This window comes from Leifsonia sp. GW821-FHT13C09 (genome assembly GCF_058806435.1).
Window position 1 is genome coordinate 1309157 of sequence record NZ_JBXAPS010000001.1, and the last position, 112944, is coordinate 1422100.

The 112944-nt window shown below is 71.0% G+C and carries 102 protein-coding genes (1 of these 102 running past the window's edge); 39 read left to right on the plus strand and 63 right to left on the minus strand.

Features of this window, described 5'->3' with window-relative positions:
- Window positions 1–83 precede the first annotated feature (83 nt).
- On the minus strand, window positions 84–488 hold the full coding sequence (locus tag AC1ROW_RS06405; protein WP_493018000.1) for an arsenate reductase ArsC: 405 nt from the start codon (window positions 486–488) through the stop codon (window positions 84–86).
- A 262-nt stretch (window positions 489–750) separates the two neighbouring features.
- Here AC1ROW_RS06405 and AC1ROW_RS06410 point away from each other — a divergent pair, with 262 nt between their 5' ends.
- Complete coding sequence (locus AC1ROW_RS06410; RefSeq protein WP_493018001.1) at window positions 751–1101, plus strand: metalloregulator ArsR/SmtB family transcription factor; 351 nt, start codon at window positions 751–753, stop codon at window positions 1099–1101.
- A 167-nt stretch (window positions 1102–1268) separates the two neighbouring features.
- Here the strand turns inward: AC1ROW_RS06410 and AC1ROW_RS06415 are convergent, their stop codons facing one another.
- The 3 genes from AC1ROW_RS06415 to AC1ROW_RS06425 are packed head-to-tail and all read right to left on the minus strand — an operon-like array spanning window position 1269 to window position 4791.
- Complete coding sequence (locus tag AC1ROW_RS06415) at window positions 1269–2381, minus strand: epoxide hydrolase family protein (RefSeq protein WP_493018002.1); 1113 nt, start codon at window positions 2379–2381, stop codon at window positions 1269–1271.
- Between the two features lie 53 nt (window positions 2382–2434).
- A complete protein-coding gene (locus AC1ROW_RS06420) occupies window positions 2435–2740 on the minus strand; it encodes a hypothetical protein (protein WP_493018003.1) in 306 nt (101 codons plus the stop codon).
- Entirely contained in the window at window positions 2680–4791 is a 2112-nt protein-coding gene (locus AC1ROW_RS06425; RefSeq protein WP_493018004.1) for an arylsulfatase, read from the minus strand. Before AC1ROW_RS06425 ends, AC1ROW_RS06420 begins: the two co-directional genes overlap by 61 nt.
- A gap of 174 nt (window positions 4792–4965) precedes the next feature.
- Here AC1ROW_RS06425 and AC1ROW_RS06430 point away from each other — a divergent pair, with 174 nt between their 5' ends.
- Window positions 4966–6390, plus strand: coding sequence for an MFS transporter (locus AC1ROW_RS06430; protein ID WP_493018005.1), 1425 nt, complete (start codon window positions 4966–4968; stop codon window positions 6388–6390).
- A gap of 44 nt (window positions 6391–6434) precedes the next feature.
- Window positions 6435–7214, plus strand: coding sequence for a VOC family protein (locus tag AC1ROW_RS06435; RefSeq protein ID WP_493018006.1), 780 nt, complete (start codon window positions 6435–6437; stop codon window positions 7212–7214).
- Window positions 7215–7309: 95 nt separating this feature from the next.
- Here the strand turns inward: AC1ROW_RS06435 and AC1ROW_RS06440 are convergent, their stop codons facing one another.
- The gene (locus tag AC1ROW_RS06440; protein ID WP_369960741.1) at window positions 7310–7555 is read right to left on the minus strand and encodes a zf-HC2 domain-containing protein; all 246 of its coding nucleotides are present in this window, start codon (window positions 7553–7555) and stop codon (window positions 7310–7312) included.
- Entirely contained in the window at window positions 7552–8160 is a 609-nt protein-coding gene (locus AC1ROW_RS06445; RefSeq protein WP_493018007.1) for a sigma-70 family RNA polymerase sigma factor, read from the minus strand. The genes AC1ROW_RS06440 and AC1ROW_RS06445 overlap by 4 nt, the downstream gene beginning before the upstream one ends.
- A 175-nt stretch (window positions 8161–8335) precedes the next feature.
- Between AC1ROW_RS06445 and aroA the strand changes: the two genes are divergently transcribed.
- The 4 genes from aroA (at window position 8336) to AC1ROW_RS06465 (ending at window position 12013) form a co-directional block, all read left to right on the plus strand.
- The gene (aroA, locus tag AC1ROW_RS06450; protein WP_493018008.1) at window positions 8336–9700 is read left to right on the plus strand and encodes a 3-phosphoshikimate 1-carboxyvinyltransferase; all 1365 of its coding nucleotides are present in this window, start codon (window positions 8336–8338) and stop codon (window positions 9698–9700) included.
- A complete protein-coding gene (rsgA, locus tag AC1ROW_RS06455; RefSeq protein WP_493018009.1) occupies window positions 9701–10747 on the plus strand; it encodes a ribosome small subunit-dependent GTPase A in 1047 nt (348 codons plus the stop codon). It begins immediately after the preceding gene.
- A 59-nt stretch (window positions 10748–10806) separates the two neighbouring features.
- The gene (gene bcp / locus AC1ROW_RS06460; protein ID WP_493018010.1) at window positions 10807–11280 is read left to right on the plus strand and encodes a thioredoxin-dependent thiol peroxidase; all 474 of its coding nucleotides are present in this window, start codon (window positions 10807–10809) and stop codon (window positions 11278–11280) included.
- A 91-nt stretch (window positions 11281–11371) separates the two neighbouring features.
- Window positions 11372–12013 carry an acetate uptake transporter gene (locus AC1ROW_RS06465; protein ID WP_493018011.1) on the plus strand — a complete coding sequence of 214 codons (642 nt, stop codon included), beginning with the start codon at window positions 11372–11374 and terminating at the stop codon, window positions 12011–12013.
- Between the two features lie 82 nt (window positions 12014–12095).
- Here the strand turns inward: AC1ROW_RS06465 and AC1ROW_RS06470 are convergent, their stop codons facing one another.
- The 7 genes from AC1ROW_RS06470 to AC1ROW_RS06500 all read right to left on the minus strand — a co-directional run bounded on the left by AC1ROW_RS06470 (window position 12096) and on the right by AC1ROW_RS06500 (window position 18374).
- A complete protein-coding gene (locus AC1ROW_RS06470; protein ID WP_493018012.1) occupies window positions 12096–12860 on the minus strand; it encodes an ABC transporter ATP-binding protein in 765 nt (254 codons plus the stop codon).
- Complete coding sequence (locus tag AC1ROW_RS06475) at window positions 12857–13645, minus strand: ATP-binding cassette domain-containing protein (RefSeq protein WP_493018013.1); 789 nt, start codon at window positions 13643–13645, stop codon at window positions 12857–12859. The genes AC1ROW_RS06470 and AC1ROW_RS06475 overlap by 4 nt, the downstream gene beginning before the upstream one ends.
- Window positions 13642–14520: an ABC transporter permease gene (locus AC1ROW_RS06480; RefSeq protein ID WP_493018014.1), complete on the minus strand. Its 879-nt coding sequence runs from the start codon at window positions 14518–14520 to the stop codon at window positions 13642–13644. The genes AC1ROW_RS06475 and AC1ROW_RS06480 overlap by 4 nt, the downstream gene beginning before the upstream one ends.
- Window positions 14517–15479, minus strand: coding sequence for an ABC transporter permease (locus tag AC1ROW_RS06485; protein ID WP_493018015.1), 963 nt, complete (start codon window positions 15477–15479; stop codon window positions 14517–14519). Before AC1ROW_RS06485 ends, AC1ROW_RS06480 begins: the two co-directional genes overlap by 4 nt.
- Window positions 15480–15573: 94 nt before the next feature.
- Window positions 15574–17076: an ABC transporter substrate-binding protein gene (locus AC1ROW_RS06490; RefSeq protein WP_493018016.1), complete on the minus strand. Its 1503-nt coding sequence runs from the start codon at window positions 17074–17076 to the stop codon at window positions 15574–15576.
- Window positions 17077–17142: 66 nt separating this feature from the next.
- Window positions 17143–17898 carry a DUF1684 domain-containing protein gene (locus AC1ROW_RS06495; protein ID WP_493018017.1) on the minus strand — a complete coding sequence of 252 codons (756 nt, stop codon included), beginning with the start codon at window positions 17896–17898 and terminating at the stop codon, window positions 17143–17145.
- Window positions 17899–17933: 35 nt separating this feature from the next.
- Window positions 17934–18374 carry a hypothetical protein gene (locus tag AC1ROW_RS06500; RefSeq protein ID WP_493018018.1) on the minus strand — a complete coding sequence of 147 codons (441 nt, stop codon included), beginning with the start codon at window positions 18372–18374 and terminating at the stop codon, window positions 17934–17936.
- 226 nt (window positions 18375–18600) lie between these two features.
- Between AC1ROW_RS06500 and AC1ROW_RS06505 the strand changes: the two genes are divergently transcribed.
- Window positions 18601–18849, plus strand: coding sequence for a WhiB family transcriptional regulator (locus AC1ROW_RS06505; protein WP_018190103.1), 249 nt, complete (start codon window positions 18601–18603; stop codon window positions 18847–18849).
- Window positions 18850–18978: 129 nt separating this feature from the next.
- Here the strand turns inward: AC1ROW_RS06505 and AC1ROW_RS06510 are convergent, their stop codons facing one another.
- Window positions 18979–20472 carry a sensor histidine kinase gene (locus tag AC1ROW_RS06510; RefSeq protein WP_493018019.1) on the minus strand — a complete coding sequence of 498 codons (1494 nt, stop codon included), beginning with the start codon at window positions 20470–20472 and terminating at the stop codon, window positions 18979–18981.
- A 140-nt stretch (window positions 20473–20612) separates the two neighbouring features.
- Here AC1ROW_RS06510 and AC1ROW_RS06515 point away from each other — a divergent pair, with 140 nt between their 5' ends.
- Window positions 20613–21170: an Rv3235 family protein gene (locus AC1ROW_RS06515; RefSeq protein ID WP_493018020.1), complete on the plus strand. Its 558-nt coding sequence runs from the start codon at window positions 20613–20615 to the stop codon at window positions 21168–21170.
- 114 nt (window positions 21171–21284) lie between these two features.
- On the opposite strand, the gene secA is transcribed toward AC1ROW_RS06515, so the two are convergent.
- The 6 genes from secA to mtrA all read right to left on the minus strand — a co-directional run bounded on the left by secA (window position 21285) and on the right by mtrA (window position 30069).
- On the minus strand, window positions 21285–24089 hold the full coding sequence (secA, locus tag AC1ROW_RS06520; protein ID WP_493018021.1) for a preprotein translocase subunit SecA: 2805 nt from the start codon (window positions 24087–24089) through the stop codon (window positions 21285–21287).
- Window positions 24090–24322: 233 nt separating this feature from the next.
- Window positions 24323–25024, minus strand: a complete 702-nt coding sequence (gene hpf, locus AC1ROW_RS06525; protein ID WP_493018022.1) for a ribosome hibernation-promoting factor, HPF/YfiA family — start codon at window positions 25022–25024, stop codon at window positions 24323–24325.
- A 165-nt stretch (window positions 25025–25189) separates the two neighbouring features.
- On the minus strand, window positions 25190–25873 hold the full coding sequence (locus AC1ROW_RS06530) for a ComF family protein (protein ID WP_493018023.1): 684 nt from the start codon (window positions 25871–25873) through the stop codon (window positions 25190–25192).
- A 158-nt stretch (window positions 25874–26031) separates the two neighbouring features.
- Window positions 26032–27726: an LpqB family beta-propeller domain-containing protein gene (locus AC1ROW_RS06535; RefSeq protein WP_493018024.1), complete on the minus strand. Its 1695-nt coding sequence runs from the start codon at window positions 27724–27726 to the stop codon at window positions 26032–26034.
- Window positions 27723–29372 carry an MtrAB system histidine kinase MtrB gene (mtrB, locus tag AC1ROW_RS06540; RefSeq protein WP_493018025.1) on the minus strand — a complete coding sequence of 550 codons (1650 nt, stop codon included), beginning with the start codon at window positions 29370–29372 and terminating at the stop codon, window positions 27723–27725. The genes AC1ROW_RS06535 and mtrB overlap by 4 nt, the downstream gene beginning before the upstream one ends.
- Before the next feature lie 13 nt (window positions 29373–29385).
- Window positions 29386–30069 carry an MtrAB system response regulator MtrA gene (gene mtrA, locus AC1ROW_RS06545; RefSeq protein WP_179607562.1) on the minus strand — a complete coding sequence of 228 codons (684 nt, stop codon included), beginning with the start codon at window positions 30067–30069 and terminating at the stop codon, window positions 29386–29388.
- A 230-nt stretch (window positions 30070–30299) separates the two neighbouring features.
- On the opposite strand from mtrA, the gene AC1ROW_RS06550 reads away from it, so the two are divergent.
- The 5 genes from AC1ROW_RS06550 to AC1ROW_RS06570 are packed head-to-tail and all read left to right on the plus strand — an operon-like array spanning window position 30300 to window position 36015.
- Complete coding sequence (locus tag AC1ROW_RS06550; RefSeq protein ID WP_493018026.1) at window positions 30300–31718, plus strand: DUF7847 domain-containing protein; 1419 nt, start codon at window positions 30300–30302, stop codon at window positions 31716–31718.
- A gap of 2 nt (window positions 31719–31720) precedes the next feature.
- The gene (locus tag AC1ROW_RS06555; protein WP_493018027.1) at window positions 31721–32377 is read left to right on the plus strand and encodes a DUF4129 domain-containing protein; all 657 of its coding nucleotides are present in this window, start codon (window positions 31721–31723) and stop codon (window positions 32375–32377) included.
- Window positions 32374–33651: a DUF4350 domain-containing protein gene (locus AC1ROW_RS06560; protein ID WP_493018028.1), complete on the plus strand. Its 1278-nt coding sequence runs from the start codon at window positions 32374–32376 to the stop codon at window positions 33649–33651. The genes AC1ROW_RS06555 and AC1ROW_RS06560 overlap by 4 nt, the downstream gene beginning before the upstream one ends.
- Window positions 33648–34673 carry an AAA family ATPase gene (locus tag AC1ROW_RS06565; protein ID WP_493018029.1) on the plus strand — a complete coding sequence of 342 codons (1026 nt, stop codon included), beginning with the start codon at window positions 33648–33650 and terminating at the stop codon, window positions 34671–34673. Before AC1ROW_RS06560 ends, AC1ROW_RS06565 begins: the two co-directional genes overlap by 4 nt.
- Window positions 34674–34683: 10 nt before the next feature.
- Window positions 34684–36015 carry a DUF58 domain-containing protein gene (locus AC1ROW_RS06570; protein WP_493018030.1) on the plus strand — a complete coding sequence of 444 codons (1332 nt, stop codon included), beginning with the start codon at window positions 34684–34686 and terminating at the stop codon, window positions 36013–36015.
- Window positions 36016–36051: 36 nt separating this feature from the next.
- Here AC1ROW_RS06570 and AC1ROW_RS06575 read toward each other — a convergent pair whose 3' ends face one another.
- A complete protein-coding gene (locus AC1ROW_RS06575) occupies window positions 36052–37047 on the minus strand; it encodes a stage II sporulation protein M (RefSeq protein ID WP_493018031.1) in 996 nt (331 codons plus the stop codon).
- Between the two features lie 17 nt (window positions 37048–37064).
- On the opposite strand from AC1ROW_RS06575, the gene AC1ROW_RS06580 reads away from it, so the two are divergent.
- Both AC1ROW_RS06580 and AC1ROW_RS06585 read left to right on the plus strand, forming a co-directional pair.
- The gene (locus tag AC1ROW_RS06580; RefSeq protein WP_493018032.1) at window positions 37065–37940 is read left to right on the plus strand and encodes an RDD family protein; all 876 of its coding nucleotides are present in this window, start codon (window positions 37065–37067) and stop codon (window positions 37938–37940) included.
- Window positions 37941–37972: 32 nt separating this feature from the next.
- Window positions 37973–38878 (plus strand): cyclase family protein, encoded by a 906-nt coding sequence (locus AC1ROW_RS06585; protein ID WP_493018033.1) that lies wholly within the window; start codon window positions 37973–37975, stop codon window positions 38876–38878.
- 17 nt (window positions 38879–38895) lie between these two features.
- On the opposite strand, the gene AC1ROW_RS06590 is transcribed toward AC1ROW_RS06585, so the two are convergent.
- From AC1ROW_RS06590 to AC1ROW_RS06605, 4 genes are read right to left on the minus strand one after another with little or no spacing between them, the layout of a single operon-like run.
- Complete coding sequence (locus AC1ROW_RS06590) at window positions 38896–39447, minus strand: GNAT family N-acetyltransferase (RefSeq protein WP_493018034.1); 552 nt, start codon at window positions 39445–39447, stop codon at window positions 38896–38898.
- A complete protein-coding gene (ahcY, locus tag AC1ROW_RS06595) occupies window positions 39447–40928 on the minus strand; it encodes an adenosylhomocysteinase (protein ID WP_493018035.1) in 1482 nt (493 codons plus the stop codon). The genes AC1ROW_RS06590 and ahcY overlap by 1 nt, the downstream gene beginning before the upstream one ends.
- Before the next feature lie 37 nt (window positions 40929–40965).
- Window positions 40966–42408, minus strand: coding sequence for a phosphomannomutase/phosphoglucomutase (locus tag AC1ROW_RS06600; protein WP_493018036.1), 1443 nt, complete (start codon window positions 42406–42408; stop codon window positions 40966–40968).
- Between the two features lie 9 nt (window positions 42409–42417).
- Window positions 42418–42771: a DUF3499 family protein gene (locus AC1ROW_RS06605; RefSeq protein ID WP_493018037.1), complete on the minus strand. Its 354-nt coding sequence runs from the start codon at window positions 42769–42771 to the stop codon at window positions 42418–42420.
- Between AC1ROW_RS06605 and AC1ROW_RS06610 the strand changes: the two genes are divergently transcribed.
- Entirely contained in the window at window positions 42673–43116 is a 444-nt protein-coding gene (locus AC1ROW_RS06610; RefSeq protein WP_493018038.1) for a metallopeptidase family protein, read from the plus strand. The two genes, AC1ROW_RS06605 and AC1ROW_RS06610, sit on opposite strands and share 99 nt — an antisense overlap.
- Window positions 43117–43141: 25 nt before the next feature.
- Here AC1ROW_RS06610 and AC1ROW_RS06615 read toward each other — a convergent pair whose 3' ends face one another.
- From AC1ROW_RS06615 to AC1ROW_RS06635, 5 genes are all read right to left on the minus strand, one after another.
- On the minus strand, window positions 43142–44572 hold the full coding sequence (locus AC1ROW_RS06615) for a DUF5719 family protein (protein ID WP_493018039.1): 1431 nt from the start codon (window positions 44570–44572) through the stop codon (window positions 43142–43144).
- Window positions 44565–47876, minus strand: coding sequence for a glycosyltransferase family 2 protein (locus AC1ROW_RS06620; RefSeq protein ID WP_493018040.1), 3312 nt, complete (start codon window positions 47874–47876; stop codon window positions 44565–44567). Before AC1ROW_RS06620 ends, AC1ROW_RS06615 begins: the two co-directional genes overlap by 8 nt.
- A 71-nt stretch (window positions 47877–47947) precedes the next feature.
- A complete protein-coding gene (locus AC1ROW_RS06625; RefSeq protein ID WP_345836731.1) occupies window positions 47948–48268 on the minus strand; it encodes a WhiB family transcriptional regulator in 321 nt (106 codons plus the stop codon).
- Window positions 48269–48452: 184 nt separating this feature from the next.
- Window positions 48453–49415, minus strand: coding sequence for a UDP-glucose 4-epimerase GalE (gene galE, locus AC1ROW_RS06630; RefSeq protein ID WP_493018041.1), 963 nt, complete (start codon window positions 49413–49415; stop codon window positions 48453–48455).
- A gap of 80 nt (window positions 49416–49495) precedes the next feature.
- Window positions 49496–50674, minus strand: coding sequence for an acyl-CoA dehydrogenase family protein (locus tag AC1ROW_RS06635; RefSeq protein WP_493018042.1), 1179 nt, complete (start codon window positions 50672–50674; stop codon window positions 49496–49498).
- Window positions 50675–50783: 109 nt separating this feature from the next.
- Here AC1ROW_RS06635 and manA point away from each other — a divergent pair, with 109 nt between their 5' ends.
- Genes manA through AC1ROW_RS06650 form a run of 3 tightly spaced genes read left to right on the plus strand, consistent with a single transcriptional unit; the run spans window position 50784 to window position 54629 of the window.
- Complete coding sequence (gene manA, locus AC1ROW_RS06640) at window positions 50784–51956, plus strand: mannose-6-phosphate isomerase, class I (RefSeq protein ID WP_493018043.1); 1173 nt, start codon at window positions 50784–50786, stop codon at window positions 51954–51956.
- 14 nt (window positions 51957–51970) lie between these two features.
- Window positions 51971–53320: an O-antigen ligase family protein gene (locus AC1ROW_RS06645; protein WP_493018044.1), complete on the plus strand. Its 1350-nt coding sequence runs from the start codon at window positions 51971–51973 to the stop codon at window positions 53318–53320.
- A gap of 10 nt (window positions 53321–53330) precedes the next feature.
- Window positions 53331–54629: an O-antigen ligase family protein gene (locus AC1ROW_RS06650; RefSeq protein WP_493018045.1), complete on the plus strand. Its 1299-nt coding sequence runs from the start codon at window positions 53331–53333 to the stop codon at window positions 54627–54629.
- Here AC1ROW_RS06650 and AC1ROW_RS06655 read toward each other — a convergent pair.
- On the minus strand, window positions 54562–55815 hold the full coding sequence (locus AC1ROW_RS06655; RefSeq protein WP_493018046.1) for a hypothetical protein: 1254 nt from the start codon (window positions 55813–55815) through the stop codon (window positions 54562–54564). The genes AC1ROW_RS06650 and AC1ROW_RS06655 overlap by 68 nt on opposite strands.
- Window positions 55816–55980: 165 nt before the next feature.
- On the opposite strand from AC1ROW_RS06655, the gene AC1ROW_RS06660 reads away from it, so the two are divergent.
- From AC1ROW_RS06660 to AC1ROW_RS06670, 3 genes are read left to right on the plus strand one after another with little or no spacing between them, the layout of a single operon-like run.
- Window positions 55981–56892: a glycosyltransferase family 2 protein gene (locus AC1ROW_RS06660; protein WP_493018371.1), complete on the plus strand. Its 912-nt coding sequence runs from the start codon at window positions 55981–55983 to the stop codon at window positions 56890–56892.
- 11 nt (window positions 56893–56903) lie between these two features.
- The gene (locus AC1ROW_RS06665) at window positions 56904–57638 is read left to right on the plus strand and encodes a glycosyltransferase family 2 protein (RefSeq protein WP_493018047.1); all 735 of its coding nucleotides are present in this window, start codon (window positions 56904–56906) and stop codon (window positions 57636–57638) included.
- Window positions 57635–58051 carry a DUF2304 family protein gene (locus AC1ROW_RS06670; protein ID WP_493018048.1) on the plus strand — a complete coding sequence of 139 codons (417 nt, stop codon included), beginning with the start codon at window positions 57635–57637 and terminating at the stop codon, window positions 58049–58051. Before AC1ROW_RS06665 ends, AC1ROW_RS06670 begins: the two co-directional genes overlap by 4 nt.
- A gap of 27 nt (window positions 58052–58078) precedes the next feature.
- Here AC1ROW_RS06670 and AC1ROW_RS06675 read toward each other — a convergent pair whose 3' ends face one another.
- On the minus strand, window positions 58079–60001 hold the full coding sequence (locus AC1ROW_RS06675) for a hypothetical protein (RefSeq protein ID WP_493018049.1): 1923 nt from the start codon (window positions 59999–60001) through the stop codon (window positions 58079–58081).
- A gap of 16 nt (window positions 60002–60017) precedes the next feature.
- Window positions 60018–61001 (minus strand): glycosyltransferase family 2 protein, encoded by a 984-nt coding sequence (locus AC1ROW_RS06680; protein WP_493018050.1) that lies wholly within the window; start codon window positions 60999–61001, stop codon window positions 60018–60020.
- Between the two features lie 187 nt (window positions 61002–61188).
- Here AC1ROW_RS06680 and AC1ROW_RS06685 point away from each other — a divergent pair, with 187 nt between their 5' ends.
- Complete coding sequence (locus tag AC1ROW_RS06685; protein WP_493018051.1) at window positions 61189–62658, plus strand: DUF2142 domain-containing protein; 1470 nt, start codon at window positions 61189–61191, stop codon at window positions 62656–62658.
- 61 nt (window positions 62659–62719) lie between these two features.
- Here the strand turns inward: AC1ROW_RS06685 and AC1ROW_RS06690 are convergent, their stop codons facing one another.
- Both AC1ROW_RS06690 and AC1ROW_RS06695 read right to left on the minus strand, forming a co-directional pair.
- Window positions 62720–65017: a hypothetical protein gene (locus tag AC1ROW_RS06690; protein WP_493018052.1), complete on the minus strand. Its 2298-nt coding sequence runs from the start codon at window positions 65015–65017 to the stop codon at window positions 62720–62722.
- Window positions 65017–65472: a hypothetical protein gene (locus AC1ROW_RS06695; RefSeq protein ID WP_493018053.1), complete on the minus strand. Its 456-nt coding sequence runs from the start codon at window positions 65470–65472 to the stop codon at window positions 65017–65019. Before AC1ROW_RS06695 ends, AC1ROW_RS06690 begins: the two co-directional genes overlap by 1 nt.
- Before the next feature lie 190 nt (window positions 65473–65662).
- On the opposite strand from AC1ROW_RS06695, the gene AC1ROW_RS06700 reads away from it, so the two are divergent.
- From AC1ROW_RS06700 to AC1ROW_RS06710, 3 genes are all read left to right on the plus strand, one after another.
- Window positions 65663–68212, plus strand: coding sequence for a lysozyme (locus AC1ROW_RS06700; RefSeq protein WP_493018054.1), 2550 nt, complete (start codon window positions 65663–65665; stop codon window positions 68210–68212).
- A gap of 113 nt (window positions 68213–68325) precedes the next feature.
- Window positions 68326–69261, plus strand: coding sequence for an ABC transporter permease (locus tag AC1ROW_RS06705; protein ID WP_493018055.1), 936 nt, complete (start codon window positions 68326–68328; stop codon window positions 69259–69261).
- Between the two features lie 5 nt (window positions 69262–69266).
- A complete protein-coding gene (locus AC1ROW_RS06710; protein WP_493018056.1) occupies window positions 69267–70526 on the plus strand; it encodes an ABC transporter ATP-binding protein in 1260 nt (419 codons plus the stop codon).
- A gap of 37 nt (window positions 70527–70563) precedes the next feature.
- Here the strand turns inward: AC1ROW_RS06710 and AC1ROW_RS06715 are convergent, their stop codons facing one another.
- Both AC1ROW_RS06715 and AC1ROW_RS06720 read right to left on the minus strand, forming a co-directional pair.
- Window positions 70564–71505, minus strand: a complete 942-nt coding sequence (locus tag AC1ROW_RS06715; RefSeq protein WP_493018372.1) for an NAD-dependent epimerase/dehydratase family protein — start codon at window positions 71503–71505, stop codon at window positions 70564–70566.
- Complete coding sequence (locus AC1ROW_RS06720; RefSeq protein ID WP_493018057.1) at window positions 71501–72487, minus strand: glycosyltransferase domain-containing protein; 987 nt, start codon at window positions 72485–72487, stop codon at window positions 71501–71503. Before AC1ROW_RS06720 ends, AC1ROW_RS06715 begins: the two co-directional genes overlap by 5 nt.
- 90 nt (window positions 72488–72577) lie before the next feature.
- Between AC1ROW_RS06720 and AC1ROW_RS06725 the strand changes: the two genes are divergently transcribed.
- Complete coding sequence (locus AC1ROW_RS06725; protein ID WP_493018058.1) at window positions 72578–73465, plus strand: hypothetical protein; 888 nt, start codon at window positions 72578–72580, stop codon at window positions 73463–73465.
- A gap of 16 nt (window positions 73466–73481) precedes the next feature.
- Here the strand turns inward: AC1ROW_RS06725 and AC1ROW_RS06730 are convergent, their stop codons facing one another.
- The 3 genes from AC1ROW_RS06730 to AC1ROW_RS06740 are packed head-to-tail and all read right to left on the minus strand — an operon-like array spanning window position 73482 to window position 76609.
- Window positions 73482–74465, minus strand: a complete 984-nt coding sequence (locus tag AC1ROW_RS06730) for a glycosyltransferase family 2 protein (protein WP_493018059.1) — start codon at window positions 74463–74465, stop codon at window positions 73482–73484.
- Complete coding sequence (locus tag AC1ROW_RS06735) at window positions 74458–75384, minus strand: NAD-dependent epimerase/dehydratase family protein (protein WP_493018061.1); 927 nt, start codon at window positions 75382–75384, stop codon at window positions 74458–74460. Before AC1ROW_RS06735 ends, AC1ROW_RS06730 begins: the two co-directional genes overlap by 8 nt.
- On the minus strand, window positions 75377–76609 hold the full coding sequence (locus tag AC1ROW_RS06740; protein WP_493018062.1) for a rhamnosyltransferase WsaF family glycosyltransferase: 1233 nt from the start codon (window positions 76607–76609) through the stop codon (window positions 75377–75379). Before AC1ROW_RS06740 ends, AC1ROW_RS06735 begins: the two co-directional genes overlap by 8 nt.
- Window positions 76610–76800: 191 nt before the next feature.
- Here AC1ROW_RS06740 and AC1ROW_RS06745 point away from each other — a divergent pair, with 191 nt between their 5' ends.
- Window positions 76801–77655 carry a glycosyltransferase family 2 protein gene (locus tag AC1ROW_RS06745; protein ID WP_493018063.1) on the plus strand — a complete coding sequence of 285 codons (855 nt, stop codon included), beginning with the start codon at window positions 76801–76803 and terminating at the stop codon, window positions 77653–77655.
- A gap of 25 nt (window positions 77656–77680) precedes the next feature.
- On the opposite strand, the gene rfbA is transcribed toward AC1ROW_RS06745, so the two are convergent.
- Window positions 77681–78544 carry a glucose-1-phosphate thymidylyltransferase RfbA gene (rfbA, locus tag AC1ROW_RS06750; RefSeq protein WP_493018064.1) on the minus strand — a complete coding sequence of 288 codons (864 nt, stop codon included), beginning with the start codon at window positions 78542–78544 and terminating at the stop codon, window positions 77681–77683.
- A gap of 15 nt (window positions 78545–78559) precedes the next feature.
- Window positions 78560–79165, minus strand: a complete 606-nt coding sequence (locus AC1ROW_RS06755) for a dTDP-4-dehydrorhamnose 3,5-epimerase family protein (RefSeq protein WP_493018065.1) — start codon at window positions 79163–79165, stop codon at window positions 78560–78562.
- 71 nt (window positions 79166–79236) lie between these two features.
- Here AC1ROW_RS06755 and rfbB point away from each other — a divergent pair, with 71 nt between their 5' ends.
- From rfbB to AC1ROW_RS06770, 3 genes are read left to right on the plus strand one after another with little or no spacing between them, the layout of a single operon-like run.
- Window positions 79237–80226: a dTDP-glucose 4,6-dehydratase gene (gene rfbB, locus AC1ROW_RS06760; RefSeq protein ID WP_493018066.1), complete on the plus strand. Its 990-nt coding sequence runs from the start codon at window positions 79237–79239 to the stop codon at window positions 80224–80226.
- Entirely contained in the window at window positions 80226–81113 is an 888-nt protein-coding gene (gene rfbD, locus AC1ROW_RS06765; RefSeq protein WP_493018067.1) for a dTDP-4-dehydrorhamnose reductase, read from the plus strand. Before rfbB ends, rfbD begins: the two co-directional genes overlap by 1 nt.
- Window positions 81085–82233, plus strand: coding sequence for a glycosyltransferase family 4 protein (locus tag AC1ROW_RS06770; RefSeq protein WP_493018068.1), 1149 nt, complete (start codon window positions 81085–81087; stop codon window positions 82231–82233). The genes rfbD and AC1ROW_RS06770 overlap by 29 nt, the downstream gene beginning before the upstream one ends.
- Window positions 82234–82382: 149 nt before the next feature.
- On the opposite strand, the gene AC1ROW_RS06775 is transcribed toward AC1ROW_RS06770, so the two are convergent.
- The 4 genes from AC1ROW_RS06775 to AC1ROW_RS06790 form a co-directional block, all read right to left on the minus strand.
- Entirely contained in the window at window positions 82383–83606 is a 1224-nt protein-coding gene (locus AC1ROW_RS06775; protein ID WP_493018069.1) for an acyltransferase family protein, read from the minus strand.
- A gap of 88 nt (window positions 83607–83694) precedes the next feature.
- Window positions 83695–85071 (minus strand): LCP family protein, encoded by a 1377-nt coding sequence (locus AC1ROW_RS06780; RefSeq protein ID WP_493018070.1) that lies wholly within the window; start codon window positions 85069–85071, stop codon window positions 83695–83697.
- Window positions 85068–85571, minus strand: coding sequence for a 5-(carboxyamino)imidazole ribonucleotide mutase (gene purE, locus AC1ROW_RS06785; protein ID WP_493018071.1), 504 nt, complete (start codon window positions 85569–85571; stop codon window positions 85068–85070). The genes AC1ROW_RS06780 and purE overlap by 4 nt, the downstream gene beginning before the upstream one ends.
- Window positions 85572–85702: 131 nt before the next feature.
- Complete coding sequence (locus AC1ROW_RS06790) at window positions 85703–86842, minus strand: 5-(carboxyamino)imidazole ribonucleotide synthase (RefSeq protein ID WP_493018072.1); 1140 nt, start codon at window positions 86840–86842, stop codon at window positions 85703–85705.
- 119 nt (window positions 86843–86961) lie between these two features.
- Between AC1ROW_RS06790 and AC1ROW_RS06795 the strand changes: the two genes are divergently transcribed.
- Window positions 86962–87534: a GtrA family protein gene (locus tag AC1ROW_RS06795; RefSeq protein ID WP_493018073.1), complete on the plus strand. Its 573-nt coding sequence runs from the start codon at window positions 86962–86964 to the stop codon at window positions 87532–87534.
- Here AC1ROW_RS06795 and AC1ROW_RS06800 read toward each other — a convergent pair.
- Window positions 87496–88044 carry a PH domain-containing protein gene (locus AC1ROW_RS06800; RefSeq protein ID WP_493018074.1) on the minus strand — a complete coding sequence of 183 codons (549 nt, stop codon included), beginning with the start codon at window positions 88042–88044 and terminating at the stop codon, window positions 87496–87498. The genes AC1ROW_RS06795 and AC1ROW_RS06800 overlap by 39 nt on opposite strands.
- An 8-nt stretch (window positions 88045–88052) precedes the next feature.
- Window positions 88053–88814 (minus strand): biotin--[acetyl-CoA-carboxylase] ligase, encoded by a 762-nt coding sequence (locus tag AC1ROW_RS06805; protein ID WP_493018075.1) that lies wholly within the window; start codon window positions 88812–88814, stop codon window positions 88053–88055.
- A gap of 76 nt (window positions 88815–88890) precedes the next feature.
- On the opposite strand from AC1ROW_RS06805, the gene AC1ROW_RS06810 reads away from it, so the two are divergent.
- Window positions 88891–90504 (plus strand): acyl-CoA carboxylase subunit beta, encoded by a 1614-nt coding sequence (locus AC1ROW_RS06810; RefSeq protein WP_493018076.1) that lies wholly within the window; start codon window positions 88891–88893, stop codon window positions 90502–90504.
- A complete protein-coding gene (locus AC1ROW_RS06815) occupies window positions 90501–90755 on the plus strand; it encodes an acyl-CoA carboxylase epsilon subunit (RefSeq protein WP_493018077.1) in 255 nt (84 codons plus the stop codon). The genes AC1ROW_RS06810 and AC1ROW_RS06815 overlap by 4 nt, the downstream gene beginning before the upstream one ends.
- A gap of 369 nt (window positions 90756–91124) precedes the next feature.
- On the opposite strand, the gene AC1ROW_RS06820 is transcribed toward AC1ROW_RS06815, so the two are convergent.
- From AC1ROW_RS06820 to AC1ROW_RS06835, 4 genes are read right to left on the minus strand one after another with little or no spacing between them, the layout of a single operon-like run.
- Entirely contained in the window at window positions 91125–92159 is a 1035-nt protein-coding gene (locus AC1ROW_RS06820; protein ID WP_493018078.1) for a DUF8320 family protein, read from the minus strand.
- On the minus strand, window positions 92156–93436 hold the full coding sequence (locus AC1ROW_RS06825) for a sensor histidine kinase (protein ID WP_493018079.1): 1281 nt from the start codon (window positions 93434–93436) through the stop codon (window positions 92156–92158). The genes AC1ROW_RS06820 and AC1ROW_RS06825 overlap by 4 nt, the downstream gene beginning before the upstream one ends.
- Window positions 93423–94082 (minus strand): response regulator transcription factor, encoded by a 660-nt coding sequence (locus AC1ROW_RS06830; RefSeq protein ID WP_493018080.1) that lies wholly within the window; start codon window positions 94080–94082, stop codon window positions 93423–93425. Before AC1ROW_RS06830 ends, AC1ROW_RS06825 begins: the two co-directional genes overlap by 14 nt.
- 40 nt (window positions 94083–94122) lie before the next feature.
- Entirely contained in the window at window positions 94123–95412 is a 1290-nt protein-coding gene (locus AC1ROW_RS06835; RefSeq protein WP_493018081.1) for a class I SAM-dependent RNA methyltransferase, read from the minus strand.
- A 24-nt stretch (window positions 95413–95436) separates the two neighbouring features.
- Between AC1ROW_RS06835 and AC1ROW_RS06840 the strand changes: the two genes are divergently transcribed.
- Together AC1ROW_RS06840 and AC1ROW_RS06845 are read left to right on the plus strand one after the other, a co-directional pair.
- Window positions 95437–96072, plus strand: a complete 636-nt coding sequence (locus tag AC1ROW_RS06840) for a Maf family protein (RefSeq protein ID WP_493018373.1) — start codon at window positions 95437–95439, stop codon at window positions 96070–96072.
- A 123-nt stretch (window positions 96073–96195) separates the two neighbouring features.
- Entirely contained in the window at window positions 96196–97959 is a 1764-nt protein-coding gene (locus tag AC1ROW_RS06845; RefSeq protein WP_493018082.1) for an acetyl/propionyl/methylcrotonyl-CoA carboxylase subunit alpha, read from the plus strand.
- A 57-nt stretch (window positions 97960–98016) separates the two neighbouring features.
- Here AC1ROW_RS06845 and AC1ROW_RS06850 read toward each other — a convergent pair whose 3' ends face one another.
- The 3 genes from AC1ROW_RS06850 to AC1ROW_RS06860 all read right to left on the minus strand — a co-directional run bounded on the left by AC1ROW_RS06850 (window position 98017) and on the right by AC1ROW_RS06860 (window position 102388).
- Window positions 98017–98862, minus strand: a complete 846-nt coding sequence (locus AC1ROW_RS06850; protein ID WP_493018083.1) for a type IV toxin-antitoxin system AbiEi family antitoxin domain-containing protein — start codon at window positions 98860–98862, stop codon at window positions 98017–98019.
- Between the two features lie 196 nt (window positions 98863–99058).
- Window positions 99059–100936: a cation:proton antiporter domain-containing protein gene (locus tag AC1ROW_RS06855; RefSeq protein WP_493018084.1), complete on the minus strand. Its 1878-nt coding sequence runs from the start codon at window positions 100934–100936 to the stop codon at window positions 99059–99061.
- A 15-nt stretch (window positions 100937–100951) separates the two neighbouring features.
- Window positions 100952–102388 carry an NAD(P)H-quinone dehydrogenase gene (locus AC1ROW_RS06860; RefSeq protein ID WP_493018085.1) on the minus strand — a complete coding sequence of 479 codons (1437 nt, stop codon included), beginning with the start codon at window positions 102386–102388 and terminating at the stop codon, window positions 100952–100954.
- 84 nt (window positions 102389–102472) lie between these two features.
- Here AC1ROW_RS06860 and AC1ROW_RS06865 point away from each other — a divergent pair, with 84 nt between their 5' ends.
- On the plus strand, window positions 102473–103306 hold the full coding sequence (locus AC1ROW_RS06865) for a purine-nucleoside phosphorylase (RefSeq protein ID WP_493018086.1): 834 nt from the start codon (window positions 102473–102475) through the stop codon (window positions 103304–103306).
- The gene (locus AC1ROW_RS06870; RefSeq protein ID WP_493018087.1) at window positions 103303–105018 is read left to right on the plus strand and encodes a phospho-sugar mutase; all 1716 of its coding nucleotides are present in this window, start codon (window positions 103303–103305) and stop codon (window positions 105016–105018) included. Before AC1ROW_RS06865 ends, AC1ROW_RS06870 begins: the two co-directional genes overlap by 4 nt.
- 105 nt (window positions 105019–105123) lie before the next feature.
- Here the strand turns inward: AC1ROW_RS06870 and AC1ROW_RS06875 are convergent, their stop codons facing one another.
- From AC1ROW_RS06875 to AC1ROW_RS06910, 8 genes are all read right to left on the minus strand, one after another.
- Window positions 105124–105396 (minus strand): PTS sugar transporter subunit IIB, encoded by a 273-nt coding sequence (locus AC1ROW_RS06875; RefSeq protein WP_493018088.1) that lies wholly within the window; start codon window positions 105394–105396, stop codon window positions 105124–105126.
- A 13-nt stretch (window positions 105397–105409) separates the two neighbouring features.
- Window positions 105410–105871 (minus strand): PTS sugar transporter subunit IIA, encoded by a 462-nt coding sequence (locus AC1ROW_RS06880; RefSeq protein ID WP_493018089.1) that lies wholly within the window; start codon window positions 105869–105871, stop codon window positions 105410–105412.
- Between the two features lie 24 nt (window positions 105872–105895).
- Complete coding sequence (locus AC1ROW_RS06885) at window positions 105896–107017, minus strand: adenosine deaminase (RefSeq protein ID WP_493018090.1); 1122 nt, start codon at window positions 107015–107017, stop codon at window positions 105896–105898.
- A gap of 106 nt (window positions 107018–107123) precedes the next feature.
- Window positions 107124–108428 (minus strand): thymidine phosphorylase, encoded by a 1305-nt coding sequence (locus AC1ROW_RS06890; protein ID WP_493018091.1) that lies wholly within the window; start codon window positions 108426–108428, stop codon window positions 107124–107126.
- Window positions 108429–108465: 37 nt separating this feature from the next.
- Window positions 108466–108906 carry a cytidine deaminase gene (locus AC1ROW_RS06895; RefSeq protein WP_493018092.1) on the minus strand — a complete coding sequence of 147 codons (441 nt, stop codon included), beginning with the start codon at window positions 108904–108906 and terminating at the stop codon, window positions 108466–108468.
- Entirely contained in the window at window positions 108903–110192 is a 1290-nt protein-coding gene (locus AC1ROW_RS06900; protein WP_493018093.1) for an ABC transporter permease, read from the minus strand. The genes AC1ROW_RS06895 and AC1ROW_RS06900 overlap by 4 nt, the downstream gene beginning before the upstream one ends.
- Window positions 110189–111517 carry an ABC transporter permease gene (locus tag AC1ROW_RS06905; RefSeq protein ID WP_493018094.1) on the minus strand — a complete coding sequence of 443 codons (1329 nt, stop codon included), beginning with the start codon at window positions 111515–111517 and terminating at the stop codon, window positions 110189–110191. Before AC1ROW_RS06905 ends, AC1ROW_RS06900 begins: the two co-directional genes overlap by 4 nt.
- Window positions 111514–112944 carry the 3' portion of an ABC transporter ATP-binding protein gene (locus AC1ROW_RS06910; RefSeq protein WP_493018095.1) on the minus strand. Its footprint extends 108 nt past the window's final position, so the window shows 1431 of its 1539 coding nt (coding positions 109–1539); the start codon falls outside the window, past its right edge; its stop codon occupies window positions 111514–111516. Before AC1ROW_RS06910 ends, AC1ROW_RS06905 begins: the two co-directional genes overlap by 4 nt.

Here is a 112944-nt window from a genome sequence, read left to right on the forward strand (position 1 = left end):
AAACGAAGGATCCCCCCCCCCTTCCCCCCCCCCCCTCCTCCGTTCGCTGCATTTCGGGGGTCTGGCGAGGTGGATTTCCTCCGTTAGCCCCGCACCTCCGCGAGCAGGTTCTCCACCCGCCGCTTGATCTCGTCCCGGATCGGCCGCACGTCCTCGATCGGCCGACCGGCCGGGTCGGTGAGGTCCCAGTCCTCGTAGCGCTTGCCCGGGAAGATCGGGCAGGTGTCGCCGCACCCCATCGTGATGACGACGTCGGACTCCTTGACCGCCTCCGTCGTGAGGATGGCAGGGGTGTTCGCGGCGATGTCGATGCCCTCCTCCGCCATCGCCTGGACCGCGATCGGATTGAGGCGGTCGGCGGGCTCGGAACCGGCGGACAGCACCCGCACCCGGTCCCCGCCGAGCGCGCTCAGGTAGCCCGCGGCCATCTGCGAGCGGCCGGCATTGTGGACGCAGACGAAGAGGACGGTGGGGGTGGTGTCGGTCATCCGGGGTCTCCAGGTCGAGGGAAGGTGGTGGGCCGCCGCCCGCGGGGTGCGGCGGCCCGGCGAGCTGTCAGCAGCGCCTGTGCTGTCAGCAGCGCTGTGCGGTCAGCAGCAATCGGGCGGGCAGGACCCGTCCGGCAGCGGCTGGCATTCGGTCGTGTCGCAGCATCCCATGGTCATTCTCCCTTCTCCATCGACGTTTGTCGATGAACCCAGGATGAACGCATACATTGACGTCTGTCAATATATGCGGGATGATCGACCCATGGCGATCACCGAGCTGCTCCCCCTGCGCGACCTTCAGGCCTGCTGCGCGCCCATCACCAAAGAGGTGATCAGCGAGGAGAACGCCGTCTCGGTCGCCCGGGCGATGAAGGCGCTGGCCGACCCCGCCCGGCTCCGACTGCTCTCGATGGTCGCCGCCCATGAGGACGGCGAGGCGTGCGTCTGCGACCTTACCGAGCCGCTCGACCTCTCCCAGCCGACTGTCTCCCACCACCTCAAGGTCCTCGCGGACGCCGGGTTCCTCAGCCGGAGCAAGCGCGGCACCTGGGCCTACTACCGGATCGTGCCCGGCTCGCTCGACATCGTGTCGTCGTTCCTGACGTCGGTCTGACGCGCTCGGGATCGACGGTCCGGCTCCGATCAGTCCGGCTCGGTCGCAAGCCTGCTGTTCGCCCGGCCGACCGCACGGCCGATCTCCGCCTCGGGCCGGCGGTGGCGATCCCGAAGCAGAGCGTCACGAACCCGGTCTCAGCCGCGCGCCGACGCGAGGCGATCGACTCAGCCATCCTCCCCCAGCCGCGAAAGGAACCCGCGGATCGCCTCCGCTGCGACCTCCGGATATTCGAACCCCGCGAAGTGCCCGCCCGCCGGAGCCTCCACGAACTCCACCAGCCGCGGCGCCGCCCGCTCGGCCAGCGAGCGCGGGAAGCCCGACATGGCCGGTTCCCGTGCCAGGTAGACACCGACCGGCGCCGCCAACGGCGGGCGGGGCGGGTTCTGCTCGTAGTCGTAGTACTGCTGGAACGACGTCCCGATGCTCTCGGTCGTCCAGTACAGCGTTGCGATCGTGTACAGGATGCCGGAGTCGACCACGCGCTGCCAGGCGCCGTCGGCGTCGTCGCCGGTGTCGATCCAGTCGTGCCATTTGTCGGCGATCCACGCCAGCAGCCCGGCCGGGGAGTCGTTCAACGCCGCCGCGATCGTATCGGGGCGGCTGAGCATGATCTCGCTGTAGCCGCCGTCCAGCCGGTCGTACTCGTCCAGTGCGGCCAGGTAGCGGCGCTCGTCGTCGTCCACCGCGTCGCCCTCGGGGAAGGGCCCGCTCAGCAACTGGATGCCGACCACGCTGTCCGGATGGTCGACCCCGAGCCAGGTGGAGGCTCCCCCGCCGATGTCGCCGCCGAAGGTCGCGTAGCGCTCGAACCCGAGCGTCTCGGTCATCAGTCCGTGCAGCGCGTCCGCGATCGCGCGCCGGGTCAGCGGCGGCTCCAGCGCCTCGGAGAACACGAACCCGGGCAGCGACGGGACGATGACGTCGAACGAGTCGGAGAGCAGCCGCGCGAGCGGGAGGTACTCCACGAAGGCGCTCGGCCAGCCATGCAGGAGCAGCAGCGGCGTGTGCGGGCCTGCGCCCGTTCCGCGCACACGGGCGAAGTGCACGCGGTGACCCGCCACGTCGGCGACGTGCTGCTCGACGGCGTTCAGCCGCTCCTCCTCCGCACGCCAGTCGAACGCCAGCCAGCCGTCCACGAGGGCACGCAGCCGGTCGCAGCCGAGGCCGCCCTCCCAGCCGGCACGCGGCGAGCGCGGGTAGCGGGTGCGTTCGAGGCGGTGCCGGAGGTCCGCGAGGGCGTCGTCGGGGACGTGGATGCGGAAGTCGTCGATGGCCATGCCGCCACGCTAGCGGGAAGGCCCGACAGCCGTAACCGCCGGGCCCGATCCCGCTACTCCCGCGCCAGCATCGCCGCGGCCTGCCGTTCGAGGTCCAGGTACGGCTCGCCGCTGACGTCCACGACCACCCGGTGCAGCGTCCCGCCCGTGAACCGGAACGGCCGCTCGCCCGGGTAGTCGTCGGTCACCGGCTCGCCGCCGTCGTAGCCGACGCACAGGCCCTCGCCGGTGAGCGAGAAGTAGCCCGGCTGCGTCTTGATGCGGCCTTCGCCGACCTTGTGGTCGCCGTGATACAGGCTCAGGATGCCGGTCGCGAGGCCCGGTGCCTCCTCGCCGTCCTTCTCGAACGCCGCCGACAAGATGATGCTCTCGCCCGCCGGGAGGTCCTCCGTCGCGTCGACGCGCTGCTCCAGGCTGCCCACGAAGTTGTAGACGTAGTGCAGCCGTCCGTCCTTGACGTACAGGGTGTGGCCGCCGAACCGGGCGCCGTGCGCGAAGAGCACGCCCTCCGCTCCCGTCTCCGGCACGTCCACGAGCGCGCCGATCGCGTACGAGCGGTTGCGGATGTTGACCGCCTGCGACTCGGGGATCTCCGCGCCGCCGACGCGATAGACGTAGCGGTCGCGCGGGCTCGTGAGCTGTGGACGCGGGGTGAGCAGGATCTCGATCGCCGAGCGGTCGTCCAGCGGGAAGGCCTGGTTGGCGCCGGCCTCCGCGAACCACAGGTTGACCAGTTCGCGAACCATGTCCGGATGCTCGGCGGCCAGGTCGTGGACCTCCGACCGGTCGACATCGGTGTGGTAGAGCTCCCAGGTGTCGTCGTTGAACCGGCACAGCCGCTGAGCACCGGGTGGTTCGACACCACCTTCCAGCCGTTGTGCCAGAGGGAGCGCGAACCGAGCATCGCGTAGAACTGGGTCCTCCGCGTCGTCGGCGCGGACGCGTCCGCGACCGCCGAACGCATGCTCACCCCGTCCATCCGGGACTGCACGTGCCCGCCGATCTGCTCCGGGACCTGCACCTCCAGCAGGTCGAGTATGGTCGGGACGATGTCGATCGCGTGGTGGTACTGGTGCCGCAGCTCGCCGCCGTGCCCGAGCTTCTTCGGCCAGGAGACGATGCACGGGTCGGCCGTCCCGCCGTTGTAGTCGTAGCGCTTCCACATCTTGAACGGGGTGTTGAAGGCCATCGCCCAGCCGTTCGGGTAGTGGTTGTAGGTCTTGGGGCCGCCCAGCTCGTCCAGCAGGGCGAGGTTCTCCTCCAGGCTGTCCGGGATGCCGTTGAAGAACTTGTTCTCGTTGACCGAGCCGTCCGGGCCGCCCTCGCCGCTGGCGCCGTTGTCGGAGACCAGCACGATCAGCGTGTTCTCGAGGTTGTCCGACTCCTCCAGGTAGTCGAGCAGGCGGCCGATCTGGTCGTCGGTGTGCGCGAGGAACCCGGCGTAGACCTCCGCCATCCGCGCGTAGAGCCGCTTCTCGTCGTCGCCGAGCGAGTCCCACGGCTTGGTCACGTCCAGCGGCGGGAACGGCTGTCCCTCCGGGCCGCTGCGCGTCTCCGGCGTCCCGATCGGGTTGATCTGCGGCAGCACCGTTCCCTCCGGCACCAGCCCGAGCGCGATCTGCCGCTGCAGGATCTCCTCGCGCATCGCCTCGTAGCCGCCGTCGAAACGCCCGGCGTACTTCTCGATCCACTCCTTCGGCGCGTGATGCGGGGCGTGCGCGGCGCCGGGCGCGTAGTAGAGGAAGAACGGCTTGTCCGGTGCGAGCGCCTTCGCGTCGCCGATGAACTCGATCGCCTTGTCGGTGAGGTCCACGGTGAGGTGGTAGCCGTCCTCCGGCGACGCCGGCTGGTCGACGGGGTGGTTGTCGTACACGAGGTCCGGGTACCACTGGTTGGTCTCGGCGCCGAGGAAGCCGTAGAAGCGCTCGAACCCGCGGCCGGTCGGCCAGTTGCGGCGCGTGGAGGCCAGATTCATCTCGTCGGACGGGCACAGGTGCCACTTGCCCACGATGTAGGTGTTCCAGCCCTGCTCCCCGAGGATCTGCGAGAGCATCCCGTTCTCCTGCGGGATCGTGCCGCTGGCGTTCGGGAAACCGGTCGCGGCCTCGGTGATGCACGCCATCGAGTTGCGGGTGTGGTTGCGGCCGGTGAGGAGCGCCGAGCGGGTCGGCGAACACAGCGCAGTCGTGTGCCACTGTGTGAACCGCACACCCGAGTCCGCCAGCCGGTCGATGTTCGGCGTCTCGATCGGACCGCCGTAGCAGCTCATCGCCGAGAACCCGACGTCGTCCAGCACGATGAGGACGACGTTGGGCGCGCCGTCCGGGGCCGTGGGCGGCTCGAACGGAGTCCAGTCGGGCTCCGAGTCGCGGATGTCCAGGTCGATTCGACCACGGAACGGTGCGGGCATGTCGTCCCCCTCTGTCTCCGGCCGGCCGACGCCGGACGACGCCGGGGACGCCGGACGGCCGCACCCTAACCCGGCCCGTCCGGCGGCGGCAAGACCGATTGCACCGCACGGACCGGCCGCAGTAGCATCCCGCCGAGCGCACCGATCGGGAGCGAGGGGACCCCGGGAACCGACATGACAGGGACGACCGCAGCGGCCTCGCAGGCCACCATCCGCCGCATCATCGCGCCGCTCGCGCTGGCGCAGTTCATCTGCAGCTTCGCCGGCTCGAATATGAACGTGATGATCAACGACATGTCGCGCGACCTCGGCACGACGGTCCAGGGCATCCAGGTCAGCATCACCCTGTTCCTGCTCACCATGGCGGCGCTGATGATCCCGATGGGCAAGCTGACCGACAACATCGGCCGCAAGCGCAGCTTCGTGATCGGCCTGATCGTCTACGGGGTGGGCGCACTCGTCACCGCGGCCGCGCCGGGGCTCTGGGCCGTCATCCTGGGCAACTCGCTGCTGGAGGGCGTCGGGACGGCGATGCTCATCCCGCCTGTCTACATCCTCACCACGATCTGCCTGCCGGACATCCCGACCCGCGCAGTCGCATTCGGGATCATCAGCGGGATGGGGGGCGTCGGCGCGGCGGCCGGGCCGTTGATCGGCGGACTGATCACGACCGGGATCAGCTGGCGGGCGGCGTTCCTGTTCCAGGCGCTCGTGATCGTCGTCATCCTGCTGCTCAGCCGCTCGCTGACCGACCCGCTGCCCGCCGACCCGAAGCGGCCGTTCGACACCGTGGGCGCGATCCTGTCGGCGCTCGGACTGTTCGTGCTGGTGATGGGGATCCTCGCCGCCGACACGAGCGTGCCGCTGATGATCGTGCTCGTGCTGGCCGGGGTCGCGATCCTGGTGGGGTTCTTCCTCTGGGTGCGGCGGCGCGAGCGGGCCGGGAAGGCGCCGTTGCTGTCCACGAGCCTGTTCCGGGTGCGGGTGTCGAACCTCGCGCTGATCACCCAGAACCTGCAGTGGGTCATCCTGATGGGGACGTCGTTCACGGTGTCGGCGTACCTCCAGGTGGTGCGCGGCTACAACGCGATCCAGACCGGCGTGATCTTCACCGCCGCGACGGTCGGGCTCCTGCTGACCTCCCTGCTGGCCGGGAGGCTGGCGCGCCGGTTCTCGCAGCGCAGCCTGATCGTCACCGGGTTCGTGCTGTGCGTGCCCGGGGTGGTGCTGCTGATCCTGCTGGTCGAGGGGACGACGGGCGGCTGGCCGTTCGTGCCCGGCCTGTTCCTCATCGGCGCCGGCCTCGGCCTCATGCTGACCCCGTCGGTGAACGTGGTGCAGTCGGCGTTCCCGGAGCGGGTGCAGGGCGAGATCTCCGGCCTCTCGCGCAGCGTCTCCAACCTCGGTTCGACGTTCGGCACCGCCATCGCCGGGACGATCCTGGTGGCGAACCTCCCGCGCGGAGGCGAGGCGTACGGCATCGCGATGGCCGTGGTCGCGCTGCTGGGGGCAACCGGGCTGATCGCGGCCGTGCTGCTCCCGCGGACGGCGGCGGCCTCGACGTCGGATGGGCCGGCCGCGGCGGGGAGCACGGCGTAGCGGATCCCTAGCCGGGCGGCGTCCGCCGGGCGTACGTTGACGCCATGACCGTCGTGACCACGCACCGTCTCGGTGAGCCCTGCTGGGTGGACTACGCCGCCACCGACCTCCCCCGCGCCCAGGAGTTCTACACGTCGCTGTTCGGCTGGACGGCCGAGGCCGGCGGCGGCGAGTACGGCGGCTACGTGACCTTCCGCCGCGACGGACGCCTGGTCGCCGGGATGGGCGAGGCGATGGAAGGCCAGCAGCCGAACGCGTGGCTGACCTATCTGCTGGTGGAGGACGCGGAGGCCGGAGAGCGGGCGTCCGCCGCCGCCGGCGCGCAGGTGCTCTCCCCCACGATGACGATCGGCGACCAGGGGCGGCTGGCGGTCGTGGCCGACCCGGGCGGAGCGGTCGTCGGGCTGTGGGAGCCCGAGCAGCACCGCGGCTTCGAGCTCGTCGCCGAGGTGGGCGGCCTCTCCTGGCACGAGCTGTACGCGCGCAGCTACGCCGAGCAGGTGGAGTTCTACACGCGCGTCTTCGGCTGGACCACGCAGGTGCTCGGCGACACCGCGGACTTCCGCTACCTGACCTTCGGGGACCCGGAGGCGCCGAGCGGCGGGGTCTTCGACGCCGACGGGATGCTGCCCCCGGGAGTGCCGTCGCACTGGGTGGTGTACTTCGGCGTCCAGGACGCGGCGGCGGCTGTCGCCCGGGTGATCGAGCTCGGCGGCACGGCGATCCGTGACCCGTGGGACAGCGAGTTCGGCCGGTTCGCGCAGGTCACCGACCCGCTGGGCGGCCTGTTCTTCCTCCACGAGGTCCCAGGCTCCATCGCCTGACCCGCACAGAACATTCGTCACCAATCGCGCGTTTGAGCGCGTCAAACGCGACATTCGTGACGAATCGGGGCGCGAACCTCAGTGCGGTGCGAACCTCAGTGCACGGAGGCCTGGAAGGAGCGGATGCGCAGCAGCACCTCGGTGCGCAGCGTCTCGGGTGCCGTCTCCTTGCAGGCGCGCTGCACCACTTCGGTGAGCACGACGTTCAGGTGCGCCTCGCTCGAGCAGCCGTCGCAGTGCGCGAGGTGCTCGCGGACGTCTGCAGCATCCTCGTTGCAGAGCTCGTTGCGCAGGTACTCCTCGAGTTCGGCCTTCGCCTTCTCACAGCCGCAGTCGGTCATTTCGTTCTCCTGGTGGTCTGCACGGCCGGGCCCTGGACCGCTGAGAGCCCGCGCTCGTGCGCGTAGTCGGTCAGAAGCTCCCGGAGCATCCGGCGGCCGCGGTGGAGGCGGCTCATGACGGTGCCGATCGGGGTCTTCATGATGTCGGCGATCTCCTGGTAGGAGAATCCCTCGACATCGGCGAGGTAGACGGCCAGCCGGAAGTCCTCCGGGATGGCCTGCAGCGCGTCCTTGACGGCACTGTCGGGCAGGTGGTCGATCGCCTCCGCCTCGGCCGAGCGGCTGGAGGATGCGGTGGTCGACTCCGCGCCTCCGAGCTGCCAGTCCTCGAGTTCGTCGATCGTCCCCTGGTACGGCTCGCGCTGCTTCTTGCGATAGGTGTTGATGAACGTGTTGGTGAGGATGCGGTACAGCCACGCCTTCAGGTTCGTGCCCTGCTGGAACTGCGAGAAGGCGGCATACGCCTTGACGTAGGTCTCCTGGACGAGGTCTTGCGCGTCCGCCGGGTTGCGCGTCATGCGCAGGGCGGCCGCGTAGAGCTGGTCCATGAAGGGAAGCGCCTGCTCTTCGAACAGCGCGCCCTTGTCCTCGGTTTCGGTGCTCATCAGGGGCCAGTCTAGTTCCGGCGACGGCTGAGCGACCTGACGCCCCAGGACATGGCGGGGAGGTCGGACCATCGACGGCGCCAGTGCGCGGGTACGCGGGGCGTCGAGGACAGCGGTGGCTGCAGGCACGGGCCGATCCTTCCTTCGGGCTCGATCGCGGATAATCTTGACAACAATGCTCATCTCGAAATATTCCGCCCCCGACTTCGATCCGTACGGCGACAACCGCGCCGAGGAGCCGAACACGCTGTGGCCGGCGCCGGTCGCCGGCGGCCCCGTGACGGCCTCCGTCTCGCTGCCCGGCTCCAAGTCGCTGACCGCGCGCGAGCTGGTGCTCTCGGCCCTCGCCGACGGCCCGTCCCTGCTGCGCGCGCCGCTGCACTCCCGCGACACCGCCAACATGGTCGAAGCGTTGCGGGCTCTCGGCGTCTCGATCGTCGAGCAGCCGGGTGAAAGCGAGTTCGGCGCCGACTTCCTGATCACGCCGGCGGAGGAGCTGATCGGCAGCACCACCATCGAGTGCGGACAGGCGGGCACCGTCATGCGCTTCGTTCCGCCGCTGGCCGGCCTCGCGCTCGGCCCGACGATGTTCGACGCCGACGACTCGGCCCGCGGCCGCCCGATGGGCGCGATCATCGCGGCGCTGCGCGCGCTCGGCGTCGACGTGAACGACGACGGCCGCGGCGCCCTCCCGTTCACCGTGCACGGCACCGGCACGGTCCAGGGCGGCGCGATCGGGATCGACGCGTCCAGCTCCAGTCAGTTCGTCAGCGCCCTGCTGCTGTCGGCGAGCCGGTTCGAGGAGGGCATCGACCTGACGCACTCCGGGGAGCGCCTCCCGAGCCTCCCGCACATCGAGATGACGATCGCCGCCCTCGCCGCGCGCGACGTGACGGTGGAGTCGCCCGAGGTCGGCCGCTGGATCGTGCGGCCCGGCGCGATCGGGGCGCGCGACGTGGACATCGAGCCCGACCTCTCCAACGCGGCGCCGTTCCTGGCGGCCGCGGTCGTCACCGGAGGCTCCGTCACGATCACCGGCTGGCCGGAGACGACCACGCAGGTGGGCGCCGACCTCGCCGACCTGCTGCCGCTGTTCGGCGCGACCGTGACGAAGGACGGCGACCGGCTCACCGTGACGGGGCCCGAGCGCATCCGGCCGATCACGATCGACCTGTCCACCGGTGGCGAGCTGGTCCCCGCGATCGCGGCGATCGCGGCCTTCGCCGACGGCACGAGCGAGATCACCGGAATCGGCCACATCCGCCATCACGAGACCGACCGGCTCGCCGCCCTCGCTGCCGAGCTCAACGGGCTCGGCGGTGCGGTGACCGAGCTGGAGGACGGCCTCCGCATCGAGCCGCGCCCGCTGACCGGCGGCGCGTGGCGCAGCTACGAGGACCACCGGATGGCGACCGCGGGCGCGATCGTCGGCCTGGTCGTCCCCGGCGTGGAGATCGAGAACATCGCGACCACCGCCAAGACCCTGCCGCAGTTCCCGCAGCTCTGGACCCGGATGCTGGCCGAAGGCGCGGCGGCGTAGATGTCGTGGTGGTCGGATGACGACGACGAGGACGACGAGTACGACCTCTACGACGAGTCGGCCATCCGCTCCCGGCCGAACCCCAAGGGGAACCGGCCGCGCACCAAGACCCGGCCGGAGCACGCCGACGCGGAGATCGCGCGCGTCCTCGGCGTGGATCGCGGCCGGTACACGGTGCTCCTGGACGAGGACACCGCCGACGAGCGTCAGGTCACCGCGGCGCGCGCGAGCGAACTGAGGCGCAAGCCGATCGTGACCGGCGACCGCGTCGCCGTCGTCGGCGACACCACCGGGGAGGAGGGCACGCTCGCCCGCATCGTGCGCATCGAGCCGCGCTCGACCCTGCTGCGCCGCAGCGCGGACGACACCGACGAGGTGGAGCGTGTGATCGTCGCCAACGCCGACCAGATGCTCATCGTCGTGGCCGCGGCCAACCCGGAACCGCGCACCCGGCTGGTCGACCGCTACCTGGTCGCCGCGTACGACGCGGGCATCGAGCCGATGCTGTGCGTGACCAAGATCGACCTCGCCGACCCCGCGCCGTTCCTGGAGAACTTCGCCGGCCTGGACCTCCCGGTGTTCACCAGCCGGGAGGATCACATCCCGGTCGACGAGATCACGGCCGCGCTGGTCGGCCATGACACCGTGGTGGTCGGCCACTCGGGCGTGGGCAAGTCCACTCTGGTGAACGCGATCGTTCCCGGCGCCAAGCGCGCGACCGGGCACGTCAACGTAGTGACCGGGCGCGGCCGGCACACGTCGTCCTCCACGGTGTCGCTGCGGGTGGAGAACGCCGACGGCCACGGCTGGGTCATCGACACCCCTGGCGTGCGCTCGTTCGGGCTGGGGCATGTGGACACGGCGAGCATCCTGAAGGCGTTCACCGACCTGGCCGCGATCGCCGAGGACTGCCCGCGCGGCTGCACGCACCTGCCCGACGCGCCGGACTGCGCGATCATCGAGGCCGTCGAGGAGGGCCGGCTCGGCGAGACCGGCCGCGCCCGGCTGGACTCGCTGCAGCGCCTCCTCGCCACCTTCGCGCGCTGAGCGCGGTACCCTCCGCCGCCCCCGGCGCCGTCCCTCCGCGAGCAGGGCAGAATGGTGTCATGACTGAGGTTCGACTCGAAGCGGGACAGCCCGCGCCCACCTTCACGCTCCAGGATCAGGACGGCAAGCCCGTCTCGCTCTCCGACTACTCGGGCGACAACGTGATCGTCTACTTCTACCCGGCCGCGATGACGCCGGGCTGCACGACCGAGGCCTGCGACTTCCGCGACAACCTCAACTCGCTCGCCTCCAGCGGCTACCGGGTCATCGGGATCTCGAAGGACGTCCCGGCCAAGAACAAGGAGTTCCAGGAGCAGGAGCGCCTGAACTTCCCGCTGCTGTCGGACGAGGACCTCGCGGTCCACGAGGCGTACGGCGCGTACGGCGAGAAGAAGCTCTACGGCAAGACCGTCACGGGCGTCATCCGCTCGACGTTCGTGCTGAACCCGGACGGCACCGTCCGGCTGCCGCTCTACAACGTGAAGGCGACCGGCCACGTCGCGTCGCTGCGGAAGAAGCTCGGCCTGGACTGACATCCGCCGGAGGCGTTTGCAATCTTCCATCTGGCATTCTAATGTCGAGGGACGGCCGTTCCGGCCGATCTCGTACGAAGGAGTGCACCGCATGAGCGCAACCGCCGAGCGGACCATCGACCATCCCACGACCCCGGCTCCGGCCACGGCCCCGACACCGGCAACGACCCCGGCGCGAGCCGAGGTCGCCGATCCGGGCCCGCTCGGGCTGGCGGCGTTTGCGCTGACCACGATGCTGCTGAGCCTCGCCAACGCGGGCCTGGTCGGGGAAGCCGGCGCCACGGCCATCGCGATGGCGCTGTTCTACGGCGGCCTCACGCAGTTCGCGGCGGGGCTGTGGGAGTTCGCGCGCGGCAACACGTTCGGGGCCACCGCCTTCACCTCGTACGGCGCTTTCTGGCTGTCGTTCTGGTGGCTGCGGACGGCCCCGGGGCTGGCGGACGACGCCGGCCCCCTCGGCGTCGGTTTCTTCCTGTTCGCGTGGACGATCTTCACGGCTCTGATGACGGTCGCCGCGGCGAAGACGAACGGGGCGACGCTGACGGTCTTCGTGCTGCTGACGCTGACCTTCGTCGCGCTCACCATCGGGGACCTGGCGAGTGCGCCGGTATCGACGCAGGTGGGCGGCTGGCTGGGACTGGCGACGGCGGCGGTCGCGCTCTACACCTCGTGGGCCGGCGTGACGAACGCGACGTGGAAGCGCGAGGTTCTGCCGGTGTGGCCGCGCGCGTAGGGAGGCGCTTCGGGTCGCGGGTGGTGCAGACGCCCGCGCCGCAAGGGGTCGTTCGCGCCCGATGGCGCGGCCGAGGTCGTACCTACGCGGGCAGCCGCGGCACCGAGGCGATCAGGCGCTGCGTGTAGGCGGCCCGCGGCGCGCCGAGCACGTCCCGGGTCGGCCCCTGCTCCACCACGCGCCCGGACCGCAGCACGACCGTCTGCTCGCAGAGCGTCGCGACGACGCTGAGGTCGTGGGACACCATCACCACCGTCATCCCCTCCGCCGCAGCGAGCTCCCCCAAGAGTTCGATGATCTGGATGCGCGTGGTCACGTCGAGGGCGCTGACCGGCTCGTCGGCGAGGAGCACGCGCGGGCGCGAGACGATCGCGCGGGCGATCGCGATGCGCTGGCGCTGGCCGCCGGAGAACTCGTGCGGGTAGCGGCCGGCTGCGTCCTCCGGCAGGGCGACGGCGCGGAGAGCCTCGGCGACACGCGAGCGTGCGTCGGCGCCGGAGGCGATCCGCAGCGAGGCGAGCGGCTCGCCGACGATCCTGCCGACGCTCTGGCGCGGGTCGAGGGACGAGTACGGGTCCTGGAAGACCGTCTGGACGCTGCGGCGGAACTCGCGCATCAGTGCACGGTCGCCGCGGTCGAGCGGACTCCCGTCGAACAAGACGCTCCCGGAGGTCGGGCTCGCGAGCCCCAGCAGCAGGGACAGCACGGTGGTCTTGCCCGCGCCCGACTCCCCCACCAGGCCGACGCTGCGGCCGGACTCGACGGTGAAGGACACGTCCTCCAGCGCCGCGCCGGGCGCCCGGCGGTAGCGGAAGCCCGCGTCGCGGAGCTCGAGGACGGCGGTCATCTTACCTCCAGGGCGGCGTCCAGCTCGCGCGCGCTGCGCACGAGGTCGGCGGTGTACGGGTCGGCCGGGGAGGTCAGGATGCGCTCGATCGTGCTCTCCTCGACCACGCGCCCCGCGCGCAGCACCAGGGCGCGCTCGGTCATGCGCGACACGACGGCGAGGTCGTGGCTGACGAACAGCAGGGCCATGCCGCGTTCGGCGACGAGCGCGTCGAGCAGTGCCAGGATGTCGGCCTGCACGGTCACGTCGAGCGCTGTCGTGGGCTCGTCTGCGATGAGCAGCTGCGGGCGGCAGGCGAGGGCGGCGGCGATGGCGACGCGCTGCCGCTGGCCTCCGGAGATCTCGTGCGGGTACGCGCGGGCGATCCGCTCCGGGTCGGGGAGGCGCACCTCCTCCAGGGCCGAGTGGACGGCGTCGCGCAGCGCGGCGCCGCGCAGCCCCAGGTGCCGGCGCAGCGGCTCGGCCACCTGCGCGCCGAGGCGCATCAGCGGGTCGAGGGCGGTCAGCGGCTCCTGGAACACCGTCGAGGCGGTGCGTCCGCGCAGCGGGACGAGCGCCCGCTCCTTCGCGCCGATCACCTGGACGCCGGCGAGCTCGACGCTGCCGGTCGCGGTCAGCCCGTCCGGCAGCAGGCCGGTGATCGCGAAGGAGGTCAGCGACTTGCCCGATCCGGACTCCCCGATCAGGCTCAGCCGCTCGCCCGCGTCCAGCCGGAAGGACACGTCCGTTACCAGCGGCGACCCGTCGCGTGCCGTCACGCCGAGGTTCTGCACGTCGAGGATCATCGCGGCCTCCTTCGCGTCGGGTCGGCCACATCCCGCAGGCCGTCGGCGACCAGGTTGACGCCGACCACCAGCACGACGAGTGCCACGCCGGGCGCGATCGCGCCGACGGGTGCGACGGAGACGGTGCCCTGCGCCTCTTGCAGCAGCCGGCCCCACGAGGCGTTGGGCGGCGGCGCTCCGAGCCCGAGGTACGACAGGCTCGCCTCGGCGAGCACGGCGACGCCGAACTGGAGCGCCAGATTGACGCCGAGCGTCGGCCAGATGTTCGGGAGGACGTGCCGGGCGACGATCCCGCCCCAGGACGTGCCGGCGGTGCGCGCCGCGGTCACATACTGCTGTGCGAGCACCCGTTTGGACAGCACGCGGGTGAGCCGGGCCACGACCGCCGACATCGCCAGACCGATGGCCAGGATGGCCGTGCCGAGCGAGGCGCCCTGCGCGGCGACGATGAGCATGGCGAGCAGCAGCACGGGGAAGGCGATGATGATGTCCAGCACCGCCGAGATGGTGTCGTCCAGCCAGCGCGTGGCGAACGCCGCCAGCATCCCGATCGTGACGCCGATGAGCGCGCCGATCGCGACTGCGCCGACGCCCACGGCCAGCGCGATCCGGGCGCCGATCATGAGCTGCGTGGTCAGGTCGCGCCCGAACCGGTCGGTGCCCAGCCAGTGCGTTCCGCCCGGAGGCTGCAGCCGCCCTCCCGAGGTGTCGCCCTGCGAGAACGGGAGCCACACGAACGAGAGCGCGGCGACGAGCACCACGATTCCGACCAGGGCGAGCCCGATCCCGAGCGTCACGGACCGCCGCGCGCGACGACGCGCCCGCTCCTGAGGATCCGGCGCCGTCTGCGCCGCCTGCTGCACGACCGCGCTCATCGATTGCCCGAGATGCTCTGCCGCAGGCGCGGGTCGATCAGCCGCTGCACGATGTCGGCCACGAAGCCGACGATCAGGACCAGCAGCGTCGAGACGAACAGGATGCCCTGGATGTCCGGGTAGTCGTGCTGCTGGATGGCCGTGAGCAGCATGCTGCCCAGCCCCGGCAGCGTGTAGACGCTCTCGACCACGACGGCGCCGAGGAAGGTCGTCGCCAGCTCGATGCCGAGGATGGAGATGACCGGCACCGCGCCGTTGCGCAGACCGTGCCGCCACATCGCTCGGCCGAACCCGGACCCGAGAGCGCGGGCGTTGCGCAGGTAGTCGCTGCCGATGACGTCGAGCGTCGCACTGCGCACGTACCGCGCGATGGACGCGCTCATCACGATGGCGATGGTGATGACCGGCAGCGCGAGCGACTGCAGCGCGGACGCGGGGTCGGCCCAGTCGTCACGCGGGAACCCGCCGGACGGGAACCAGCGCAGGTTCACCGCGAAGGCGTCCACCAGCAGGATGCCCACCCAGAACACCGGCACCGCGATGCCGAGCTGCGAGAAGGCGGAGAGCACCAGGCCGTACCAGCGGTCGGCCTTCCAGGCGGCGATGAAACCGATCGGGAGTGCCAGGACGAGCGCGAGCACGAACGCCAGCAGCGTGAGCGGGATGGTCACCGCCAGCCGCGACGCGATCTCCGGCCCGACGGGGAGCGACGTGATGAAGGAGTGCCCGAGGTTCAGCGTCAGCAGGGAGCCGAACCAGTTCGCGAACTGCTCGGGCAGCGGGAGGTTGCTGCCCACCTGCTCCTGCGCCGCCTTGATCTGCTGCGGCGTCGCGCTGGCGGACAGCAGCGCGTTGGCCGGGTCGCCAGGCAGCACCCGAAGCAGGAAGAACAGCACGACCATCGCCAGCAGCAGGGACACCACGAGGAACGCGGTGCGGCGGAGGAGATAGGAGGTCATAGTCGTTTCAGCGTAGATGCTCGGGAGACCCGTTCGCGGGCCTCCCGAGCATCGGTGGACAAGCCGTTCGGACGACTGTCCTGTGGAGGATTCCTTACTTCTTCGTGATGTCGTACGCGTAGAACTGCGAGTTGAGCCCGTTCACCGGGTAGCCGCTCACCGAGCTCGACGCCACCACGATCTGCGGGTAGAGGTACAGCCACGCGCTGGCGGCGTCCTTGGCGATCTGCTGGTTGACGAGCTTCAGCTTCGCCGTCTGCTCGGCGGTGGTCGAGGACTGCTCGGCCTCGTTCACCCACGCCGTGACCTGCGGGTTGTTGTAGCCCCAGTAGAAGTCGGGGTTGCCGTACCAGACCACGTCGCGGTCGTTCACGTGCTCCTGCAGGGTCGCCGTGAAGTCGTGGTTCTTGAACACCTTGGTGTACCACTGGTCGGCCGAGATCGAGTTGATGTTCACGGTGATGCCGACCTTGGCGAGTTCGCTCTTCAGGAACTCCGCGACCGCGGGGTGCGGGTCGTACGTGGGCGTGTCGAGGGTGAACGTGAAGCCGTTCGGGAGGCCGGCCGCGGCCAGCTCCTTCTTCGCGAGCGCGGTGTCGTACGGGTTGACCTTGGTGAGGTCCTCGTACCAGGGATCGCTCGGCGGGACCATCGAGCCGATGAGCGTGCCGTACTTTCCCCAGATCGAGCTCAGCAGCTTCTTGGTGTCGATCGCCGAGTAGACCGCCTTGCGGACCTCCGCGTTGTTGAAGGGCGCGACCTTGTCGTTGAAGGCCAGGAGTTCCTTGGTCGTCGACTTGCCGTTGCTGATCGTGTAGTCCTTGTTGCCCTCGAACTGGGTGAGCGAGTCCGGGCTCTGGATGCTGGTGACGATGTCGACCTGGTTCGTCAGCAGGGCGTTGGAGAGGGCGCTGGCGTCGGTGAAGTAGTCGTAGACGACCTCCTTGTTCTTCGCCTTGCTGCCCCAGTAGCCGCTCCAGCGCTCGAGGCTGAGCGAGCTGCCGCGCTTCCAGGTGCCGAGCGTGTACGGGCCGGTGCCGTCCTCCGCCGTCTTGTAGTTCGCGGTGCCGGGGCCGTAGATCCAGACGTAGCTGAGGTTGTACGGCAGCGAGATGGAGCGCGACTTCAGCGAGATCACCACGGTCTTGGCGTCCGGGGTCTGGATGCCGGAGATGACGGCGAGCTGCGACTTGCGGGCCGACTGGGAGTCTGTCGCGAGGACGCGCTCGATGCTCGTCTTGACCGCCTCGCTGGTGAGCGCCTTGCCGGAGTGGAACTTCACCCCATCGCGGAGGGTGAACGTGTAGGTGAGGCCGTCGGAGCTCGTCGTGTACTTCGTCGCGAGCAGCGGCTGCACCTTGCCGTCGTCGGTGAGCTTGAACAGCCCTTCGTAGACGTTGCCGTTCAGTGCCTCGGTGACGCCCTGGCCGCCACCGGCGGTGTTGTCCAGGTTGACGGGCTCGTAGAGCGAGCCGACGGCGATCGACGCGTCGGTGCCGGCGGACGACGACGACGACGCGGCGCTGGAGCAGCCGGCGAGCGCCAGGGAGGCGGCGATGCCGATCGCGATCGTGGCGAGCAGGGGGGTCTTTCTCAACGGAGTTCTCCTGTGCTGTGTGGAGTGGGGGTGTGCGAGGGGGTGAAAGAGAGGCGGAGCCGGAGCTCAGTGCACGGCGCCGTCACGGAGGACGACACGCTTCTCGCCGGCGGTGACCGGAATCGGGAAGCGGTTGTTCCTCGGCGGGAGCGGACAGTTGTACTGGTCCGAGAAGCCGCACGGTGGAACGAAGGCACGGTTGAAGTCGAGGACGGCGCGGTCGCCGTCGCGCGTCACGAACAGGAAGCGCCCGGACGCGTAGGTGCCGTCGGGGCCCTCGTCGCCGTTCGTCGGGTCGCCGAAGACCAGGAGCAGCGTGCCGTCGTCGTCGAACGCGCTCAGCGTGTAGTCGACGCCGTCGCGCGAGAAGGTGATGTCGCCCGGCACGACCAGGTCTCGGGTCAGGCCGTTGTCGCGGATGTGCTCGAACGGAATGGTGCGCGCGTCGCTCACCGGTGTGAAGGTGGCCTCCACGACCCAGGACGGGTCGAACGGGAACGCGCTGATCGTCTCGAACGCACGGATCGCCGGGGAGGCCGCGTCCCACAGCCGGATGCCGCGTTCGGGCGCGCCGGTGTCGAGGTTGCGACGGCTCAGCTCGGTAGCGGTCACCGTCTCGGGGTGCCCGGCGAGCGCCTGCTCGGGGGTGGTCTCGTCGCCGTCCGCGAGCCAGCGGGTCTCGATGAGGGCGAGATTGCCGGTCGGGGCCGCGACCGACGAGAGCCGCCAGGCGCGCCAGTCGGCGTAGCCGGCCTCCGCGGTCTGGATGGTGGACGGGGATGCGAGGGCCGGAGCGGAGAGTTCAGTCACGATATTGGCCATAACAGTGCGAGTCTGCGCCTTGTTCCCGCGTCACGCTATTCGTGTGTCCCCGTATTGCGATCGGCGTCCTCGTCGGCGTCGGCGGGGCGCACGGTGGCCCGGACGACGGAGGGTGCGAGCGCCAGGACGGCGGCGATGACGGCGGGGATGAGCAGCGCCCAGCCGAGGTCGGGCCGGCCTCCGACGAGGCCCTCGAAGCTGCCGACGGCGACCGCGATCATCAGGATCTGGATGGTCACCGTGGACGCGCGCGCCCAGGCGCGCATCCGGAGGATGCCGACGAGCGTGAGGATCAGCCACGCGGCGCCGAGCACCACGAGGATCGTGATCGCCACCGCGGTGGTGTACGACTGGGGGGTGGTCGTGAGAAGCTCGACCAGCAGCCAGGCCGCGAGTCCGGTGACCAGGAGAGCTTCGAGCGTGAGGATCACCGCGAGGACGATCAGCAGCGGAGGCCGGGAGCGGGGGTCGGTCACTATAGCATCCAGACGTTTCGGGCTTGTGTTCACAGCGTTATCCCATGCAGAACTATTGATCCGAATCAACTGCTATGGGAGCATATTCAAGGCCGAGTTAGTGCTCACAGGGTGGTGGGCAGGTCTCATTCCCCAAGGATCTGAAGAACCCTGTAACGCGGCTGCTTACCTGCATTCTAGGCCCCCTCGGGCCAGGAAACATCCAGCGAACAAGGAGCATATCTTCATGGATTGGCGCGACAAAGCCGCCTGCCTGACCGCAGACCCCGAGCTGTTCTTCCCCGTCGGCAACACGGGACCCGCGGTCGACCAGATCGACAAGGCGAAGGCGGTCTGCGCGCGCTGCACCGTGACCGAGATCTGCCTGCAGTACGCCCTCGAGACCGGTCAGGACTCCGGCGTCTGGGGCGGCCTCTCCGAGGACGAGCGCCGCGCGCTCAAGCGTCGCGCCGCCCGCGCCCGTCGCGCTTCCTGAACACCCACTCAGCGATCCATCCCGAATCACAGCAGCATTGCCGCCGAGGCGGCGCTTCCGAACACCTAGCAGACGTCATCGTCCGGAAGCGCCCCTCGGCGTTTTACGTCCGGCGCCCCGCCGAGACGGTCAGACTGTGGTGAGGTAGCGCAGCGGGACCTCGATGGTCACCTCGGTGCCCTGGCCCATCATCGTGTGCCAGTCGATGGCTCCGCCCAGCTCGCCCTGGATCAGGGTGCGCACGATCTGCGTGCCCAGGCCCGAGCCGACCTTGCCCTCCGGAAGCCCGGAGCCGTTGTCGACGACCTTGACGGTGAGCGAGTCCTCGGTCCGGTCCGCGACGATCTCCACCTGGCCCTCGCGGCCCGCGAGGCCGTGCTCGACCGCGTTGGTGACCAGCTCCGTCAGCGCCAGCGCGAGCGGCGTCGCGTACTCGCTCGGCAACGTGCCGAACGTGCCGGACTTCTTCGGGTGCACCGTCGTCGTGTGGCTGGCGGCGACCTCCGCCACCAGCAGCAGCACCCGGTCGAACACGTCGTCGAAGTCGACGATCTGGGCGAGGCCGGTCGAGAGCGTGTCGTGCACGACCGCGATCGCGGCGACGCGGCGCATCGCCTGGCTGAGCGCCTCCCTCGCCTCCTCCGAGTGGGTCCGGCGGGCCTGGATGCGCAGCAGCGAGGCGACGGTCTGGAGGTTGTTCTTCACCCGGTGGTGGATCTCGCGGATCGTCGCGTCCTTGGTGATGAGCTCGCGCTCCTGATGCCGCTGCTCCGAGACGTCGCGGCACAGCACGATCGCGCCGACGCGCTCCCCGCGGTTGCGGATCGGGATGGTGCGCAGCGACACCGTCACGCCGCGCGCCTCGATGTCGGTGCGCCACGGCGCGCGGCCGGTGACCACCAGGGGGAGCGACTCGTCCACCGTGATGGTGCCGGCGAGGAGCTTGGTCGTGACGGTCGCCAGCGACTCGCCCTCCAGCTCACCGGTGAAGCCCATCCGGTTGAACGCGCTCAGCGCGTTCGGGCTGGCGAACGTGGTGATGCCGGTGTCGTCGAGTCGGATCAGGCCGTCCGCCGCGCGCGGGGCCCCCCGGCGCGGAGCGGCGGGCGCGCCCAGGTCCGGGAAGTCGCCGCTGGCGATCATTGCGAACAGGTCGTTCGCGCAGTCGTTGAAGGTCAGCTCCTGGCGGCTGGGGGTGCGCGCCTCGCTGAGGTTGGTGTGCCGCGTGATGACGGCGACCGGTTCGGCCGCCGTGTCCGGTGAGTGCACGCTGAGCCGGCGGATCACCGGGACGGCGCGCACGCGCGTCGGGGTCTCCTCGTACCAGTCCGGGGCGGAGGTGTCGATGATCTGCTTGGTCAGGTACGCGTCGGTGACCTGCTGGCGCCACTCCGGCTTGATCCGCTGGCCGACGAAGTCGCGGTAGAACAGCGTCGCCGCGCTCGACGGACGGGCGTGCGCCACGGCGACGAAGTCGTCGTCCGTCGTCGGCACCCAGAGCACGATGTCGGCGAAGGCCAGATCGGCCAGCAGCTGCCAGTCGCCGACGAGGCTGTGAAGCCACTCCACGTCCGCCTCGGAGGAACGACCTTGGGCATGGACGAGATCACTGAGCGTCGACACTCCCCCACTATAGACAGACCGCGCGGCACCGGTTGTCCACACCCGCGTTCAGGCCCTGGACCACCCGCGCGGCGCGCTGATTGAGTGTTCACCACGCACCGACGAACACCGTCGACGAGAAAGAATCGAGCACCACCAGCATGAACGCACTTCTCTCCCCCGTCCTCGAACGGCCCGCGCTGGAGCGGTCCACGACGAACCGGCCGACCGCCGGCCGCCCGCCGCTGCGGCTCGTGCCGCCGCCGGTCGCGCCGCCGCGGGCGCCCGTCCCACCACCCGACCGGGCGGCGTTCGAGCCCCGGACGCTCGACTCCGAGCTCCAGGCGTCCGGAGACGACCTGCAGACGGATCAGGGACTGGGCGAGGACGCCCGCCTCCTCTGCGCGAAGCTCGCGCTCTGCGTCATCGAGATCCTGGCGGGCGCGCGCCCGCTCGATCAGCTCGGCCGCTGGGTCAGCGACTCCGTCTTCATCCAGCTGCTGCGCCGCACGGTCATCGCCGCCCGCTCCAGGGAGGTCACGGGCGACGAAGCCCGGCGTCCCCGCGTGCGCGTGGGCGAGCCGCTGCTCAACCGGCTCGGCGACTCCGTCGTGGAGGCGGTCGTGATGATCCACCAGCCGACGCGGTCGCGCGCCGTGGCGCTGCGACTGGAGCGCCACCGGGCGCGCTGGCGCGCGACCGCGATCACCGTGCTCTAGCGGGCCGGGACCGCCGTGCCGACGGTAGCGCCGCGACACCCGGCAGGGACGCCGAAGGGCGGAGCGGTCATCGACCGCTCCGCCCTTCGGGAGTTCCGTCCTCGGCGTCCGAGGTCAGCGCTTCTTGGCCTGGGCCCGGCGCTCCGCGCGGTTCACGGGAGCCTCGTCCCCGTCCTCCACGCGCTGGCCGAACGCGCCCCGCTGCGACGCGCCTTGGGCAGGCGGCGCCGACGCGGCGGGCGACGCCTGGCGCTGCTGGCGCTGCGCCCGGTCGGTCGCCGCCTTCTCGAGCTGGCCGCGCTGGTTGCGAACCTCGACCTCGCCCTGCTCGCCCGGAGCCGAGTAGCTCAGGCGGGTGTCCGACTCGCCGCGGTTCAGGCCCTTGGCCGCCACTGCGGGCGCGACCTCGTCGGGGGCCTGGTTGACCTCCACCTCGACGTTGAAGAGGAAGCCGACCGTCTCCTCGCGGATCGCGCCCATCATCTGCTGGAACATGGCGTAGCCCTCGCGCTGGTACTCGACCAGCGGGTCGCGCTGCGCCATGGCCCGCAGGCCGATGCCGTCCTTGAGGTAGTCCATCTCGTAGAGGTGGTCGCGCCAGCGGCGGTCGATGACCGAGAGCACCACGCGGCGCTCCAGCTCGCGCATCGCCGGCGAGCCGATCGACTCCTCGCGCTTCTGGTAGGCGATCTTGGCGTCGGACATGATCTCGCGGCGCATGAAGTCGCGGTTGATGCGGCCCTTGTTGCCCGCCTCGGCGATGACCTCGTCGATCGAGACGCCCACCGGGTAGAGCGTCTTCAGCTCGGCCCACAGCGCGTCGAAGTCCCAGTCGTCTCCGCTGCCCTCGCCGGTGTGCTGGTCGAGGATGTCGTCGATCACGTCCGTGAGGAACTTCTGCACGCGCTCGTGCAGGTCGTCGCCCTCCAGGATGTGCCGGCGGTCGCTGTAGATCGCCTCGCGCTGGCGGTTGAGGACGTCGTCGTACTTGAGGACGTTCTTGCGGATCTCGGCGTTGCGCGCCTCCACCTGCGACTGCGCGCTGCGGATGGCCCGGCTGACGACCTTCGACTCGATCGCCATGTCGTCGGGCACGCTGGTGCGGCCCATCAGGCTCTCGGCGGCGCCGGCGTTGAACAGGCGCATCAGGTCGTCGGTGAGCGACAGGTAGAACCGGCTCTCGCCCGGGTCGCCCTGACGGCCGGAGCGGCCACGGAGCTGGTTGTCGATGCGGCGGGACTCGTGGCGCTCGGTGCCGAGCACGTAGAGGCCGCCGGCGTCGATGACCTTCTCGGCCTCCTCGGCGACCTTGGCCTTGACCTCGTTGAAGACGCCGTCCCAGGCCTCCTCGTACTCGTCCGGGGTCTCGACCGGCGACAGGCCGCGCGCGTTCATCTCCGCGACCGCGAGGAATTCGGCGTTGCCGCCGAGCATGATGTCGGTACCGCGACCGGCCATGTTGGTGGCGACAGTGACGGAGCCGAGGCGTCCGGCCTGGGCGACGATCGCGGCCTCGCGCGCGTGGTTCTTCGCGTTCAGGACCTCGTGGCGCACGCCCTTCTTGGCGAGGAGGCGCGAGAGGTACTCGCTCTTCTCGACGCTCGTCGTGCCGACCAGGACCGGCTGGCCCTTCTCGTGCCGCTTGGCGATGTCCTCGACCACCTGGTCGAACTTCGCCTTCTCGTTCTTGTAGACGAGGTCCGGCTGGTCCTTGCGCTGCATCGGCTTGTTCGTCGGGATCGGGACGACGCCGAGCTTGTAGGTGCTCATGAACTCGGCCGCCTCGGTCTCGGCGGTACCGGTCATGCCGGACAGCTTCTTGTAGAGGCGGAAGTAGTTCTGCAGGGTGACCGTGGCGAGGGTCTGGTTCTCGGCCTTGACCTCCACGCCCTCCTTGGCCTCGATCGCCTGGTGGATGCCCTCGTTGTAGCGGCGGCCGACCAGGATGCGGCCGGTGTGCTCGTCGACGATGAGCACCTCGCCGTTCATCACGACGTAGTCCTTGTCGCGCTTGAACAGGGCGTTGGCCTTGATCGCGTTGTTGAGGAAGGAGATGAGCGGCGTGTTCGCGGACTCGTACAGGTTGTCGATGCCGAGGTAGTCCTCGACCTTCTCGATGCCCGGCTCGAGCACGCCGACGGTGCGCTTCTTCTCGTCCACCTCGTAGTCGACCTCGGGGGTCAGTCGGGTGGCGAGGCTGGCGAACTCGTTGAACCAGCGGTTGGCCTCGCCGGAGGACGGGCCCGAGATGATCAGCGGGGTGCGCGCCTCGTCGATCAGGATCGAGTCGACCTCGTCCACGATCGCGAAGTAGTGGCCGCGCTGGACCATGTCGCTCGCCTGCCACGCCATGTTGTCGCGCAGGTAGTCGAAGCCGAACTCGTTGTTCGTGCCGTAGGTGATGTCGGCGGCGTACTGCTCGCGGCGCTCCTCGGGGGTCTGGCCCGAGAGGATCACCCCGGTCGTCATGCCGAGGGCGCGGAAGACGCGGCCCATCAGCTCCGACTGGTAGCTCGCCAGGTAGTCGTTGACGGTGATGACGTGAACGCCGCGGCTCGTGATCGCGTTGAGGTACGCCGCGGTGGTCGCCACCAGCGTCTTGCCCTCACCGGTCTTCATCTCGGCGATGTTGCCCAGGTGCAGGGCCGCGCCACCCATGATCTGCACGTCGAAGTGGCGCATGCCGAGGGTCCGCTTGGACGCCTCGCGCACGGCGGCGAACGCCTCGGGGAGGAGGTCGTCCAGCGACTCGCCGTTGCTGTAGCGCTCGCGCAGCTCGACGGTCTCGTGCATGAGTTCGTCGTCGGTCAGCTCGCTGAAGTCGTCCTCGAGGGCGTTGACCGCCTTCGCGTACGCCTCCAGGCGCCGGAGGGTGCGTCCCTCGCCGACGCGGAGAACCTTTTCAAGAACTGAGGCCACTGATGCACTCCATTTTGCTCGGTCGGGCCGATGATGCCCGCGCCCCGGCGGGCGCACGCCGGACGGCACACTCCGCCGACGTTAGAGAACATCGTACTTGGTCCTCCCCCGAGGTCGTCCCGTGCTCCCTGGGAGGGGGCTGAAAGACCGGTGAATGGGGCGTGCGGTGGGCAGCGAAAAAGCCGATGGCGTGCGCCGCCCGGGCGCACGCCATCGGCGCGCTTGCGACGGGCTCAGCCGAGCTTGCGGCTCGCTGTCGCGACCTCCTGCAGCTCCTCGGCGTCGTCGTCGAGGGCGATCACGCCGTAGTCCCAGCCTTTACGGCGGTAGACGACGCTCGGCCGCTTCGTCTCCTGGTCCACGAACAGGTAGAAGTCGTGGCCGACGAGTTCCATGTAATAGAGGGCATCGTCGACGGTCATCGGGATGCTCGCGAAGACCTTCTGACGGATCACGACGGGGCTGTACTCCTCCTCGGCCTCAGCGCCCTCCTCCGTCTCCTCGGAGACGGCTGGCACGTTGCCCGTGCGCACCTGGTCGAGCACCGACACCGGGGCCGCCGCGAGGCCGACCGCGCTGAAGCCGTCCGTGCTCGCCTCGCGCAGTGAGGTCGGCCGATGCTGCCCGCGATGCACCTTGCGCCTGTCCTTGGCCCTCCTGACGCGTTCGAGGAGCTTCCCGAGCGCGATGTCGAACGCGGCGTACTTGTCCGTTCCGGTCGCTTCCGACCGGACCACGGCTCGCGGTCCGACCAGGGTCAGTTCGACCCGGTCGTCGCCGTTCTGGGATCCCAGCTTCTCGTTGTGCCTGCTGACCTTGATCTCGAAGGAGATCGCCCGCTCGGCGAGATGCGCGACCTTGTCTGCCTTCTCGGTCGCGTATTCACGGAAGCGATCAGTGATTCCCAGGTTGCGTCCGACGATGTTGATGTCCATGGAGACCTCCCTGATCCGGCGTGCCGTCCGCCCGGATCACGAAGGGCGGATCGCTCGCGCCTTTTCGACTACCGTAGTGCTCCCCCGCGCGTTACGGAACCGTGATCGGCGGGTGAATTCCACGAGTCCGCTGGACGTCCGCTGGGCGATGCCGCGTGGGACCGGTCATGCGCGGCGGCGCGGCGTCCTGGCGATGGCAGCGGCCCCGCGCACCGTGCCGCCGGCCGCCACGATCGCTCGGGCGGCCTCGGCGATCGTCGCCCCGCTCGTCACGATGTCGTCGACGATCACGCAGCTCTCCCCGCGCAAGCGCCGCGACGCGACCATGCTCGCCGCGCGATTGTCCGCGCGCTCCGCGCTCCCGAGCGCCGCCTGATCGGCCGTCTGCCGGGTGAGCCGGAGTGCCCGCCACAGCGGCGGCGCGAGCGCCCGGGAGCGCGTGAGCACCATCCCGGTCGGGTGGTAGCCGCGCCGCCGCCACGCCGCGCGCGTCGACGGGATGAGGACGGGCACGGTGGCGCGTCCACGCGAGCCGGCCGCTGCGGCGAGCGCCGGCCGCAACGCCCGTGCCAGGGCGGGCGCCGCGTCCACCCGGCCGCCGTCCTTGTACGCGAGGAGCACCGTGCGCGGCACATCGTCGTAGTCCAGCCCGGACCACACCTCGACCCCTCGGACGGTATGGGAGCGCACCTCCGGTTCGAGGGCGCGCGTGCAGTCGGCGCAGAGCGACCTGTCGGGGGCCGAGCATCCGGTGCAGCTCACCGGGAGCAGCACTGCGGCGGCGTCCAGGACGGCGTCGCGGATGATCGAGCGGAGGTCGGAGCGGTGGGGTGCGTCGGTGATCGTCATGCGTCCAGCCTCGTCGCGACCGCCCGCGGCCGGGCCGCGCCGGCGCGATCCGTGGACAAGTCGCCGGGCGCCCTCCGCTGTGGAGGAGATCGGCGCTGTGGAGGAAATCAGCGCCGTGGAGGAGATCGGCGCTATGGAGGACGGACCGGCCGCGACGATCAGGGCTGCCCGAGCTGGACCGCGACCGCGCCGACCTTGTCCGTCTGCGTCTGCCAGCCGCTGCCGGTGGGCGCCTGCAGCGTCCCGTCCCCGGCGAGCACCAGGTACCGCGAGAGGCCGCCGGCTCCCACGATCGTCTGCCCGGCCGTCGGGCCCGGGCTGGTCGAGGTGGTGCCGCCGATGGTCTGCTCGGCGATCCCGGTCGCGTCGCCGCTGGTCGAGCTGAGCACCACGACCGTGAGCTCGCCCGTCCACGCGATCGACGCCGGGGTGCCATCGCCGACCGTGAGCTCGATCGGCGCGGTGATCGACGTCGGCAGGCCGTCCGCCCCCCGCACGACGCCCGCCGCGACCACCGCGTAGCCGGACGCCGTGCGCAGGATCGCCACCACTCTCGTCCCGTCCCGGGAGACCGCCAGCGCGACGATGCCGACCGCGCCCGGCCAGGCCACCTTCACAGCGTGTGGCTGGCCGTTGGCGCCCGCGACCTGCAGCGCGTCCGGGGACGCCGCCGGCACGCTCCACAACCAGCCCTGGTTGTCCAGCGCCGGGGCGATGAGGCCGGGACGGATGTCGACGTGCACCGGATCGCCGGACTTCCGCACGAGCACGGCGGCGCCGTGGGACAGCACCGCGACCTCGTCCCGAGCCGCGTTCACCGTCGCCGCGGAGGGAGCCAGCGCCACGACCTTGTCGCTGAGCCCGCTCAGCGGCGAGATGGTCGAGCCGTTGAGGAGGCCGAACGACTCCCCCCGATAGACCACGGCGTGCGAGTCCACCGGCGGGTCCTGCTGCGGGACCGCTCCGTCCGGGAGCGGCGGCACCTGCTGCTGATTCCCCTCGATCGAGAGCTGCACCGACGACGCCAGCGAGCCGAGGCTCTGCTGGAGCTGGAGCTGCATCCTCTGCAGCTGGAGCTGATTCGCCTGGCTCGCCTCCGAGCTCAGGTCGACGTGCGCGGTGCCGTTCGACGTCGTGACGGACGGCACCGCGAGCTGCGTCCCCTCGGGGAAGGCGCTCGTCACAGCCCCGGCGAGCCATTTCGCCGGCCCGGCGAGGACGGCGCTCGCCACGCGCGTCGCCGCCGTCGCGACGCGGGCGGGGAACCAGCGGGCGTCCGGCACGAGGTAGGAGTAGTCCGCGTTGTAGAAGTAGAGCGTCTGCTGGCTGTAGACGGCGCGGAAGGTCGGGTCGTCGATGACCACGCCGGCGGGCGCCACCGAGATGCGCCACTGCCCGTCCTCTTTGGTCACCTCGTAGCTGAGACCGACCGGCGCCTTGCTCGCCACCGGGTGGTAGCTGCCTGCGCTGTCCACGTTGGCGACCGGGCTGACGTCCACCGACCACTGGTTCCCGTTGTGGTCGAAGGTGCGGCTGCGGCCGTCGTCCACGGTGACAGACTCGTCCGGGTTCCAGGAGGACGCCATAGACCGGGTGAGGTACTCCCGGGCGATGCCGAAGTTGTTCTTCGGGCTGGAGGCCGCGTCGATGAAGCCCTGCACGATCCGCTGCGGGGTCGCGCCGTTCTCGGGCGGCGACGGGTTGAAGTCGAGGTCGAGCTGGTCGTTGACCTGGGCGACGGGACCGCCCTGGCGCACGGGGCCCGCGTCCGGGATGCTCGCGCACGCTGCCAGCACCAGCGCGAGCGCCACGGCGAGCGCGGCGCCGAGGCGGCGGGACGTCCTCCGGATCATGCGCGGGCCTCGCTCTCCGGCCGGGGCGCAGCGGTGGGAGCCTCCGGACGCGCCGGCTTCGTCCCGGCGTCGACGGGAGGCAGCGGGAGCGGCGAGGCGATGATGCCCTTGCCCGTGAACCGCGGGAGGGTCAGCCGGAAGCACGAGCCCTGCCCGGGCATCGACCAGACCTGGAGCCAGCCCGAGTGCAGCGTGGCGTCCTCCAGCGAGATCGCGAGGCCGAGGCCCGTCCCGCCGAGAGTGCGCTTGCGGGACGGGTCCGCGCGCCAGAACCGGTCGAACACGTGGTTCACGTCCTGCTGACTCATGCCAATGCCATAGTCGCGGACCGCGAGCGCCACCGCGGTCTCGTTGCTGTCGACCGTGACCACCACCGGTGCGCCCTCGCCGTGCTCGATCGCGTTGCCAATGAGGTTGCGCACGACGCGCCGGATGCGCCGCGGGTCCATGCCCACGTCGAAATAACCCCCGGGCGCCTCCAGCCGGAGCTCGGAGCCGTTCTGCTCGGCGAGCGTGCGGAGCTCGTCGACGACCTCCTCGGCCAGCCGCACCAGGTTGGTGGGCTCCGGGTCGAGCGCGACGGACCCGGCGTCGTACCGGCTGATCTCCAGCAGATCGGAGAGCAGCCGATCGAACCGCTCGATCTGGGTGTGCAGCAGCTCGGCCGTGCGGGAGGTCGCGGGCGGGAACGAGCCGCGCTGGTCGTAGATGACATCGCCCGCCAGCCGGATCGTGGTCAGCGGAGTCCGCAGCTCGTGCGAGACGTCCGACACGAACCGCTGCTGTAGTTGGGACAGCGTCGCGAGCTGGTTGATCTGGCTCTGCATGCTGTCCGCCATCCCGTTGAACGAGCGGGCGAGCGACGCGAACACGTCCTCGCCTTTCTCCGGGATGCGCACCGCGAGGTCACCGGCGGCGAGCCGTTCGCTGGTCCGCGCGGCGACCCGGATCGGCTCGACCACGAAGCGCACGATCAGCCAGGTGATCGCGCCGATGAGGACGATGAGCGCCAGCCCGGCGAGCAGCAGGGTGTTCTGGACGAACAGCAGGGTGTTCTGCGAGTCGCGCAGGTTGTAGCCGATGTAGAGCTCGTAACGGCCGTACGACGGCAACGTGAGCTGGGTGCCGACCACGATCCCGGGGTCCGTGGAGTCGGCGGTCGCCGGCAGCGCGACCGACTGGTAGAACTGCTTGGTCCCGCCGTTCTCCACCGCCGTCCGGAGCTGGGGCGAGATCACCGGGTTGAGCGCCGGGCTGCCGCGGTCGGGCGGTGCGAGCACGCTGGTGTCCTGGCCGGGGACGCGGTAGGCCGCGATCAGCCGGCTGGAGGTGGAGGCCTGAACGGACTGCAGCGTGGAGTTGAGCAGGTTCTTGCCGCCGTCCCCCGACGAGATGTCGGACGCGTTGAGCGTCGACTGGGCGGCGGTCGTGGCCCGGCTGGAGTCCCGGAGCGCCTGGTCGAGGCGGGACTGGTAGAGGTCGTTGCTGATGCTGAGCGCCATGTAGACGCCCGTGACGAGGATGGCTACGCCGGTCAGCAGGAGTGTGATCGCGACTGTGCGCAACTGCAGCGAGCGTCTCCAGAGGCGCGCCAGGTCGGAGGGCAGCTGCCGCCACCACTCCCTGTCCGGCCACCGGAAGCGCATCGCGGAATCCCGGTCAGGTCGCCGCGCCGGCGCGGTAGCCGACCCCGCGCACGGTCATGACGATCTTCGGGTTGTCCGGGTCCTGCTCCACCTTGGCGCGCAGGCGCTGGACGTGCACGTTCACCAGCCGGGTGTCCGCCTTGTAGTGGTAGCCCCAGACCTGCTCGAGCAGCATCTCGCGGGTGAAGACCTGTTGCGGCTTGGACGCCAGGGCGAGCAGGAGGTCGAACTCGAGCGGGGTGAGCGCGATGCGGGAGTCGCCGCGCCGCACCTCGTGGCCGGCCACGTCGACGACCAGGTCCCCGACGCGCAGCTGCTCGGCGGGCGGGCTGGTCGGGGCGGGGCGCAGCCGGGTGCGGATGCGCGCGACCAGCTCCTTGGGGTTGAACGGCTTGACCATGTAGTCGTCGGCGCCGGACTCCAGGCCTTTGACGACGTCGGCGGTGTCGGACTTGGCGGTCAGCATGATGACGGGCGTGCCGGACTCGGCGCGGATGCGGCCGCACACCTCGATGCCGTCGAGTCCCGGCAGCATCAGGTCGAGGAGGACGAGGTCGGGCTTGGCGGCGCGGAAGATGTCGAGCGCCTGGGCGCCGTCCTCGCAGAACACGGGGTCGAATCCCTCGGTGCGGAGCACGATGCCGATCATCTCGGCGAGGGCGGTGTCGTCGTCGACCACCAGGATGCGACTAGTCATGTCCGAAGAATCCCCTGAACCCCTCTCGGGCGGCGCGCGCCGCGGAAGTAACGGGTCAAGCGTAGTCGAGGACGCTGCACGAGCCTTGTATGCCGGCCCGACGCGGGCTGTGGGCACGTCGAGACTGTGGAGAACGGGGTTCTCCACGTGCCCTATGGACGGGGCATCGCTCGCACGGTCGATGTGCCAGCATGGGAGCACTGCACCAGACGGGGGATGAGAGGCACGGCGTGAGCGACGACCAGAGCTGGCGGGCACCCGGGGAGTCCGGGGAGCCGGACGGCCGGGCAACCGAGGCCGACGGCTCCGCGCCTGCGGGGCAGCAGGCGGGCGGGCCCGAGCCGGAGCAGCCGCGGTACGGGGAGTATGCGCCGTGGCAGCCGCAGGACCCGGGACAGCCGCAGCAGCAGGGGTATCCGCAGCAGCAGGGGTATCCGCAGCAGCAGGGCTACCCGCAGCAGCAGGGCTACCCGCAGCAGCAGGGCTACCCGCAGTACGACTACCAGCAGCAGGCCTATCAACAGCAAGCCTGGCAGCAGCAGCAGCCGTACGGGGTCGCGAGCGCGCAGCCCGGCTGGACGCCGCCGCCGAAGCCGGGGCTCATCCCGCTGCGGCCGCTGTCGTTCGGCACCCTCCTCGGCGCCCCGTTCCAGGCGCTGCGCCGCAATCCGAAGATCACCGTCGGCGCGGCGCTCCTGCTCCAGGGCATCCCCGCGATCTTCGTCTCTGCCATCCTCTACGGCGGCATCTACCTCCTCTTCTCGCGGGTCGAGACGGCGAGCGCCGCCGATCGCGGCACGATCTCCGCGGGTGCGGTGGGCGGCAGCATCGTGCTCGGAGTCCTGGTCATCGTCATCTCGGGGATCATCGGCGCGCTGCTCCAGGGTGTGATCGTCGCCGAGGTGTCGCGCGAGACCCTCGGCGAGAAGCTGAACCTGCGCACGCTCTGGCGGCTCATCCGCCCCCGGTTCGGCGCGCTGGTGGGCTGGACGTTCCTGTGGTCGCTGTTCTGGCTGGTCGCCCTCGCGCTGGTGGTCTCGGTCATCGTCGCGCTCGCGATGCTCGGCGGCACCGCCGGCGTCGTCGGCGCGGTGCTCGTGGGAATCGGCGGCAGCCTCGGCCTGTTGGCCGTCTTCATCTGGCTCTACACCAAGCTCTCGATCGTGCCGAGCGCCCTCGTCATCGAGCGGCTTCCGCTCCGCGCCGCCGTCGCGCGCTCCTGGCGGCTCACCACCGGCTACTTCTGGCGCACGTTCGGCGTGCTCGTCCTGCTCTGGCTGATCATCTGGGCCGTGACCCAAGTCATCTCCGTCCCGTTCGCGATCATCGGGGGAATGCTGGGCGGCATCTTCGCGCCGACCTCGCTCAGCACGACGGACCCGAACTCGTTCAGCCAGATCCTGATCGGCCAGCTCGGCGTCAATGCGCTGTCGACGGTCGTCGGCGCGATCGTGGGCGCTATCGGCAGCGTCGTGCAGTGGGGCGCCGTCAGCCTGATCTACATCGACCTGCGGATGCGCAAGGAGGGTCTCGACCTCGAGCTCGCCCGCTTCGTCGAGGCCCGGCAGACCGGTCAGGAGCTGCCGGACCCGTTCACGCAGCCGGGGCCGAGCGCAGCCGCCCCGACTACGGCCTGGCCCGGCACCTGAGCGTGCGCCTCGACATCCCGGTCGATCCGAGCTCGCCGCAGGCGCAGGATTGGATCCGCAACGAGCTCGCCAAGCCGGAGTACCAGGCGGCGAAGCCGACCTGGTTCGACATCGCTTCCAAGGCGGTGCAGGACTGGCTGGCGTCGCTGTTGAACGGTCCGGCCGGGAGCGCCTCGCCCGTACTGCTCATCGTGATCGTGCTGATCGTCGCGGCCATCATCGTGGCCGCGTTCCTCGTGTTCGGCCGGCCTCGGGTCAACCGGCGCGCCGCCTCTGCCCCGCGCGCGCTGTTCGGCGCCGGCGACGCGCGTTCCGCTGACGAGCTGCGGCGGTCGGCAGCCGACGCCGCGCGGGCGGCGGACTGGCCGCTCGCGATCGAGGAGCAGTTCCGCGCCATCGCGGCCGCCCTCGACGAGCGCACCCTGGTGGAGGTCCGTCCCGGCACCACCGCGACCGAGTTCGCCGCCCGGGCCTCCCGCGCGGCGCCCGCCGAGGCGGCCGAGCTGCGCCAGGCCGCGCGGACCTTCGACGAGGTGCGCTACCTCGACCGCCCCGGCTCCGAAGCGGGCTATCGGCACCTCCTCGACCTGGACGGGCGGCTCCAGCGGCTGCGGCCGGTCCAGGAGGCCGCCGAACGGACGACCGGAACCCCCGCATGACCGGAGCGATCGCACCAGAGGCCGAGCGCCCGCCGGCGTCCGGAACCGCCGAGGCGGACGCACCGGCCGTCTCCCCCACCGTCCGTCGCACCGCGCGCCGCGCCGTCCCGTGGCTCGTCGTCGCCGTCATCGCCGCGATCATCGGGCTGGGCGGGGCGCTGCTCAACGGCGGCGGAAGCATCGGCGGCGACCCGCTGAGCGCCGCCAACCCGGGCCCGGTGGGCGGCAAAGCTCTCGCGCAGGTGCTCGGCCAGCAGGGTGTGACCGTGCGGACGGCCGGCACGCTCGACCAGGTGCGCGCCGCCGCCGGAGACGACACCACCGTCCTCGTCTACGACCCAGCGGCCAACCTCGCCCGTGAGGGCTACGAACAACTCAGCTCGATCGCGAGCACGATCGTGCTGGTCGAGCCCGACTTCGCGGCGCTGCAGGCCCTCGCCCCCGGTGTGCACGCGGCGGGCGACCCCGGCTCCACGGCGGCCGCCGGGTGCGACCTCCCCGTCGCCCGGCGCGCCGTCCGGATCGACCCGCGCAGCACGGACAACACCAAGAACGTCGCGTCGCCGGGCAGCTTCCGCGCCACCGGCGACGCCACCGCGTGCTTCCCGGCCTCCGGAGGCCGCGCGTCCCTGGTGCGCACGACCTACGACGGGCGTACCGTCTATCTGCTCGGATCGGCTGCCACCCTCATGAACGACGGGGTCGATCGGCTCGGCAACGCCGCGCTCGGACTCGGCCTCCTCGGCGAGCACCGCACACTGGTGTGGTATCTGCCCGGTCTGCTCGACCGGCCGGTCACCGGGCCGGCCGACCTGGCGACGCTGACTCCCGGCTGGGTGACACCGGTCCTCCTGCTGCTGGTGCTCGTGTTCGTCGCCGCCGCCGTCTGGCGCGGACGCCGCTTCGGGCCCCTCGTGGTCGAGCACCTTCCCGTCGTCGTGCGCGCCGGCGAGACCCGGGAAGGTCGCGCCCGCCTCTACCAGCGGTCGTCGGCGCGGCTGCGCGCCGCCGACGCGCTGCGCATCGGAGCGATCGGCAGGCTGGCGACCCAGGTCGGCCTCCCGCGCGTGGCCACGACCGAGGAGGTCGCCGCCGCCGTCGCCGCGGTCACCGGCCGCGACCACGCCGGCATCCTCTCCCTCCTGCTGGAACAGCGTCCGGCCAGCGACCGGGAGCTCGTCGAGCTCTCCGACCGGCTGGCCGAGCTCGAACGTGCGACGGCCGACGCCGTCTCGCCGCACACTCCACGAACGACCGGAAGAATGGAACCATGACCGACCTCACGACCGGCTCCCACTCGGCCTCGGCAGCACCGGAGGGCGCCACGCCGCCGCCCGCCGCCGGCTCCCCCGATCTGCGGCACGCGCTCGCGCGGGTGCGCGCCGAGGTCGGCAAGGCCGTCGTCGGCCAGGACGGCGCGGTGACCGGCCTGATCATCGCGCTGCTCGCGCGCGGCCACGTCCTCCTGGAAGGGGTGCCCGGAGTCGCCAAGACCCTGCTCGTTCGCTCGCTCAGCCAGGCGCTGAGCCTGTCGACCACGCGCATCCAGTTCACCCCTGACCTGATGCCGGGCGACGTCACCGGATCGCTCGTCTACGACGCGCAGACCGGCGGTTTCGTGTTCCGCGAGGGCCCGGTGTTCACGAACATCCTGCTGGCGGACGAGATCAACCGCACGCCGCCGAAGACGCAATCCGCGCTGCTGGAGGCGATGGAGGAGCGTCAGGTCAGCGTCGACGGCGTGAGCCGCCGGCTCCCCGACCCGTTCATCGTCGCGGCCACGCAGAACCCGATCGAGTACGAAGGCACATACACCCTCCCGGAGGCTCAGCTCGACCGGTTCCTGCTCAAGCTCACGCTCGACGTGCCGGAACGCGAGGCCGAGGTGGAGGTGCTGCGCCGCCACGCGGCCGGGTTCAACCCGCGCGACCTCGCCGGCGCGGGCGTGACACCGGTGCTCGACGCCCGGCAGCTCGAGTCCGCCCGCGCGGCTGCCGCCGCGGTGGGCGCGAACCCGGACGTGCTCGCCTACATCGTCGACCTGGCCCGCGCCACCCGGCGCAGCCCGTCCGTGCGGCTCGGCGTCAGCCCCCGCGGCACGACCGCCCTGCTCGCTGCTGCCAAGGCGTGGGCGTGGCTCTCGGGCTACGACTCGATCACGCCCGACCACGTCCAGGCGATGCTTGTGCCGGTCTGGCGGCACCGCATCCAGCTCCGTCCGGAGGCGGAGCTGGAGGGCGTGGGCGCCGACGCCGTGCTGCGCTCGATCGTGCAGCAGGTCCAGGTCCCGATCTAGGCCTCCGCCGATGACCGTGTCCGGACGTTTCGTCGCCCTGCTCGCGCTGGGCGCCGTCCCCGTCGTGCTCCTCGGTGGCGAGGCGGGATTCGCCTATGCCGCGTTGGGCGGCTGGGTGCTGCTGTGCCTGGCGCTGGGGTCGGTCGACCTGGCGCTGGCCGCCTCCCCGCGCCGGCTGCGGCTGAGCCGGGAGCTGCCGATGCGCGTGCGCCTCGGCGCGGAGGCCGCGAGCGAGCTGTTCGTGACGAACACGGGCGCCCGCACACTGCACGGCGTGCTCCGCGACGCCTGGGAGCCGTCGGCCGGGGCCGCGCCGACGCGGACCGCGATCGATGTCCCGCCGGGCGAGCGCCGCCGCGTCGTGGTGACGCTGACGCCGTGGCGGCGCGGCGAGCGCCGGGTCGAGCAGGTCACCGTGCGCGCCCGGGGCCCGCTCGGCCTTTGGGCGCGGCAGGCGACGCTGTCCGCCCCCGGCCGGATCCGCGTGCTGCCGCCGTTCAACGCCCGCAAGCACCTGCCGTCCCGGCTGGCGCGCCTCCGCGAGCTGGAGGGCGAGACGAGCGTCATGCTGCGCGGCCAGGGCACGGAGTTCGACTCGCTGCGCGAATACGTGCGCGGCGACGACGTGCGCTCGATCGACTGGCGGGCGACCGCCCGGCGGCACGACCCGACCGGTGGCCGCGGCGCGCGGGTGATGGTCCGCACCTGGCGGCCGGAGCGGGACCGCCGTGTCGTCCTGGTGATCGACACCGCCCGCACCTCGGCGGCGCGCATCGCGGACGAGCCGCGCATCGACACCGCGTTCGAGGCGTCCCTGCTGCTCGCCGCGCTCGCCTCCCGCGCGGGCGACCGTGTCGACCTGCTCGCGTACGACCGGGTCGTCCGCGGACGGGTCCAGGGGGCGGCGGGCGCCGAGCTGCTCTCCCGGATGGTGGACACGATGGCGGGCATCGAGCCGGCCCTGATCGAGATGGACTGGTCGGCCGTGCCCGCACAGGTCGGCGCGCTCACGAGCCAGCGCTCGCTCGTCGTGCTGCTGACGTCGCTCGACGCGCCGGGAGGTTCCCGCGGCCTCCTCTCGGTGCTGCCGCAGCTCACCCGGAAGCACGTCGTGCTGGTGGCGAGCGTGACCGACCCCGACACGGAGTCCGCGACGACGCAGCGCACTCGGCGAGAGGACGTCTACCGGGCCGCGGCGGCCGAACGGGCGCTGCTCGACGTGGCGCGCGTGTCGGCCGCGGTGCGGCGCCTCGGCGGCGAGGTGGTCACGGGGTCCCCCGCCGACCTCCCGCCCGCCCTCGCCGACCGCTACCTCGCCCTGAAGGCCGCCGGCCGGCTCTGACCGCCGCCGGCGCATTCGTGACGAATGTCGGGAGGCTCAGCCGGCGACGACGCGGCGGTCGCCCGCCTCGAACTCGGTGAGGTCGCCGGTCTCGCCGGCGCGCACGGCCCGGCGGCCGACGAACAGCATGTAGAAGAGGTAGAGCGCGAGCGCGAGCGCTCCGATCGCGATCTTCAGCCACACCGGCAGCGCCGACGGCGTCACGAAGCCTTCGATCAGGCCGGAGACGAACAGGCTGATCACGCAGCCGATCGCGATCGTGAACAGCGCGCGGCCGTCCTCGGCGAGCGCCTGCCCGCGCGTCCGCGCCCCCGGCGCGATCCACGCCCAGAAGATGCGCAGGCCCGCCGCGGCGGCGACGAACACGCTGGTGAGCTCGAGGAGTCCGTGCGGAAGGATGTACGAGAACAGCACGTCGCCGCGACCGTAGGCGAACATGACGCCCGCCGCCGTGCCGATCCCGACCGCGTTCTGGAGGAGCGCGTACGGCACCCACAGCCCGGTGATCCCGAACGCGATGCACTGCGCGGCGATCCAGGCGTTATTCGTCCACACCTGTCCCGCGAAGGACGCAGCCGGGTTGTTCGAGTAGTAGTCGACGAAGGAGTGGTTCACGTACTGCTTGAGGGCTGCGTCGTCGCCGAGGTTGCGGAGCACCTGCGGGTTGCCGGTGATCCACAGCGCGTACAGCGTCGAGACGATCAGCGTCGCGACCGCGACCCCCAGCACCACCCAGCGGATCCGGTAGAGCGCTGCGGGAAGCTGCAGGGCGAAGAAGCGCGGGATCTGCGAGAACAGGTTCGAGCCGGCGCCGGTGAAGCGCAGCCGTGCCGAGGCGAGCGTGACCGACAGCCGGTCGCCCACCGCGGTCGAGCCTGCGCTGGTCTGGATGGCCGACAGGTCCGCCGCGCCGGACTGGTACAGGTCGATCAGCTCGTCGGCCTCGCGGCCGTCCAAGCGACGACGCCCGGCCAGCCGGGAGAGCCTCTCCCAGTCGGCGGCGTGCGCGGCAGTGTATGCGTCGAGATCCATCTGCTTGAATGATAGCCATGACGGCATCCGCGCCTCTCCTCCCGAGTGGGGGTCTCCCGAATGCGGGCGGCCCAGCGGGCACGGCGCCCGAACGCGAACTGGTCACCGGCGAGGCCGTCACCCTGGACGTCAAGCCCGCGAGCTACATCCTCCGTGCGGCCGGGACGATCATCGACTGGCTGTTCTCGATGCTGGTCATGCTCGGGCTGATCCTGCTCCTGGTGGGCACCGGCGGCGGGCTCGACCAGGCCCTCCTGCGCGCGCTGATCATCCTCATCCTGGTGTTCGGGATGGTGATCCTGCCGACCGGGATGGAGCTGCTGACCAGGGGGCGTTCACTCGGCAGGCTCGCGGTCGGCGCCCGCATCGTGCGCGACGACGGCGGTGCGACCGGCTTCCGGCACGCGTTCATCCGCGCCCTCGTCGGTGTGCTCGAGATCTATCTGAGCTTCGGTGGGATCGCCGCGCTCACCGGCCTCCTCAACTCCCGCTCCAAGCGCCTGGGCGATCTGCTGGCGGGAACCTACAGCCAGCTGGAGCGCGTTCCGCGCCCGCAGCCGCTCACGCTGTATCTGCCGCCGCAGCTGGCCGCCTGGGCGGTCAACGCCGACGTCGGCAGACTGCCCGACCGGCTCTCCCGCCGGATCGCGCAATTCGTGCGCCAGGCCCCGCAGCTCACCGCCGCGGCCCGGTACGGGCTGAGCACCGAGCTGGCCCGCGAGGCGGCGGCTTATGTGTCGCCGCTGCCGCCGGTCGACGCCGAGTCGTTCCTCGTCGCGGTGGCCGTGCTCCGCCGCCAGCGGGACGCCGCCGGCCTGGCGCTGGAGGCCGAGCGGCTGCGGCGCTTGGAGCCGGTGCTCGACGCGCTGCCGCACTCGTTCCCCGACCGGTGATCCGGCCGACCCCTCAGACCTCAGGAGCGCCGATGACCGAGTACCGTGCCCACTTCGACGCGAGCGTGTCGTTCGTCAACGGCGGCGGCCTGACGGCGGAGGGCTTCCGGCTCGACGTCCCCTCGGAGTCGATCGGCGAGGCGGAGGTCGCCGAGCTCTTCGTTCGCCACCTCGGTCTGGCCCTCGTCGGCGCCGTCGAACTGCGGGACCTGCGGATCGTGCCGGAGCCGCACCGGGGCAGCCGCGGGATGGCCGAGCCGGCCTCGCAGGACGCCTCCTCGCGCCGCGTGGTCGACCTCAGCCACCCCATCCGCGCCGGACTGGTCACCTACCCCGGCCTGCCCGCGCCGGTCATCACCCCGCACCTCACCCGCGAGGCCTCCCGCGAGCGCTACGCTCCCGGGACCGAGTTCGCGATGGATGTCATCACGATGATCGGCAACACCGGCACCTACCTCGACAGCCCGTACCACCGCTACGCGGACGGCGGCGACCTCGCCTCGCTCGACCTCGCGACCCTGGTCGGACTGCCCGCCGAGGTCTTCCACCTGGCGGACGCGACCGAGCGCGGCATCCCGGCCTCGGTGTTCTTCGACCGCGACCTGACCGGCACGGCCGTCCTGTTGCACACCGGCTGGGACACCCGGTTCGGGACGCCCGCCTACGCGTCGGGCGCGCCGTACCTGACCGAGGCCGGCGCGCAGCACCTGGCCGACGCGGGCGTGACGCTGGTCGGCATCGACTCCCTGAACATCGACGACACCGAGAGCGGCGGCTCGCGCCCGGCGCACAGCATCCTCCTGGCGCACAGCATCCACGTCGTGGAGCACCTGACCCGGCTGGGCGGCCTCCCCGCCCGCGGCGCGCGCTTCACGGCGGCGCCGCCGGCCGTGGAAGGGTTCGGAACGTTCCCGGTGCGGGCGTTCGCGGAGGTGTGAGCCTCGCGCGCCGCGACTCAGTCGTGCAGGATCTTCTGGAACAGCACGTGGTCCTGCCAGCGCCCCGCGATCTTCAGGTAGTTCGGCGCGACGCCGATCCGCTCGAAGCCCGCTCGGGTGAGCACCGACTGCGAGGCGTGGTTGGCCAGCAGCGTCGCCGCCTGCACGCGGTGCAGCCCGTAGTCGTCGCGGGCCGCGTCGACCAGCGCCGCCAGCGCCACCGACGCCAGGCCGCGGCCGGTGTGGCCGCGGTCGAGCCAGTAGCCGACCATCGCGCTCTGGAAGGCCCCCCTGACGATGTTGCTGAGGTCCATCCCTCCGGCGATCTCGTCCCCGTCCACGATCACCAGCGGCACGGCCGTCTCCAGCGAGCGGAGCGCCAGCAGCTCCAGAGTGCGGGTGCGCTGGCCGGCCTCGGTGAAGAACTCCTCCGAGCGCGTCGGATCCCACGGTGCCAGGTGGCCCCGGTTGCGGAGGTACGCGGCGGCGAGCGCCGCGGCGTCCTCCTCCCGGCGCAGGCGCAGGAGAAGGCCGCCGGGGAGCTCCCGGTCTGCGAAGTCGAGCGCCATCAGTAGCGGTAGTGGTCGACTTTGTACGGGCCGTCGACCGGAACGCCGATGTAGGCGGCCTGCTCGTCCGTGAGGGTGGTGAGCTGGACTCCGAGCGCGGCCAGGTGGAGGCGCGCGACCTTCTCGTCCAGGTGCTTCGGCAGCACGTAGACGCCGACCGGGTAGTTCTCGGTCGAGACGAAGAGTTCGAGCTGGGCGAGCACCTGGTTGGCGAACGAGTTGCTCATCACGAAGCTCGGGTGGCCGGTGGCGTTGCCGAGGTTCATCAGGCGGCCCTCGGACAGCACCAGGACGCTGCGGCCGTTCGGCAGCCGCCACTCGTGCACCTGCGGCTTGATCTCCACCTTCTCGGCGCCGGGCAGCGCCTCCAGCGAGGCCATGTCGATCTCGTTGTCGAAGTGGCCGACGTTGGCGATCACGGCCAGGTGCTTCATCGCGAGGATGTGGTCGAGCGTGACGACGTTGACGTTGCCCGTGCCGGTGATGAGGATGTCCACCTGGTCGATGACGGACTCCAGCGTGGTCACCTGGAAGCCGTCCATCGCCGCCTGGAGGGCGTTGATCGGGTCGACCTCGCTGACGATGACGCGCGCGCCCTGGCCACGCAGAGCCTCCGCGGCGCCCTTGCCGACGTCGCCGTAGCCGGCGACGAACGCGACCTTGCCGCCCATGAGCACGTCGGTAGCGCGGTTGAGACCGTCCGGCAGCGAGTGGCGGATGCCGTACTTGTTGTCGAACTTGCTCTTGGTGACCGAGTCGTTGACGTTGATCGCCGGGAACAGCAGTTCGCCGTGCTTGGCCAGCTCGTACAGGCGGTGCACACCGGTCGTGGTCTCCTCGGTGACGCCGAGGATGCCGTCCGCGATGCGCGTCCAGCGGTCGGGCGAGGCGGCGAGGGAGGCGCGCAGCGCGGCGAGGATGACGCGGTACTCGTGGCTGTCGCCCTCGGCGTCGTCCGGCACGGCGCCGGCGAGTTCGAACTCGCGGCCCTTGTGCACCAGAAGGGTGGCGTCGCCGCCGTCGTCGAGGATGAGGTTGGGGCCGGTCCAGTCGGCGCCGGCGGCCGTGGCCTCCGCGCTCCAGTCGAAGATCTGCTGGGTGCACCACCAGTACTCTTCGAGCGTCTCGCCCTTCCACGCGAAGACCGGGACGCCGGCGGGCGCCTGGGGCGTGCCGTCCGGGCCGACCGCGATGGCCGCGGCAGCCTCGTCCTGGGTGGAGAAGATGTTGCAGCTCGCCCAGCGCACCTGCGCGCCCAGGGCCACCAGGGTCTCGATCAGCACGGCGGTCTGCACGGTCATGTGCAGGGAGCCGGCGATGCGGGCGCCGGCGAGCGGCTGGGAGGCGCCGAACTCTTCGCGGAGGGCCATCAGGCCCGGCATCTCGTTCTCGGCGAGCCGGATCTGGTGCCGTCCCGCCTCGGCGAGCGAGAGATCGGCGACGCGGAAGGGCAGGGACGTGTCAGTGACGGCAGAAGGCATGGGGTTATTCTCCCATGCCCTAACGCCGGCGGTAGGCCTACTCGGCTCGAATGAGCGCCAGCACCTCGTCGCGGATGCGCGTCATGGTGGGAGCGTCTGCGGCCTCCACGTTGAGGCGCAGCAGCGGCTCGGTGTTGGACGGGCGCACCGAGAACCACCAGAACGGCTCGGTCTCGTCGGTGTAGCCGGTGACCGTGAGGCCGTCCAGCTCGTCGAACTCCGCGCGGCCGGTGAACGCCTCCACGACCCGCGCGTAGGCGGCCGGGACGTCCTCGACCGTCGAGTTGATCTCGCCGGACTGCGAGTACGGCGAGTAGACCGCCGCCAGCTCGGACAGCGGCCGCTCCTGCGCGCCGAACTCGGCCAGCATGTGCATCGCGGCCAGCATGCCGTTGTCGGCGCTCCAGAAGTCGCGGAAGTAGTAGTGAGCCGAGTGCTCGCCGCCGAAAACCGCTCCGGTCTCGCGCATGGCCGCTTTGATCAGCGAGTGGCCGACGCGCGTGCGGTGCGGCACTGCGCCGGCGGCCTCGATCGTCTCCGGCACGATGTTGGAGGTGATCAGGTTGTGGATGACCGTGATCGGGGCCTCCGGGTCCTCCGCGCGGGCCCGCTCGATCTCGCGGAGGGCGACGATCGCGGCCACCGCGGACGGCGACACCGCCCCGCCGGTCTCGTCCACGACGAAGCAGCGGTCCGCGTCGCCGTCGAAGGCGAGGCCGAGGTCGGCGCCGTGCTCCACGACCGCCGCCTGCAGGTCGACCAGGTTCGCCGGCTCCAGCGGGTTCGCCTCGTGGTTCGGGAAGCTGCCGTCGAGCTCGAAGTACAGCGGGATGATCTCGATGGGCAGAGCGGGCAGCCCTGCGGCCTCGCCGAGCACCGCGGGGACGGTCAGACCGCCCATGCCGTTGCCCGCGTCCACGACGATCCTGACCGGGCGGATGCCGCTCAGATCGACCAGGCCGCGCAGGTACGCGGCGTAGTCCGTCAGGACGTCCTGCTCGCGGTACGAACCGGGCTCGGCCACGGGCTCGAGCCCTTCGGCGAGGTAGACGGCCGCACGGTCGCGGATGGCGGCGAGGCCGGTGTCCCAGCTGAGGCCTTGCGCGCCGGCGCGGGAGAGCTTGATGCCGTTGTAGGTGGCGGGGTTGTGGCTCGCGGTGAACATCGCGGCTGGCGCCTGCAGGGCGCCGGACGCGAAGTAGGACTCGTCGGTGGAGCAGAGCCCGATCGACACGACGTCCGCCCCGCGGGCCTGAGCGCCGCGCGCGAAGGCGGCGGCGAACTCCGGCGAGGAGTCGCGCATGTCGTGGCCGACCACGACCTCCGACCCCGCTGCGCCGATCTCGTCCACGAACGCCGCGGCGATCGCGGTCACGATCTCGGGGGTCAGGCCGCTGCCGACCAGTCCGCGCACATCGTAGGTCTTGATGACCCGGGAGAGGGCGTCGCGATAGTCGTCGATCGAGTCAGTTGAGTGCACCCGGTCACCCTACTTGATCTCGCCGAACACCTCGTGGCGGACGATCTGCCAGCCCTGCGGCGCCGACAGGCGCTCGGCATGGATGGCGCAGAGGTCGTAGGAGTGCGGCTCGTGGTGGAGGCTGAGCGGGCCGAGCACCGCCATCGAGTCCGCGTAGACGTACGTCAGCGTCGACACGGCGTCGCGCGGACACGCGACACGGGAACACGGACGGCTCAACATCGGCCTCAGACTACCGGAGCGCCGCCGACGTAGGATTACGACATGCCCCGCAACCGCCGCACCAGCAGCAACCCTCCGGCGACCAGCCGGTGGCGCAGCCGTCACGGGCGCGGCGCGCGCGGCCCGGTCACGGGACCGCATCTGCCGATGCTGCAGAACCGCATCGACTTCTTCGACATGACCGTGGCGTCCACTGCCGACTACCTCAAGGGCGTCTGGCCGGACGAGCTGGCCGACGTGCACTTCGAGGTCGCCGCGACACCGCTCGGCAACACCGGGAGCGACGGCGTGGACCGCTGGTACGTGGACCACGCGCGCCGGCGCGTCGTGCTGTACCGCGTGCCCATCCAGCGGCTGACCAAGCTGCACCGCGACGACGACCTGCACCGCCGCATGTACATCGAAGGCTGCGTCTTCCGCGCCGTCGCCGAGCTGCTCGGCAAGGACCCGTGGGATCTCGCGCCCGACCGGTTCCGGCACTTCTGATCCGGGCCGCAGGCGCGGCCCGGCGTCAGTGCGGGTAGACCTCGATCGGCGCCGCGAGCGGCCCGGCGGGTGAGACCGCGAACGCGCTGGAGAGACCGTCGCCGGTGAGGCTGACGGCGGCCACGAGCCCGTCGCCCCCGGTGACCGTGTAGCGGCCCGACGGGACCGAGACCCCTGCTCCGCCCTCCGCCGGCACCGTGAGCGCGAGTGGAGCGCCCGACGTCCCCTGGATCTTCACCTTCACGTTCTTGTCCGCGCTGTTGGCGAAATGCAGACGCGCGCCCGGCCCCGGGGGGACGGCGATGAGCTGGGAGTCCGAGATCGGCTGCGAGGAGACGAACCAGGCGAAGTCCCGCGTGGTGGCCCCGATCACCGACGTGCGAACGGCCGCCACGACCGGGACGCTCGAGCGGACGGTGACGGTGAAGCTGCCGTCCTTGAGGTGGTCGAGCGGGATCTCGGCGACGTTGCCCGCCTTCACAGTCTGGGCGTAGGAGTTGCCCGCGGCCGTTCCGGCCTCCCCCACCGCGCCGATCGTGATCTGGGCGTCCTGTGAGCCCGGCACGAAGACGCGCACGGTCGGGAACTCGACGCCGACGCTCTCCGCGGACTGGGCGGCTGTGACCGCGGCGAGGGAGGCGATCGTCACCCCGGAGATCGTCTGCTCGCGGGAGGGCGCGCCCGTCGTGCCCGCGAGCTCGACGCCGCGCGGGTCGATGCCCTGCTCGAAGCTCTGCTGCATGGTGGCCACCACGGCGCCGCCTGCGGTCGTCACGTGGACGACGGGGGCGGTCGCGGAGGGCGCGAGGCCGGCGAGCGGGACGACCTTCTGAGTCCCCGCCGGGACGAGGATCCCGGTCGCGCCGGGCGCTGCCACCCGGCCCGTCTCGGTGAAGATGTCGAGGTTGACCGTCGCGTCGACCGAGGTGGGGTTGGACAGCAGCACGAGGCTGGTCTGCCCGAGGGTGGTCGCGCCGGCGACGAGCCAGCTGTCGGCGGCGGCCTCCGCGCAGGAGGCCGTGGCGAGCCCGGCGAGGTCCGGGGTCACAGCGTGCTGCGCCTGGGCGCCCGCGAACAGCGGAGGACGGGTCGCGCCCTGCGGGGTCGTGGCCGTCAGCGCGAGCGGGGACTGATCGGCGGACTCGGTGGAGGCGTCCGGCTTGAGGTTCCTGGTCTGGACGTCCGACCCGTCGGTGCCGTAGACCGCCGAGAACTTTCCGATCGCACTGGGGCGCGAGGCCTGCCCCGCGTCGGCGGCGAGGGCCAGCACGGGACCGGGGCAGACCCGCTGCTGGTCGGCGGGCACCGGGTGGACGTTCTTCGACGGCGCGTCGATCGCGAAGCCGGACAGCGGGAGCAGGGTCGCACCCGCGATGACGACGGCGGCGACCCCGACGCCGACGACGCCTCCGATCGCGCGGACGCCGCCCTGGGCGAGGGCACGGCGGTCAGCCACGGTCGCTCCTCTCGATGGACGGACGGGGCCGAATGATGGTCTCGTCGAGGCCGTCCTCCAGCGTGGTCGGCGCGTCGAAGGAAACGGCGGCCTGCAGCGCGAAGTCGTGCGCGGTGGCGTTCGGCCCGGTGGCGGGCTCGGGCAGCGCGGGCTCGGGCAGGGCGGGCTCCGCGAATGGGGTCTCCGGCAGCGCGGGCCCCGGCGCGGCCGGCACGGGCCCGGCGGCCGACTCCGGCTCGGGCTCCGGCTCCGGCTCCGGCTCCGCGCCGGTGGTCTGCTCCGGCTCGGGGTCCGCCTCGCGGGCCCCGTCCACGTCCGCGGACTCGACGACGGCCTCGTCCTCCGGCTCGGCGTCCCACTCGTCGAGGACCTCGCCCGCGACGGGGACGTCGCCGTCCGACGGCGGGTCCGGCTCGTCGTCCGGCTCGATGGCGGGAGGCTCGCCGCCGTGCTTGCGCGCGGGGCGGCGGGAGTTCAGCTCGGAGACACGATCGGCCGACCGGGTCGTCGGGATGGCCAGCAGCAGCGTGAAGCCGACGATCAGTCCCTGCACGAGGAGCACGAGCACGCGCACCATCCCGCCGGCGTCCGGCGGGATCAGCGCGGCGGGCGGCTCGACGGCGGTGCCGCGGTCGAACGCCCACAGCGAGCCCGTGGTGGTCTGGCCCACCGGCGCGAGCAGCGAGTTGGCGTCCATCGCGACGCTCGCGCGCGCCCGGGTGGCGTCAGCCGCCGCCGTATCGGGCTTGGCGCCGACGTGCTCGTCCAGCGCGGTCGCCGACGGCGTGAGCAGCACGAAGTCGATGCCGAGGCGCTTCAGCTCGCCCGAGGCGTCGAAGCCGCTGCGCGACGCGAGGTTCCCCGCGAGCGTCGCGAGGTCACGTTGGCCGGCCGACAGCGACCGCTCGGTCGAGTTCAGCGTGGTCTGGCCGTCGAGCGTCTGCCCCGTCCCGCGGACCACCTGCGCCCGGATGCCGCCATCGGGCTGCGGCGTGATCCGCAGCGTGCCGGTGCGCGGCTGGGTCGCGGCCTTCGCGGTCACCACCGCCGGCATCGTCCGGCCGTCGCTCGCCGTCACGGAGGCCTGGCCGTCATGCGTCGCGATCGCCGAGGGCACCGCGGCGATCGCGATCGTCACCATCGCCACCCACGCCGGGGCAAGCGCTCCGCGGTGGAGAGCCGACAGCGCGAGCACCGCCGCGCCGATGAGGCCGAGCCAGTACAGGCTCACCGCGCTGCCCGGCCAGATCGGAACGACCGCGGAGCCGGACACCGCGAGTTCGAGGTGCAGGGCGGTCACCGCGGTGAGGAAGCCCACGAGTGCGACCAGCAGTGCCACGACCGCGCGGACCGTGCCGCGCAGGAAGAGCGCGAGCAGCGCGAGGATGCCGAGCGGCGCCAGCAGGATGGGCACGATGACGTTGCCCGGCGCCGCGCTGAGCCCGAACGCCTGCGCGAGGGCGTGCCAGCCGCCGAGTGCGCCGTCCGGGAAGCCGAGCGCGAGCTGCCAGGCCGGCGTCTGCCGCGCGTCGAGCGGGACCCCCGGGTCGGCGAAGACCGAAAGCCAGGCACCGCGGGCCGCCTGCTGCCAGGCGAGCGGCGCGAACAGCACGATGGCGGGCAGCGGGATGAAGACGATGCGCGCGGCGCGCCGGCCGGCGAACGCGATGGCCGCGATCCAGGCGATCACCAGCGCCGGGATGAGGATCGGGGCGCAGGCGACCGTCGCGGCCGCGAGCAGGGCCGTCGTGGCGCTGGCCGTCCAGGAGCGGCGGGCGGCGAGGCCGGCGAAGAACAGCCACGGGAGCAGGATGTGCGCGAGCACGGCGCCCGGGCGGCCGCCTTGCAGCGCGACGAACAGGGTCGGCGCCAACGCGTAGACGACGGCGGCGAAGGCGCGGAGCGTCGGCCGCACCGTGAGCCGGGCGGCGGCGAGCCAGGCGCCGAGGGCGGCGAGCGGCAGGGCGAGCAGCCAGAGCGCCACGAGCGAGACGCTCGGCTGCCAGAAAGTGAGGGTGCCGAGCACGGCCAGGACCGCGGAGAACGGGTCGGCGGCGCCGGTGAAGCCGAGGTTGATGTCGCGCCAGCCGTAGCCGAGGTTCGCCCAGAGCTCGCCGACGGAGGAGTTCAGCGGCAGCATCCCGCCGCCGGTGATCGCGCCGGAGCCGGCCAGCGGATAGAAGAGCACGACGCCGACGGCCAGCATCGCGAGCACCGTCCAGCCGCCGCCGGTGCCCCAGAAGTCCAGTTCCTGACGCTCGCCCTGCTGGCGGACCATCGCCGCCTCGCGCTTGAGCGCGCGCCCGCGGCGCACGTCGGCGAACGGCAGCCGCAGCGGCGCGATGGCCGCCCAGCCGACCGTCCGGGCGCGGGCGAGGCGGCGGCGGCCGGCGCCGACCGCCATGCCGGAGAACGCTACCCGGAAGGCCGCGCCCAGCTCGCCGCCGACCGAGCCAGGCTCCTTGCGGAGCAGGCGGATGACGGAGCGCACGATCGCCAGCGGCACGAGGGACAGCCAGTGCGGCACGAGCGCCCAGCCCGGCGCGTAGACCATCCGCCGGTGGAGCTGCGCCCTGCGCCGCTCCCCCGCGAGCTTGCGGCGCACCGACCATTTGCGCGACAGGTTGGGGCCGGCCACGCCGTCCCCGCCGACCGCGACGCGGGCCTGGGCGACGAGCGTCACGCGGTAGCCGGCCAGCCGCGCCCTGGTGCAGAAGTCGAGCCCGGAGTCGATGGTGGGCAGCGCCGGGTCGAAGCCGTCGAGCGCGTCCCAGACCGGCTGGCGGACGAGCATCCCGGCGGGCGACACCGCGAGCACGTCACTCAGGCCGTCGTGCTGGGCCTGATCGAGCTCGTTCTCGACCAGCGGGAGGGAGGCGCCGAACGGCGTCATCGACTCGCCGAACTCGCGGATGAACGCGGCGTCTTCGGCGTCGACCAGCTTGGGGCCGACGACGGCCACGGACGGTGACACCTCGAGCGCGCCGATCAGCGCGGCCAGGGCGCCCGGATCCGGCGCGGTGTCGTGGGCGAGCAGCCAGAGCAGTTCGTCGGAGGAGGTCGTGGGAGGGAGCACGCGCACGGCGGTGGCGATCGCCGTGCCGAAGGACAGCTTCTCCGGGCTGCGGAGGAGCTGGGTGGGCTTGGCGTCGGCGAGGAGGCGGGCGGCGTCGTCCGTGCTCGCGCAGTCGACGGCGATCACGGCGTCCGGCTGTCGGGTCTGTGCCGCGAGGGCGTCGAGAGTGCGCTGCAGGCTGGTGCCGCCGCTCGGGGCGACGACGATGGCGGTGACTCTCGGATACATCGGGAGTCAGCCTAAGTTGGGGCTGCGCCGATCCCGGTAGTGCGTCGGGCGCGGCGCGTATTCGACCCGGTTCAGCCCGCGCGCTTGCGGAGCTTGCGGCGCTCGCGCTCCGAGAGCCCGCCCCAGATCCCGAACCGCTCGTCGTTGGCGAGCGCGTATTCGAGGCACTGGGAGCGGACCTCGCACGAGGTGCAGATCCGCTTGGCGTCGCGAGTGGAGCCGCCCTTCTCGGGGAAGAACGCCTCCGGATCCGTCTGCGCGCACAGGGCGTCGGACTGCCAGGCGAGCGGGTTGTCGTCCTCGACAGCCGCCCGGACTCCCGGAACTCCGAGTCGCACCGGATCCACGAACCAGTCGTCGGGTACCCCAGAACGATATTCAGGAATTGCCATATCGGTTCCCCACCCTCTAACTGACGTCACACGTTTGTCGTGTCGCAATAATTACACCGTTGTCATTCGCTTCCGTCAAGTCGCGAATCGTAAAGCCTTAACGCCTGGTCGAGACTTCACGACGCGCCGGGGCTCGGCAACAATCGCGACACGCCCGACCTGTCTACCCCCGTCGACAGCGAGGTCAGGACGCCGCCTGCCGTGCATCCCAGGCGCTGCCTACCATTTCCTCGAGGGAGTGGCGCATCTTCCAGTCGAGATCGCGCGCGGCGAGCTCTCCCGAGGCAACGATCCTCGCCGGGTCCCCCGGCCGTCGAGGCCCCACTTCTGGGGTGAAGGGAATGTGGGTGACGCGGGCCACCGTCGACATGATCTGGCCCACGCTGACGCCGTCGCCGCTGCCCAGGTTGTAGACGGCCTCGATCGGCTCCCCCGCGTCCAGCCGCTTGGCGGCGGCGACGTGCGAGACGGCGAGGTCGGCGACGTGGATGTAGTCGCGCACGCAGGTGCCGTCCGGAGTCGGGTAGTCGTCGCCGTTGATCCGCGGGATGCGGCCGGCGACGAGGGCGTCGAAGACCAGCGGGAAGAGGTTGTGCGGGCTGGTGTCGCGCAGTGCGGGGTCGCCGGAGCCCACGACGTTGAAGTAGCGCAGCGACGTGTGACGGAGGCTCGCGGCGACGCCCTGGTCGCGCAGCAGCCACTCCCCGATCAGCTTGGACTCGCCGTACGGCGACTCCGGGCTCTTCGGAGTGGACTCGGTGACCAGGTCGACGTCCGGCGTGCCGTACACCGCGGCGGACGAGGAGAAGACGATCGCGTCGACCCCCGCCTCCTGCATCGCGGCGAGCAGCACGGCGGTGGCGGTGACGTTCTGCTCGTAGGTGTGCAGCGGGCGCTGCACGGAGACGCCGGCGTACTTGAAGCCGGCGACGTGGACCACGCCGCTGATCGTGTTCTCGCGGAAGATCCGCTCCAGCAGCGCGCCGTCGAGGATGGTGCCGCGGTAGAACGGCACGTCCGACGGGACGAACTCCTCGTGCCCGCTGGACAGGTCGTCGACCACGACGACCTCGATGTCCTCGGCGCGGAACGCCCGCACCACGTGGGAGCCGATGTAGCCGGCCCCTCCAGTCACCAACCACGCCACGGGCGTCCTCCTGCTTCGATAAGGAACGAGGGAATCAGAGCAACCCTAGCGTTCGACAGGCGGACGCCTCCCGCAGCCGGTCAGACGAAGGCGGCCTCCCCGGTGATCGCCCGGCCGACGATCAGCGTGTTCATCTCGCGGGTGCCCTCGTACGAGTACAGCGCCTCCGCGTCCGCGAAGAACCGGGCCACGTCGTAGTCGATCACGATGCCGTTGCCGCCCATCAACTCGCGGCAGCGGGCGACGGTCTCGCGCATGCGTGCCGTCGCGAACGCCTTGGCCAGGGCCGAGTGCTCGTCGCGCTGCTCGCCGTCGTCCAGCATCTGGGAGACCCGGGTGCAGAGGGCGATGGAGGCGGTGATGTCGCCGATGGACTTCACCAGGAGGTCCTGGATCAGCTGGTGCTTGGCGATCGGCTTGCCGAACTGCACGCGCTCCTTCGCGTAGCGCAGCGCCGCCTCGTAGGCGCCGACCGCGACGCCGACGGCCGACCAGGCGACCTCGGCGCGGGTCAGCCGCAGCACCGCGGCGGTGTCGCGGAAGCTGTTCGCGTTCTGGAGGCGCAGCGACTCCGGCACGCGCACGTTCTCGAGGGTGATGTCGGCGTTCTGGACGATGCGCAGCGACTGCTTGCCCTCGATCTTGGTCGCGGTGTAGCCGGGGGTGCTGGTCGGGACGATGAAGCCCTTCACCTGACCGTCCTCCGCGCTCTTCGCCCAGATGACGGTGATGTCGCTGAAGGTGGCGTTGCCGATCCAGCGCTTGGAGCCGTTGAGGATCCAGTCGTAGCCGTCGCGGGTCGCGATCGTGCGCAAGCCCTGGGCCGAGTCGGAGCCGGAGTCCGGCTCGGTGAGGCCGAACGCGCCGAGCACCTCGCCGCTGGCGAGCTTCGGCAGCCACTCCGCCCGCTGCTCCTTCGAGCCGCAGACGCCGATCGCGCCGAGCGCCAGGCCGTTCTGCACGCCCACGTACGTGCTGACGGAGGCGTCGACCCGGGCCAGCTCCAGGGCGACCCAGCCGCGGAAGACCGCCGAGTTCTCGAACGGCGCGGTCTCCTCGAAGCCGAGGCCGATCGCGCCGGCGCCGTGCAGCACGTCGACGATCTGCCGCGGGAACTCCGCACGCTCCCAGTACTCGTTGACGATCGGCTTCAGCTCGGACTCCAGCGCTGCGCGCAGGTTCGCGATGAAGTCGCGCTCGCGCTCGGTCAGGAGGTTCTCGAAGCCGTAGAAGTCGCTGGCGAGGGATTCGAAGGCCATGTGTGCTCCAGTGCATGCGGTCGGCAGAGACCGCCAGCCTAGAGACGGGCCAGAAGAGCGGCAAAGCGATTGGTACTTTGGTCTAACCGGACCGAAGGGAACACGACGGATGTTTGTGCGCATCGGCAACACGCCGCGCGATTACGCGTGGGGTTCCACCACCGCGATCGCCCACCTCCTCGGCACGACGCCGAGCGGGGGCCCGGAGGCGGAGCTGTGGCTGGGCGCGCACCCGGGCTCCGCGGCCCGCATCCTGGACCCGGCCCAGACCGGCGGGGCCGCCGACCTGTCGCACTGGAGCGAGACGGCCGGGAAGCTCCCCTACCTGCTCAAGGTGCTCGCGGCGGCGGGGCCGCTGTCGCTGCAGGCGCACCCCTCCTCTGCGCAGGCGCGGGCCGGGTTCGAGCGCGAGAACGCCGAGGGCCTGGCGCCGGACTCCCCCGAGCGCAACTACAAGGACCCGTTCCACAAGCCGGAGATGATCTTCGCGCTGTCCGACCCGTTCGACGCGCTCTGCGGCTTCCGCGAGCCGACGGACAGCCGCGCCGCGCTCGAACGGCTGGCGGGCCGCGAGCCTGCGGTGGCGGCGTTCGCGGCGACGCTCGACGGCGAACCGGAGGCGGCGCTGCGGCGGGCGACCGAGTGGCTGCTCGGCGGTGCGCCCGAGGTCGCGGCGGTCGTGGACGCCGTGGTGGAGGCAGCGCGGACAGCGGAGGGCACCGCGGCCGACAGCACCGACGCGGACACCGTGCGGATGCTCGCCGACGCGTTCCCCGGCGACCCCGGCATCGTCCTCGCGCTCCTGCTCAACCGGGTGGCTCTGCGCCCGGGCGACGCCCTCTACCTCCCGGCGGGCAACATCCACGCCTACCTCCGCGGGCTCGGCGTGGAGCTGATGGCCGCCTCCGACAACGTGCTGCGCGGCGGCCTGACCCCGAAGCGGATCGACGTGCCGGAGCTGGTGAGCATCCTCGACTTCGCGCCGTTCCACGTCACCCCGATGGTGCGCGAGCGGCCGGCGCCCGGCGTCGAGGAGTTCGTGCCGGACGTGCCGGACTTCCGGCTGGCGCGTGTGGAGATCGGCGGCGACGTCGCGTCGGCCTCGGTCGACCTTCCCGGCACGGCGATCGTGCTCTGCACAGCCGGGGAGGTCGAGCTCCGCGGTGCCACAGGCTCGCTGCGGCTCTCCCGCGGCGAGGCCGCCGTGGTGACGGCGGACGAGGGCACGCTGACGATATATGCCGGCGCGGGAACACTCTTCGTGGCGACGCCGAACCGGTGAGCTATTCTTCGGGGGTGAGCAGGCCCTCCCACCCGGCGCCCGGAGCGAACCCGGTGCGCGACCGCGTCGACGCCGCCCGCGGCGCCTCCGGCACCGGGGTGTCGGTGTTCGCGGTGCTGGTGCTGTTCACGCTGTTCGCCGGGGACTTCTGGCGCAACCTGATCAGCTGGCCCGGGTATTTCGTGCTCGCCGGGGTCCTGGCGGTGGGGAGCGTCGTCCTCCTGGTGCGGCTGCGGCCCGTCGTGCGCTGGCGGAAGCTGCCGAAGACGCTCGTGCTCTTCCTCGCGTACGCGGTCGTCTCGCTCGCCTGGTCGGCGTACCCGGGGGCGACCGCGCTCGGGCTGGTCGCCCAGTTCGCCACCACCGGCGCGGCGTTGTTCCTCGCCTTCTGCCTGAGCTGGCAGTCACTGCTGACGGCGCTGGCGAACGCCTTCCGCTGGATCCTGGGCCTCTCGCTCCTGTTCGAACTGATCGTCGCCGTCTTCGTGCGCAAGCCGGTGCTCCCGCTCACGCCCGCCCAGCCGGCGCCGGCCTCGCACATCCCGTCGGCCTTCTACTGGAGCCGCGACCTGCTCTTCCACGGCGGCCAGATCCAGGGGATCGTCGGGAACAGCAACCTGCTGGCGATGGTCGCACTGCTCGGGCTCGTGGTCTTCGGCATCCAGCTCGCCGATCGCAGCATCCGCCGCGGCACCGCGATCACGTGGGTCGTCGTCGCCGTCGTGACCTTCGCGCTGACCCGCTCCTCGACCGTGTTCATCGCCGCCGTGTTCACCGCGGTCGTCCTCGGCTTCGCGCTCTGGACGCGCCGCGCCGGCCCCGAGCGGCGGCGGCCCGTCTATCTCACGGCCGCGGCGCTCGCGGTCGTGATCGTCGTCTCCGTCGCGCTGTTCGCCTCCCGCATCCCCGTGCTGCTCGGCAAGAGCGAGGACCTCACCGGCCGGCTCACGATCTGGGACTCGGTCATCCACCTCGCCCAGGAGCGCCCCGCGTTCGGCTGGGGCTGGGTGAGCTACTGGGCGCCCTGGGTCGAGCCCTTCAAGAACCTCGCCGTCCGCAGCGGCGTCGTGTACCTGCAGGCGCACAATGCCTGGCTCGACGTGTGGCTGCAGCTCGGGATCGTCGGCCTGGTGATCTTCGCCCTCCTGGTGCTGAGCACGCTCTGGCGGTCGTGGTTCCTGGCCGTGGACCGGCCCCGGGTGGCCGTCGCCGACGACCTGCCCTACACAGCGCTCGCGCTGCTCCCGCTGCTGCTGCTGGCCGCGCTGCTCGCCCAGAGCCTCGCCGAGAGTCGCATCCTCATCGAAGGCGGCTGGGCGCTGCTCGCGCTGCTCTCCCTGAAGACCAAGCAGTCCGCCACGTAGGATTCTGTTCATGGCCGAACCGCGTCGAACCCTGGTGCCGCCTGCGGTGACCGAGTTCCTGGGATCGGCGAGATTCAACTCGACCCTCGCGCTGCTGGCGGTGGTGACCGGCTTCTCCACCCACGCCATCCGCGCGATGATCGGCTGGCCTGGCCTCATCGGCGTGCTCGGCACGATCGCGCTGCTGGCGGCGCTGTCGTTCATCGCCCAGTGGAAGCTCATCGAGTGGCACGGCCTGCTGCCGATCTCCGCGTTGCTGTTCGTCGGCTGGTGCGCGCTGTCCATCATCTGGAGCGACTACCAGTGGGCCACCGTCGCCGGAGTCCTCTACCAGCTCCTGTTCGCCTTCCTGGCCGTCTACATCGCGCTCGTGCGCGACGCCATCCAGATCGTCCGGGTGGTCGGCGACGCCCTGCGGGTGCTGCTGACCGTGTCGCTGGCGCTGGAGGTCCTGAGCGGGCTGCTGCTGGACCTGCCGATCCGCTTCCTCGGGATCGCCGGCAACATCGCGGCCGGCGGCCCGATCCAGGGCCTGTTCGGCACCCGGAACCAGCTCAGCATCGTCGCGCTGATCGCGTTCGTCACCTTCCTCGTCGAGCTGCGCACGCGCTCCGTGCGGCCCGCGCTGGCCGCATACTCGATCACGCTCGCCGTGCTCTGCATCCTGCTCGCCCACTCCCCCGTGATCGCCGCCGTTTCGGTTGTGGTCGGCTTCGCCACCCTCGCGCTCTACCTGCTGCGCAAGGTCCCGGCCCACCGCCGGACGCTGGTGCAGTGGGCGCTCGCGGTCGTGACCGTCGCCGTCCTGGTCGTCGCCTACATCTACCGCACCCGCGTGATCGACCTGCTCAACGCCCGCGCGGACTTCCAGGTGCGCTACAAGCTGTGGATCCAGATCTGGGAGCTCATCCCGATCAACCAGATCGCCGGCTGGGGCTGGGTGGGCGCCTGGCCGACCGACCTGTATCCGTTCAGCGCCATCGACGACGCGACCGGCACCTATCACCCGGACGGCCTGAACGCCTACCTGGACGTCTACCTGCAGGTCGGCTTCATCGGCCTCCTGATCTTCATCACGCTCATCGCTTTGGCGTTCGGCCGCTCGTGGCTGCTCGCCTCCAACCGGCGCAGCGTCGTCTACGCCTGGGCGCCCCTCGTCCTGGTCGCCTTACTGGTCACGAGCGTGTTCGAGAGCTCGATCCTCATCGAGTCCGGCTGGATGCTCCTTGTGATCTGCACGGTCAAGGCCTCCCAGGGGATGAGCTGGCGGCTGCGGCTTCCGCACCACGACGGCGCCCCGCGACTCTGAGCCCGGCCAGGTGGATGACGAGTCCGACCGCCGGTCCGGCGGCCAGGGCGAGCGCCGCGCGCTCCGGCAGCGCGAGGGGGAGGAATAGCAGCCCGATGGTGACGACCGAGGCGACCACCCAGCCCACGGCGTAGAGGCCGTGCGCGTCCCGGGCGAGCACGGCCGAACCGCTCACGAAGAGCGCTCCGATCAGCCCCGACGACGCGATCAGCGCGACGATGACGCCCGCGCCGAGGTGGTACTGCGCTCCGAACACGAAGCGCATGACAGCGACGCTCCAGAGCCAGGCCACGAGGCAGAGGACGGCCATGACGGCGGCGATGCCCACGAGCAGGACCACGACGGTCCGGCCGGTCCGTTCCGGGTGATGGGCGAACCGGCTGACCAGGTAGCTGGACAGGGCGGTGAGGGGGACGAGGATGGGCGCGCGGGTGAGGGTCACGGTCAGCACCAGCGACCCGAGCGCTGCGTGGTTCCCCTGCCCCGCGAAGAACGAGAGCAGGAGCGGGAACCCGTTGATCAGGACCGCCGTCGCGGACGCCGCCAGCACCGTCCGCCCGGTGTTCGCGATGAGCACCCGGACGCCGTCCGCGACCCGCGCGTTCGCGACGAACCGCCGAGGTGCGCTGAGGAAGACGATGGCGAGCGAGAGCGGGAAGGGGGCGATCACCGCGATGGCGAGCGCCACCAGGTCGTCCGTGACGGCGAGCACCGCCGCGACCCCCACGAAGCGGATGATGCCGTCGAGCGCGACGACGGCGGCGAGCTGGCGCCACATCCCCGCGCCGGCCGCGACGCCCGACGCGGCCGCCACGAGGCAGTTCAGCGCGGCTCCCAGCGCGACCAGCCAGAAGAGGCCGGTGTTGTGGGCTCCGAGGCTGGGAGCGGCCCAGAGCCACCCGGTCGCGACGACGACTGCGCCCACGACGAGCGCCATCACCCCGGCGAAGGCCCAGAGCGAGGTGCGCGGCGACCCGGCGCCGTCCTCCGACCGCGCGACGATGGTCTGCGCCGTCGCCCTGGTCGACTCCTGCTGGAGGCCGAACAGGATGCCGACGACGAGGAACAGCGCCGACCAGAACACCGAGAACACCCCGTAGCCCGCCGCTCCGATCGCGGTGTAGACGCGCCAGGTCACGGCGTAGCCGGCGATGCCGGAGACGGCCGTCGCACCGAGGATCAGCACTACCGAGGAGCGCGCGCCGGGCTGCGCCGAGGGTCCTTCGACCTCGGGGATGGGCTCGTTGACAGGCTCGAAAGCGGTGATGAGTGACTCCAGGAAGGCATGGAAGGATGGGGCGTGGCAGCCCGCGAGCCGCAGCCCCCACCCTACGATGAAAGCTTGGACGCAGTGACGATCGACATAATGATGCCGTTCTACGGCGACCCGGGGCTCTTCCGGGAGGCGGTGGAGAGCGTCCTCGCGCAAAGCGACCCCGCGTGGCGGCTCGTGGTGATCGACGACGTCTATCCCGACCGCGCCCCGGGCGAATGGGTGTCGTCGCTGTCCGACACACGGATCGTCTACACGCGCAACGAGAAGAACCTCGGCGTCTCGGGCAACTTCTCCCGCGCGGTCGACCTCGTGGAGAGCGAATGGTTCGTCCTGATGGGGTGCGACGACCTCCTCGAACCGGACTACGTCGCGACGATGCGGGCGGCGATCGGACGGCACCCCGGCGCGGCCTACTTCCAGCCCGGCGTGACGGTCATCGACGACGCGGGCACGCCGAGCCTGCCGCTGCCCGACCGCGTCAAGACCTGGTACCGGCCGCGCGGCGACGCGGAGCTGGTGCTCACCGAGGAGCGCCTGGCGATCAGCCTGCTCCGCGGGAACTGGACCTACTTCCCGTCGATCGTCTGGCGCACGGAGGCCGTCCGGGCGCACGGGTTCGACCCCGCGTTCGACGTCGTGCTCGACCTCGCGCTCCAGCTCGATCTGGTCCTCGACGGCGGCTCCCTCGTCGTCCTCCCCGACCGGGTGTTCCGGTATCGCAGGCACGCCGGGAGCGTGTCGTCGTGGACCGCCACCGACGGCAGCCGCTTCGACGAGGAGCGGGCCTTCTTCCTAGCGACGGCACGGGTCCTGCGGGAGCGCGGCTGGAGGCGGGCCGCGCGGGTCGCCGCCGCCCACTGGTCGTCCCGGCTGAACGCCGTGACCCGCGTCCCGTCCGCCCGCGGGAACCCCTCCGGCCTCCGTTCGCTCGGACGCCACGTCTTCACGGGATGGCGCGCGGCGGCATCCGGCATGCCGCCACGGTAGAATTCAGCATCATGTCAACACCGCTCGAGCAGACCCTCATCGTCGTGCCCGCGTTCAACGAGGAGGCGTCCGTCGGGGCGACCGTCACCGAGATCCTCACCTCGCTCCCCGGTGTGGCCTGCCTCGTGGTGGACGACGGCTCCGTCGACAGCACCGCCGTCGTCGCCGCGGACGCCGGCGCCACGGTCGCCGTCCTCCCCTTCAACCTGGGCGTCGGCGGCGCGATGCGGTTCGGCTTCAAGTACGCGCTGAGCCACGGGTTCCGCAACGTCATCCAGATCGACGCCGACGGGCAGCACGACCCCCGGAACGTCCCCGCGCTGCTCGCCGAGCTCGAGCACGCCGACCTCGCCATCGGGGCGCGATTCGCGGGGAGCGGCAACTACGAGGTCCGCGGGCCGCGCAAGTGGGCCATGCGGGTGCTGTCCTGGACCCTGAGCCGCACGGCACGGACCACGCTGACCGACACGACCAGCGGATTCAAGGCGAGCGGGCCGAAGGCCGTCGCCCTCTTCGCGTCCAACTACCCGGCCGAATACCTGGGCGACACCATCGAGGCGCTCGTCATCGCCGCGCGCGCCGGCTGCGTGATCGCCCAGATCCCGGTGACCATGCGGCCGCGGACGGCCGGGGTGCCTTCGCACAACCCCGTCAAGGCGGCGACCTACCTGGGCCGCGTGTTCCTCGCACTGGGCTTCGCGCTGTTCCGGCCCATCGCCCCCTCCGAACGGCAGGTGAACGCATGACGCTGACCGCGTACATCCTCGGCATCGTCGCCGCCCTCATCACGCTCGCCGTGGTCGTCGAAATGATGCGGCGCAAGCGCATGCGCGAGCGTCACGCGATCTGGTGGCTCCTCGCGGGCCTCCTCGCGCTGATCATCGGCGTCTTCCCCGGAATCCTGATCTGGGCCGCCGGTCTCTTCGGGGTCGGCGCTCCCGTCAACCTGGTCTTCTTCGTCAGCATCGCCGTGCTGTTCCTGGTGTGCATCCAGGCCAGCACCGAGCTGACGACGCTGGAGGACAAGACGCGCACTCTCGCAGAAGAGGTCGTGCTGCTCCGGCTCCGGTTGAACGAGCTGGAGGCGCGGACGGCGACGCATCAGCCGTCCGCGGATCAGCAGGCCACGGCGGAGCGGCCGGCGCCGCCCACGGACTAGCGCGCTCCCCTTCGAGAACGCCCCTGCCTAGAGCCCACCCGACCAGAGCGCGCCCGCATCCGCGGACGGCGGACCGACCACGCGCACGCTGACGTCGGCGCCCGGGCAGACCGCGCCGAGCTGCGCGTGCAGCTTCGGGTTGCGCGTGACCACCACGACGTTCCCCGTCCAGCTCCGCAGCACCGAGCAGACCTGGTCGAGCTTCGCGGTGTCGAGGTAGTACGCACTGTCGCGCAGCGGGTCCCGGCTGAGCTGGGAGTGCTCCTGGATGAGCCAGCCGTTGACGAACAGCTCCCGCCGCGGGTCGGCGAAGTACTGCACGAGGAGCGTCTTGCGGGTCGGGTCGGAGACCGCGAACAGCACCGACGCCTCCGCGTCCTGCGCGCTGGAGCCGCCGACACGGCCGATCGTCAGCGCGGGGACGAGGTGCCCCGGCGACCAGGAGACCGGGGGCACGAGCGCAGCGAGCAGGAGGACGACGACACCGGCGGCCGCGAGCACTCCTGCCGAACCCACCGGGCGGATCGTCCGCGTGCCGAGCAGGCTCATCACGGAGGCCGCCGCGATGACGATCCCCAGGATGGTGAGGATCCAGGCCAGCTTCGCCGGGTAGTAGCCCCAGCCTCCGCTCGCCGTGGCGCCCAGGGAGAGCCAGAGCACAGCGGCTCCGCCCGCCATGACGACCGCGCATGCGCCGACGAACGTCCGGCGCCGCCCGGTGCGAAGCGCCACGAGCGCGGCGAGGGCGAGTACGACTCCGGCGCAGACGAGAGCGTCGAGCCGCCCGATCGGGACCATCGCGCCGCCCGCGCCGAGCGCTGCGCCGTCCCGCCGCAGGTCCGGGAGCGACAGCAGCAGCCCGTAGAGGACGAGCACGGCCACCGACACCGAGAGCGACACCGCGACCGGCCAGCGCAGGAGCGCGCTCCGGTTGTGCCACTGCGTCGCTGCGCACAGCACGGCGAGCGCGAGCGGCACGGGCGCCAGCGGCGCCCACACGGCCAGCATCAGCGTGGTGGCGAGCAGCAGCGCGCAGAGGCCGGCGAACGGCGAGGAGGCCGCTTCCTTCCAGACGATCCAGACGCTGAGCAGGACGACCAGCGAGACGGTCACGTTGACGAAGCCGTACGCGAACGCGAAGCCGCTGACGTACCAGAGCGTCGGAATCGCGCCGCCGAGGACGGCCGCGAGGGCGCGCGTCCAGCGCCGCTCGGGCGAGACCTCGCGCGCGACGACGAGGGCCGAGAGCACGCAGGCGAGGAAGGTCAGGGCCAGCCAGAGCTGCACGATCCGCAAGATGTCGTGCTCGAGCAGTCCCGCCGGCGGGACGGCCGCGCGACCGCCGGCCATCGCGGAGGCCATGAGCGCATTGCTGAACGGGCTCGGGTTGGGGTGCACAGCCGCGACGAGTCCCCCGTCCGTGAGGAGCAGCCGGGACGCGATCGTGTTCCAGACCGCGTCGTTGCCCATCGCCCAGGAGAGGTGGCCGCCCCCGTAGACGAGGATCGAGTAGACCGTCGCCGCGATGCCGATCAGCGGCACCACGAGCGCCGCGGCCATAAGCCGGGCCGACGTCCGGACGGGCAGGCGCAGGTGCCGCCGGCGGCGGGAGATCACCGCGAGGGCCGCCGCGGCGAGGAGCCCGCAGAGCAGCAGGTTCGACCACTCGACTCCGAGGTCGACGAGCGGGTAGACGGGGATCAGCACGCCCAGCAGCGCGAATACGCCGATGATCTCGACGGCGAGCGCCAGCGCCCAGCCGACGTACTGCCCGAGGGCGAGGTAGACGAGCGCTCCCGTCATCAGGAAGAACGGCCACTGCACGCCCGAGGCGGCGCCCGCGGCGAGGAGGGCGGCCTCCAACGCGGCGGCGAGCCCGATCCCGACGCGCGAAACGGGGATGTTGCGACCGGCCAGTGCCGAGCCGAGGGCTCGTATCCGCTGGAGCATCCGCTGCCTTCGAGGACTAACGGGGCTGGAGTAGATCCCTCACGATGTCCGCCGCCCCTTGGCTCGCGAAGCGAGAGTAGCTCCCCGTGCACGCCTCCCTGATGACGGGCACAACGCGGCGCAGACGGTTGCCCGGCAGGAGTGCCCGGGCCCGCTCGTGACGCAGCTTACCTTCGACGAGCTGACGATCCGCGCGGCTCGCCCGCGCGCCGAGCCGGTCCAGCCGGTCCCTGAGGAGCTCGGCCCGGCGCCAGAGCTGCGTGTTCCTGTCCCCTCGCGGCTGCAGGACGCGGGTGACCTTCCGCTTCAACGTCGGCGCGCTGACGCCGATCTGGTTGGCCCCGTGCTGCCGGTAGCCGATCAGCCGCGCGCGCACGGGGGCGACGTCGCCCAGCGCCGCCGCGAGGATGGCGAGCCACTCGTCGTGCACCCAGTATTGGGGGAACGGCGCGGCGTCGTCGAACAGCTCTCGCCGGAACACCACCGTCGCTCCGGTGACGATGTTGCGGCGCAGGAGCTCCTCGAAGGCGTGGCCTTCCGCGATGCGCTCGAGTGCGGTAGGAGTGACCTCCAGGTGCTCGAAGAGGCCGCCGCCGGTGGCCGCGCCCCGCGCGTCGATCAGCTCGGCGTCGCTGAAGGCGAGCAGCAGGCTGGGTTCGCCGTCGAACACGGCGAGCATCCGCTCGACCTTGTTCTCGTTCCAGACATCGTCCTGATCGGCGAGGGCGACCAGGTCTCCCGTGGTCCGGGCGATGGCCCGCTCGAAGTTGGCCGACACCCCGCGTTCCGACCCGGCGCGCAGGATCAGGTGCTCCGGCGCTCCCGGCTCGGCGAGCACGCGTTCCACGATGGCGAGCGTGTCGTCGGATGAGCCGTCGTCCGCGATGACGATCTGCGCAGGGGGGATCGTCTGGCGCAGGATGCTGCGGAGCTGCTCCTCCACGAATCCGGCGCCGTTGTACGTGCAGAGCGCGACGGAGACACGGCTGGGCGAGGACATGGCGGCACCAGCATCTCACATGCGGGATGCTCTAGGGTTGTTCCGGGCTTGTGCCCGGAACGGAAGGCGGAACACGAGTCACATGGCCGAAGCACGTGAAAATCGGGGGAAATCGGGTCTCATCGCCCGCGTCGCGCGCAACCGCTGGGGGGTCTTCGGATTCGGTTTCGTCCTCCTACTGGTGCCCATGCTGCTTTGGAACCTGGCGTCGCCCATCGGCTCCTCCCCCGACGAGCCGACCCACTACGTCCGGGCCGCGGCCGTCGTCCGCGGCGAGGTGTTCACCGGCGCGCTGAAGAGCAACCCGCGGCTGTCGGAGGCGGAGGTCCCCGAGTACGTCGCGTGGGTGAACGCCCGGACCTGTTACGCGTTCAACCCCAACGTCACGGCGGCGTGCGTGCACCCGGTTCCGGGCGACCCGAACCGGATCGTGCAGTCGGGGCACACGGCGGCGGCGAACAGCCCCGTCTTCTACGCCCTGACCGGCCTCCCGAGCCTCGTGCTGAGCGGCGACAAAGCGCTCTACGCTATGCGCGCGGTCAACTCGCTGCTGTGCGCGGCGATGTTCGGCTTCATCTTCCTCGCCCTCAGTCAGCTCGCCCGGCCGCGCTGGTCGTACTTCGCCGCCTTCGTCAGCGCGACGCCGATGGTGCTCTACCTCGGCGGCACACTCAATCCGAACGGCATCGAGGCGGTCGCCGCCGGAAGCCTCTTCGCCGCTCTGGTCGTGCTCGCGTCGCGGGTGATGCGCGGGGTCAGGATGATCGAGTTGCTCGGTGTCGTCGTGCTCTCGACCATCCTGCTCACCGCGACCAGGAACATCTCGCTCCTCTGGCTCCTGATCGCGGTCGTGACGGCGCTCCTGCTCGGCAGGAAGGCGGTCCTCAGGCGGCTGTTCCGCCGGCCGGCGATCTGGGTGACCATCGCCCTCGCGGCACTGGTCTCGCTCGCGGAGCTGATCTACTTCCTCCGTCCCTCGGTGGTCGCCCAGCCTCAGCAGTTCTACGGCGCGGGGTCGAGCTTCCGCGACGGCCTGATCTTCATGGTGCAGCACACATTCGACTACGCGACGGGCTGGGTCGGGCTGTTCGGCTGGGTCGACACCCCGGCTCCGTCGTTCACGCAGATCGTCTGGGCCGCCCTGATGATCGGCCTCGTCCTGGCCGCGTTGATCCTCGGCCGGGGCGCGCGCCGGCTCTCCGTGATCCTCATGCTGGCGGCCATGGTGGCCGTTCCCGCTATCGCGCAGGCGGCGGTGATCAACCGAGCCGGGTTCATCTGGCAGGGCCGCTACACCCTCGCGATCGTGATCATCCTGCTGCTCGCGTCCGGAGTCGTCCTCGATCGCTGCGGGTTCGGCGTCCCGGTGCCGCCAGTGCGCCGCGCCGCGACCTGGGGCGTCTGGCTGATGGCGGTCGGGCAGGTCTTCGCCTTCGTGGTCGCGCTCAAGCGCTACGTGGTGGGCGACGCCGCGTTCCTCGTCCAGATGGTCAAGCACCCCGCCTGGCAGCCGCCCGGGACGTGGGAGGTGCTCTCTGTGCTGTTCACGCTCGCCATCGTGGTCGCGGCGATCGTGGCGACGAGGGCCCTGGCCGGCGTGGACCGGCGGTTCACCCCGGTGAGCCGGCGGGAACCGGTCGCGGTCCCGGTCTCCTGAGCGGCTGGCGCCGGGCCGACGGCGGCCGGTCCGCCGGCTCCTGAGCCCGGCGCAGGTCGCGTCAGGCGGCCGCGCTCGTGGGGATCGTCGCGGCGAGGCCCGCGGTCACGTCCACCCAGCCGACCGAGCCGCCGAGCTGCGTGAGCCGGTCCATCGTCGAGATCGGACGCTTGGTCCCGCCGTCGAGCAGGTAGATCGACCCCTCGGGCGTGCGGATGAACTTCGTCGCCGGTGCGCCGATCGTGAGCTGCGCGCAGGTGTACGAGTCCAGCGGGGTGAACACGAGCGGATAGAGCGGCTTGGTCGTCGCGTCGAGCGCCCGGAGCGTGCCGTTCGCCGCCACGTAGTTCGTGGTGCCGCAGGTGATCCCGTAGCCCATCGTGGCCGACGCCTTCGGGTAGCCCGCCAGCACCGCGTCCGACACGAAGGAGAAGCCCTTCAAGCCGATCGAGGCGGGGACGTCGAAGCTCGAGAACGCGATCTTGCTGGTCAGCCCGTTCACCAGGTACACGGTCGCGTCGGCGTTGCTGCGCACCAGGGTGCCCGACACGAGCGCGGTGGGGCCGGCGGGCAGCGACGCGATGACCTGGTCCGTCACCGTGGAGATCGTGATCGGCGCCCCCTTGGGAGTGAGCGCGACCAGCGCATCCCAGGAGGAGATCGGCTTGAGGTCGCTCGGTCCGACGATGTAGACGGTCGCGGACGTGCCCTTGAGGAAGGAGCCGACGCCCACGGTCCCCACGAGCGGGTAGGTCTGCAGGGTGGCCGACGTCACCGGAACCGGAGACAGGCCGGTGGGCGAGCCTCCCGTCCAGTCCAGCCGCCCGCCCGAGGTGAGGATCGAGACCGTCGAGGAGCCGGGGACGGTGAGCGCTCCCCCGAACGCGGCGGCGTTCGCCGGGATCCGGGCGATGCTCGCGGCCGACAGCGTCCCGCTCACCCGGCCCGGCAGCCCGGCCGCCGCGACGGCGCCGGACGCGACCGAGTAGGCCTGGCCGCCGGAGAGGAACGAGTACGCGCTCGCCCCGCGCTGCTGCGCGAACGCCTGGTCGCGGACGACCGGGTTCGCGAGCGCGAGGCCGGCCAGCGCCCCGTCGGTCAGGACGTTGTAGCCCAACGGGATCCCCGCCGCCGTCTGGGACGCGTCGTCGAGGATCTCGCGCTTCGTCCCGGCCGTGACGTAGTAGCGCGCTCCCGTGGTCGTCCCCATCACCGAGGTCATGTTGGGGCCGGTCTGGAAGAGGGCGAGCTGCGTGTCCGTGAGCTGCATGTACCCAGTGGTCGCGCAGGAGCCGCCGTAGTCGGAGACCAGCCCGCAACTCCCGAACGGCAGCTTCAGACCGGAGTCGAAGAAGTAGATGGTGCCGTTGTTCGCGCGCAGGATCCGGCCGGCGACCTGACCGGTGCTGAAGCCGTCGAGGTAGCTCTGCGAGACGTAGCCCACCGGACCGAGCGGAGAGAGCGCGTTGAGGAGGTCGAGGCTCGCGATCGGGTATTTGACCGTCCCGCTCAGGACGTAGACGGTCCCGTTGTCCACCGTGCGCGCGAGGTTCGACGCGCCCGTGGTCGAGCCGAACCAGTCGGTGTAGATGCGCCAGAAGTTGCGGTTGCCGTAGGAGCTGCAGCTGTCGCCCGTCCCGTAGAGGTTCGCTAGCGCCGCGGCGTTCGGCTGGTACGGCGTGTAGTTGTAGAGACCCGCGGTGGCCTGGTTCTGGATGAAGACGCCGCTGGATCCGCAGGTGGCGTCCGGGCTGTACTGCACCTGGTTGACGCGGCCGGCGATGTGGTTCCAGCTCGTCGGGCTCGCCGCGTACCGCTTGAACTGGAGCGCCGCGTTGTAGACCTGGTTGAAGAAGCCGTAGTAGGTGGAGTCGCAGGCCGCCGTGTCGGGGCAGCCGTAGCCTGTCGCGCTCCGGTACTGGCCGGCGCCCGGCCAGTCGTCCGTGACCAGGCCCTGCTCCTTCTCCAGCAGGACCAGGAGCGCCTTCTGGCTGACGCCGCACGCCGCGCCGACCTTCGCGATGATGGCCGCTGCAGTCTCGGTGCCGGAGGAGGTGTAGGCGTCGCAGCGTCCGGCGACCGCCGCCTTGCTCGTGGTCGCCTGGGTGTACGACTTGAGGCAGGTGTACCCGGTGCGGCAGGTGGGGACCTTCGCGTTGAGGAACGACTGCACATCCGACGCGTTCATGGAGCCGCCATCGAAGAACAGGGCGTCGCTGATGATGTTCCCCGGGTCGAAGAGCCGGGCGTCGGCGGCGTGCGCCGGCTGCACGGCGCCCAGGGCGCCCCCCGCGACGGTCAGCAGCGCGCCGACCAGCGCGCCGATGACGAGCGCGGCGATGGATCTCGGACGCCGCATCACGGCACCTCCACGGTCAGCGGCTGCGACACGTAGTCCTTGCCGTTCGAGGCGTACATCAGCGTCACGTGCCAGGCGCCCCGGGTGAACTGCGAGATGTCCGGCTGGACGGTGCCGCACGAGGTCGTCGCCCGGTCGGCGACCGCATCGCGCGCCGACGTGACATCGGCCGACCCCTCACGGGTGAATCGGTAGGTGCACGCGCCGCCGTCCTGGATGATCCCCTGGACGTAGCCGGACGCCGTCACATGCTTGCCGTCTGTGTCGACGGAGGCGACGACCAGGACCGGCTGGATGGTGACCGTAGGCGTGGGCGTGGGCGTCGGCGTCTTCTCGGGGAGGCCCGCCGGCGCCGACGTCGCCGAAGCGCCCGTGCCGGCGGTGCAGCCGGTGAGCGCGAGCAGCAGGCACAGCGCCGCGGGGACGCCGGAATGCCAGGGAACTCGAGTACTCACGGTCAGTTCCTGTCGGTCGGGGGCGGGCTGACATGCGCCCCACAAGAGTACTGGGATCGGGGGCGGAAGTGGAGTGGATGGTGCACCCCAGTTGAAGGCACGTTGTTCGCCCGCACCGCGCGCGCTCGCGGTCCTCGCGAAATGCGTGTATTAGTCTCCATGGCAAGACCCCTAGACAATCGAGGTTTCCATGCGCTCCATCTCGCGGAGAATGCTGGCCGTTACGGCGGGTTTCGCGGCCCTCGCCGCGTTGGCCTTCAGCTCCCCCCTGGCTTCCGCCGCACAACGGACGGACGCCGCCGCGGCGCCCACCCCGGCTCCGGCGGCCACCGGCGCCCCCGCGACCGCGGCTCCGGCCGCGACGCCGTCCGCCTCCCCGACGCCGGCACCGGCTCCGTCCGCCCCCGCTCCCGCCGCCCCCGCCCCGACCGGCTCGGCGGCGCCCTCCCCTACCGCGCAACCGCAGTCGGCCACCGGACTTCAGTCCGACCCCGGCCTCGCCACGCAGAACGCGGCACGCAACCACAGCATGGGCTCGACTGTTGCAGCGCACGAGCCGGCCCCGGCTCGGAGCGGCGCGCAGGCGTTCGCCTCCGGCTCGCCGCCGGGGATCCCCGGCCTCGATGTCAGCGGCTGGCAGGTGCTCACCGCGTCCGACTGGGCGTCGATCGCAGCGAACGGCGCCCGCTTCGTCTACACGAAGGCGACGGAGAGCATCGACTACACCAGCAGCCAGTTCTCCGAGCAGTACAACGACTCCTACAACGCCGGGCTGCTGCACGGCGCGTACCACTTCGCCACCCCCAACACCTCGAGCGGCGCCGCGCAGGCCAACTGGTTCCTCGACCACGGTGGCCAGGGAACCGCGGACGGCCGCACCATGCCTCCGCTGCTGGACATCGAGTACAACCCGTACGGCGCGACCTGCTACGGCCTCAGCGCCGCCGCTATGGTGTCCTGGATCGCGGACTTCTCCGCGACGGTCCAGGCCCGGACCGGCCGGCTGCCCGCCATCTACTCCACCACCAACTGGTGGTCGATGTGCACCGGCAACTCCGCGGCGTTCAGCGCCAACCCGCTGTTCATTGCGCGCTACCCGAGCAGCATCGCCGACGGCGCGGGCACGCTCCCCGCCGGGTGGCCGTCCTACACGCTGTGGCAGTGGGCCGACTCGGGCGTGTTCCCCGGCGACCAGGACGTCTTCAACGGATCGTCGCTCGACCTGCAGACGTTCGGGCTCCAGTCCAGCCTCGTCCGCACGGTCGCAAACGCGTCCGTCTACCTGGTCTCCGGAACCAGCAAGTACCCGGTGACCAATCTGGACATGCTCGGCGCGCTGGCGCCGCTCGGCCAGGTGTCGTACGTGCCGCAGAGCTATCTCGACCAGTTCACCACGGTGCAGGCCGCGACCCGGATCGTGCGCGGCCCCGACGGCTCGATCTACTTCATCGACTCCGGGATCAAACTCCCGATGAGCTCGTGCGCGCAGGTGGCCGATTACGGCGGATCGTGCACGCCGAGCGGGTACACCCAGCTCACCACCACCCAGGCGGCGCGTTACGTCACCGGGCCGGGGGCCACCGCCCTGATGACCTCGGCAGGCGGACCGCTCTACTACATCGGGGGCGGCGCCAAGCGCGAGGTGCTGGACCAGGCCTCGCTCACCGCGTCGGGACTCGGCGGCGGCGTCAACCAGCTCTCGGCCTCCGCGCTGTCCTACCTGCCGTTCGGCAAGCCGATCGTCCGGGACAACGTGTACGCGATGAAGTCCGGGACGTCCGCGGCCGTGCTGATCAACAACGGCGGCCTGGCCTCGGCCGTCGACCCGAGCGCGATGTCCGCGGCCGGCCTGCCGGGCAAGGCCGTCGGCAGCCTGCAGGCGGCCAGCATCGCGCAGCTCACGGCGGGGACGCCCTTCACGGGCGCCCTCAAGTCGGCCGCCGACTCGTCCGTGTCCGTCATCGCCGCCGACGGACTCCACCCGTGGGCGCAGGGCGTCGGCGGGGCGTCGTTCGGCACGGTGACGGTTCCTGCGACTTTCCTCAGCAGCTATCCGTCGGCTGCCGCCATCGCGGCGGGCACGGCGATCATGTCTCCGAGTGGCGGGACCGTCTATCTCGTGATGTCGACGGACATCCGCCCGATCAGCTCGTGGGACTCCCTCATCGCGCTGTCCGGCGGCACGACGCCGACGATCACGGTGGTGCCTCAGTCGATCATCTCGTCGCTCCCGACCGGACCCGTCGCTCTGCAGTCCGGGACCCTCGTCCGGAACGCGAGCAGCGCAACCGTCTACCTCGTCAACGGTGTGACCAGCAAGATCCCGTTCTCGTCGTTCGACCCAGCGACGGAGGCCGGCTTCACGACCTTCACGTACACGTCGGACGACCGTCTGGCCGCGTATCCCACGTCGTCCACCCTGCTGGGCTTCGGGGTGCTCTGCGGGAGCCAGAAGTACGTGAGCGCGGGCGGCTCCATCCACTCCGTCCCGTCGTCGCTGGCCGCGAATTACCCGTTCAGCTACGTGGAGCTCGACACCTTCACCTGCGGCCTGGTGACCAAGGGGAGCGACGCCACGGCGTTCATCCGGACGCCGGAAGGATCGATCTACTACCTGAGCGGCGGCCAGAAGCACCCCATCTCGTCGATGACCCGCTACAACCAGCTCGCGAACGGCCAGGCGTGGCTCAACGTCGTGGACGGCTTCGCGGCGGGGATCCCCACGGGAGCCGCCGCCTGATCGTGCGCCGCCCCGGCCCTCGGGAAACTCCCGGTCGGGGCGGCGTTAGACTCTCTAGGTGCTCCGGGCAGCCCGGCGCACTTCCCGATCCCGTCCCCGTTCGAGGTAAAGCAATGACATCACCGGTCGATGCGGACGAGCGCGCCGCCGTCATCGAGTCCCTCCCGATGGAGAACGTCGGACAGAAGTCCGGCTTCGTCCGGGGCTCCGGGCGGTCCCTGGCCGATGTCTGGGCCCACCGCGAACTGCTCGGGCTCCTCGTCCGGCGCGAGCTCAAGGCACGCTACAAGGACAGCTCGCTCGGCATCGTATGGAGCCTCTTCCGGCCGCTGGCGCAGCTCCTCATCTACTACTTCGCGATCGGCCAGGTCCTCGGCGCCGCCCGCGCGACGCCCGACTTCGCGATCTTCGTCTTCATCGGCCTGACCATGTGGGGGCTGTTCGCCGAGATCGTCACGGGCAGCACCACCGCGATCCTCGCCAACGCCGGCCTCGTGAAGAAGGTGTACCTCCCGCGCGAGATCTTCCCGTTGAGCGCGATCGGCGGAGCGCTCTTCAACTTCCTCGTCCAGTTGATCGTCCTCGTCATCGCGATCGTGCTCCTGGCCACCGTGCCGTTCGGCTGGAACCTCAACCTCCTGCTGGCTCCGCTGGCCGTCGTTACGCTGGTGGTGTTCGCCACGGCGATCGGGCTGTGCCTCTCGGCCGTGAACGTCTATCTGCGCGACACGCAGCATCTCGTCGAGATCGCCATCATCATCCTGTTCTGGGCGTCGCCGATCGTCTACTCGTTCACGTACGTGAACAAGCTCCTGCACGGCAACTGGCTCGAGCAGATCTACCTGGCGAACCCCGTGACGATCGCGGTCATCTCGATGCAGAAGGCGCTCTGGGCCGCCGGGTCCGCGGCGACAGGCCCTGAGGCCCAGGTCTTCCCGGACCACCTGGCCGTCCGCCTGCTGATCATGCTCGTCGTCAGCATCGTCCTTGTCTGGCTCTCCCAGCGGGTCTTCTCCCGCCTGCAGGGCAACTTCGCTCAGGAGCTGTGACCCCGATGACCATGCCCTCCCTCGTCTCCGTCTCCGGCGTCTCCAAGCGATTCGTCATGCACAAGGAGAAGTCGCTCAAAGAGCGCCTCGTCAACTTCAGCGCCTCCCGCCGTCACCGCGACGACTTCTGGGCGCTCCGCGACATCGACCTCGAGATCCCGGTCGGCAGCACGGTGGGCCTCGTCGGGCACAACGGCTCCGGCAAGAGCACCCTGCTCAAGGTCGTCGGCGGCATCATCGAGCCCACGACGGGATCGGTGAGCCGGCGCGGCCGGATGGCCGCGCTCCTCGAGCTCGGCGCCGGATTCCACCCCGACCTCACCGGTCGCGAGAACGTGTACCTCAACGCGGCGATCCTCGGCCTCAGCCGCAAGGAGACCGATAAGTACTTCGACGCGATCGTCGACTTCTCCGGGATCGAGTCGTTCATCGACACGCAGGTGAAGTTCTACAGCTCCGGCATGTATGTGCGGCTGGCGTTCGCCGTCGCCGTGCACGTCGACCCCGACCTGCTGCTCGTGGACGAGGTCCTCGCCGTGGGCGACGAGCCCTTCCAGCGCAAGTGCATGGACAAGATCGAGGAGTTCCAGCGCGAGGGCCGCACCATCGTGCTGGTCAGCCACTCGGCGGAGCAGGTCGGCCGGCTGTGCGACCGGGTCGTCGTCCTCAACCACGGCAACCAGATCTTCGACGGCGACCCGGCCGACGGCCTGCGGGTCCTCCGATTCGGGTTCGAGCAGGAGCGGCTGGAGCACGACCGCGCGCACGCGGGTGGAGAGCCCGTCGTGCCGCCGGCGCGGATCGCCGGCATCGACGTCGTGTCGGCCGTCACGGACGAGGACCGCATCATCGTCAAGGCCGGCGGCGACCTCACCCTCCGCTACCGGTACGAGCTCACGCAGCCGCAGCCGCCGATCGTGGCCGGCATCGCGATCGAGACCTCCACCGGCCAGCCCGTCTACGGCGTCAACACCCGTGTGCTCAAGGTCGACATCCCGACGACGCCGGGAGAGCACAGCGTCTCGTTCGCATTCCCGAACCACACCCTCGGGTCGGGCAACTACATCGTCCGCGGCAGTCTCGAAGAGCTCGCGGGGCCTTCGCTGGACCGGCTCAACCCGGGCGCGGTGTTCGAGGTGGACGAGCCGCAGTACGGCTCGGGCCTCATCCGCCTGGACGTCACGGCTTCGGTCGACGACGACGCTGTGAAGGACATCGCCGCGAAGAATGCCGCAGCTCTGGAGGAGCCGGCCGGCGAGCTCTGAGCCGGCCGGCGGGTTCTGAACTGGCGGTAGCCGGGGCTCAGCCGAGCCCGCGGACCCACTCCCACTGACGCTCCAGGCCCTCGCGCAGCGACACCCGGGGCGTCCAGCCGAGCGCGTCCCTGGCGAGCTCGCTCGACCCTCCGGTGCGGAACACGTCGCCGCGGACCGTCGGTTCGTAGCGCACGTCGACCGGCGCGCCGGTGACCTCGCCGATGACGGCGAGCACCTGGTTCACCGAGACGCTCGACCCGCCGGACAGGTTCATCACCCGCGGGAGCGGTCCGTCGGCGCCCATCGCGGCGATCACGGCCGCGACGATGTCGCCCACATAGGTGAAGTCGCGGATCTGCTCGCCGTCGCCGAACACGCGGATCGGCTCCCTCGCCGAGACGGCGCGGAGGAAGCGCGTGAACGCCATGTCCGGGCGCTGCCCTGGTCCGTAGACCGTGAAGAAGCGCAGGGCCGCGGTGTCCAGCTCGTAGTTGGCCCGGTAGAGGTGCACGAGGTGCTCACCGGCGAGCTTCGTGACCCCGTAGGGGCTGTGCGGGGCCGGGAGGGCCTCCTCCGTGGTCGGGTAGCTCTCGGCTTGGCCGTAGACCGACGACGAGGACGCGTAGACCAGCCGGATGCCCGGCGCGCCCTTGAGCGCCTCCAGGAGCCGCTGGGTGGAAGTGATGTTGGCGTGCGTGTACGCGCCGAACTGGTCGCCCCACGATCCGCGCACCCCGGGCTGGCCGGCGAGGTGCGCGATGGCGTCAACCCCGTAGGAGAGCAGCGTCGGGGTGTCGATGTCGGCGAGGTCCGCCTCCACGAAGCGGAACCGCGGGCTGTCGACGGCGTCGACGTTCGCTCGCTTGATCGCCGGGTCGTAGTACGACGTGAGCGAGTCGACGCCGACGACGTCGTCGCCGCGCTCCAGCAGCGTCCGGACGAGATTGCTCCCGATGAATCCGGCTGCGCCGGTGACGAGGACCCTAATCGGTCGACCCTCCTGCTCTCAGGCGGCGGACTCTGCCGCCGATGACTCGGATCGGCTTCGACGCGCGCCACGAGAAGCTCGTGACCACCTGCGTGAACCGCGCCTCCGCACGCATCGCGCGCGCGTCGGCCTCCGCCAATTCTAGCCGCGCGGCGCTGACCCGCTCGTCGGCCGCCTTCACCTGCTCGAGGGCGGCGTCCACGTCGGCGATGTACGAGTCGGCACGCTCCCGCTCGGCCACCAGCTCGCGCTCGATGCGTGCGATCTCGGCGAGGAGCGGGCCTGTGCGCCGCCCCGTACTGACGCTCAGGTGCGCGCGGCGCTTGACGTCGACCGGCCAGCGATGCCATTCCGACGCGTTGTTGTCGCCCTCGATGGCCTTGGGGACCACCGGACCGAGCGCGAACGCGACGTTCGCCGAGAGCTGGTCGCGGCGGGAGTAGCGCAGGACGTGGTCATACCAGATCCGCATCGACGCCGCGACATCCGGCGTGCGCCGCCGCGCCAGCATCCCGTTCCAGTAGGGCTGCTCGAGCAGCACATCGGGGTACGCCTCCGCATAGTGGAGGAGTTGCTCGTTCACGCGGCCGGCGTCGTCGTAGTTGAGGCGGACGATCTCGTCGAACTCGTCGATGACGCGCCCGCGGAAACTGTGCCGATGGAGGGTGAAGTCGGAGTCCTTGAGCCACTCGTCGAGGATGTCCTCCGGTCGTGCCTCCAGGTGCACCGAGTTGTCGATGTAGAGGGTCTCCTCGTACGCGTCGAGGGCGGGGTGGCCGATGATCTTGAAGGCGCGCTGGCTGCGGACCAGGTCGAACGGGAAGGGGAGCTCGACCCTCACGATCGTCCAGGTGTCGCTGACCAGGTCGTCGCGGTCGGTGAAGCAGATGAAGTCGACGTCGCTCGCACGTGCGACGGGCTGCTCGCTCAGATCCTCGTAGGGGCCCAGCAGTGCGGTGTAGACGGCTCGGGGCGTCGTCATCGATCCTCTTTCCATGGATGGCTCGCCCGCGTCCTCGTCGACGCATGGGCTCAGAAGTCCCGTCAACTCTACCCGGATAGCATTGTGGACATGCTCCGGTCCAGACAGGACGTCCACTTCGTCTTCGCGCCCGCCTTCGCGGAGTCGGGGTCGACCGTCATGCGCGGTCGGCAGCTCGCCGGCATCGCCGAGACGGCCCTCGGGCGGCGCGCCCGGGTGCGCTACACGCCGCTGGACGCGCCCTTCCGCAATTCCACCCTCTTCCTCACCAAGGGTGCGCTGCGCGTGGCCGACGCCGACCGGCTCGCCGCGCTGAAGGCGGGGGGCAACCGGCTGCTGTTCGACGTCGTGGACGAGGCGCCGCCGCCGACGAGCGGGTTCGCCGACGCCATCGTCGCGGCCTCCCTCACCGCGTTCGTCGACCTGCAGCGCGACCACCCCACCCGCGAGATCCTTCTCGTGAACCACCACGTGGACCCGCGGCTGGACTCTGCGGCGGGCACGCCGCCCACCGACCGGCTGCGCGCCGGCTACTTCGGCGAGCTCGTCAACGCCGTGCTCACCCCGCGCATCGAGGAGACCGTCACGCCGGTCCTGGTCGACACCTCGACGCAGGACCCGGCCTGGCTCGGGCGCATCCGGGAGTTCAATCTCCACTACGCCGTGCGCCTGTTCCGCGGCGCCGACCTGCACAAGCCGTTCCTCAAGGGGTTCACGGCCGCGCACACGGGCAGCAACATCCTCATCCAGCGCTCGCAGGCGGAGGCCGTGCTCTGGCTCGGCGACGACTACCCGTATCTCATCGACGGCGGCCCCGACGGGGAGCCAGGCGAGCGGGCGATCCTCGACGCGCTCGACCGCGTCCGCGACGACTTCGGCTCGCCGGAGTGGGAACGCGGCCTCGACATCATGCGCGGCATCCGCGAGCGCACGAGCGTCGCGCGGATCGGCCGCGAGCTCGCGCGCGCCCTACTCTGAGTCCGGACGGCGCCGGTCAGTCCCGCTTGCGGGAGTGCTCGAGTGACTTCGCCCGCACGGCGTCCTTGTCTGTGATGTCGACGAGCGTCGAGTCGCGGTAGCTGCGCCACTTGACCACCTGGTACGCCGGGTTGACCGCGAGCCAGAACGCCTTGCGTTTCCAGGAGAAGTCGCCGTCGCGGAGGATTCGGAGGGTGTCCCCCACGATCCCGCGGGCGGTGAGCCGCAGCTGCTGCGGCCGTGACATCGGCGGGATCGGGAAGCCGATCTCGCGCAGCCCGACCGTCTCGTCGAAGATGCGCCGCTCGTACTCCCCCAGCGTGAGGTCGTTCGAGTGCTCGACCGCCGCACGCCCGGCGTACGCCTTGGAGTACCCGGCCTCGAGCAGGTCGCGGCCGAAGAGCTGGTCCTCCGCGTACCGCACGTCGCGGTACGGGACGACGTCGGTCAGGAAGCGGCGGCGGGCGGCCGAGTTCACGTCCGAGTAGAACGCCATTGCCCCGAGCACGCCCTCCTCCTTCGCGAAGTCGTCCTTGTAGAAGACCGTCGTGCCGAAGTCGGGGCCGAAGCCGGCGAACACCCCGCGGATCTCGTACTTGAGCAGCGGGAAGCAGCCGGGCCGCGGGACCTGCTTGCCCATCACGGCCACGATCTTCTCGTCGATGGCGAACGGGGCGAGCAGCTCGGTGAGCCAGCTCTCCGAGGCAGGGACGGCGTCGTGGGTCAGATATACGACGAACTCACCGGCGGCGAGCTGCGCCGCCAGGTTGCGGGTGCGGCCGTGGCCGAACTCGCTGTTCGGGATCTGCTTGAGCACGACCTCGGGGAAGTCGGCGACGATCGACAGCGTGCTGTCGGTGGAGCCGGAGTCGATCACCAGCACCTCGACGCTCCCGGTGTAGTCCTGCCGGCGGATCATCTCGAGGATGCGCCTCAGGTAGGTCTCCCCGTTGTACGTCAGGATGGCGATCGTCACGTCCACGGACGGTGCGTCAGTCACGTTCTCTCCGGATCTCCTCGTAGGTGCGCTCGATGCCGGCGTGGAGCCCCACGGATTCCTCCAGCGTCCCGAACTCGCTCGTGTAGCGGGCGGTGTCCAGCACGACGCGGTCGACGAACGTCGGCGGCGCCGGGCGGACGTCCACGGCGAAGTCCACGCCGGTCACCTCGCGGAGCGTCTGCAGGATCTCGGACACCGACGACCCCGTCCCGCTGCCCATGTTGTAGAGGCGGTGACGGCCGACGGTGCGCACTAGCGGCAGGATCATCCGCACGAGGTCCTCGACGTAGATGTAGTCGCGCACCATGCTGCCGTCGCCGAACTGGAGGACTGGCTCGCCGTGCGCGATCCGGCGCAGCGCGATCGGGATGAGGCCCTGCTTGCGGTTCGGGTGCTGACGGGTCCCGTACGGGTTCGAGATGCGCAGGACGGTGTAGTCGAGGCCGTGCGTGCGGCGGAAGAACTCCAGGTAGTGCTCGATCGTGAGCTTGCCGATGCCGTACGGCGACACCGGCAGTGCCCGGTCGGACTCCGAGTACTCCGGCTTGCCCTGGTCGCCGTAGATGGCGCCGCCGGTCGAGGCGTAGAAGACGCGCTCGACGCCCGCCGCGACACAGCTCTCGAGGAGTTCGACCGTCTGGGCCACGTTGGTGCGGATGTCGAGCGTCGGGTCGCCCGCGGCGGTCGCCGGGGTGGTGGTCGACAGGAAGTGGAAGACGTAGCGCTGGCCCGCGACGGCGTCGTCGAGGTCGGACCGGTTCAGGAAGTCGCCGGTGATCGGCCGGGCGCGGTCGGTCCGGAAGGACGGCCTGGCCGAGAACCGGTCGAACGCGGTGACGTGCAGCCCCTCCTGGACGAGCGCGTCGACGAGGTGCGACCCGAGGAAGCCGTTCGCCCCGATGACGGCGGCGCTATCCACGCATCGCCCTCTCGAACGCCTCCACGAAGGTCCGGCCGGAATCCTCCCAGGTGGAGTTCCCGACGGACTCCGACGCGATCCGCGCGTACTCCGGCGCGTCGGGGCGGTCGAGCACCTCGACCAGCTTCTGCGCGATGGCGAGCGGGGAGGCCGGGACGTACGCGATGTGCTCGTTGTCGGACACCATGCGGTTGTTCGGCCCGTCGTTCACCACCGGGATCACGCCGCTCGCCAGGAGTTCCAGGGGCAGCAGCGACATGTTCGACAGCGACAGGACCAGGCCGGCGGCGCAGCGGTTGTAGACGGCGTTCAGCTCGCTGAGCTGCAGGCTGGACAGATTCTCGTACTCGAAGGGGATCTCCCAGTTGGAGACGTCCCAGCCAGCGAGGTTGATCTTCACGTCCGGACGGAGCTTGGCGAAGTCCGCCAGCGCGATCAGGCCGAACTCGAACGCGCGCCGCGGCGTCACCGGGCGGGCGTAGAAGAAGATCTCGTTCCGGCGCTCCGCGTTCTCGTAGCGGTAGCGCGTGCGGTCCACGGAGAAGTCGAAGTGCTCGGCCTTCATGCCGAACTCGCGGTGCAGCTTGTCGGCGAGCCAGCCGCCGGCGGTGATCGCGTGGAAACCGAAACGGTAGGTGTTCTCGGCCAGGAGGGCCTCGGAGCCGAGCGGGTAGAACAGGGGCTCGAAATCCTGGACGAAATAGAGCCGGCGGGCGCGCGACGGATCGAGGAAGGCTGGGTAAGCGGTCTCCCAGCCCGTGGCGAAGATGGCGTCCGTCCCGTCAGCCACGCCGGCGGTCCGGTCCCAGATCCGGATGTCGCCGTCGAGGTCCGGGTACGCCTCGGACGCGGCCAGCATCTCGCGGACGAGCGTCACGTCGACGGCCGCGTCGCCGGCGTTGTAGAGGTACACATCGCAGGTGTGACCGGCCTGCTCGGCGAATTTGATGAAGCGGAACAGGTTCTGGTGGCCACCGCTCTCCTTGCCGGGAGGGGACATGATCCACGCGATCCGGCACGGCCGGTCGGCGACCGCGATGGGGTGGGAAATGCGCTCCGGAATCCGCGTCCAGTCGACCGCCGCAGCGTCGGCCATGTCGACGAGCAGCCGCGGGCGCTGAGGCGCGGTCACCTGTCCCACCTTGGACCGTGCGTAGCCGATGGTGGTCCTGATCCCGTTGTTCTTGACCATCAGGAAGGCAGTGCGGGTCTTCCGCGCGATCACCCGGGGGCCACGTTCGACGGCTCGAGAGAAAAGCTTGCCCACTGCTGCCACGTCGTCTACTCGTCTTCCTTGGTTGTGTGTCGTCCTGGCCCGGTCCTGCGTCGCCCTGGCGCAGACGCGCCGTTCTGCCGTCCGCAATCTTCCCACAGAAGGATGAAAGGGGAATCCAGGCGGCACTGTATGCTCGACGGGTGCCCCGATCCGCCGATGCGACGGCCGTCGTGACCGTCAGCTACAACTCGAGCGGGCAGTTCGACTCTTTTCTCACGAGCCTCCGGCCGGAGTTGAGCCGCGGCCTGCGGGTGCTCATCGCGGACAACGGCTCCGCCGACCTCGACGAGACGCGCCGCATCGCGGCGGAGTTCGGCGCCGAGGTGGTGGCGCTCGGCGAGAACCACGGCTACGGCGGCGCGATCAACCGCGCGGTGCGCACCCTCCCGGACGACGTGGACGCCATCCTGGTGAGCAACCCGGACATCATCGTGACGCCCGGAGCGATCGAGCTCCTGCGGGAGCGCCTGGACTCCGACCCGCGCATCGCCGCCGTCGGGCCGCGCATCCTCAACGAGGACGGCACTGTGTACCCGTCCGCCCGCAGCATCCCGTCGCTGCGCACCGGCATCGGCCACGCTCTGTTCGTGCGGGTGTGGCCCGGCAACCCGTGGACCCGCTCGTATCGCGCCGAGCGCGAGACCGAGGCCCGCGACGTCGGCTGGCTCTCCGGGGCCTGCCTGCTCGTCCGGCGCGAGGCGTTCGAGCGCATCGACGGGTTCGACGAGGGCTACTTCATGTATTTCGAGGACGTCGACCTCGGCTACCGGTTCGGCAAGCACGGCTACCGCAACCGCTACGAGCCCACGGCGTCGGTCATCCACCATGGCGGCATGTCCACCCGCACCGAGTCGAAGCGGATGCTCGCGGCGCACCACCAGAGCGCCTACCGGTTCCTCTCGAACAAGTACCCGGGGCCGCTCCTGGCGCCGGTGCGGCTCACGCTCCGCGTCGCGCTCACGGTCCGCGCGTGGCTGCTCACGCGTGGACTGTGAGGCGACGCTCCAATGCGGTTCGGAGTCAGGACTCCAGCAGCCGGCGCAGATACTGGCCGTAGCCGCTCTTGACCAGCGGCGCGGCGAGCTCGTCGAGACGCTGGTCGTCGATCCACCCTGCTCGCCAAGCGATCTCCTCGACGCAGCCGACCTTGAAGCCCTGACGGTCCTCGATGACGCGGACGTACTCGGACGCCTGCATCATCGACTCGAACGTCCCGGTGTCGAGCCACGCCGTGCCGCGGTCGAGCACCTGCACCTGCAGCTTGCCGGCCTGCAGGTAGCGCTCGTTGACCGTGGAGATCTCCAGTTCGCCGCGCGCGCTCGGCTCGATCGTCTTGGCGATCTCCACCACGGAGTTGTCGTAGAAGTAGAGACCGGGGACGGCGTACTTGCTCTTCGGCTCGGCCGGCTTCTCCTCGATGGAGAGCGCGGTGAAGTTGTCGTCGAACTCGACCACGCCGTAGGCGGTCGGGTCGCTCACCTGGTAGGCGAAGATGAGCGCGCCGTCGATGTCGGCGTGCTGGCGCAGCGACGACCCGAGCCCGGTGCCGTGGAAGATGTTGTCGCCGAGGACGAGCGCGACGGACTCGTCGCCGATGAACTCCTCGCCGATGATGAACGCCTGCGCGAGCCCGTCGGGCGAGGGCTGCACGGCGTACTCCAGGCGGATGCCGAGCTGCGAGCCGTCGCCGAAGAGCGCGCGGAACTGCTCGTTGTACTCCGGCGTCGTGATGATGAGGATCTCGTTGATGCCCGCCATCATGAGCGTCGACAGCGGGTAGTAGACCATCGGCTTGTCGTAGATGGGCATGAGCTGCTTGGAGATGCCCTTGGTGATGGGCCAGAGCCGGGTGCCGGAGCCGCCGGCGAGGATGATTCCGCGCATGGTGTGGGGTCGTCCTTACTTGTCGTTCAGCGAAGCGTAGAAGGCGCGGGCCGCGTCCCAGGTGGGCAGCAGGCCGCTGTCCTTCGCCTGCAGGAGGCCAGGAGCGTCGGTGTCCTTGGGGGAGAGCAGGAGGTCGTCGGCCGGCACGGGGAACTCGAGGGCGATGTCGCCGTCGAGCGGGTTGATCCCGTGCTCGCGTCCCGGGTTGTACACGTCGGTCACCAGGTAGCTGACGGTCGCGTCGTCGGTCAGCGCGACGAAGCAGTGGCCGAGGCCCTCCGCGACATAGATCGCGCGGCGGTCGGTGTCGTCGAGGAGCACGGAGTCCCACTGGCCGAAGGTCGGCGAGCCGACCCGGATGTCGATGACGAAGTCGAGCACCGCGCCGCGGGGCGCCATGACGTATTTGGCCTGGCTCGGCGGGATGTCGGCGAAGTGGATTCCCCTCACCGAGCCGCGGCGCGACACCGAGGTGTTGCCCTGCTTGAGGTCGAGCGAGTGGCCGACCGCCTCCTCCAGCCGGTCGAACCGGTAGAACTCGAAGAACAGGCCGCGGTCGTCCGCGTGCTGCACCGGGGTGATCTCATAGGCGTCGGGGATCGATAGTTCGCGGATCTGCACCCCGGGAGTCTACCAATGCGGCCTCACGGTAGACTCGACGCCGGTTCACCGACAGAAAGCAGCCCATCCGCATGAAGATTCTCGTCACAGGTGGCGCCGGATTCATCGGCTCCAACTTCGTCCGCCGCACCCTGCAGGACGCCTACCCGGGCCTGGAGGGCGCCGAGGTCGTCGTCCTGGACGCACTGACCTACTCGGGTAACCTGGCGAACCTCGCGCCGGTCGCGGACTCCCCGCGCTACACCTTCGTCAAGGGCGACATCCGCGACGGCGGCCTGCTCGACGAGCTGTTCCCGACGATCGACGCCGTGGTGCACTTCGCAGCGGAGTCGCACGTCGACCGCTCGGTGCGCGACGCGTCGATCTTCGTCGAGACCAACGTGCTCGGCACCCAGCAGCTCCTCGACGCGGCCCTGCGCAACAAGGTGGAGCGCTTCGTCCACGTCTCCACCGACGAGGTCTACGGCTCCATCGCAGAGGGCTCGTGGGCGGAGGACCGCCCGCTCGAGCCGAATTCGCCGTACTCCGCCTCGAAGGCCGGCAGCGACCTCCTCGCCCGCAGCTACTTCCGCACGCACGGTCTCAACCTGTCGATCACGCGCTGCTCGAACAACTACGGCCCGTACCACTTCCCCGAGAAGGTCATCCCGCTTTTCGTCACCAATCTGATCGACGACAAGCACGTCCCGCTGTACGGCGAGGGCAACAACATCCGCGACTGGCTGCACGTCGACGACCACACCCGCGGCATCGCGATGGTGCTCGTGAACGGCCGCGCCGGCGAGATCTACAACATCGGCGGCGGCACCGAGCTCACCAACAAGGAGCTCACCCAGCTGCTGCTCGACGCCACCGGCAAGGACTGGTCGTACGTCGACCGCGTGGCCGACCGGCTCGGCCACGACCTGCGCTACTCGGTCGACATCTCCAAGATCCAGAAGGAGCTCGGCTACCAGCCGCTGGTGCCGTTCCAGCAGGGGCTCGCCGACGTCGTGCAGTGGTACCGCGACAACCGCGCGTGGTGGGAGCCGCTCAAGGCCCGCGCCGCGCTGGACAACTGATGCGCGTCCTCGTCGCAGGCGCGAACGGCCAGCTCGGCCAGGACCTCCAGAAGGCCCTGGCCGCGCGCGGTCACGAGGTGACCGCGCTCGGCCGCGCCGGGCTCGACGTCACCGACCGTGACGCGGCGGTCGCCGCGGCCGCCGGCCACGACGCCGTCGTCAACGCGTCCGCCTACACCAAGGTGGACGACGCCGAGACGCACGAGGACGAGGCCTACGCGATCAACGCGCTCGGCACGGAGAACCTGGCCGTCGCCGCAGCGGCGGCGGGCGCGCGCTACGTGACAGTCTCCACCGACTACGTGTTCGACGGTCACGCCACCAAGCCGTACGCCGAGGACACCCCGCGCGACCCGATCAACGCCTACGGCCGCACCAAGGCGGCCGGCGAAGAGCTGGCGCTCGCCGCCCACCCGGACGGCACCTATGTCGTGCGCACCGCGTGGCTGTACGGCGCGGGCGGCCCGAACTTCGCCAAGACGATGGTGAAGCTCGCCGGCAGCCACGAAACCGTGAGCGTCGTCGCCGACCAGCTCGGGCAGCCGACGTGGACCGGCGACCTCGCCGACCAGATCGTCGCACTGCTGGAGTCCGACGCGCCCGCGGGCGTCTACCACGGCACGAATTCGGGCCAGGCGAGCTGGTTCGAGTTCGCGAAGGCGGTCTTCAGCGCCGCCGGATTGAACCCTGATAGGGTCACACCGACCGACAGCGCGACGTTCGTCCGCCCCGCACCCCGACCGTCCTACTCCGTGCTGGCGCACGGCGCGTGGGCGAAGGCCGGACTGACGCCCATGCGGTCGTGGGAGGCCGCCCTGGCAGACGCCGCACGGCACGGAGTCCTGGACCTGGAGACGAATGACGACACTCAGCGTGGTGGTCGATGAGCTCACCTCGGCCGACACCGGCGGAGCCCGCCGGTACACCGAGGAGCTGACCCGTCAGCTGATCGCCACCGCGCCGGCAGGGTGCGAGGTGCGCGCGTTCGTGTCGAACGTCCCCGAGGAGCAGCTCGACGAGCTGCGCGCGGTGCTGCCCGGCCTCGCCGACCTGGTGCGGCTGCCCCTGGCCCGGCGCGAGCTCGCGCTCGCCTGGCAGTCGGGCATCCCCGTGGGCAGCGTGCGCGGGATGGTGCACGCACCGAGCCTCCTTGCGCCGCTGCGCAAGCACGACACCCTGAACGACGGCGACCAGGTCGCCGTGACCATCCACGACGCGCTCGCCTGGACGCATCCGGAGTCGCTCGGCGCCACCACGGTGATGTGGACGAAGTCGATGGCCAAGCGCGCCCGCAAGCACGCCGACGCGATCGTCGTCCCGACCCACGCGGTCGCGAACCGCCTGGCCGAGTCCTTGGACTTCGGCGACCGGATCCGGGTCATCGGGGGCGCCCCCGCCACGACTCTGCGTCTCCCGGCCGACGCCGACGAGCGCGCGGCCCGGCTCGGCCTGCCCCCGGTGTACGCGTTCACGCTGGGCTCGATCATGCCGCGTAAGGGCATCGCACCGCTCATCCGAGCGGTCGCCCGGCCGGAGGCCCACGACATCCCACTGCTCATCGCCGGCCCGGATCGCTACGGCGACGGCACCGCGACCGGCGTCGCCGCCGCGGCGGGCCTGCCGGAGGACCGCGTGCGCGCGCTCGGCCGGCTGGACGACGCCGACCTCGCGGTCGTGCTCGACCGGGCGACCCTGTTCGTCTACCCGAGCCTCGCCGAGGGCTTCGGCCTCCCGATCGTGGAGGCGTTCAAGTTCGGCCTCCCGGTCATCCACTCCGACGACCCGGCCCTCGTGGAGGTCGCCGCCGGCGCGAGCCTGGTCGTGGAGCGGCCGGCCTCCCCCGAGGACGACGCCGGCTACAGCGAGCGCCTGGCCGCCGCCATCGGCCGCGTGCTCGACGACGGCGACCTCCGCGGCCGCCTCGGCGTGCTCGCCTCCGACCGGGCGCGCGCCTTCAGCTGGCGCGACTCCGCCGAGCGCGTCTGGGCCCTGCACGCCGACCTCTGACGCGCGCTCGCGCTCCACGCGATTCGTGACGAATGTCGCGATTGCGCGCCCCATTCCCGCGATTCGTCACGAATGTGCGCACCGCGATTCGTGACGAATGTCGCGATTGCGCGCGCGATAGCCGCGATTCGTGCCGAATGTGCGCAGCGTCAGGCGCGCGTCGAGGAGGTGACGGGCTCGCGAGGGGTGGCGTCAGCCGTCTCCTCGGGGCCGAACCAGGCGCGGTAGCGGGCGGACGCCCACTCGCCGGCCGCCTTCGACCAGCCGTGGCTGCGCTTCTCGATCAGCCAGGTGAAGCCGACCGCGACCAGCACGGCCACCGGGAGGGCGAACAGCAGAGGCACGTACCAGGCCTGCCCGGCGAACAGGTAGGTGCTGAACAGGATGATCGGCACGTGCACCAGGTACAGACTGAACGAGATCGCGCCGAGGAACTGCAGCGGACGCGACTCGAACAGCACCCGCAGCGGCGTCCAGCCGAGGGCGGCCACCACCAGGCCCGCCGCCGCCAGCGGGACGAGCCCCTTCAGCACGTTGTCGAGCGCGGGGATGCCCCCCACGTCCGGCCCGAGGAGCCACGGCGCGATGAGCAGCAGCGCGCTGCCGAGGGTGAGCCCGGCCCACAGCGGATGCCGGAACCAGCGGGCGTTGATCCGCGCGGCGGCGTCGCGGACGACGTCGAGCCGCACCGCGATGACCGCGCCGACGAAGAACGCCGGGAAGTACTCCAGCTCCCCCGACCCGGCGTGCGCGCCCAGCCAGGTGAGTGCGCAGGCCAGCGCCAGGCCGCCGATCCACCACCTGCGCACGGCGAGCGCCGCGATCGCGAACACCGGCAGCAGCAGCGAGAAGGCGAGCTCCCAGCGCAGCGACCACAGCGGGTTGTTGATCTGGCCGTCGCCGCCGAGGAGGTCGATCGCCTTGACGATGTACTCCCATGAGAAGTTCGGGGTCGAGGAGTCGCTGAGCCACGTCCCGCTCGGCTGCGGGCTCACCTGCGGGATGGCGGCGACCCACGCGGCGGCGAGCACGACCGACGCCGCTACCGGCACCATGAGCCGCACCACGCGGCGCGGGAAGTAGGCGACCCAGTCGAAGCCGCGGCGGCGCACCACGGGCAGCGTCACCACCAGCCCGGACAGCACGAAGAACACGATCACCGACTCCACGCCGGCCGAGGCCAGCTTGAGCGGCGTGTAGCTGATCCACCACATGAATGAGCCGCCGGGGGCGTGACCGCCGCCCGGCGCTCCGGGGAACTCGGGGTTCGTATAGAGCGCGTGGTGGAAGAGGACGACGACCGCCGCGAGTCCGCGGAGTCCGTCGAGGGATGTCAGGCGTGCACTGTCTTTCGTCCGCGTCTTCTGGTCCACACTTCCACCTGTACTCGTCAGAGGCGGGCGACGGTACCGGCGGGCGCTGGGCGGTTCCTGTGACCTGTTCAGGGGTCACTTGGGAGCGTCAGGGAGCGGACGGCTTCGGAGTGGCCGGGGTCTTCGGAGTGGCCGGGGACAGTGCCGTCGTCACGAGCCGGTGGATCTGCGCGTAGTCCGGCTTCGTCGGGTCGATCGCGGGAGGCACCAGCTCCAGCTTGTCGACCGGCTGCGCACGCGTCTTCATGCCCAGGTCGACGAAGTAGCCGAGCATCGATTGCGGGATGTCGGTCTTCATCACCTGCGCGCCGGCCGTCGCGATCCCCTGGAACTTGGTGACGACGTTGAGCGGGTTGAACTGCGTGAGGATGGCGTCCTGCAGCTGCCGCTGGCGCGCCATCCGGTCGTAGTCGCTCGTGCCGTGCCGCGCCCGCGCGTACCACTGGGCGTGGTAGCCGTCCAAGTGGTGCCGCCCGGGCTGGATCCACTCCACGACGCCGTTCAGGTTCTCGTCGCCGCCGATCGGCACCTTCTCCGTCACGGTGACGTCGACCCCGCCGAGCGCGTCGATCAGGTCGGCGAAGCCCTGCATGTCGATGAGCACGTAGTACTGGATGGTCAGCCCGGTCGCACCCTCCAGCGCGTCCCGCATCGCCTCGATCCCCGGCTCGCTCCGCTGCTTCTTCGCGTTCGGGTAGAGGTCGGGCTTGTAGAGCTCGACTTCGGTGTAGATGGAGTTGAGCTGGCAGACGTCGACGTCGCACCGGTCGTGGTAGCCGTAGCCGTCCGGGTAGACGGCCTTCAGCGGCGATTTCGCCGAGAACGGCACCGGGTTCAGGTCGCGCGGGAGGCCGATGGTGACGGCTTTGCCTGTGCTCGCGTCGATGCTGACGATCGACATGCTGTCCGGCCGCAGCCCCTGCCGGTCGGGTCCGGCGTCACCGCCGAGCAGCATGATGTTGTAGCGGCCGTTCACGGGCGCGACGGGGGCGCTGGCGGCGAAGATGTCGCCGAGCGCACCGCGCGCCGAGCCGGCGACCGCGGAACCGTAGGCCGCGGTCCCGGCGAGGCCGACCAGGACGAGGACAGAGAAGGCGGCGATCCAGCCGCGCATCTTCGCTCGCGCTTTGACCAGCCGCACGAGCCGCAGCGTGTCGAGAGTCAGCACGATCCAGAGCAGCGCGTACGCGATGAGCAGGAACTGGACGACGGTGAGGCTGCCGGCCTGGGTCGCGAACGTGTACAGCGACGACGGCGACGCGGCCAGGAGGACGAGGGCCACGAGCCCGAGCGCCCAGAGCAGCAGGGTCGCCAGGATGCCGACGCGCCCGAGCACCCGGTTGCCCGCGACGAGCTGCGGCGTGCCGGGCAGGACGATGTTGAGGCCGACGAGCCACCAGCCGCGCGCGGTCATCTCCCCCGGCGACGAGGTGTTCGGGTGCCGGAGCGGGGTCGCCGCGGTCATAGCTGCGACTGCAGCGCCCGGTTCTTCTCCTCCACGCTCGCCTCGAGGTCGGCGGCGAAACGCGCCAGAGCGTCGGACAGCTCCGGGTCGGAGGTGGCGAGGATCTTGACGGCGAGCAGCCCGGCGTTGCGGGCGCCGCCGATGGACACGGTGGCGACCGGGACGCCCGCGGGCATCTGCACGATCGACAGTAGCGAGTCCAGCCCGTCCAGCCGCGCGAGGGGAACCGGCACGCCGATGACGGGGAGCGTGGTGACGGCGGCGACCATGCCAGGCAGGTGCGCGGCACCGCCGGCGCCGGCGATGACGACGCGCACGCCGCGGCCGGCGGCCTCCTTGCCGAAGGCGATCATCTTCTCGGGCGTGCGGTGCGCGGAGACGACCTCCACCTCGTGTGCGACACCGAATTCGGTGAGCACCTTCGCGGCCTCCTGCATCACCGACCAGTCGGAGTCGGAGCCCATGATCACGGACACCAGGGGCTGAGACTGTGCGGGCATGGCAACCACGATAGGTGGGGGGTACGGGGTCGGCGGGTCAGGCCCGCCGGGCGGAAGGAAAATCGGGCGGATTCTCCTTCCGGGCGCGCTTGCGCAGGAGGGAGCCGGGCGTGTCGGGCCGGAAGTCCTGCTCAGCCCTCGAAGAAGGCGGCCGCGGCGCGAGCGCGGTAGACGACGTCGTCCAGGTCGTCGCCGCCGACCGTCACGTGCCCGACCTTCCGGCCAGGGCGCGGCGCCTTGCCGTAGCCGTGGAACTTCGCCTCAGGGTGCGCCGCCAGCGCCGCCGGGTAGCGGTCCTGCAGCGTGCCCGACTCGGGGCCGCCGAGGATGTTCACCATGACCGACCACTCCTCGCGCGGCGCCGTGGAGCCGAGCGGGAGGTCGAGGACCGCGCGCAGGTGCTGCTCGAACTGACCCGTGACGGCGCCCTCGATCGACCAGTGCCCGCTGTTGTGCGGGCGCATGGCCAGCTCGTTGATCAGCACCCGGTCGTCCGTGGTCTCGAACATCTCCACCGCGAGCACGCCGGTGACGCCGAGGCCCTCCGCGACGTGGCGGGCGATGTCGGCGGACACCTGCGCCACTCGGCCGGTCGAGCCGGGCGCCGGAGCGATCACCTCGGCGCAGACGCCGTCGCGCTGCACGGTCTCCACGACCGGCCAGACCGCCATCTCGCCGGACGGGCGCCGGGCGACGAGCTGCGCCAGCTCGCGCCGGAAGTCCACCAGCTCTTCGACCAGCAGCGCGCCCCCGCGGCCGTCCTCGGCGAGCGCGAGGAACCAGTCGTCGGCGCCGGAGGCCTCCGACACGACGCGCACGCCCTTGCCGTCGTAGCCGCCGCGCGCCGTCTTCACGACCGCCAGGCCGCCGTGGTCGGCGAGGAACGCGCCGAGCTCGTCGGCGGACTCCACCGCGGCCCAGTCGGGCACCGGCAGGCCCAGCTCGCTGAGTTTGGCGCGCATCTGCAGCTTGTCCTGCGCGTAGAGCAGCGCGTCGGGACCGGGATGCACCGGGATGCCCCGCCCGACCAGCTCGCGCAGGATCGCCGGCGGCACGTGCTCGTGGTCGAACGTCACGACGTCGACCGTCTCGGCGAAGGCGAGCACGGTGTCGAGGTCGCGGTAGTCGCCGACGCCGGTCGCGGCCAGGTCGGCGCTCATCCCCTCGGCCTCCTCCAGCACGCGGATGTCGATGCCGAGCTCCACCGCGGGAGGGATCATCATCCGGGCCAACTGTCCGCCGCCGATCACACCGACCTTGTTCCTGGCCATCTCCGATGTCTCTCCTCGATACTCTTCACACGGTGCGCGGGCAACTCCCAGATACCGGACACCCGGGCCGCGTAGTGTGGCGAACGCACCTCTATCTTCCCGCATACCCAGGCTGGAGCATGACGACCGAGACGACCGCAGCGCGCCGCACCGCGCGCATCCTCCCGCAGCTGATCAAGTTCGGCGCGGTGGGCGCCGTCGGCTTCGGGGTCAACCTCGTCGTCTTCAACGTGATGCTCCTGATCGTGCTGCGCAACGTGCACCACGCGACGATCTACTCGACGATCGTCGCCACGGTCATCGCCATCCTGACCAACTGGATCGGCAACCGCTACTGGGCGTTCTCCGGCCAGCGCCAGGACAACGCCGCCCGCGAGGGCGTCGAGTTCTTCGCCGTCAGCCTCGCCACCGGCACCGGGATCCCGCTGGTCTGCGTATGGGTCTCGCACTACCTGCTCGGGATGGCGAACCCCGTCGCCGACAACATCTCGGCGAACATCGTCGGTCTCGCGATCGGGATGCTGTTCCGGTTCGCGCTCTACCGCTGGTGGGTGTTCTCGCCCGCCCGGGCCGCACGAGCCGAGGCGAAGGCCGAGCAGCCGGCGACCACCCTCGTCACCGCTCCCGAGCCGGCCGTCACGACGGGCTCGACGCTAGCGCGAACCCCAGACGGTGGTCTCGTCGGAGACTGACTCCGACTGCTGCCTGCGCACCGCGACGACGGTCTGCGCGTGCTCCATCAGCTCGCTCAGCGCGCGCTGCACCTGGTCGGCCTTCGGCACGTCCCGCAGCACGACCGGGTGGTCCAGCCCGGAGTTGATCAGCACATCCCCCGAGCGGAACATGCTCTGCAGCCACGAGCGCCGCACCGCGACGTCGTAGCCGCGGCTGTGCAGCAGTTCCTGGCGCACGCGCACGAAGAAGCCGTGCCGGATGATGAGACGCCGGGTGGTGATCGTGTAGCGCCTGCTCAGCCAGACGGCCAGCGGGAGCAGGAACAGCAGGAGGACGGCCGCGGCCGCGGCGCTCCACACCAGCACGACCTCCCACACCTCGGAGACGCGTCCGGCGAAGAACCCGACTGCCCCTGCCGCGGCGATCAGGGCGAGGCTCGGCCAGAACAGCGCACGCGCGTTCGACCGGAGGCGGGCGATGACCCGCTCGGGTGGCGGCGCGGGCGTACCCTCCGGCGAACTGCTCATGTATCCCATTAATAGCGCAGGTGCGTCACGTCGCCCGCCGCCACCGCCGTTGGGCCGTCATCCGACTCCACGATCAGCCGGCCGGACTCGTCGATCGACGTCGCGGTGCCGAGCAGCACCCCGCCGCCGGGGAGCTCCACACGCACCGAGCGGCCGATCGTGTGGCAGGCCTCCACGACCTCGTCGCGCAGGGCGCTGCGGAGCGGATCGCCGCCCGCGGCCACGAACTCCCGGTAGAGCACGCTGAGCTGGGTGAGGTAGGCCGCCAGCACCGCGTCCGGGTCGATGTCCTTCGCGCCGGCCAGGGCGAGCGAGGTGGAGGTCGCCGTCGGCAGCTCGTCGTGCGCGAGCGTCAGGTTCACCCCGGCGCCGACGATCACGCCGTCCATACCCGGCAGCAGCTCGGACAGGATGCCGCACACCTTGGCCTCATCGATCAGCACGTCGTTCGGCCACTTGACCGCGACCTCCCGGCTCGTGAAGGCCGAGAGCGCGCGGCTCATCGCCACCCCGGCGAGCAGCGGGAACCAGCCGAGCGCCTCCGGGGGCAGTCCCTCCGGCCGCAGCAGCACCGAGATCGCCAGCGCCTTGCCGGGCGGGGACACCCAGACCCGGCCGAGCCGGCCGCGGCCTCCGGTCTGGTTGTCGGTGACCACGACGGCGAGGTCGGGCAGGTCGCCGGCGCGCGCCTGCAGCACGTCGTTGGTGGAAGCCGCCTCCGGCAGCACCTCGAGGACGGGGACGACGGCCCGGCTGCGACGGAAGTTCATTGCTCAATTCTGCCAGCGAACGCACGCGGATTTGTAGGAATCCGTAGACGGCATCGCCGTTCGGCTGGCAGGTAGAGTGAACGGCGTGACCGACACCGAAGCACGTCAGACCCCCGATCCCTTCACGACCGCCGGCAAGCTCGCCGACCTCAAGGAGCGGTTCCACGAGGCCGTGACCGCGAGCGGCCAGGCCGCGATCGAGAAGCAGCACGCGAAGGGCAAGCTGACCGCCCGGGAGCGAATCGACCTGCTCCTCGACCAGGGCTCGTTCGTGGAGTTCGACGAGTTCGTCCGCCACCGCACGCACGCGTTCGGCATGGAGGCCAAGCGGCCCTACGGCGACGCGGTCGTCACCGGCGTCGGCACCATCCACGGCCGCAACGTGGCGGTCTTCAGCCAGGACTTCACCATCTTCGGCGGCAGCCTCGGCGAGGTCGCGGGCGAGAAGATCATCAAGGTCATGGACCACGCGCTGAAGACCGGCGTGCCGATGATCGGCATCCTCGACTCCGGCGGCGCGCGCATCCAGGAGGGCGTGGTCGCGCTCGGCAAGTACGGCGAGATCTTCCGCCGCAACACCGCCGCCTCCGGCGTCATCCCGCAGATCTCCATCGTGATGGGCCCGGCGGCCGGCGGCGCCGTGTACTCCCCGGCGCTCACCGACTTCGTGATCATGGTCGACAAGTCGAGCCACATGTTCGTCACCGGACCCGACGTGATCAAGACCGTCACCGGCGAGGACGTCGGCTTCGAGGAGCTGGGCGGCGCGCTCACCCACAACAAGATCTCCGGCGTCTCGCACTACCTCGCCAGCGACGAGGAGGACGCGCTCGACTACGCGCGCACTCTGCTCAGCTACCTCCCGCAGAACAACCTGGCCGAGCTGCCGGTGTTCGAGTCGGAGCCGGAACTGGAGATCACCGACGCCGACCGCCGGCTCGACACGATCATCCCGGACTCCCCCAACCAGCCCTACGACGTGACAACGATCATCGAGGGGATCGTCGACGACGGCGAGTTCCTGGAGATCCAGCCGCTGTTCGCGCCCAACATCGTGATCGGCTTCGCCCGCGTGGAGGGCCGCTCGGTCGGCATCGTCGCCAACCAGCCCAGCGCGATGGCCGGCACGCTCAACATCGACGCCGGCGAGAAGGCCTCCCGCTTCGTGCGGTTCTGCGACGCGTTCAGCATCCCGATCCTCACGCTGGTGGACGTGCCCGGTTACCTGCCCGGCACCGACCAGGAGTGGACCGGCGTCATCCGGCGCGGCGCCAAGCTGCTCTACGCCTACGCGGAGGCCACGGTCCCGCTGGTGACGATCATCACCCGCAAGGCCTACGGCGGCGCCTACATCGTCATGGGCTCCAAGCAGCTCGGCGCCGACCTGAACCTCGCGTGGCCGACGGCCGAGATCGCGGTGATGGGCGGCCAGGGCGCGGTCAACATCCTCTACCGCGGCGAGATCAAGCGCGCGGAGGAGGCCGGCGAGGACGTCGCCGCCGTGCGCGCCCGCCTCGCCAGCGAGTACACCTACAACGTCGCCAGCCCGTTCCTCGCGGCCGAGCGCGGCGAGCTCGACGGTGTGATCGAGCCGGCCGCCACGCGCATCTCGGTCATCAAGGCGCTGCGGGCCCTGCGCACCAAGCGCGCGTCGCTGCCGCCGAAGAAGCACGGGAACATCCCGCTGTGACCGGCGCGCACGAGGCGTCGTCCGGCCCGTCCCCGCTCGACCCGTCGCAGCTGCGATTCCTGACCAAGGGCGTGACGCCGGAGGAGATCGCGGCGGTCACCGCCGTGCTCGCGACGGCCGCGGCGGAGGCCGCAGCGGCTGCGCGCGACGCCCGGCCGCAGCGCGGGCCGGACGGCTGGCAGCGCACCCAGCGCAGCCTCCGGACACCGCTCACGCCGGGCGCCGGCGTCTGGCGCTCGTTCTCGGGCTGAGCCCCGCGCGGCGTACCCCGAAACCGGATTTGTACCCCGGTTGGGGAGTCCCCCACTCGCGGGACACGCGGCAATCCGCCACGGGCTTTTCCAGGCGGCCGGAAAGTGTCCCCCAGGGGTCCCCCAAAATGACGACTATGTATTTATCGGCCGGGGCGACAATATTGTTATTGCTAGGTGTCTCTCCTCGTGAGTTACACCGCCAATCACTCGCCGACTAGGGTAAGCGGGCGAGTGCTTTGGGGGCGAGTCAGGACGATATTCGGGTTGTCGTCCTGACTCGGGGTTTGAAAAGGGGCCGACAAATTCGGGTGTCGGCCCCTTTCATCCGTTAACGGGGCGACGCCCTCCCATCGAGGGGCGGACGGCTCAGGCGACGACGTCGGCCAGGGGGCGCGGGATCTCCAGCCAGAGGTCGACCTCGTCGTCCTCCGACTCCGCGCCCAGCGCGTTGGCGGCGCCGTCGTCGGACATCCGCAGGCCCACCACTGTCACCGCGGTCTTGGAGGAGCGCGGCACCGTCCGCACGATCAGCTTGTCCGTCGTGGTGCCGCGGATGGCGTCCGCGAGCCGGCGCAGGACCGTCTCCAGCCCGGTCTGGTCGAGGTCGTCGATCCCGCCCTCGTCGAGCAGGCTCACGACCACACCGCGACGGCGGGCGTCCATGACCTCCCGGCGCACGTCGTCGTTCAGCAGGCGGCGGCCGCGGATCTCGTCGCGGATGGCGCCCTCCAGGTAGCGGCACTCGCGCCGCTCCGCCTCGGTGAGGTCGCCGCCGCGGCGCACGATCTCGGCGAGCATCGGCGCCGCCACGCGGTAGGTCTGCCGCAGCCGGAGCTGACGCTCCATCACGTGCGCCTCCTGGGCGGCCTGCCACTCGGTGGCCTCCCGCTCGGCCCGGGCGAACTGCAAGGCGTCGCGCCCCGCCTTCGCGAGCGAGCCGGAGATGACGACGGCGACGCCCACCCAGACGACCGAGCCGATCACGCCCAGGCCGGCGAGTGCGCCGAGCCCGGCCCAGACGACCGTCTGCACGGCCAGGAAGCCGACGCCGAGCCACGCCACCAACTGCTGGCGGCGGACGGCGGCGATCGTCATCAGCGTCCCCACCGCGGCGACGTACCAGGTCGCGTAGCCGTTGTCCTTGGCCGGGTTCAGCTGGCTGGTGACCAGGATCGGGATGACCACGCAGACGGCGAGGTCGAACGCCGCCAGCCAGAGCGGCATCTTGGTCGGGCTCGTCGGCCACAGGCTGATCACGGTCGCGACCGCGTACAGCGCCATCGCGACGACGGCGGGCCCCGGCGAGCGGGGGATGGACAGCGACGACAGCGCGAGGAACAGGTGATAGGCCGAGAACAGCGCTCCGAGGCCGAGGAACAACACGCGGTTGAGGGTGATCATCCCGCGGCCTCCTGCTCGCGCTCCACGATCGAGCCGTGCTCGCCCGCGGGCCAGACGATGGTGACCGTGGTGCCCTCACCCGGCGCGGACACGACGTTCGCGCGCCCGCCGACCTTCGCCAGGCGCTCGCGGATGCTCACCCGGAGGCCCAGCCGCTCGGCCGGGACCTCGTCGGCGTCGAACCCGCGGCCGTCGTCGGTGACGATGACGCGGACCCCCGCGCCGTGCTCGCCGCCGCGGACGACGACGCTGCGCCGGACCTCGTCGCCGCCGGCGTGCTGCATGCTGTTGACCATCGCCTGAACGGCCGCCGAATAGATGGCCTCCGCGACGTTGACCGGCAGGCTGTGCAGTTCGCCGTGGTCGCGCGCGTCCACCTCGAACGGCGAGGAGAACGCCCGCGCGGCCGTCAACAGGCGGTCGGTGAGCTGCTCGACGCCGACCTGGGTCTGGTCCTCCGGCCCGGACGCCTCGGCGGCGTGCAGGTGGCCGATCGCGTCCGCCGCCATCCGCGCGGCGAGGTCCTTCTGCTCCTGGGTGCGGGCGCTCGCGGCAGACAGCAGCGTGGTCAGCACACTGTCGTGCACGATCGCGTCGACCTGCACGCGCTCCACTTCGGTCGCGTGCTGGCGCACCGCGTTGCCGTATTTGGCGAGCGCCTGGCTCTGCGCCACGTCGACGGCGGTCGCGGCCTGCCGCATCATCGCGATGATGGCCAGGATGACGCCGCCGAGGATGATCGCGTAGACGGCGTCCAGGCCGGCCAGCTCGGCGCCGACGCCCCCGCCCGCCGGCAGCGCGCGCACCACGCCGTAGGCGATCGGGGTCACGACCGTGTAGGCGATCGCCAGCCACAGCGGGTAGGCGACGGCGGCGAACGCGGTGAAGACCGAGCAGAGGAACCACACCCACGGCTTGTCCGCCGCGAACGCCTTCGGGTCGGCAGCGAGCAGCGGCCACGTGACGATCGCGGCGAAGTACACGACCGCAAGCACGCCCATCGTGACCTTCACGAAGCGCTGCGCGAAGATCGCCAGCAGCACCGTGAACGCGAGGCCGCCGAAGACCAGCACCAGGACGACGAGCCCCCACGGGCTGCGCAGGTCGCCCAGCTGACCGAGCGCGGTCGGGAAGGTCTGGAGCCCGAACACGAGGCCGAACGCCGACACCGTGCGGTCCGAGATGCGCTCGATCCTGGCCCGGCTGAGCGGATTGCGCGGCTTGGCCGACTCGAGGGGTGCCCCGGAGGCCGAGCGCGGGACGCTAGGCGCGCTCATTGCCCGTGTCGGGGTCGAGCCCGGGCAGGATGCCGTCCTCGACCGCGCGACGAAGGAGGTCGACCTTCGTCGGCGCGGGACGGCCGACCTCCACGTACCTCACGCGGATGCGGTCGAGGTACTCGCGCGCCGTCGAGTTGGCGATGCCGAGCTGGGCGGCGACCGCCTTGAGCGGCAGGCCGGACGCGTACAGGTGGAGCACGTCGCGCTCGCGGCGGCCGAGCTGGGCCTTCGCGAAGTCGCTGTCGGCGTCGATCGCCGTGGCCCACTCCAGGTTGTTGAGCACGTCGCCGCGCGCGACCGTCTCGATCGCGTTCATGACGGTGGTGGTCGGCGAGGACTTGGGGATGACGCCGGCTGCGCCCGCGGCGAGCGCCTCGCGCACGCTCGCGACCCGGTCGGCGATGCTGTGGACCAGCACGGCGGCGCCGGTCGCCTGAGCGCGCTTGACGTTGTCGGTCACCCTGGAGCCGTCGCCGAGCGACAGGTCGAGGACCACGACGTCGCACTCCCGGGCGCCGAGCTGCTGGACGAAGTCGTCCACCGTCGCCGCGGTGACCACCACTTCGTAGCCCGCGTCCTGACAGGCCGCTTTGAGCCCGAGCCGCACGGACTCGTGATCGTCGACGATTGCCACACGCACCATGCTGACCATCGTAGTGCGCGGGTACATGTATTCCGGTCGATCAGGGAGTCAGCGTGGCGACGGCCTCCACGTGGTGCGTGTTCGGGAACAGGTCGAAGGCGCGCAGCGTGCGCAACGGGTAGCCGCGCTCGGCGAAGTACGCGACGTCGCGCGCCAGGGCGACCGGGTCGCAGGCGACGTAGACGATCTGTGCCGGGCGCATCGACGCGATGGCGTCGACGACCTCGCGGCCGGCGCCGGAGCGCGGCGGGTCGAGCACGACGGTCGCCGCGCGCAGCCGTGCGCGCTCGGCCGCGGTGGCCTCGGCCGCGAGTCCGGTGACGAACCGTTCCACGCGCGCGGTGACGGCGCTCGCGCCGACCCACTCGGCCAGGTTCTCGGCCGCGTCGTCGGTCGCGGCCTCGTCCGCCTCCACCGAGGTGATCCGGAGAGTGGAGCCGAACCGATCGCCGAGCGCCGCGGCGAGGAGGCCGACGCCGCCGTAGAGGTCGAGGTTCGCCGCGCGCGGGTCGAACAGCGCCTCGTCCACCGCCGAGCGGACGGCCTCGGTGAGCGTCGCGGCTGCCTGGCGGTGCACCTGCCAGAACCCGCGGGCGTCGAGCCGGAACTCGCGCTCGCCCACCCGCTCGCGGATCGGCACCGGGCGGCGGCGCGGGCGGACCAGCCGCTTGCCGCGCCGCTCGGGGCGGTCGTTGACCAGCACGTGGGTCGCGCCGCTGCCGGTCGCCACCACGTCGACCGACTCCGCGCCGGGGAAGCGCTGGCCGAACGGGGTGGACTCCTCGACGGCGGCCGTCGCGAGCGGGAGGTCGGTGACCGGGACGATGGTGTGAGTGCGGGCGGCGTACGGCCCGATCGCGCCGTCCTCGCCGACCTGGAGGCGGACGCGCGTGCGCCAGCCGGTGCCGTCCTCGGTCTCGCCGGGCACGGCCTCCACCACCGGGCCCGTGCCTGCGCCGAGCGTCTCGATGGTCTCGGCGTCGAGCTTAGCCGTGCGCTGGAGGGCGTCCACGATCACGCGGCGCTTGAGCTCGCGCTGGTGGTCGAGCCGGATGTGGCCGAACTCGGCGCCGCCGGCCCGTTGCCCGGGGGCCCGGCTCGCCGATGCGGCACCCCAGACGTGCTCCTGCCGCTCAGGCGCCGGCTCCAGCACCTCCAGCAGCTCCGCACGCCAGAACCGGTCGTGCGCGGTGTCGGCCACGCGCGCGCGGACCCGCTCCCCGGGGATGGTGTCCGGCACGAACACCACGCGGCCCTCGTGGCGGGCGACGAACACGCCGCCGTGCGCGACGTTGATAATGTCGAGTTCGACCTCGTCCTTCTGGGGCATCCATCGAGCATCCCACAGGTGACCATGCGCCTCTACCTCGCCTCCACCTCCCCGGCCCGCCTCGCCCTGCTGCGCGCGGCCGGCGTCGAACCGATCGTGGTGCCGTCGCACGTGGACGAGCCGGCGGCTGTCACGGCGGCCGAGGCCGAGCACGGACCGCTGTCGCCTCAGGCGATGGTCCAGCTCCTCGCGCGGCTCAAGGCGGAGGCCGTGCGCGGGACGCTGGGCGGGGAGCCGATCGACGGCCTGATCCTCGGCGGCGACTCGGCGTTCGCGATCGACGGGCACATCCACGGCAAGCCGCACCTGCCCGAGGTCGCCCGCGAGCGCTGGCTGCAGCAGCGCGGGCGCACCGGGATGCTGCACTCCGGGCACTGGCTGATCGACCACCGCGACGGGCGCGAGAACGGGGCGGTCGGCGCGACGGCGGTGGCCGCGGTCACGTTCGCCGACGTCAGCGACGCGGAGATCGACGCGTACGTGGCGAGCGGTGAGCCGCTGGAGGTCGCGGGCGCGTTCACCGTCGACAGCCTCGGCGGCCCGTTCATCACGCGGGTGGAAGGCGACCCCAGCACCGTCGTCGGGCTGTCGCTGTCCACACTCCGCGACCTGGTTCGCCGGCTCGGCGTCGAGTGGACGGAGCTGTGGAACCGGGCCTGAACCCGGGATCCGCTGTCACGGGTCGCGCGCACTGTCACTTGTCGACTCTCTGAAGCACTGCCCAGGCTTTTTTGTGGGGATCGTCCAAAAGCTCGATGGCCTCCCGGAATAGGCTAGGGAATTGTGCCCCGTATCTCGAAGGTCCTCATCGCCAACCGCGGCGAGATCGCCGTCCGCGTCATCCGTGCCGCGAAAGACAGCGGAATCGCCTCCGTCGCCGTCTACGCCGACCAGGATCGCGACGCCCTCCACGTACGGCTCGCCGACGAGGCGTACGCCCTCGAGGGCACGACCAGCGCCGAGACCTACCTGGTCATCGACAAGATCCTCTCGGTCGCCCGCCGCTCCAGCGCCGACGCCGTGCACCCCGGCTACGGCTTCCTCGCCGAGAACGCCGACTTCGCGCGCGCCGTCATCGCGGCCGGCCTGACCTGGATCGGCCCGTCGCCGGAGGCCATCGAACGCCTCGGCGACAAGGTGTCGGCCCGCCACGTCGCCGAGAAGGTCGGCGCGCCGCTCGCCCCCGGCACCCTCAACCCGGTCGCCGACGCGGCCGAGGTCCTGGAATTCGTCGACGAGCACGGCCTCCCGGTCGCCATCAAGGCGGCGTTCGGCGGCGGCGGCCGCGGCCTCAAGGTCGCCCGCACCCGCGACGAGGTCGCCGAGCTGTTCGACTCCGCCACCCGCGAGGCCATCGCCGCGTTCGGCCGCGGCGAGTGCTTCGTGGAGAAGTACCTCGACCAGCCGCGCCACGTCGAGACCCAGTGCCTCGCGGACGCCTACGGCAACGTGGTCGTGGTCTCCACCCGCGACTGCTCGCTGCAGCGCCGCCACCAGAAGCTGGTCGAGGAGGCGCCGGCGCCATTCCTCACCCCTGAGCAGCTCGACAAGCTCTACTCGGCGTCGAAGGCCATCCTCAAGGAGGTCGGCTACCAGGGCGCCGGCACCTGCGAGTTCCTGATCGGCAAGGACGGCACGGTGTCGTTCCTGGAGGTCAACACCCGTCTCCAGGTCGAGCACCCGGTCTCCGAGGAGGTCACCGGCATCGACCTCGTGCGCGAGCAGTTCCGCCTCGCCGAGGGCGGCGAGCTCGACTACGCCGACCCGGCGCCGCGCGGCCACTCGTTCGAGTTCCGCATCAACGGCGAGGACGCCGGCCGCAACTTCATCCCCTCCCCCGGCCCCGTGCACGTGTTCCGGGCCCCCGGCGGCCCCGGCGTCCGCGTGGACAGCGGCATCCAGGCCGGCGACGTCATCTCCGGCGCGTTCGACTCCATGCTCGCGAAGCTCATCGTGACCGGCGCCAGCCGCGACGAGGCGCTGGAGCGCGCCCGCCGCGCCCTCGACGAGTTCGAGGTCGCCGGCCTGCCGACCGTGCTGCCCTTCCACCGCGCGATCGTGCGCGACGCCGCCTTCGCGCCGCAGGACGGCGAGCCGTTCTCGATCTACACCCGCTGGATCGAGACCGAGTGGGCAGGCGGCGTCGAGCCGTGGGCCGGCGAGCTGGGCGACACCGGCGCCGCCGAGCGCCGCAGCAACGTCGTGGTCGAGGTCGAGGGCAAGCGCATCGAGGTGTCGCTGCCCGCGCGCCTCCTCAACGGCGGCGGCCCGGCCGAGCCTGCCGCTCCCGCCCCGCGCCGCCGCTCCGGCGCCCACGCCGTGAACACGGCGACCGGCGACTCGGTGACCGCGCCCATGCAGGCGACCGTCGTGAAGGTCGCGGTCGCCGACGGCGACGAGGTCGTCAAGGGCGACCTGGTGCTGGTGCTCGAGGCCATGAAGATGGAGCAGCCCCTCACCGCACACAAGGACGGCACCATCGCCGGCGTCAACGCCACCGTCGGCGAGACCGTCTCCTCCGGCCACCTCCTCCTCAACATCGTCTAACCCACCCCGTACCTCCGGAGACTCGCCCCATTTCGGCCCGGTTCTCCGGAGTTACGGTCATTTAAGGGCCACCGAGCCACGTTTCTCCGGAACAGCCAACACACCCTCCACGACGCTGAGGACCGACTCCCACTCCTCCAGCACCTGCCGCGCTGAAACCCGGAGCCGGCGGCCGCCCGCCAGCGCCAACCCGGCATCGCGTGCGCGATCCCGCTCGAACGCCTCGCGGCCCGAATGGTAGGCGAAGCCGTCGAGTTCGAGGTACAGGATTCCGTCGATTCGCATATCGACTCTGCCGACGCCCGTCACGTGGACCTGCTGCTCCACGACATGCCCGCGCGATTCCAGACGCTGCCGGAACAGGGACTCGATCCCGGAGTCGGAGCCCGGCCGCGCCCGCGCCGCGATGGCTCGCACCCAGGTGGGCTGGTTGGAGAAGATCCGCTCGATACCAGGGAGCGCTACGAGCCCTGCGCTGAGTGCGGTGTCGAGCACTGCCACCGCCGTCTCCTCGGTAGCGCACCTGGCCACTGACCGGAGGCAGTCGGGAACCGAGACGCGCCAGCATTCGGGATGCGGATCACCGTCCACCCAGTGGCGGACGCAGTCACCGTTCGGCAGACGAGTGGCGTGCGACGGCACGCGCAGATGCGTCCGACCGTCGACGCCGCCCCACAAGCCGTAGCTCCGGGCCGCGGACACGCACGACAGCCGGCCGCCGTTGGCGACCGCGGCGACGGCGAGCGGTGGCGCCGAGGGCAGGGCATAGACGCCCCGCCGCGGCCGCATCAGACGACCGTCGCGGACTGCGGCGGTGAGTTCGCGGGCCGTGACACCGCCCGCGATCAACTGGTTCGAGGTCGCGATCCCGCCGAGCCCGGCGAGGAGGTTTATCCACGTCATCGAGCCAGCCTCGATGGTGGAGCGCGCAACGGAGCACGCCGACGTGAGATCTGTGGAGAAGCCGGCGACGGGCAGCGGTTGGGAGGGAGGTCGGCAAATCCGGAGGAATGCGGGGACACGCCGTGCGGGAGTCCGTAGTTCCGGAGAATCGGGCCGGGTGGGCCGTGGTCTCCGGAGCTACGGGAGGCGTGCGGGGTTAGCCGGTGGCCTCGGTGGGGTCGCCCTTGAGGTCGATGCTGATCTCGTCGGCGTCGAGGTTGCTGAGGGCGCCGGCCAGCACGTCGGCGCTGAAGGTGCCGTCGTCGCGGGCGTCGAGCAGCGCGTCGCGCTGGGCGCGGATGCGCTTCAGCCGCGCGGCCTTGTGCTCGTTGAACGCCTCCGGGGTCCGCTCGGTCGTCGACGGCGTCGGCACCGCCTCCCCCGCCTCGTGCAGCAGCTCCAGCAGCCGCCGCCGCTCCTCCTTCTCGGCCTGCGGGTCGGAGGCCGTCGGCTTCACCACGCGCAGCGCCAGCCCGAGCGTCCCTCCCTGCAGCAGCAGCGACCCGGCGGCGACCAGGAACGCGATCAGCACGAGCACGGATCGGCCCGGCGTGTTCGACGGGAGGCTCTGCGCCGCGGCGACGGTGACCGCCCCGCGCATGCCGGCCCAGACCACGATGGTCCCCTCGCGCCACCCCAGTGGCGTCCCGGTGAAGTAGTCGATGTCCGCCAGCACCCGCCGCAGCCGCGTGCCGAACCGGGCGATGTTCTCGACGGTCCAGGCCCGCTGCCGCCGCCGCTGCCGACGGATCAGCCGGCCGCGCCAGCCCGACGGCGTCGCCCCGAGCCGGTCGCGCGTCACGGCCGCGGCCTCCGGGACCCCAGCGACCTTGGCCACCTCGGCATGCGCGACGGCCGGGTCGGCCGCGAGCACGTCCGCGTGGGCATCCGGGTCTTCGGCCGGGTCCACTCCCTCCGGCAGCGCGACCGCAGCGTCCGGCGGCGGCGGCCCCTGCTCCAGCAGCCGCCGCGCGGCCTCCGGGTCTTCCAGCCGCTCCTGCAGCTTGGTCAGCGCCGGCCGCATCCGCTCGCGCCGGCGCCCGCGGCGGGCCAGGAGAGCCAGCAGCGGGGCCACGAACGCGGCCCGCACCACCAGCGTGAGCAGCAGCGCCGCCGCCGCGATGCCGACCGCAGGCAGCACCCCGGAGTGGTCCTTCTGCACCTTCTGGACGATGCCGAACAGCTCCAGGCCCATCGTCAGGAAGATCATGCCCTCCAGGACGAGCTCGACCGTCCGCCAGTTCTGGGTGTCCGACAGCCGGTGCTCCGGCGACAGCACCCGCGGCCCGCGGCTGCCGGTGATCAGCCCGGCGACGACCGCCGCGACCAGCCCGGAGGCCCCCAGCGCCTCCGCCGGGATGGAGGCCAGGAACGGCACCGTGAACGACAGCACCGTGTTCACCGTCGCGTCTTTGACCCGCGCCCGCACGACCAGGTTCAGCCGTCCGACGATCCAGCCGAACACCACCGCGACGACGACGGAGTACAGGAACGACAGCGTCACCGCGCCGAGCGTGAAGGAGGCCACCGCCGCGGCCGCGACCGCCGCCCGCAGCAGCACCAGCGCGGTCGCGTCGTTGAGCAGGCTCTCGCCCTCCAGGATCGCGACCACACGCGGAGAGACCCCGGCGCGCTTCACGATGCCGGTCGCGACCGCGTCTGTCGGGCTCACGATCGCGCCGAGCGCCACGCCCCACGCCAGTCCCAGGCCCGGGATGACCCAGGCGAAGAAGATCCCGAGCAGCACCGAGCTCACGATCACGAGCACCACCGAGAGCCCGCCGATCGCGCCGAACTCCCGCCGGAAGTTCATCGACGGCATCGACACCGACGCCGAGTAGAGCAGCGGCGGAAGCACCCCGGCGATGATCCACTGGGGCTGGACCTCCAGCACCGGGACGAACGGCAGGAAGGAGACCAGGATGCCGACCACGACGAGGATGAGCGGCGACGCCACCCCGAAGCGCTGCCCGTAGACGGTGGCGGCCGCGATGGTCAGCACGGCGAGGACGCCGACGACCAGGACCTCCTCCATCCGGTGGCCTCCCGCCTAGAGCACGATGTGCATCGCCCGCGCGGCGTCCGAGATGGATCCGGAGAGCGACGGGTACACCGTGAACGCCCTCGCCACCTGGTCCACCGTGAGCCGGTGCTCCACCGCCAGCGCGAGCGGGAAGATCAGCTCGGAGGCCCGCGGTGCGACGATCACGCCGCCGATCACAGTACCCGACCCTGTCCGCGCGAACAGTTTCACGAAGCCGTCGCGGATGCCGAGCATCTTGGCGCGCGGGTTGGACTTCAGCGGCAGCTTGTAGATGTCGCCCTGCGCGATGCCTTCCTCGATCTGCTTCTGGTTCCAGCCGACCGTCGCGATCTCGGGCTGCGTGAAGATGTTGGAGGTGACGTTGCGCAGCTCGATCGGGTTGACCGCGTCGCCCATCGCGTGGAAGACCGCGGTGCGGCCCTGCATGGAGGCGACGGAGGCCAGCGGCAGCAGGTCGGAGCAGTCGCCGGCGGCGTAGATGTTCGGGATCGAGGTGCGCGCGACCCGGTTGACCCGGATGTGGCCCGACGGCGTGAGCTGCACGCCCGCCTCTTCCAGCCCGATGCCCGCGGTGTTCGGGATGGAGCCGACGGCCATCAGACAGTGGCTGCCCTCCACCGTGCGGCCGTCGGTGAGCGTCGCGACGACGCCCTTCTCGGTGCGGACCACGGACTCGGCGCGCGATTTCGACAGCACCTGCATGCCGTTGCGCTTGAAGACGTTCTCGATGACGCGGGCGGCGTCGGCGTCCTCGCCCGGGAGGACCTGGTCGCGCGACGAGATCAGTGTCACCTTCGAGCCGAGGGCGGTGTACGCGGACGCGAACTCCGCGCCGGTCACGCCCGACCCGACCACGATCAGGTGCTCGGGCACGGTGGCGAGGTCGTAGAGCTGGGTCCAGGTGAGGATCCGCTCCCCGTCCGGGACCGCGGAGGAGAGGATGCGCGGGCTCGCGCCGACCGCGATCACGATGGTGTCGGCCTCCACCCGGTCGAAGTCGGTGCCGGAGTCGCCGGTTCCGGTCGACACGATGATCGCGTTCTCGCCGTCGAGCCGGCCCTCGCCGGTGACGATGCGGACGCCGGCGCGCACGAGCTCTGCGCGCATGTCCTCCGACTGCTGGCGGGCGAGGCCGACCAGGCGCTTGTTGACCGCGGCGAGGTTGACCGCGATCTCGGGCCGCACCGGCTTGCCGCTCTCGCCGCGCGAGAAGAACTGGACGCCGAGGTCGGTCGCCTCGGCGATGGAGTTGGTGGCCTCCGCGGTGGCGATGAGGCTCTTCGAGGGGACGACGTCGGTGATGACGGCCGAGCCGCCGACGCCGGAGCGCTCCACGAGCGTGACGTCCGCGCCGAGCTGCGCGCCGGCGAGGGCCGCCTCGTAACCGCCCGGTCCGCCGCCGAGGACGGCGATGCGCTGCTTCCGCTCGAATTCATAGGCCATGCACTTATTCTTCCGTATCCCGGTGCACCGATGCGCAACCCGGCGCACGCTGTACCGCCGGGGGCCGCTCAGTAGAGTTGCCTCATGCTCGAAACCACTCAGAACCCGCTCGACGACCCCGCAGCCGACCCGTTCGAGGTCGCGCAGGAGGCGGCTCGGCAGCTCGCCGAGAAGACCGGCGTCGAGAAGCACGACATCGCCCTCACGCTCGGCAGCGGCTGGGGCAAGGCCGCCGACCTGATCGGCGAGACCGTCGCCGTCATCCCGGCCCACGAGATCCTCGGCTTCAGCAAGCCGGCACTGGAGGGCCACGCCGGCACCCTGCGCTCGCTCCGCCTCGCGAACGGCAAGCACGCGCTCGTCATCGGCGCGCGCACCCACTACTACGAAGGCCACGGCGTGCGCCGGGTCGTGCACAGCGTCCGCACCGCCGCGGCCGCCGGCGCGACCACGATGGTCCTCACCAACGGCGCGGGCGGCATCAAGGAGCATTGGAAACCGGGCACGCCGGTGCTGATCAGCGACCACATCAACCTGACTGCGGACTCCCCGTTGGAGGGCGCGACCTTCATCGACCTCACCGACCTGTACTCGAAACGCCTGCGCGAGCTGGCGAAGACCATCGACCCGAGCCTCGACGAGGGCGTGTACACGCAGTTCCGCGGCCCGCACTACGAGACGCCGGCCGAGGTGCAGATGGCCAAGGCGATCGGCGGCCACATCGTCGGAATGTCGACCGCGCTGGAAGCCATCGCCGCGCGTCAGGCCGGCATGGAGATCCTCGGCATGTCGCTGGTCACCAATCTGGCCGCCGGCATCCAGAAGACCCCGCTCAGCCACCAGGAGGTCATCGAGGCCGGCCGCGAGGCCGAGCCGGTGATCGGCGCCCTGCTCGCCCGGATCGTGGAGGCCCTGTGACCCCAACCAACGGAAGCGCCCTCGACACGCCCCAGCTCCTCGCCGAGGCGCGCGCCTGGCTCGCTCAGGACCCCGACCCTGAGACCCGCGAGGAGCTGCGGTCGCTGATCGTGGCCGCCGAGGCCGGGTCCGCGGTGGCGATCGCCGACCTCCACGCGCGGTTCGACACGCGGCTCGAGTTCGGGACCGCCGGCCTCCGCGGTGAGCTCGCCGCCGGGCCCAACCGGATGAACCGCGTCCTGGTCTCCCAGGCCGCCGCCGGCTTCGCCCGCTGGCTGCTGGAGCACGCGGCGGGCGGACAGCCGTCGGTGGTCATCGGCTACGACGGACGGAAGAACTCCGACGTCTTCGCCCGCGACACCGCTGAGCTGATGGCAGGCGCCGGCGTGCGCGCGGTCCTGCTCCCCCGGCTGCTGCCGACCCCGGTGCTCGCGTTCGCCGTGCGCCACCTGGACGTGAGCGCCGGCGTCATGGTCACGGCAAGTCACAATCCGGCGGACGACAACGGCTACAAGGTCTACCTGGGCGGGGTGAACCACGGCTCGCAGATCGTCTCGCCGACCGACGCCCAGATCGAGGCGCGCATCCTGCAGGTCGCGAAAGGCGACATCCGCGACTTGCCGCGCTCGGAGCAGTTCGAGGTCGCGTCGGGCGATGTGGAGTCCGCGTACATCGAGGCCACAGCTGCCGTCGCGACCACGACCACGCCGCGGGACGCCGTCTCGTTCGCCTACACCGCGATGCACGGCGTCGGCTGGCGCACGGCGGAGGCCGTCTTCGAGCGTGCCGGATTCTCCACGGCGGCGGTGGTGCTGGAGCAGCGCGACCCCGATGCCGCCTTCCCGACCGTGGCGTTCCCCAACCCGGAGGAGCCGGGCGCGATGGATCTGGCGTTCGCGACCGGACGCGCCGCAGGCGTGGACCTGATCATCGCGAACGACCCGGACGCGGACCGGCTCGCCGTCGCCATCCCGGACGACTCGGCCGACGGCTACCGCCGGCTGAGCGGCAACGAGGTCGGCGCGCTGCTCGGCTGGCGCGCCGCGGAGCTCGCCGAGCGGTCCTCGACCGCCGGGGCCCCCTTCGGTGCGCTCGCCTGCTCGATCGTGTCGTCACCGGCCCTCGCGGCCGTCGCCGCCGCGTACCACCTCGACTTCGCGGACACCCTCACCGGGTTCAAATGGGTCTCCCGCGCGCCCGGCCTGATCTACGGCTTCGAGGAGGCGCTCGGTTACCTGGTCAACCCGCAGACCATCCGCGACAAGGACGGTATCTCGGCCGCGACAGCCTTCCTCGACCTCGCGAACGAGCTGGCCGCCTCCGGCCGCACGATCGCGGACCACCTGGACGCGTTCGCGGAGCGCTTCGGCTACTTCGCGAGCGACCAGATCTCGCTGCGGGTCACCGACCTGTCCCGCATCGGCGAGATCATGGCCGCGCTGCGCGCGACCCCGCCGAGCAGGCTGGGCGACGTGGCTGTCGACCACATCGACGACCTCCGCGACGGCTTCGGCGCCCTGCCACCCAGCGACGTGCTGCGCATCGTCCTCGCGGACGGCTCACGCGTCATGGTCCGCCCGAGCGGCACCGAGCCCAAGCTGAAGATCTACATCGACGCCTCCAGCGACGAGGGGACCGTCGCGGAGCGCCGCGCCACCGCGACCGCCCGCGTCGCCGCCCTCGCCGCCGCCATGCGCGAACTCACCGCGTAATCGCCCCGACATTCGTCACGAATGTCGCCTTTCGCCCCGCGAGAGTCGACATTCGTGACGAATCTCCGCGTCGTCGCGCGCGCACATTCGTCACGAATGCGCAGGCTAGCCCAGCGCCTCGTCGAGCTTCTGCTCGAGCTCGTCGAGGTCGAAGTAGTTCTGCACCACGATGACGTCCGCGTTGGTCCGCCCGATCCGGTCGACCAGTTCGGGCGACGTCAGGATGATCTGCGCGTCGCTCGACGCGGAGTCCAGGCTCGCGACGTCCGCGGCGGTCACGTCCGCGTCCAGTCCGAGGCGGTCGAGCACGCGCTCGGCGTTCACCTTGAGGATGCCCGAGGTGCCGATCCCGGCGCCGCAGATGGCGACGATCTTCACAGCGCCATCCCTCTCACCGGGCCGCTTCCTCTTCGCTGAGCGTGAGGATGCGCTGCACCTCCGCGACGTCGCCCGCGGCGGCCAGCGCCGGGATCGAGTCGGGGTCGTTGAAGACGTTGGCCAGCTCGGCGACGCTCGACACGTGCCCTTCCGGCGACGTTACCGCGAGGCCGATCACCACCGACACCGGGTCGTTGTGCGGATGCCCGAACACGACGGGATCGGTGAGCGTCACCACCGACAGCCCATCGCGGTTCACGTCCGGCCCCGGACGCGCGTGCGCCAGGGCGAGGCCCGGCGCGATCACGATGTAGGCGCCGAACTCCTCGATCACCTGGATCATCCGGGCGCCGTACGACTCCTCCGTCGCGCCGGAGCGGGCCAGCGCCTCCCCCGCGAGTTCGACCGCGTCGCGCCAGTCGGAGGCGTGGGCTCCGACGGTCACAGCGGTGTCGGGCAACGGTGGCAGCGGCATGGGTCCAGCGTACGCGTTAGCGGGTCAGGAACCCTCGAAACCTGCTGTGATGATCTCCGCCAGTTCCTCACGCTGCTCGACGGGGAGGAAGGCCCCTGCGGCGGCGTTCAGCTGGAAGATCTCCAGGTCGGTGAGGTCGTACGAGAACGCGTCGGCGAGGATACTGAGCTCGCGCGTCAGCGTCGTCCCGCTCATCAGCCGGTTGTCGGTGTTGACCGTGACCCGGAAGCCGAGCTGGTACAGCAGGTCGAACGGGTGGTCGAGGATCTCGTCGCCCCACGCCGCGATCGCGCCGGTCTGCAGGTTGGAGGTCGGGCTCGTCTCCAGCGCGATCTCCCGGTCCTTCACCCACTGCGACAGGGTGCCGAGGGTCACGTAGGTGTTCTCGTCGTCCTGCCGCTCGATCGTGATGTCCTCCGCCAGGCGCACGCCGTGGCCGAGGCGCAGCGCGCGCCCGTCGAGGAGGGCGCTGCGGATGCTGTCCAGTCCGTCCGCCTCGCCCGCGTGCACGGTGGCCGGGAAGAACTCCGACGCGAGGTAGTCGAACGCCGCCTTGTGGTTCGAGGGCGGGAAGCCCGCCTCCGGGCCGGCGATGTCGAAGCCGACGGCGCCACGGTCGCGGTGCCGGACGGCCAGCTCGGCGATCTCCAGGCTGCGGTCGGTGTGGCGCATAGCGCTCACGAGCTGGCCCACGCGGATGCGGCCGCCGGCGGCGCGCACGTCCTCGATGCCCTGCTCCAGGCCTTCCTGCACGGCCTCCACGGTCTCGTCGAGGGTGAGGCCGCGGGTGAGGTGCTGCTCGGGGGCCCAGCGGATCTCGCCGTACACGACGCCGTCCGCGCCGAGGTCCTGCACGAACTCGCGGGCGACGCGGCTGAGGCCCTCCCGGGTCTGCATGACGGCGGTCGTCAGGTCGAAGGTCTTGAGGTACTCGACCAGCGAGCCCGAGTTGGACTTCTCGGCGAACCAGGCGCCGAGCGCCTCCGGGTCGTCGGCCGGGAGCTGGAGGCCGATGCCGTCCGCGAGCTCCAGCACCGTCGCGGGGCGCAGGCCGCCGTCGAGGTGGTCGTGCAGGGAGACCTTGGGCAGCGCCCGGATGTCGGTCCCGTCGGCGAGCGTGTAGGTGCTGTTGTCGTTCAGGCTCATGACTCTCAATCTATCGGTGCGCGCATGGTCGATGGCAGCCGCCGAGTACGCGAATAGTCTGCGTACTCGGCGGTTTTCGGTGGATTTTCCGCGTACTCGCGGGGTGCTAGGCGATTCGTTCGGCGACGAGGGGGGTGCGGGTGAAGGGGGTGCCGGCTGGCGCGATCCGGTACGCGCCCTCCAAGGCCTCCAGCGCGCGCTCGAAGCGGGCGGGCTCGTCGGCGGACAGCGTGAACAGCGGTTGGCCCGCGCGCACCTCGTCGCCCGGCTTGGCGTGCAGGTCGACGCCGGCCGCGTGCTGCACCGGGTCCTGCTTGCGGGCACGGCCCGCGCCGAGCCGCCACGCGGCGATGCCGAAGGGCAGCGCCTGCTGCTCCACGAGGATGCCGTCCGACTCCGCGACCACGGTGTGCGTCTCGCGGGCGACGGGAAGCGACGCGTCGGGGTCGCCGCCCTGGGCGCGCACGGTCTCCCGCCACTTGTCCATGGCACGCCCGTCCTTGAGCGCGGCCTCCACGTCGGCGTCCGGCTGGCCGGCGAGCGCCAGCATCTCCCGGGCGAGCGCCACGGTCAGCTCGACGATGTCGGCCGGGCCGCCGCCGGCGAGCACCTCGACCGACTCGCGCACCTCGTTGGCGTTGCCGATCGCGAGGCCGAGCGGGACGTTCATGTCGGTGAGGAGCGCTGAGGTCGCCACTCCCGCGTCCTTGCCCAGCTCCACCATGGTGCGGGCGAGTTCGCGCGACTTGTCGATGTCCTTGAGGAACGCGCCGGAGCCGAACTTCACGTCGAGCACCAGGGCGCTCGTGCCTTCCGCGATCTTCTTGGACATGATCGACGACGCGATCAGCGGGATGGCCTCGACCGTCCCCGTGATGTCGCGCAGCGCGTACAGCTTGCCGTCCGCCGGCGCGAGCCCGGAGCCCGCGGCGCAGATCACGCCGCCGGGGCCGCGGAGCTGGGCCAGCATCTCCTCGTTGCTGAGGTTCGCGCGCCAGCCGGGGATGCTCTCCAGCTTGTCGAGCGTGCCGCCGGTGTGGCCGAGGCCGCGGCCGGAGAGCTGCGGAACGGCGACGCCGAACGACGCGACCAGGGGCATCAGCGGCAGGGTGATCTTGTCGCCGACGCCGCCGGTGGAGTGCTTGTCGGCGGTCGGCTTGCCGAGGCCGGAGAAGTCCATCCGCTCGCCCGACGCGATCATGGCCAGGGTGAGGTCACGGATCTCCCGGCGGGTCATCCCGTTCAGGAAGATCGCCATCGTCATGGCCGCCATCTGCTCGTCGCCGACGTAGCCGCGCGTGTACGCGTCCACCAGCCAGTCGATCTCCGGGGTGGTCAGCTCGCCACGGTCGCGCTTGGTCCTGATCAGGTCGACGGCGTCGAACGCCTCGACCGCTGCTGCGGTGCTCACGATGGGTCAGCCCTTTTCGTCTTTTCGTCGTGCGGTGTCAGTCGACGTCGTCGCCGTCGGCTTCGTCGTCGTGCTCTTCGGCGTACGCCTCCAGCTGGCGCGGCCCGAACGCGTCGGGCAGCACCTCGTCGATGGTGCGGATGCCGGAGACCGTCTCCAGCAGCATCCCCTCGGCCGAGTGCTCGTACAGGAGCTGCCGGCAGCGGCCGCACGGCATCAGGGTGTCGCCGTCGCCGTTGACGCAGGTGAAGGCGACGAGCCGCCCTCCCCCGGTCATCGCCAGCGACGACACCAGCCCGCACTCGGCGCACAGGGTGACGCCGTAGCTGGCGTTCTCGACGTTGCAGCCGCTGACGACGCGGCCGTCGTCGACCAGCGCCGCGGCGCCGACCGGGAACCGCGAGTACGGCACGTACGCGTGCGTCATCGCCTCGTTCGCCGCGGCGCGCAACGCAGGCCAGTCGATCGCGTCCGTCATGACTTGATGTACGGCTTGCCCGACGCCGCCGGCCCGCGGGACTGCCCGACCAGCCCGGCCACCGCGAAGATGGTCACCAGGTAGGGCAGCATGCGCAGGAACTCGCTCGGGATCGGCGCGTGCAGCAGGCCGAGCAGGCTCTGGAGGGCGCCGGCGAAGCCGAACAGCAGCGCGGCGAGCGTGGCCCGGATCGGGTCCCAGCGTCCGAAGATCACCGCCGCGAGGGCGATGTAGCCGAGGCCGCTGGTCATATCCTTCACGAAGCCGCCGACGCCGCCGATCGTGAAGTACGCGCCGCCGAAGCCGGCGATGGCGCCCGCGATCAGCACCGTCCAGAACCGGGTCGGGTTGACCTTCACGCCGACCGTGTCCGCCGCCTTCGGGTGCTCGCCCACCGCGCGGACCCGGAGGCCCCAGCGGGTGTGGAACAGGAAGAAGTAGACGCCGGCGACGGCCACGTACATCACGTAGACGATCAGGGTCTGGTTGAACAGCACCGGACCGATCACCGGGATCTGGCTGAGCAGCGGGATCGGCAGTTTCGGCAGGGTCGGCGGGAGGTTGAACGCCGCCGTGTTGTTCGCCATCACGGCCGTGTAGAAGAAGCCGGTGACGCCCGACACGAGCACGTTCAGCACGATGCCGACGATGACCTGGTCGACCAGGTATTTGATCGAGAACGCGGCCAGGATGAACGACACGATCACCCCGGCGACGGCGGCGCCGATCAGTCCCACGACGACCGAGTGGGTGATCGTCGCAAGCATCGCCGACGTGAAGGCGCCGCCGAGCAGCTGACCCTCGATCGCCACGTTGACGACGCCGACGCGCTCGGAGAGCACGCCCCCCATCGCACCGTAGATGATCGGGACGCTGAGGCCGAGAGCGGCCGCGAGCAGGCCCGCGACGGGCACGGTGCCGTCACCGACCGACCACGTGATGAAACCGACCAGGAGGGCGACCGCGAAGATCGCGCCCAGCCAGAGCGGGACGCTCCGCCCGCGAGCGACGAGGACGAAAGCGAACGCGGTGATGATCAGGGCGATGATCGTCACGACGATGCCCGTCGCGATCGAGGGGATCTGGACGTTCGGGATCGTGAAGAAGTCGCTCTTCGTGCTGAACGTGTAGGTCGTCGTGCCCGGGCGGGGGAACACCAGGAACAGCAGGATGCTGATCGCGCTGAACACCGCGAAGACGATCGGCAGGCGCCAGTGGCGGACGACCACGCGCGCGGTCTCGCCGTCGGCCAGTGCGGGGGCCGGGTGCTGGGTGATGACGGTCATCGTGCGACCGCTCCCTTCGTGCGGGTCGCCGAGCGGCGGCGGCGCGGTGCGCTGCCCGGGGCGGGCAGCCGGAAGATGGCGCGCACCAGCGGCGGTGCGGCGATGAACAGCACCGTGACCGACTGGATGATCGCGATGACCTCGACAGGGACGTTGTCCGCGGCCTGCATGGCGAATCCGCCGGCCTGGAACGCGCCGATCAGGATGCCGGCGACGAGCACGCCGAACGGCCGGGACCGGCCGAGCAGCGCAACCGTGATGGCCGAGAATCCGATGCCGGCGTCGATGTCGCTGCCGAAGCCGGTCGTGATCTGACCGAGCACCTGGGTGGCGCCGGCGAGTCCGACGAGGGCGCCGGAGATGACCATCGCCCAGACGTAGATCGAGCGGACGGACATGCCGGCGACGCGCGCCGCGTTCGGGTTCTCACCGACCGCGCGGAAGCGGAAGCCGAGGCTCGACCGCTCGAGCAGCCACCAGACCGCGACGGTCGCCAGCACCACGAGGATGATGCCGATGTCCAGCGAGTAGTTGCTACCGAACAGTTTCGGGAACACCGCTGTCGGCAGGGTCGGTGGGGTGCGCGGGTCGTTCGCGCCGGGAGCGCGCAGGAACGATGTCGTCAGCAGATAGCTGAGGAGGTTGAGCGCGATGTAGTTGAGCATGATCGTGACGATCACCTCGTGCGCGCCCGTGTACGCCTTCAGGACGCCGGCGATCGCCGCCCAGATCGCACCGCCGACGAGGCCGGCGATCACCGCGATCAGCAGGTGGATGCCCGGGGGCATCGGCAGCTTGAACCCGACCAGTCCCGCGAACAGCGCGGCGATGAGCATCTGCCCCTGGCCACCGATGTTGAACAGGCCGACCCGGAAGCTGAGGGCGACGCCGAGGCCGGCCGCGATCAGCGGCGTGGCGAAGGTGAGCGTCGTCGACAGCGACTGGATGCCGGTGGCGAAGTCGGGCGCATGCGTGTTGTAGATCGCACCCTGGAACAGCGCGGAGTAGGCGCCGCCCACCGCATTGGCGATCGCGACGAAGGTGTCGCTGGGCCGCGCGAAGAAGTAGCCGAGCGCCTGCTGCACCTGCTGGTTCGTCAGGGCGATGAAGACGCCGCCGACGACGAGCGCGACGATGACCGCGCAGATGGAGAGCACAACGCTCCCCGAGGCGATCTCGCGCAGGATGCGGTGGGTCTTGGAGATCTCCGGCGCGGGCGGCTCGGTGGCGCGCTGCTCCTCGGGGATCTGGTCGAGTGCCGGGACATCGACGGGGGGCTCCCCGACAGCGGCCTCGACATCGGCAGTGGGCATCTGGTCGCTCATGCGGAGGCTCCTTGGGCGTCGACGAGGTATTCGGCCGGCGGGGCCTCGCCCGTCATCATCAGGCCGAGGATCTCGCGGGGCGTCGACGCCGGGACGATCCCGACGATGCCGCCGCGGTACATGACGGCGATCCTGTCGCCGAGCGCGACGATCTCGTCGAGCTCGGTGGAGACGACGATGACCGGCACGCCCGAGTCGCGCGCGGCGATGATCTGCTCGTGGACGAACTCGATCGAGCCGACGTCCAGGCCGCGGGTCGGCTGGGCCGCCACGAACAGCCGCAGGTCGCGGCTGAGCTCGCGCGCGAGCACGACCTTCTGCTGGTTGCCGCCGGAGAGCCGGCCGACGTGGGTGGTGATCCCCTGGGCACGGACGTCGAACTCCTTCGACTTCTCCTCCGCGAACGTGTCGCGGAACTTGAGCTGCAGGTTCGAGCCCTTGACGAACGGACCGCGGTTGGAGCGGTCGAGCATCAGGTTCTCGGCGATCGAGAACTCCGCGACGAGTCCGTCGACGTTGCGGTCCTCCGGGACGAACCCGACGCCGGCGTCGAGCACCTTGCGCACCGACAGGCCGAGGATCTCTTTGCCGTCGAGCTCGACGGAGCCGGAGACACGCTTCTGCAGGCCGAGGAGGGCCTCCGTCAGCTCGGTCTGGCCGTTGCCCTGCACGCCGGCGATGGCGAGCACCTCGCCGCCGCGGACCTCGAAGTCGAGGTTGTCGACGAGGACCACGCCCGTGGGGTCGGAGACCGTGAGGTTGCGCACCCGGAGGCTGTTCTCGGTGAGCTTCGGCGTCTCCTTGTGGACGCTCAGCTCGACGCTGCGGCCGACCATGAGGGAGGCGAGCTCGGCGTTGGAGGCCGTGGGCTCGGCCTCGCCGACCACCTTGCCGAGACGCATGACGGTGATGCGGGTCGCGACCTCGCGGACCTCGCGGAGCTTGTGGGTGATGAAGACGATGCCGGTGCCGCTCTCGGCGAGCTGGCGCATGATCGTCATCAGCTCGTCGGTCTCCTGCGGCGTGAGCACGGCCGTCGGCTCGTCGAAGACGAGGACCTTGGCGTCGCGGGAGAGCGCCTTGATGATCTCCACGCGCTGCTGGACGCCGACCGGGAGGTCCTCGACCAGGGCATCCGGGTCGAGGTCGAACCCGAAGCGGGCGGAGATCTCGCGCACCTTCGCGCGGGCCGCGGCCAGGTCGAGCCGGCCGCCGAACTTCGTCTGCTCGTGGCCGAGCATGACGTTCTCGGCGACGGTGAAGACGGGGATGAGCATGAAGTGCTGGTGGACCATCCCGATGCCCGCCTTCATGGCGTCACCGGGTCCGGCGAAGTCCTGGACGACGTCGTCCAGGAGGATCTCGCCCTCGTCGGCCTGGTAGAGGCCGTAGAGGACGTTCATCAGGGTCGACTTGCCTGCGCCGTT

Coding starts and splice junctions, on each gene's coding strand:
- AC1ROW_RS06405 (WP_493018000.1), bottom strand. CDS start 488: ATGACCGACACCACCCCCACCGTCCTCTTCGTCTGCGTCCACAATGCC.
- AC1ROW_RS06410 (WP_493018001.1), top strand. CDS start 751: ATGGCGATCACCGAGCTGCTCCCCCTGCGCGACCTTCAGGCCTGCTGC.
- AC1ROW_RS06415 (WP_493018002.1), bottom strand. CDS start 2,381: ATGGCCATCGACGACTTCCGCATCCACGTCCCCGACGACGCCCTCGCG.
- AC1ROW_RS06425 (WP_493018004.1), bottom strand. CDS start 4,791: ATGCCCGCACCGTTCCGTGGTCGAATCGACCTGGACATCCGCGACTCG.
- AC1ROW_RS06430 (WP_493018005.1), top strand. CDS start 4,966: ATGACAGGGACGACCGCAGCGGCCTCGCAGGCCACCATCCGCCGCATC.
- AC1ROW_RS06435 (WP_493018006.1), top strand. CDS start 6,435: ATGACCGTCGTGACCACGCACCGTCTCGGTGAGCCCTGCTGGGTGGAC.
- AC1ROW_RS06440 (WP_369960741.1), bottom strand. CDS start 7,555: ATGACCGACTGCGGCTGTGAGAAGGCGAAGGCCGAACTCGAGGAGTAC.
- AC1ROW_RS06445 (WP_493018007.1), bottom strand. CDS start 8,160: ATGAGCACCGAAACCGAGGACAAGGGCGCGCTGTTCGAAGAGCAGGCG.
- aroA (WP_493018008.1), top strand. CDS start 8,336: ATGCTCATCTCGAAATATTCCGCCCCCGACTTCGATCCGTACGGCGAC.
- rsgA (WP_493018009.1), top strand. CDS start 9,701: ATGTCGTGGTGGTCGGATGACGACGACGAGGACGACGAGTACGACCTC.
- bcp (WP_493018010.1), top strand. CDS start 10,807: ATGACTGAGGTTCGACTCGAAGCGGGACAGCCCGCGCCCACCTTCACG.
- AC1ROW_RS06465 (WP_493018011.1), top strand. CDS start 11,372: ATGAGCGCAACCGCCGAGCGGACCATCGACCATCCCACGACCCCGGCT.
- AC1ROW_RS06470 (WP_493018012.1), bottom strand. CDS start 12,860: ATGACCGCCGTCCTCGAGCTCCGCGACGCGGGCTTCCGCTACCGCCGG.
- AC1ROW_RS06475 (WP_493018013.1), bottom strand. CDS start 13,645: ATGATCCTCGACGTGCAGAACCTCGGCGTGACGGCACGCGACGGGTCG.
- AC1ROW_RS06480 (WP_493018014.1), bottom strand. CDS start 14,520: ATGAGCGCGGTCGTGCAGCAGGCGGCGCAGACGGCGCCGGATCCTCAG.
- AC1ROW_RS06485 (WP_493018015.1), bottom strand. CDS start 15,479: ATGACCTCCTATCTCCTCCGCCGCACCGCGTTCCTCGTGGTGTCCCTG.
- AC1ROW_RS06495 (WP_493018017.1), bottom strand. CDS start 17,898: ATGGCCAATATCGTGACTGAACTCTCCGCTCCGGCCCTCGCATCCCCG.
- AC1ROW_RS06505 (WP_018190103.1), top strand. CDS start 18,601: ATGGATTGGCGCGACAAAGCCGCCTGCCTGACCGCAGACCCCGAGCTG.
- AC1ROW_RS06515 (WP_493018020.1), top strand. CDS start 20,613: ATGAACGCACTTCTCTCCCCCGTCCTCGAACGGCCCGCGCTGGAGCGG.
- hpf (WP_493018022.1), bottom strand. CDS start 25,024: ATGGACATCAACATCGTCGGACGCAACCTGGGAATCACTGATCGCTTC.
- AC1ROW_RS06530 (WP_493018023.1), bottom strand. CDS start 25,873: ATGACGATCACCGACGCACCCCACCGCTCCGACCTCCGCTCGATCATC.
- AC1ROW_RS06535 (WP_493018024.1), bottom strand. CDS start 27,726: ATGATCCGGAGGACGTCCCGCCGCCTCGGCGCCGCGCTCGCCGTGGCG.
- mtrB (WP_493018025.1), bottom strand. CDS start 29,372: ATGCGCTTCCGGTGGCCGGACAGGGAGTGGTGGCGGCAGCTGCCCTCC.
- mtrA (WP_179607562.1), bottom strand. CDS start 30,069: ATGACTAGTCGCATCCTGGTGGTCGACGACGACACCGCCCTCGCCGAG.
- AC1ROW_RS06560 (WP_493018028.1), top strand. CDS start 32,374: ATGACCGGAGCGATCGCACCAGAGGCCGAGCGCCCGCCGGCGTCCGGA.
- AC1ROW_RS06565 (WP_493018029.1), top strand. CDS start 33,648: ATGACCGACCTCACGACCGGCTCCCACTCGGCCTCGGCAGCACCGGAG.
- AC1ROW_RS06570 (WP_493018030.1), top strand. CDS start 34,684: ATGACCGTGTCCGGACGTTTCGTCGCCCTGCTCGCGCTGGGCGCCGTC.
- AC1ROW_RS06575 (WP_493018031.1), bottom strand. CDS start 37,047: ATGGATCTCGACGCATACACTGCCGCGCACGCCGCCGACTGGGAGAGG.
- AC1ROW_RS06580 (WP_493018032.1), top strand. CDS start 37,065: ATGACGGCATCCGCGCCTCTCCTCCCGAGTGGGGGTCTCCCGAATGCG.
- AC1ROW_RS06585 (WP_493018033.1), top strand. CDS start 37,973: ATGACCGAGTACCGTGCCCACTTCGACGCGAGCGTGTCGTTCGTCAAC.
- AC1ROW_RS06590 (WP_493018034.1), bottom strand. CDS start 39,447: ATGGCGCTCGACTTCGCAGACCGGGAGCTCCCCGGCGGCCTTCTCCTG.
- ahcY (WP_493018035.1), bottom strand. CDS start 40,928: ATGCCTTCTGCCGTCACTGACACGTCCCTGCCCTTCCGCGTCGCCGAT.
- AC1ROW_RS06610 (WP_493018038.1), top strand. CDS start 42,673: ATGCCCCGCAACCGCCGCACCAGCAGCAACCCTCCGGCGACCAGCCGG.
- AC1ROW_RS06605 (WP_493018037.1), bottom strand. CDS start 42,771: ATGCGGTCCCGTGACCGGGCCGCGCGCGCCGCGCCCGTGACGGCTGCG.
- AC1ROW_RS06620 (WP_493018040.1), bottom strand. CDS start 47,876: ATGTATCCGAGAGTCACCGCCATCGTCGTCGCCCCGAGCGGCGGCACC.
- AC1ROW_RS06625 (WP_345836731.1), bottom strand. CDS start 48,268: ATGGCAATTCCTGAATATCGTTCTGGGGTACCCGACGACTGGTTCGTG.
- AC1ROW_RS06635 (WP_493018042.1), bottom strand. CDS start 50,674: ATGGCCTTCGAATCCCTCGCCAGCGACTTCTACGGCTTCGAGAACCTC.
- manA (WP_493018043.1), top strand. CDS start 50,784: ATGTTTGTGCGCATCGGCAACACGCCGCGCGATTACGCGTGGGGTTCC.
- AC1ROW_RS06650 (WP_493018045.1), top strand. CDS start 53,331: ATGGCCGAACCGCGTCGAACCCTGGTGCCGCCTGCGGTGACCGAGTTC.
- AC1ROW_RS06665 (WP_493018047.1), top strand. CDS start 56,904: ATGTCAACACCGCTCGAGCAGACCCTCATCGTCGTGCCCGCGTTCAAC.
- AC1ROW_RS06670 (WP_493018048.1), top strand. CDS start 57,635: ATGACGCTGACCGCGTACATCCTCGGCATCGTCGCCGCCCTCATCACG.
- AC1ROW_RS06675 (WP_493018049.1), bottom strand. CDS start 60,001: ATGCTCCAGCGGATACGAGCCCTCGGCTCGGCACTGGCCGGTCGCAAC.
- AC1ROW_RS06680 (WP_493018050.1), bottom strand. CDS start 61,001: ATGTCCTCGCCCAGCCGTGTCTCCGTCGCGCTCTGCACGTACAACGGC.
- AC1ROW_RS06685 (WP_493018051.1), top strand. CDS start 61,189: ATGCTGCTTTGGAACCTGGCGTCGCCCATCGGCTCCTCCCCCGACGAG.
- AC1ROW_RS06690 (WP_493018052.1), bottom strand. CDS start 65,017: ATGCGGCGTCCGAGATCCATCGCCGCGCTCGTCATCGGCGCGCTGGTC.
- AC1ROW_RS06700 (WP_493018054.1), top strand. CDS start 65,663: ATGCGCTCCATCTCGCGGAGAATGCTGGCCGTTACGGCGGGTTTCGCG.
- AC1ROW_RS06705 (WP_493018055.1), top strand. CDS start 68,326: ATGACATCACCGGTCGATGCGGACGAGCGCGCCGCCGTCATCGAGTCC.
- AC1ROW_RS06710 (WP_493018056.1), top strand. CDS start 69,267: ATGACCATGCCCTCCCTCGTCTCCGTCTCCGGCGTCTCCAAGCGATTC.
- AC1ROW_RS06720 (WP_493018057.1), bottom strand. CDS start 72,487: ATGACGACGCCCCGAGCCGTCTACACCGCACTGCTGGGCCCCTACGAG.
- AC1ROW_RS06725 (WP_493018058.1), top strand. CDS start 72,578: ATGCTCCGGTCCAGACAGGACGTCCACTTCGTCTTCGCGCCCGCCTTC.
- rfbA (WP_493018064.1), bottom strand. CDS start 78,544: ATGCGCGGAATCATCCTCGCCGGCGGCTCCGGCACCCGGCTCTGGCCC.
- rfbB (WP_493018066.1), top strand. CDS start 79,237: ATGAAGATTCTCGTCACAGGTGGCGCCGGATTCATCGGCTCCAACTTC.
- rfbD (WP_493018067.1), top strand. CDS start 80,226: ATGCGCGTCCTCGTCGCAGGCGCGAACGGCCAGCTCGGCCAGGACCTC.
- AC1ROW_RS06770 (WP_493018068.1), top strand. CDS start 81,085: ATGACGACACTCAGCGTGGTGGTCGATGAGCTCACCTCGGCCGACACC.
- AC1ROW_RS06780 (WP_493018070.1), bottom strand. CDS start 85,071: ATGACCGCGGCGACCCCGCTCCGGCACCCGAACACCTCGTCGCCGGGG.
- purE (WP_493018071.1), bottom strand. CDS start 85,571: ATGCCCGCACAGTCTCAGCCCCTGGTGTCCGTGATCATGGGCTCCGAC.
- AC1ROW_RS06790 (WP_493018072.1), bottom strand. CDS start 86,842: ATGGCCAGGAACAAGGTCGGTGTGATCGGCGGCGGACAGTTGGCCCGG.
- AC1ROW_RS06795 (WP_493018073.1), top strand. CDS start 86,962: ATGACGACCGAGACGACCGCAGCGCGCCGCACCGCGCGCATCCTCCCG.
- AC1ROW_RS06800 (WP_493018074.1), bottom strand. CDS start 88,044: ATGAGCAGTTCGCCGGAGGGTACGCCCGCGCCGCCACCCGAGCGGGTC.
- AC1ROW_RS06805 (WP_493018075.1), bottom strand. CDS start 88,814: ATGAACTTCCGTCGCAGCCGGGCCGTCGTCCCCGTCCTCGAGGTGCTG.
- AC1ROW_RS06820 (WP_493018078.1), bottom strand. CDS start 92,159: ATGATCACCCTCAACCGCGTGTTGTTCCTCGGCCTCGGAGCGCTGTTC.
- AC1ROW_RS06825 (WP_493018079.1), bottom strand. CDS start 93,436: ATGAGCGCGCCTAGCGTCCCGCGCTCGGCCTCCGGGGCACCCCTCGAG.
- AC1ROW_RS06830 (WP_493018080.1), bottom strand. CDS start 94,082: ATGGTGCGTGTGGCAATCGTCGACGATCACGAGTCCGTGCGGCTCGGG.
- AC1ROW_RS06835 (WP_493018081.1), bottom strand. CDS start 95,412: ATGCCCCAGAAGGACGAGGTCGAACTCGACATTATCAACGTCGCGCAC.
- AC1ROW_RS06840 (WP_493018373.1), top strand. CDS start 95,437: ATGCGCCTCTACCTCGCCTCCACCTCCCCGGCCCGCCTCGCCCTGCTG.
- AC1ROW_RS06850 (WP_493018083.1), bottom strand. CDS start 98,862: ATGACGTGGATAAACCTCCTCGCCGGGCTCGGCGGGATCGCGACCTCG.
- AC1ROW_RS06855 (WP_493018084.1), bottom strand. CDS start 100,936: ATGGAGGAGGTCCTGGTCGTCGGCGTCCTCGCCGTGCTGACCATCGCG.
- AC1ROW_RS06860 (WP_493018085.1), bottom strand. CDS start 102,388: ATGGCCTATGAATTCGAGCGGAAGCAGCGCATCGCCGTCCTCGGCGGC.
- AC1ROW_RS06865 (WP_493018086.1), top strand. CDS start 102,473: ATGCTCGAAACCACTCAGAACCCGCTCGACGACCCCGCAGCCGACCCG.
- AC1ROW_RS06880 (WP_493018089.1), bottom strand. CDS start 105,871: ATGCCGCTGCCACCGTTGCCCGACACCGCTGTGACCGTCGGAGCCCAC.
- AC1ROW_RS06885 (WP_493018090.1), bottom strand. CDS start 107,017: ATGAGCCTGAACGACAACAGCACCTACACGCTCGCCGACGGGACCGAC.
- AC1ROW_RS06895 (WP_493018092.1), bottom strand. CDS start 108,906: ATGACGGACGCGATCGACTGGCCTGCGTTGCGCGCCGCGGCGAACGAG.
- AC1ROW_RS06900 (WP_493018093.1), bottom strand. CDS start 110,192: ATGACCGTCATCACCCAGCACCCGGCCCCCGCACTGGCCGACGGCGAG.
- AC1ROW_RS06905 (WP_493018094.1), bottom strand. CDS start 111,517: ATGAGCGACCAGATGCCCACTGCCGATGTCGAGGCCGCTGTCGGGGAG.